The sequence below is a fragment of the Leuconostoc miyukkimchii genome, assembly GCF_019656055.1.
Classification (GTDB): Bacteria; Bacillota; Bacilli; order Lactobacillales; family Lactobacillaceae; genus Leuconostoc; species Leuconostoc miyukkimchii.
Map to the genome: position 1 here is coordinate 1 of NZ_BPKY01000007.1, position 115,343 is coordinate 115,343.

The following is a 115,343-nucleotide window of genomic DNA, read 5'->3' on the forward strand; positions in this document are numbered from 1 at the left end:
TATTATCTTACCACGCTCAGTTTCGCTTGTCAACTACTTATTTTTAGCTAACCGCTTTCTCTCTCGCGTCCTTCGTATCAGACAACTATTACTACTATACTCGCTTTTCAAAAAATGTCAACACTTTTTCTAAAAACAATTATCATTATTCCTCAAAACGCACAAAGGCAGTTGTTTGAAGTGTTTCAAGTAAATCGTGCAATTGATTAGCTGGGACAAACTCAAGATGATTATTTAACTCTTTTTCTATTGAGTGCATATCAGATACATCAAAGGAATATAGCGACATCAAGACATCATCGTTATCTTTGACACTTGTTAATTCACCTAACCGCCATTCGTTAAAATTAACCGGTCCCAGTTTTTTCAGTTCACGTAATACTGCTCCCAATGAAGTATCGTGATTATGGCGGTGCATTTTAGCGGTAAAAAAGCGATATGCGTCGCCGTCTTTTTCTACCAAAAAATATGGTAAGTTTTCTTTAACTGCAATTGCAGTTGCTGCAATAAGTGACATAATGCCTCCTCTACTTGTTTATACGTGATAATGCTTCTGAGATCCATTCATCACGATGATCAGCAATTGGTGCAAAACCATAATTGAAATAGTTATTAGTCCAAAAATGCTTTCTCAGATTCATGTTTTTAGATATATTTTGTGATATAAGCTTATTATCTTGACGTAATGACAAGCTGATCTTTCCTGTGTATTGCTCAATATCTAAGACAGTGACAACAACTTCTTGTCCAATTTGTAATTCTTTTTTTAAATCACGTACAATGCCTGTTTTACACTCTGATATGTGTATCAGACCTTGTGTTTTGTCGTCTAATATAACAAAAGCGCCATATGGTTTAATGCCTGTAATTCGCCCTTTTAACTTTTGACCAATACTGTACGTCATCATTTATTCCTCAGTATCTATTATAACAAAAAAGCAGACGTTTAGTCTGCAATTTCAATCGTTTCAATTTTAACATCTTCGCGTGGCTTATCAGACATGTCAACATTAACACTAGCAATCTTGTCAACAATATCTAAACCTTTAATTACTTGGCCAAACACTGTATGTTTGCCATTTAGCCATGGTGTTTCTTGACCCTGAACAATAAAGAATTGAGAACCATTAGTATTTGGGCCCGCGTTTGCCATTGATAATGCACCGCGAACGTTCAATAACTTTTCTGAGAACTCGTCTTCAAAGCTTCCACCCCAAATACTTTCTCCACCCATACCTGTACCATTTGGATCACCACCTTGAATCATGAAATCACGAATGACACGATGAAAAATACCGTTATTATAGTAACCATTCTGCGCATGAGTTATAAAGTTTTCTACTGTTTTTGGTGTAATATCAGCAAACAATTTAACCTGAATATCACCTTGACTCGTTTTGAATGTTGCAACTGGGCCATCGTAATTAATTGCATCTTTTTGTGGATAATCTGTCATTTTATGCTCCTTTTGATAATTGACAATTATTTATAGCATCCAATAGAAAAGCACCTTTCACACACAAAGTCGCGATCTGGTGCCTTATACCTACTATTATACTTGATCTTCTAAATCGGGATCAATAATTACATCACCATTTTCAATTTCTTCTAATGCTTGTCCAACTGACTTGTTAGAATTAAACTTTTCTTGAGTTGCTGGCAATCCCGCGTCCAATTCGCGTGCACGTTTTGCCCCCAATGAAATTAATTTGTACCGTGAATCAACTTTTTCTAGTAATTTATCAACTGATGGATATAGTAACATAGTTGTTCTCCTTATAATGTTTTTTCAAAAACACGTTTAACACGTAAACGTTCAGCTGTTATGATTGCTTTAATACGATCAACTGCCAAAACAACTTGATCATTTTCCACAGCATAATCATAATTAATCATTTGTTTTAATTCATCACGTGCAGCTGTAACACGTTTCTCGATAACTTCTTGTGAGTCTGTTCCTCTACCAACTAATCGTTCGCGAAGATTTGTTAAATCCGGTGGCGTTAAGAAAATGTAAACACCTTCAGGCATCTTAGATTTAACTTGTAAAGCACCTTGTACTTCAATTTCAAGAAAAACATCTCGTCCACTTGCCAAAGTTTGATCAATGAAACTTTTCGGTGTGCCATAATAATTGTTAACATATTGCGCATATTCTAACATATCACCATTGGCAATTTTTCCCTCAAATTCCTCCCGCGATACAAAAAAATAATCTTCACCATTTACCTCGCCAGCACGTGGCTTACGGGTAGTTGCTGATATAGAGTATTGAAAATCAATCCCATCTTCTTCAAAAATCGCTTTGCGTACTGTACCCTTACCCACTCCGGAAGGGCCAGATAACACAATCAATAAACCACGCTGAGTCATCATTTTTCCTCTTTATGTACTAATGTTAAATATTATACCGGCTTTCGACAATATATACAATGCTAGCATATTTTTTAGATTAGATTTGAATATTTGTTCCCATGGACAAATACTGTGGTTATTCACAAAATTCCTGTTTTAACAACAACTAATTACATACTATACTTCAAGAAATGGTAAAGAACATTCAAAAAATTTGCTTTTTTGAACATTTGTTCGTATGATGTAAGTAACTTATCGCTCAAGGAGCAAACAGATGCAAAATTATCTGATACAACATCCCCTCGAATCACAACTAAATTGGATTAGAAGTCTTATCAAGAGGTTCACAGCCCCTAAAAAGCAAGTTCCCCTAAAGCAACAACTTTCGGCTGACAGAATCATTGCTTGTTTAGAAATGGCCTTAAATACAGATTTTCCAGTAACGATACAGATCAACAATTCTCTTCTAAGTGAAGATGTCTCTAATATTTTTGGCTACATTTACCAAAACAATAACGGTCAATTGTTAGTTCAATCACCCAAAACACACGAAATGATTATTGTTTTACCTGGAACAATTCGTAATATTACAGTTTATTAACATAAAACTTTATAGTTAATGAATTTTTTAAACTTTGAGCATAGCGTTTTTTGATATATAAGATTTACCCTTGTAATATTTTTTCAAGTCTTTTAAAATCAACTTGAGACAATAACTGATTTAATGCGATAACATCAATATAGCGATCAATATCACTTGTTCCGCTCAGAATTTTACTTAACTTTTGTACAGCTTTTTTTTGACTTAAAAATGTTAAATACGATTTCACCTCACCGCCAATACCATCCAGACTCTCCCAAGTTGGATGCCAATATTTCAGCAAACTTGTCATTGCAAAAGTATTTAATATTTCGGCATCCCAAATATCGTGAGTTGCGTTATATTCTTTTGCCATACCTTCATGAAAAGCACGCAACATATTTTCAACATTTTCACTCACAACACCTTTAACTGATGATGACTTAAATGCGCGTATATATTTCTCACCATGCACCAGTTCGTTCTCAATTTCTGACACTGTCAAAACTGGAAAAGAAATTGTCTGACCGTCTGTTTTTAATGGTTTGATTTTTGCTTCTAATCCTCGAAAAGTTTCTGCAATGACTTCTATATTAAAATTATCATCCTGTTCATTTTCTATTAGAAATTTAAATTGTAGTTCATCAACAGCATTCGAATTTTTCATCATTAATGCAACATCTTTTCCCTGCCACTTGAAAAAATTAATGGCCAGAATAGTTCTCATAATCATTCGCCAAAAATTGATGTCGAATTTTGGAGCTTGTGCAACATAACGTGCATTAACATGACCCTCTTTGATCAAAAACTGTTGCATATCATATAGCACAGGCACCAGTAAAATGAAATAACGCCAATTTTTATCATCACTATTGACTAACGCTGCTTGCATAACCTCGTCAAGCTTTACGACAGCTCGCTCATTACTGGTAAATTGTGTAAATTGCTGATTTACCATCATTGCGATAACATCATCCAAGAAAAAAGATGCAACTTCAAATGTTTCTTTACTGTATTTACTATTATGTGTTAAATAATATCGTGCACGTAGAAAACCTGCAAAATCATTATAATCAAAATCTGGTAATTTATCCTTGGATACTAATTTATTTTTTTGTTGCGTATGCTTTATTTTTTTTATTTGAGCTGATTTGCCTTGTTTCATATTTTTAATTGTGTATAACTACACACTTGTCCCTTCATTATTAAATGCTTAGATCTAAACTATATTTACCATTACCAAATTCATGTAATTTAAATTGAAATACTTGTTCACCACGATCTAAATTAGTAGTTTTTACGGTTGCTTGTTGGCTACCTTCTAATTCGGCAATCTCAATAGCACCATTAATTGCCGACATCACTGGTGAAAATTCTTTTGTGTCTACAGAAACGTAAAATAGTTCTGCGTTGCCATATGTAGCTGATTTACGTAGTAAATTCACTGAAATTTTATACCGATTTGCATCAAATACAATATGATTAAAATTAAAATCATGTGCATAATGAAAAAGTGATGATAAAAAATCGTTTGGGTTAATCTTTTCTTTTGTCATGTTTATTGTGCGTTCGCTTTAGAACGTATTCCTTTAGAATGAAATTTATTATCCATACCATTGTACCCATAAACAGCGTTTCTTACCACCGCTTAGTAAAAAAACATTCGACAAATCGTTGAACATAACATTTTATCAAATAATTATATATTATTTGAGCTATAAAATTTGTTAGGGGATACAATCAACTGAATTAACCACACCAAATATTTAATATAAAAAAAGACCCAATATTGTTCGGGCCATCAATCTTTTTGAATTTAATATTTTATAGTGCATCATTGGTTTCGTCAACCTTATCAGAAACATCTTCCGATACTTTATCAACTGTTTGAGCTACTTTTTCTTTAGAATCTTTAACAGTTTCTTTAACATCGCTGGTGACATTCTCAGCTGTTTTTTTTGCATCTTCAGATAAATCTTGTACAGTTTCTTCTAGTGTGAGCTCATCTTGTGTTAACTCAATATCATCGTTTCCGAACTTACTACGTAGTCCATCTATTGAATCATGTGCCTTATCAACATAAGTTGTGGCAAAATCTTTTGCTTTATCAACATATGGTGAAGCTTGATCAGTTAGATTTTTAACATGATCAGCAGCCTCATCCAATGTCTCAGCATATTTTTCTTGACTCTTCAATTTTAGATCAGATGCTTTTCCTTTGACATTTTCAGTAACATCCCCAACTAAATCCGCTGTTGCATATGCTGCATCATATGCTTTATCACGAAACAGTTCGCCGGCTTCATTAGCCTTTGACTTTAATTCGGCCTGCTTATCCTTTGGCAAAGCCTTGAATGCTGCAATCGTTGCAGCACCAGCTAGAATTCCTGCTAAAAATACTTTCACTTTTGACATTTACTTTGTCTCCTTCTTAGATGATTTATTTGCTCTGTGTTTACTCATAGCTGCTTTTGCAGCTTGCTTTGCAACAGCTGCCGCAACACCACTGGCACCAAATCCTGTCGCTGCCTTGGCTGTTGAAAACTTAGTTGTAACCTTCTGAACTGCACTATTTAATTGTGAGACAGTATCTGACATTTCAGCTACTGCTTGTACGGTTGGATCTAATGCTTTTACCTTACCATTGACATCGGTTAACAACGTATTTGCATTCCCAAGTATTTCATTACTAGATCGAGCAATACTATCTACATCTAATGTAATAATATCTAAGGACCTCGTCAACCTGAGTAAAAATATGCCAATAAACAATACTAACAATAAAAAGGCAACGGCAAAAATAATAAGTGCTAATTGTCCTGGTTCCATAAAATCCTCCTAATATTTATAGTAAAACTCAAATAATTATTATATGTAATATGAAAAAGATGCTAGTTTCATATCATCTTATTATAACAAAAAAAGCTACTCAACGAGTAACTTTTTGCTTAGTGTGCATAATCTGTTGCACGTGTTTCTCTAATAACTGTAATTTTTACATGACCAGGATATTCAAGTTTTTCTTCTATATCTGTTTTAATATCGTGTGCAAGTACTGTTGCCTGTATATCTGTTAGCCTTGTTGGTTCAACAATTACACGAACCTCACGACCAGCCTGAATAGCAAATGCGATGTCCACACCCTCATATTGATTGGCAATTGCTTCCAAATCCTTCAAGCGTTGAACATAATTTTCAAGTGACTCACTACGAGCACCTGGCCGTGCAGCGCTAATTGCATCAGCAGCTGTTACTAATTCAGAGATAGGTGATGTTGCCTCAACATCACCATGGTGAGAAGCAATGGCATTAATTACCACTGGTTTCTCATTAAACTTTTCAGCTAAGCGGACACCCAATTCCACATGAGAACCCTCTACTTCAGCGTCCACTGCCTTACCAATATCATGTATTAATCCAGCGCGCTTCGCAAGCGCGACATCCATTTTAAGCTCTGCTGCCATCATTCCCGCAAGTTTTGCGACCTCGATTGAATGTTGCAACACATTTTGACCGTACGATGTTCGATAATTCATTCGGCCAATCATTTTAATCAAATCAGGGTGAAGACCTCGTAATCCTAATTCAAAAACTGCTGCCTCACCTTTTTCACGTATTGTTTCATCAATTTGACGACGTGCCTTTTCAACCATCTCCTCAATACGAGAAGGATTAATTCGACCATCTGCTACCAAAGCGTCTAAAGCCATTTTAGCGATTTCACGTCTAATGGGATCAAACCCACTCAAAACAACCGATTCAGGTGTGTCATCAATAATTAAATCAATACCTGTCAATGATTCTAATGTACGAATATTTCGACCTTCACGACCAATAATACGGCCCTTCATATCTTCGCTTGGTAAGTGAACAACAGACACGGTAATATCAGCTACTGCATCAGCAGCTGATCGTTGAATTGCCTGAACAATTATGTTTCTAGCTTTTTTCTCTGCTTCACTTGTTGCGTCTTCTTCTGCCTCTTTTACTAAGGCAGCACGTTGACGTACCAAACTTTGTTTCGTTTCACTTAAAATTTGTTTTTTTGCATCACTAGGTGTAAGTTGGGCAACTTCTTCCAACTTATTTTTTTGATCTGTTACCAAGTCATCTGCCAATGTCTTTTTTTGACTGGCATCATCCAACCGAAGTTGTACTTGATTTTCTTTTTGAATCAATTGTGCATCGCGTTGATTCAAGGCCGCATCTTTTTTATCGAGGTTCAGAATACGATCTTCAAGCCGTTGTTCTTGTTGCTGCAACTGTTTTTGACGATCTTTGAAATCAATATCCACTTGATTACGATAATCCTGTGCCATTTCTTTCGCATCAGTTTTTGCTGCGCGTGTTAAACTTTTAGCTTCATTGTTTGCTTGTTCAAGAATGTTAGCTGCAATTTTTTTCGTTGAAGTAATCTGTCGTTCATCATGCAATAAACGTAAATAATAACCACCACCGAGACCAATTACAATTGCGAAGAGCGCCGAAATGACTGTCACTACCATGAGTTCTTTTCCTTTCAGCTTGTGAAATTTTCGTACTTCACATATATTTAGTATATCTATAAACCGAGTTCAGGTCAATCAAAAAAACTAAACTTCTAATGTTTTAAACGTCTTCTCATATCGCGTTCTTGGTCACGTCGCTTAATGTCTTCTCGCTTATCATACTTTTTCTTACCACGACCAATACCAATTAATACCTTTGCAAAACCATGTTTTAAATAAACTTTCAACGGTACAATTGTAACACCAGCCTCATTTGCAGCTTTACTTAACGCAGAAATTTCACGCTTATGCAGTAGCAATTGCCGCGTGCGTAAAGGATCTACATTGAATTGATTTCCTTGCGCATACGATGCAATATTGACATTTGTTAGCCTAGCATTACCATCATGAATCGTTATAAAACCTTCGCCAATTGTTATTTGCCCTGCACGTACTGATTTTATTTCCGTACCTGTCAAAGCTATACCCGCCTCAAACGTTTCTTCGATTGCATAATTAAATCTTGCTTTTCGGTTTTGCGCTAAATATTTGGTCGTATTTTGATTTTTTTTGGCCACTATGTTAAACCTCCATGACAATTTAGCATACAGATTCGATTATACTGTATTAAAAATTTCGCTTTGAATCACGTTTTTGACCTTGTTTAGCATCTAATGGTCCTCGTTTTGGTTTTGGCCCTTCTGACTTACCACGACGCTCATTTTTACGACGTTCATCACGATTTCGACCGACACCAAATTTACCATGCGATTTTGAGGCAACACGGATTGCTGTTGTTGGTGCACTTTCTGGATCAATCAACATAAAATCAACAGAACGTTCATCTTTATTGACTCGCAAGACTTTAACGCGAACCTTTTGACCAATTTGGAAAATATGATGTTTTGAACGTCCAATTAAAGCTGCATGTGACTCATCATATTCATAGTGATCATCAGTCAAGTTTGAAATATGAACCAAACCTTCAACGGTATTTTCTAAACTAATAAATAATCCAAACTTCAATGCCGAATTAACGACACCATCAAACTCCAGTCCAACTTTATCAAGCATATACTCAGCCTTTTTTAAGGCATCAACATCGCGTTCGGTATCAATAGCACGACGTTCACGTGTACTGGTATCTTCACCGATTTTTGCTAACTTATCAGCATATTTAGCTTGCGATTCAGCATTGTATCCGTGCTTTTCATACCATTTAATTAAGCGATGTACTGTCAAATCAGGATATCGACGAATTGGTGATGTGAAATGCGTATAGTAGGAAGCGCCTAGACCAAAATGACCAACAGGTTCTGGTGAGTATTTGGCTTGTTTCATAGCACGTAACATCATAGTAGAAATCATTTGTTCCGCTGGATCTCCCGCAACATCAGCCATCAATTTTTGTAACATGCTTGGTGTTACCTTGCTTGGATCACCATAAACAGGATGTCCAAGTGCTTTTGAAAATTCAAAGAATGATTTTGCTCGTTCTTCATCCGGCGTTTCGTGCACACGGTACAAAAATGGTACTTCAAGTTTATCAAAATGCTCAGCAACAGTTTCATTTGCAGCCAACATAAATGATTCAATCATACGTTCAGCCGTGCCACGCTCACGTAATTTGATATCAATGGCTTTCCCCTCGTCATCAACAATTATTTGTGCCTCGGGTGCATCAAATTCGATTGCACCACGTTTTTTACGCATTTGATACAATATTTCATGCAATTCGCCCATGACTTTAAACATTGGTGTGAGTTGGGCATATTCTTCTTGTACGAATACATCACCCTCTAAAATCTTGTTAACTGCGTCATATGTCATTCGTGCATGCGATTTCATCACTGATGTATGCAACCGATGACTCACAATTTGACCTGTTGGACTAATTTCCATTTCAGCAGATAATGCTAGACGTATCACGTTAGGATTTAATGATGCAATACCATTAGAAATGTTGCGTGGTAACATTGGTATGACTCTATCAGTCAAATATACTGACGTACCACGTGTATATGCCTCAGCATCTATAGTAGAGCCTTCAGTTACATAATGAGATACATCTGCAATATGCACACCAAGATGATAATTCCCATTATCTAACTTCCATGCCACCACAGCATCATCAATATCCTTTGTATCTGCACCGTCAATTGTTACAAGTGTTTGCTCGGTAATATCCTCACGTCCAAGCCATTCCTTTTCTGGTACTTCTGCTGGAATCTTTGCCGCGTCATCTAACACTTCTTTGGGAAATTCACTTGGTACTTTCTTTGAATAGACAATTTGTAGAATGTCCATACCAGGTTCATCCTTATAACCTAGGGTTTCTGTGACGTGAGCAACTAGTTCACGTGGATGCGTTTTATCAGGAAAACGTGTCACTTCAGCAACGACAACCTGACCATCATTTGGTGTTAAACCATCAGAATTAATCAGAACTTTAAAATTCATTGCCTTTTTATCACTAATTTTTAGTTCCCCAATTATATTCTTAGCTTCCGATCCCAGTGAAAATGTTCCCACAATACGCTCAAAAGCATGATCTACAATTTTTTCGACTTTACCTTCAGGTCCTCGATCTGGAGAAGGCGATGGTTTTATAGTTGAAACGTAGACATTATCCCCCTGCATCGCTTGGTGTGTATTTTCTGGATTAATAAAGAAATCTGGCAGGTCATTGTCGTACTTAACAAAGCCAAAGCCCTTATCATTTGCACGATAATTTCCTAATACAAGTCCAGCGTTGATATTATAGGAATAACGACCTTCATTATCAATTGCGGAACCATCACGTACCAATGCAACCATTGCATTGGTAACTTGTTGATAGTCAGCTGCGGAATTCATTCGCAATCCATCAGCCATATTTTGCGTAGTAAAACTTTGTTGGCTATTTGATTTCAAAAAGCCATTGATCTGAGATTTTAATTGTTCAATTTCCATGTATTTATTCTTTCTAAATTTTTTCAAAATAAAAAGTCAGTCTACAAAAAGAGCAAACTGACCGTGATATTTTTTAATGTGCTGATAGATACATCAACGCAAAACCAATGACGAACCACAAACCGCCTAAAATAGCAGTTGCACGACGCATAACAGCCTCGAAGCCACGTGATTTACGTTCAGCAAACAGGTCACCTGCGCCACCTGATAATGCTGATAATGCATCTTGTTGTTTACTTGGTTGCATCATGACTGTCACAATGAGCAAAAAACCCACAACAATCAAAGCAACGGTGAGTACTTGTTCCACAGTCATAACCTCTTACTTTAAATCTTTAACCTCTATTATAGCAAAAAAGAAAATATCTTGCACGATAAATCATCTAATATAGCATACCGCTATTTTTTCTTAATTTCCGGCTACTAAACTAAACATGAGAATACCACCGGCAATGGCGACATTCAAGCTCTCTGCTTGTCCTTGAATTGGGATATACAAGTTAGCTGTTGTTTTTTGAGCTAATTCATCTGACATGCCTTGTCCTTCGTTTCCGACAATCAAAGCAAATTGTGTACTAGCTTGTATTTCACGATATGATCGTGCGGCATCGTTTAACTGCGAACCATAAACTGGCAAATTATTTGCCGTTAACATGTCCGTCCATTCATTTAAATCACCGTTTAGAACTTCTAAATGAAATTGTGATCCCTGCATTGCTCGAACCACTTTTGGTGCATAGGCATCAGCCGTTCCTTCTCCAAGCACAACACCCTTAAAGCCAGCAGCGTCAGCTGTACGCACTAGAGTACCAACGTTACCTGGATCTTGAATGCCATCAAGCAATAACCATGCACCATCATGTACATAACTTGGGTCAAAAGTTTTATCTGGCAATGAAATTTCTGCAAAAATACCTTGTGGCGTATTTGTACCTGCAATATGCTTAGCTACTTCTTCACTGATTTCAAAAGCTGGTACGCCATGAGGAACATCAGGTAAATGTGCTTGCATTTGTTCTTCTGTAGCCATAACAGCATGAAACTTAGCTTTAGCTTTCACAGCCTCTTCAACTAAATGCCAACCGTCTAGTAAATATGTGCGGTTTTCTTGACGGCCTTTTTTTGTTGCCAACTTAGCCCAAGCCTTCACACGATTGTTTTGATTTGATAAAATGCGATCCATTATTTTAATTCTTCCTGTCCTGTTAATAGAACTGATAGAAGTAGGCTAATTAATTGACCTACTTAAACTTTAACGCTGCTGTTTCCCAACATTACGTTGTTTTTTATTTTGTGTATCTGGTTTTTGCAACTCTTTTGAGTCACTAGGTGCACCATTGGTAATTTTTGAGTTGCTTTCTTTCATCAAATCATCTGCTGTTTTTTTGATTTTGAACTCACGTGCAACACGTTTTTCAAGACCAGGTCGCTGATAATGTTGAATTAAGGTCTGTATTAGTGCAAATATACCACCTACCACAAAATAAAGACCAATTGCCCCACTAGCAATCATAGCAAAAACAAAAATCATCACAGGGCTAATAAACATCATCATTGCAGAAGTTTTCTTCTGTTCTTCTGGCATGTGTTGCATAGCTAACCAAGCCTGAATCAAGTAAATTACACCTGCTGCAATGGCAAAAATAATTTGTGGTTTACCAAGATCAAGCCCTAAAAATGTTGCGCCTTTCAGTGCTGGAGCATGTAAAATTGCTGAATACAAGCCAGAAAAAATAGGTAACTGCATCGCCATAGTCAAGAAGGAAATACCACCAATCACACTGACATCGTTTTCGCGATACAATGACATCATGGCCATACTAGCCTGTTGTTGCTCTTGGGTTGTCCCAGCTTTGCGCGTTAATGCCTGCAGCTTATCAATTTCAGGTTTGAGCGTTTGCATTTTAATTTGATTAATAGTGGTATTAATCTGTTGATTTAAAAAGAACGGTAACAAGACTAAACGCAAAATAGCCGTGATTATAATAATTGCCCAGCCTATACCGTTTATTCCACCAATGAACTGAGCAATATCAGTCATAATGTTCGCTAACGGATGACCAAGCCAGCGATACATTTTACTGTGCTCATCATAGCCACCGGTGATTAAAATTATATCCAATATTACAAAAGCTGTTGTTAGAACACGCTTTAATTGTTTCATGATTTTGTTTTTTTCTCCTGTTTATTACAGAAGTCCATTATACCAAGATTTTTTACTTAATAGCAAAATTATTCGATTCAAACGGCCCAACTGCTTGTTTCACTACCTTATCAACACGACTATAAAATCCTGGACCCTGGGTAAGTTCACTAAGAAAAGACGACATATCAGCTTCATCACCCTGCGCCTTTATTTCAACAGAATTATCAAGCTTATTATGTACCCAACCAACAATACGATATTTATCAGCTAGGCGTTTTGTAAACCAACGAAATCCTACACCTTGAACAATTCCATAGACATTAATTTGGTAACTTTGTATCATATGCTTTCTCTCTATATAATGGCAAGCGTATTGTAAAGACCGAACCTGAACCCAGTGCACTTTCTATTGCAATTTCACCACCATAGGCATCAACCAAGCGTTGTGCGATGCTTAAACCTAATCCATTGCCACCCTTGGCACGCGAACGTGCCTTGTCAACACGATAAAAACGATCAAAAACACGCGCTGCATCTTCACTAGATAGGCCTTCTCCAAAATCTTGAATTCCTATTTCTACACGATTTGTTGTTTGTGATAATGCAAAATGAATTTCCTTGCGTGCTACTGAGTATTTAATCGCATTATCGGCTAAAATAATTATGATTTGTTCCATATGATCTTGACGTACTTTAACATTGGCAGCCTGTATCAAATCATCATCAAACGTAAACACAAAATCTGGGTGAATGAGTTTAAAATTATCAAATACACGATGTACAAGACCACCGATTTCAGTAACCTCTTGCACATTTTCGATAGGTATTTGTTCTGCACGTGTTAAATTAAGCATTTCGTTGATTAAAATTTCCATGCGTTGCATCTCTGCAAGGGAAGATTTTATTGAATCTTCCAAAACTTCAGGTTCATCTTTTCCCCAACGATTAAGTAAGTCCATATGGCCTTTAACTATGGTCACAGGTGTTCGCAATTCATGAGAAACATCTGACACAAACTGTTGCTGAGCAGCAATAAGACTTTGTATGCGATCAATCATACGATTCAAAAGATTAATTAAGTCGGAAAATTCATTATTCGAATTTGTGTTATTTGCCCGAATATTTGTCATCGGATCATCTTCAAAAGCTTCAATAGTGGTTTTTATGTATTTCACTGGCCTTAAGATATACCGTGTCAAAACAAAAGTAAACAAGAAAACTACTACACCACCTAAAATGACGCCTAACCAAAGATATTGATATAATGATTCTGGTAATTTTCCATAATAATTTTTAACTAATTCGGCTACAACAATTGCAAAGCCGGCAAATATAATAAAAAAACCAGACGCCATCCCCAATGAAAGCTGCCAGCTCAATGAGAAACGACGTGAGGTTTTTTCAATTGTTTTTATTTCCTTAGCCATCATATCTCATTAGCTACGCATAACATAACCAGTACCACGAACTGTCTGGATATAAGATGCTTTGCTTTCCGGATCATCAATTTTATTACGTAAGTATCGAATATACACGTCTACAACGTTAGTCTCAACTTCTGAATCAAATCCCCAAACTTCTTTTAACAACTGTTCACGTGATTGAACGACATTAATATTTTCTACCAAGGTGAGCAATAGATCGTATTCACGCTTAGTTAAATTAATAATTTGATCATCACGACGTGCTATGCGGTTTTCTTTTTCAATACGTAAATCTTTAAAATTAATGATTGAACGGTGCTTATCATTTGATTCCGTTTCAATTGCAATTCGACGGAGTAATGAACGGATACGCGCTAACAACTCTTCGATTGCAAATGGCTTAACTAAGTAGTCATCTGCCCCATAATCTAGCCCTGACACACGGTCAATCACTGAGTCGCGTGCTGTCATCATGATAATGGGTGTCTTCTTAGATTCGCGCAAACGGCGTGCAACTTCTAAACCATTTAATTCAGGCAACATCAAATCAAGTAAAATAACATCGTAGTTATTTTCTAGTGCTGCATCTAATCCAGAACGACCATCTAGGACAGTTTCAACTTCATAGCCTTCATGCTTGAGTTCAAGGCCTACGAATTTTGCTAAATTTTCTTCATCTTCAATAATTAATACTTTGCTCATTATTTTTCCTCGACATTTAGATCGGTCAGTACCGATTACAATTTGTTATTACTTCTCTATATTTTAGAGTAATTTCTAAATATTTGCAAGTATTTTCTCATTCTTTGAAAAAATCATCTAATTTAGCCAACCTAGGGTCTAGATCTGCCTTACTTTCACTTTTTTTCTCATTTTCAAATGTCTCTTCACTGATAACGTGCCAATCATTTCCAGAAGGAAGTGTCTCATTGTCTCTTTCTTCCGGCGTTAAAATTTGTAGTGGCAGTTCGGCAATAATACTATCAAGTATAGCCTTGTCAATATCAAGTGTTTCATTTTCTAACACAAAAACCGGCTCAGTTTCCTCGAAATTTTCTAATCGCTGCGCATCCTCGATATATCGTTCATCTATTATAAGATCGACATGATGTATAACAGGTGTCAAAGACCGTGAGGATGGTACCGTTATTTGTCCCTCAACTGTCATTTGAAGATTTAAATCATCATTATCTTCATATCGAATACTGCCTTTAACTTGCAATGGTGATAGCGCTAATACTGTTCTTGGAAAACGTTCTTTTGCAATGTTTTCTATATTTAGTTCTTCATCAAATGTTAACGCGTTTTGACGATATTTTTGAAGTTGGTTTTTATTATATTTCATCTTGCCTCCTAAAAGTTAGACGCTTAAACGCCTTTGATGGTATCCAATTTTTACAGTAATAACTGACTCACTTATTTTCAACATAAATTGGTCTACGTGTGACATCTTGTTGCTGTCCAGCATCATTTGCCAACATTTGCCATAGCTTTCCCGCTTTAAAATCTAGGCGCAAATTCGCTTTAGCCAAATTCTGATCAACCTTACTAATCAAAGGTAATGTCGTTGTTTTTTTAACGCTATTTAAATATTGTTGTCCAGCGTCAGTAAATCCCAAAACACGTAAATAAGGATCTTGCATTGCTGCTTGCATCTGGTCTACCTTGACATTCAAAAGTGTGTACAATAATGTACGTTGTATGCGGGCAAATGTATAGCGCTTTGATTTTACTGATTTAATAAAGCTTTGATAACTTTGGGGTCCTGGTTCCCCTAACATGACCCCAGCCAATCGATGTTCCAATCCTTCAGCCATTTGGTAAACTTGACCCAATTGACCTGTCGTATCTGTTATTATACGATACTTCAACAATGTCCAAAACTTTTTTTCAAAATCTATTGTGTTATTTGCAAAGTTCACGTCTTTTAACGTCATTTCTGGTACGACATTTTGAATTTTTTCTAGTTTCCCTTTATGTAAAGCTAAGCGAATTGATGATGCAGAAGCAATTGATTGATCGGCAGAAAACATTTTGTCATGATATCCTGCTGCTACTCGCTGTATCGCATGTAACTTCATATCTACTTCTAATGCTAAAACAGCTTTAGCATATCCAAATGCTAAAATATCATTTGGATCCTCCAAAATAAATCCTGTCTCTGTTGCCAATTGTTTAGCATAAGCACTGGCAAAAGTTTGATTTTTTTCTTGAATATTTTTACCTTCTAGGACACTCGGTGCTTGTTTTGCTAGTGACAAAAAATCAACGTCAGCATGTTCACTACCAAAGACTAACTCTTGTATACCTAGTGCTGCAAGTAATTTAACTGCGCCTTCGGCAAATATATGGCTTGGCTGTACAGCATAAAAAGTAGGCAACTCGATTACTAGATCAACGCCATTTTCTAATGCCGCCTGCGCTCTTGTCCATTTATCAAAAAGCGCTGGTTCGCCACGCTGAACAAAATTACCAGACATGACTGCCACAACAACATCAGCACCTGTTTCTTTTCTAGCTTGTTGTATATGATAAATATGTCCATTATGAAACGGATTATATTCCGTTACTATACCTACTGCTTTCATGCCTTCACCGCCTTAAAAAACCATCGCTCTGTCGTATCATTAATTTCCTTGTGTCCAAAATCGGCAGAAATTGTAATATTGGTGAAGCCAGCTGCTAATAACTCTCGTTGATAAATGTCTAATTGATACGTTTGCTCATGATGAATTTCTCGTAAAATTTTAAAACCATCAATTGATTCATCGTATACAAAAAACTTTAAATCATGGTCAACACTATCTTTTTCTTCTCCCGGATAACTTGTCCACATGAAAATATTATCTTCATCATCATCATTGTTATAAAAATAGTTGTCGTATAACACATTCACTTGATAAGGTGTTATCACATCAAATAAAAATTGTCCACCGGTTTCAAGATGTGCATGAACTTGGTTAATTGTCGCTTTAAAATCTTCTAAATTAGGTAGATAATTCAGCGCATCAGCAAAACTGACAATCGTTGGGTAACTGTACTGCCAGTCAGACCATTCCCGCATATCTGCTTGTAGTAAGTTTACGTCAACATCAGCCTCTCTAGCGTGATCTTGTGCCAAAGCCAACATTTCGGTAGAAATATCTAACACATCAACCTTGTATTTTTTCTGTGATAGCAAGACAGCCAGTCTACCAGCACCACCACCCAAATCTAGGAGCCGTCCTGGTTTCGTATTTTTTTCAACATACGTCGCCCATGATTGATACATATCATCATTAAATAGTTTATCGTATTTTTCGGCAAATGTTGAATAATTATTTTGTATATTTTTGTTAGTCATATGCTTTATTTTAACAGAAAAAAAGATGAGCCGTTGCCCATCTTTTTTTCTGTTTAATCTGTTACAAGTAGAGGCGTTAAATCTACATATGGTGCATCGTTCCACAAACGTTCTAAATTATAGAAATCACGTTGTTCAGTAGAAAAAATATGTACAATAACATCTCCTAAATCAAGCAATACCCAATCAGCAGCTTGAAAACCTTCAATCAGTTTAACAGTGCCACCAGCTTCTTGAATTTTATCTTTAACTTCTGTCACTATTGCCTGAACTTGACGATTTGAGGCTGCATCAGCAATAACAAAATAATCTGCCATTAAACTCACTTGTCTCATATCTAAGGCAACAATATTATTAGCCTTTTTACTATCAACTGCAATCACAGCTGTTTCTAATACTTGTTTTGCATTTAATGCTGTTGTCAAAATTTTTTCCTATACTTTCTTCATTTAACTGATTAATTCATACTTTATCTAACCAGTAATTATACGTTGTAATACTTTTCGGGTAAATTCGTGTTTCTTTTTGAACCAATCGCTGCACAGTGTGAACAATTTGATACCTCACACCTGCTGATAACGATTGATTCGTTAATTCACGCGCTACTTTCACTCCCGGAAAATCTCTCCCAACTTCAAGATAATCGGCCATAAATAGTACCTGTGATAATTTTGTCATTTCTGATGCACCACCAGTTGTGTGCTCTCGAACTGCATCCAAAATTTCTAAATCTGTAATTCCTAATTCGGATTTGATCATTTCAGCACCGACAATACCATGCCAAATATAATTACCCCAATGCGTTAAATCAGGATCCATATTCATTGCCCTAATGACACTTAGAAAATCAGCATCAGGTCGCTCTTTAGCATAGTCATGTACTAATGCTGCAACCTCTGCTTTATCAGCATCCACACCATTTTCAGTTGCTAATTTTATCGCATAATCGCGCACACGCAAAATATGTTGAAAACGATAATCAGATAACCCTGACGCTACTTTTTCTTCTAATTGCGCAATACTGCCATCAAAATACTTAGTCATATAATCCTCGATACAAATTATACTCTGCTATAAACAATGCTTCTCGTTCCGGTACGAGATAATTAATACTCTGCTTCATTCGTAACTTTGTTCGAATATCTGATGAAGTAATCCGAATATCTGGTACATCAACCCACAACATCGGATAATCTGATAAATGTTTTTGATTACCACGAACGCCAACAGCAAAGGTAACTAGCTGAGACAATGCTTCAATATGATCCCATGTTGATAATTTTTCAACCTTTTCACTACCAATTATGAAATAATATTCATTTTCTGGATGTGTTTCAACAAGTTCACGCATAGTTTGATAAGTATAAGACTTACCGCCATTGTGTACTTCAGTCAGTTCAATATCAAAAAACGGGTTTCCCATGATGGCTGTTTTAACTAACTGCACACGATTAGAAGGTTCAATTGCACTAGCATGTGTCCCATCAATTGGTTGCGCATTCGGCATCCAAAAAACTTTTTCCAATCCAAGCTTTTTACCAACTGTTTCAGCTAAAACGAGTTGACCAATATGTGGTGGATTAAAAGTACCACCAAAAATACCAACACGTTTTTTAACTTGACTTGGTTGCGTTTCTAACTGTGATTGCGTTGAGCTTGTATACACACCATTCATTGATATTACCGCCTAACTAGATTTTAGCTAATTCAACTGAGATTCTCTTGTATTTATCTTCTTGTGCTGGCAAAAACAAAACTAATGTTCTACCAATTGTTTGCGCCACCGTAATATCTGAATGAGACTCGATGAAATCTGCAACATTCTTAGCTGATTCTTCTGCGCTTTGCTGCAAACTAATTTTCACTAATTCGCGTTTTGAAATAGCTAAAACCAATTCATCAACCCATACTTGAGTTAAACCATTTTTTCCAACCGAAAAAATTGGTGAAAGCGTATTTGCTTTCGAACGTAAAAATCGTTTTTGCTTACCTGTAAGTTGTAACATTAAATCATTGCCTTTCTAATAAGAACAGAAACACCCTGTGGTGCCCATCCAGATACTTTGACACCAGCAGGTATAGAAATCCAACCTAAACCTGCAAAAACAACATCACTTTTTTCAGTAATATTAAATTCGTGTTTAACCAATTCCGTTGTGTCTGTTATTTTTGGTGAAGGTGTGAGTAATTCGCCAGCATGTTTCGTATAAAAGTCATCTGCTTTAGATAGTTTGGTACGATGCAAATTTAAATTATTTTCAAAATATGCTGTGATAGAAATACGTTCACCTGATTCAAAATCAAATCTTGCCAAACCACCAATAAATATTGTTTGTTCTGGATTTAATTGATAAATTCGTGGTTTAATTTCATTTTTAGGTAACGCGTATTTTAAATCTTTATCAGCTAATACATGCGCAATTTGGTCACGCTTGATAATACCTGGTGTATCAATTAATTGTTTGCCATCTGCTAACGGGATTTCGATTCTATCTAACGTAGTTCCTGGAAAGCGAGATGTTGTAATCAAATTTTGAACACCAGTTCCTGATTTGATAATCTGATTAATCAACGTTGACTTACCAACATTTGTAACCCCTACTACATAAACATCACGCCCTTGACGTGAAGCATCAATCACATCTAACAAATCGTCAAGATTTTGTGGGTGTGTCGCTGATGTTAAGAAAATATCAATTGGTTTGATACCTTGTGATTTTAATTCAGACTGTAACCAGTTTTTAAGACGATTTTTATTAAGTAATTTTGGTAGTAAATCAACCTTGTTAGCAACAACCAAAATAGGATTGTTTTGACCAACAAATCGTGGTAATCCAGATATTTCTGATCCTGTCACATCGAAAACATCTATGACATAAACAATCAAGGCTCGTGAGTCAGAAATTTGATGCAAGAGGTTGGCGAAATCATCATCTGTTAATTCAACTGGTTGAATTTCGTTATAATGACGTAATCGGAAACAACGACGACACAATAATTCTTCACTTTCAATCGATTTTTTTAATGCACTAAGCGGTAAGTATCCTGCTTTTTCAGAATCTACTACCTGCATAATCGCTCCGCAACCTATGCAACGTAAGCCATCATTTAATTGTTCTTGAACGTATTCGTCCGTTATTTCAGTTGTCACGCAATTTCTTCTCCCATTTTAACTGTGGATGTGATCGAAAAACAATTTTTTTCACTTGCTTTTCAATACTTCGATTAATCCACGTCTGCCACATATCTGATTCAATCAATCGTTTTACGAGAACACTACGTACACCGGCACTATGCGCAGCCCAAATATCGGTCAGCATTTGATCTCCTACCATGATTACCTCGTCACGTTTCAAATGATTCGTACGCAAAACGTGTAGTATACCTCGTGGTAAAGGCTTTAGTGACCAGGACACAAAAGTAATCCCAAGTGGTTTAACAGCTTTGGCGACTCGTTTTGTTGTATTATTAGACACAACAATCACTTCGATATTACCATCACGCAAATCCGATAGCCACTGTTTCAACTCGGAGGTTCCCTCCGGATTATTCCATGCAAGTAATGTGTTGTCTAGATCTGCCAACACAGTTTTAATGCCGTGTTTTTTTAAATCTTCAACTGTTAAATCATATATTCGTTCAACCATATAGGTTGGCGTAAAGTGCTCTAAGCGCATTAAGACCATCATCCAATTTATTTATTCTATTTTATTATACACTACTATCAGACTAAATATATCATAACTCTCTATTTAAGACGACAAATTACCTATTCCGATATAATCAATACTTTAATTTCCATGATAATATTTGGATATAGAAAAAAGCAACTGTTTAGTATGCTTAAAGATAATCTCTATCTCATATACCAAAAATTGCTCTATTAAAAATATTTTATAATTCTTGTTGGAAATCTGATGGTTGATACAATTTCAATAGTTTGCTAAAGACATATTGTGCGATAAATCCTGCAACAATCGGCACAATCAACCAAGCAACAACTGCAACGATTGGGTTAATGAAATGATTCATGACATTAGCCGGAACATTTGGATCCTTAACCATTGATTGAATAGGTGAAACTAAGCCGATATAACCGAAACCAGCTGTCGTTGGTGTCCCCTGAATATTAAACAATGCAACAGGAATTCCTGAAATCGCTGCTGTTAATAAAAATGGTAACATCGTCACTGGCTTAGCAAATACAGACGGCATCATGCCTTTCATGGCACCCAATGCAATTGCTACAGTCACTCCAGGCTTATTAACGCGCCATGAATTAATGAGTAATACAACAGTGGTAGCAACAACACCCATCGCTGCTGCACCGGAACCAATTCCTGATAGAGAAATCGCTAAAGCGATTCCAACTGTTGAAACTGGTGTAATAATAATAATGGCAAAGGCCATCGCAATTAACATAGCCATAGGTATTGGTGCAAGTTTAGTAAATGTCTCTACTAAGTTGCCAATCCAAGTTGTCACATCACCAACATATGGGGCAATTGTCTTACCGAATAGACCAACACCGCCACCAACAACTATTGGACTTAAAATAATTGCCACAGAACCAAAACCTTTGAGATAGCGTGCTACCAACCATGTAACAAACACTGCTATAGCGGCAACTATCATAGCATTAATCACATCACCAGCACCGCTAGCAATATATACATTAGCTGGGGCTATTGATTTGATACCTGTTACTGGGTTTGTGAATCCAACTGGGGCTTGTGCCCAGCGAATTGAACCAGAAGCGGCCGCAGTAGCGACTGCAACAACACCCACATCCAAGCTCTTCATTTTAAATTGAATAGCCACAGCCATTCCAATCAAAAAAGGAATAAGTGACGTAAATAACGTTAGAATTGCACTCAAGTTAGCACCGAATGTTGTCGTTCCTAGACCAGAGTATTGAATAATATATTTCATTACTGCGGAAGGTAAAACACCAATCAATATACCTTGGGCCGATCCTGATAACACCTTAAAGAAAAAGTCTTTTAGCTTTAACTCTGTTGAGCCACCAAATGTTACTGGCACATTTTCCGAAGCTTTTCTGGCGTATTCTGCATTGCGCACAACTTGTGATTCTTTTGTGGCCCATTTTTGACCATCTGCTTTAATACTCATAATTTTTCCTTATTAACCCTGCTTTAAACAGTTATCTGAAAGTTGAAAAACAATTAATCAAACATAATAAAGCATGAGAACTATTTGTTGGTTAGTATTTAACGGCAATGGCTGGTGTTTCACCATTAGCAAATGCAACAGCTGCATCCATTGATTGGTGCACCATTTCAAGTACAGCTTTCGTTGTATAGAAAGCTGTATGTGGTGTAACCAAAACATTTTCACGTGCAATCAAATCCGCAATTTTTGCATCAGGAAATTCCTTGTTAGACCAATCTTCATTGAATAGGCCGACTTCTTCTTCGTATACATCCATTCCAAAATCAGAAATTTTACCAGAATCCAGCCCAGCAATAATTGCGTCAATATCCATCAAATTACCACGAGATGCATTCATGATAACTACGCCATCTTTCATCTTTGCAATTGCGGTCGCATCGATCATATGGTGGTTTTCAGGAACACCTGGTACATATAATGAAACAGCATCAGCTTGCGCATATAACTCGTCCAATGTATCAACATATAAACCTTGCTCAGCAATTTCTGCATTAGGAAACTTATCAAATGCAACCACTTTTGCGCCAAATCCTTGCAAAATTTTAATTGCAACACGACCAATATTTCCTGTTCCAATAACACCAACTGTCTGCATTCGCATCTCGCGACCAATTGTTGGTGCCCAACGCAAATCATGCTTTGCGATTTTGGCATCAAGTGCCTTTGTACGACGAAGCAATCGTGAAAGTTGAATCATCGAGTGCTCTGCAATAGCGTTAGGTGAATACACAGGTACGTTTGAAATGTTGAAATTAAAAGCCTTTGCTGCTTCAAAATCAATATTATCAGTACCCACGTTACGTAATGACAAGTTCGTCACACCAATCTCAGCTAAAGCAGCTAATGTCTCACGCGTATAGTCCAGCTGTTGATATACAACGGCTGAATCAGAACCGGTAGCCAAAACTGCAGTTTCAGGTGTTAATAATTCTTGTGTGTAATCAACCTCAACATCTGAATGGGCTGACTTCCAATCCTCAAGTGATGGTTTTTCGTCATCACGAATGCCGTAAGCAAAAATCTTCATAATATCCTCCAAAATTTATATTGCTCCTTAATTTTACCCCATTTTGTGCAGTTTTGCACGTAAATAAAATAATAATCCACAACTTTCCTATAGACAAAAAAATTTCCTAGAAAGTTTATTTAATCTAGGAAATTAGATGTGCCAATAATTTTATTTCGTAATAGGTTTCTCGCCAGCTTTTGATAAGATACCATCAATAAAACCATATGCTAAGGTTTCTTCGGCACTCATCCAATTGTCTCGTTCTGTATCATGTGCAATTGTTTCTAAATCTTTATCAGACGCATCGGCTAAAATCTTGTTCAACTTAGCACGTGTTTTAGTTAACTGTTCAGCGATAATAGCCATATCAGTTTGCTGTGTGCCACCAACAGCGCCACCCATCGGTTGATGAATCAAATATTCAGCGTTTGGTAGCATGAAGCGATGACCTTTTTCACCAGAACTAGCAATAATTGTTCCCATTGAAGCAGCCAATCCCATCACGATAGTTGTCACTGGTGCCTTAATAAAATTCATTGTGTCTGTAATTGAAAGACCGGCAGTAACTGATCCACCGGGCGAATTAATATACATTGAAATTTCTTTGGTTGGATCTTGTGCTTCCAAAAATAGTAACTGTGCAACAATTGAGGTTGCCATACTGTCTTCAACTTCACCTTGAACCAAAATAATACGATCTTTTAACAAGCGTGAAGGCAAATCATAGCTTTCACGTCCATTAGCTGTTTGTTCAATAACTCCTGGCCACATAATTGTTAGGCTCCTTATTTTTTAGATTCTATGACACTAGATTGTGTCACACAAGTCTTCATACAAATACGCATTTCCAACTTAAGACTATTTTAGCACAAACAGGGAGAGAGTGCTAAAATTTATTTCATAACTTTGATAAATCGTAGTTAATTCCATCTTCAATCATCTGTGCTAGCTCTTTTAATTTACGCATACGATGATTTGCACCAGATTTACTGATTTCTAGGCGATCACCTAATTCCGCTAATGAGTCATCTGGATGATCTAAACGTAATTTGGCAATATCTCTTAATTTTTTTGGTAATAAGTCTAGATCACCAATTTCATCAGCAATGGCTAGGATTTGTTGGACTTGTTTATTCGCTGCATTCGCAGTTTTTTGGATATTTGCCATCTCTGCGTTCGTCATCCGATTAACAGAGTTACGCATATCTCGCATCATTCGAATATCTTCAAATCTCAACATAGTTTGTGTTGCCCCGATAGTGGCGAGAAAGTCTACTATTTTTTCGGCTCTTTTAATATATACAATGAATCCACCTGAACGATCAGTTATTTTAGCAGGCAAATCAAACTCTTTCATCATGTTTAATAACTGTTCTGCTAATTCTTCATGAATTGTAAAAATTTCTAAATGGTAATTAGCTTTTTCGGGTGAATTAACTGATCCAGCCGCTAAAAAAGCGCCTCTCAAAAAAGAACGTTTTTTATCAACCTGATTTAGAATTCGAGATGGGATTTCTGGATGCAAACCGAAAGGATCTACTCCTAAATCGGACATTACTTCTGTCACTTGATTTTTAAGCAAAACCCTGTACGATTTGTGTTGTGACATATGGTTATGGTCTGAGACACTGACTTCGACAACAATATTACTATAATTTTGCGTCAATAGTGTGTATATGCGTCTTGCTATTGCAGCATTTTCAGTCTGAACCGATACAGTTTGATCAAAGCCTAAAGTGCTCACACCGTTCATGCGCATCAACGCAGAAAGCTCTGCCTTTGCATTGCCATTATGAACGAGTAATCCTGTTAACTCTTTTTTTACATCTGTTGCATAAGACATTAATTTTGCTCCAAAATCTGCAAGAGTTCTGCCATTATTTTTTCGCCGTCATGAAATGCACCTGCATCACGAAGTTGCAAAAAATCACCTGGTATTTGTTTAGCGCCCTGCAAACTCACAGCTACTTCATCTAATTTGACTTGATTAGAAATTTCATCCCACTTTTGAAAATCTACGAAATCGTCAGGTACGATAGCATTATTTGCAATAACATAATTAACAACTGGTGAGCCAATATGCTCATTTAAAGCTAATAGATGCTGGGCATCTGTATAGGCATCTGTTTCACCCTTTTGAGTCATGATATTAGAAATATACACTTGCTTAGCTTTGGTAGCACGCAGTGCCTCATTTACCTCTGGTACTACAACATTGGGTAAAATCGATGTAAATAAACTTCCCGGACCATAGACAATCATATCCGAATTCAAAATAGCTTCAACTACTTCTGGCGCTGCTTTAGGTTCCTCGCCTGGTTCATCACCTGTCACCCAAACACGGTCTATTATTTTGTGTGCATGGGTAATCTCTGCCTCTCCTGCTAAAACATCACCATTCTTAAATTTTGCATGCAGCACCAAAGGCTCATTTGAAACAGGATATATTTTACCTCGCACATGCATAAAACGCGCTAAATGTTGCACTGCATCAAAAATACTACCATGCATCTCTGTCATCGCTGCAATAATTAAATTCCCAACAGCATGCTTGGCAAAAAAGTCATCTTTAGCGTCAAAACGATATTGCATAACTTGCGTAATCGCAGGATCAACATTTGACATAGCAACGAGAATATTTCTAATATCTCCAGGTGGTACGATATTAATGTAGTTTCTTAACAGGCCACTAGATCCACCATCATCAGCAACAGTAACAATTGCTGTTAAGTCGATATTTTTTTTAACAAGCGGTTTAATAATAACTGGCAGCCCTGAACCGCCGCCAATAATAACAATTTTCGGTTTATGTGGCATATTAGAGTCTAGCTGTCAAACCCACAATGATTACACTATGAGTAAAATAACACGCTTCACTTTCTTATATATTCTTATTATTATTTTAACTCAAATTGAACAATGATGTTTACAATTTTTCATTTTAGCTTATCAGCACGCTCTAAATCTCGTTCGATGATTGCTTTTAAATACTTACCAGTATAAGATGTTTCATTTTTAATCACTTTTTCAGGGGTACCTGTTACCAAAACTTTACCGCCGCCTTCACCACCTTCTGGTCCCATATCAATCAGCCAGTCAGCGGATTTAATGACGTCTAAATTATGTTCAATGACAACAACCGTGTTCCCTGCATCAACTAAACGCTGCAAGACAATCAGCAATCTTGAAATATCGTCCACATGTAGTCCAGTCGTTGGTTCATCCAATATATACATTGTTTTACCATTAGTACGTCTGTGCAATTCAGATGCTAGTTTCATTCTTTGAGCTTCACCACCAGATAAAGTTGTAGCAGACTGTCCTAGTTTGATATATCCTAACCCAACATCATTAATTGTTTGCAATTTACGTGCTATTTTAGGAATAGGCGCAAAAAATTCTAACGCTTCAGCTGCCGACATTCCTAGAACCTGAGAAATATTGAGTTCTTTGTAGCTCACTTCAAGCGTTTCCGAATTATAACGCGTACCATTACAAACTTCACACGTAACATATACATCTGGTAAAAAGTTCATTTCGATCTTTATAACGCCATCGCCACGACAATTTTCACAACGACCACCTTTTGTGTTAAATGAAAAGCGACCTTTACTGTAGCCTCTCATTTTTGCTTCATTTGTTTGTGCAAACAAATCACGAATATCATCAAACACGCCTGTGTAAGTAGCTGGGTTAGAGCGCGGTGTTCTACCTATTGGTGACTGATCAATATCAACAACCTGCTCAATATTTTCAACGCCCTCAATGTTGCTATACTTACCAGGTTTTTCCGAATTATTATTAATCTTTTGTTTTAGAGCACGTTTTAAAATTTGATTAACAAGCGTTGATTTACCTGATCCCGATACACCAGTAACTGCTACAAATTTACCTAAAGGAAACTTTGCTGTAACATTTTTAAGGTTATTTTCTTTAGCACCTTTAATAGTAATGTAATTTCCATTACCTTTACGTCGCTTATTTGGTACTGGGATAAATTTCTTTCCGGATAGGTACTGACCAGTCAAGGATTTTTCATTGCCAGCAACCGCCAATGGTGTCCCAGTAGCGACTATTTCGCCACCTAATGTTCCCGCACCTGGTCCAACATCAATAAGATAATCTGCAGCCAACATTGTATCTTCATCATGTTCGACAACTACCAATGTATTCCCTAAATCCCGCATACGTCGCATGGATTCAAGTAACATGTCATTATCGCGTTGATGTAGTCCAATTGAAGGTTCGTCCAAAACATACAAAACACCTGATAAATTAGAACCAATTTGTGTTGCTAGTCGAATTCTCTGTGACTCTCCACCGGAAAGTGTACGAGCCGAGCGCGATAAAGTCAGATACTGTAAACCAACACTCTTCAAAAAACCTAATCTATCTTTTATTTCTTTTAGGATTGGTGTTGCAATGGTTGTGTCCTGTTGACCTAAAGTGAGATCGTCAAAAAAAGCCAATTCTTTATCAACTGCCATTTCAGAAACTTGTCCAATATGGCGACCATTAACTTTAACGGAGAGAGCAGCTTCGTTTAATCGATAGCCTTTACATGCTTGACAAGTCAATTCAGTTAGATATTTAGACATTTGATCGCGTGTATAATCTGAGTTAGTCTCATTAAAACGCCGTGAAACATTACGAATTACTCCTTCAAAAGGAATATCGACGTCACGAACACCGCCAAAATCATTTTGATAATGAAAATGGAAATCTTTTGATCCAGATCCATGCAAAATTAAGCTTTGTTGTGATTTTGGTAACTTTTCAAAGGGTGTATCTAAGTCAATGCCATTTTGTTCTGAAAATTGACGTAACATTTCTGGATAATAGTTAGATGAGATTGGATTCCATGGTGCTATCGCCCCTTCTCGTAACGTTTTTGTCACATCCGGCACAATTAAATCAACATCACTTTCTCGTGTAACACCTAATCCTTGGCAAATTTCGCAGGCACCTAATGGCGCATTAAAACTAAAAAGACGTGGTTCTAGTCGGCCAACTCGAAAATCTTTCAATTCTCCTAAGTAATGATCAGAAAATTTTAAGGGTGCAATTTCATCTTCTCCCTCACGTGCTAAAACATCTATCTGTACTAAACCACCCGTCAACCTAACAGCTGCTTCTATTGAATCAAACAACCTGGAACGTGAATTATCACGTAACACAATACGGTCAATCATTACATCTATGTCATGAGCTTTATTTCTGTTCAAAGTTGTATTTGTATCTTTGGCATCAATTTCTAAAATTTCACCATCAACACGTGCACGAATATAACCTTGTTTACGCATATTTTCAAAAGCTGTTTCATGAGATCCGCGTTTTCCTTTAATGATTGGCGCAAAAATTAGAAGCCGTACACCGCTTGTTAAATGTTGAAAAACATACTCAACCATTTGATCAATCGTTGTCATAATTTTCGTGCCATCTTTTGGATCATCTGGACGACCAATTCGTGCATAAAGTAATCTAAAATAATCATTGATTTCTGTAACTGTGCCAACTGTTGAACGTGGATTATTAGATGTTGTTTTTTGATCAATGGAAATTGCTGGTGAGAGACCATCAATTGAATCAACATCTGGTTTATCCATTTGACCTAAAAATTGACGTGCATATGAAGAAAGGCTTTCAACATAACGTCTTTGACCTTCAGCATAAAGTGTGTCAAATGCTAGAGAAGATTTACCTGATCCAGATAATCCAGTGACAACTGTTAATTTATCTTTAGGAATATCAACATCTATATTTTTTAAATTTTGAGCACGAGCACCACGTATTTCGATATTAGTTTTTGCCATATATAGTTTATGTAGCGCTTAAATTGTTCACTTTAATAATGAATGATGAACTACTTAAAAGTGCATTTCCTTATCTTTTAATTTGTAATACTGATTCAATTATAACAACTTAGTTTCTTTCAAGTATTTCTATCCGAAGCACTAGTTCATAATGTGGCCTTAAGTTCCATAACACTATCACGTAATTGTGCTGCTTCTTCGAAGTCCAAAGCTTTTGCAGCAGCTTTCATTTGGCCTTCTAAGTTAGCAATGATATTGTGCTGCTCGTCTTTAGGCAAATCCTTGAAGGCCACCTGAGTAAGATCAACCGATAACTTGCCATCAGTTGATTCAGTACGAACAGAGATTAAATCACGTATATCTTTTTTTATAGTTGTAGGTGTAATATTATTTTTAGCATTATATTGCATTTGGATTTCTCGTCGACGTGCTGTCTCATCCATTGCCGATTGCATAGATTTCGTTATTTTATCAGCATACATAATGACATGTCCGTTTGAATTACGTGCCGCACGACCAATTGTTTGAATTAAAGAACGCGGATTACGCAAGAATCCCTCTTTGTCTGCATCTAATATCGCAACTAAAGAGACTTCAGGCACATCAATTCCTTCACGCAACAAATTGATTCCAATTAGGACATCATATTTACCCAACCGCAAATCTCGAATAATCTCCGTACGTTCAAGTGTTTTAATATCAGCATGTAAGTAGGCTACCTTAATGCCAACATTTTTCAAATAATCAGTTAAATCCTCTGCCATACGTTTTGTTAAAGTTGTTATAAACACGCGTTCATTTTTTTCGGAACGTATATTTATTTCGCCAACCAAATCGTCAATTTGCCCCATCACTGGCCGTACTTCGATCTCTGGATCAAGAAGACCGGTTGGTCGTATAATTTGTTGTGCAACATGATTGTCGGTCACTCGTTCGAGCTCGTAATCACCTGGTGTCGCTGACATATAAATTATTTGATTCACATGCTTTTCAAACTCAGGTAACTTCAGTGGTCGATTGTCTAACGCAGATGGCAGACGAAAACCGTAGTTAACCAATGTTTCCTTACGTGCTTTGTCACCATTAAACATACCACGAACTTGAGGCATAGTTACGTGGCTTTCATCAGCCACAATCAAAAAATCATCTGGGAAAAAATCTAGCAATGTGAATGGTGGTTCACCAGGCTCTCGACCGTCCATCCAGCGTGAATAGTTTTCAATACCACCAACAAAACCCATTTCCTCTAGCATTGCTAGGTCATATTCTGTTCTTTGTTTAATACGTTGCGCTTCAATCAACTTGCCTTCTGCTTCAAATTTGGTAACCTGTTCTGTCATCTCCTGCTTAATACCAGCTAGTGCTGTACTCATTTGATCATCATCTGTCATAAAATGTTTTGCAGGATATATTGAAACAAATTCCCGTTCTGCTAAAGCTTCCCCTGTAAGTGAATTAATATCACGAATACGATCAATTTCATCACCAAAAAATTCGACACGCAATGCTAATTCGTCCTCAGATGCAGGGAAAATTTCTATCACATCTCCACGCACCCGAAACGTGCCTCGGTGAAAGTCAATATCATTGCGTGTAAATTGTACGTTAATTAAATCTCTCATCAACTGATCTCGGCCATATTCATTACCCACACGCAAATTAATAACATGTTCCTGGTATTGATGCGGATCACCCAACCCAAAAATTGAACTAACAGACGCCACAACGATCACATCTCGTCTCGACAAAAGAGAACTTGTTGCAGAGTTTCGTAGTTGATCAATTTCATCGTTAACTGCTGAATCCTTTTCAATGAAGGTATCAGAGCTTGGAACATAGGCTTCTGGTTGATAGTAGTCATAATAAGACACAAAGTATTCAACTGCATTATTTGGAAAAAACTCTTTTAATTCACTATATATTTGTCCAGCTAAAGTTTTATTATGGCTTAATACTAACGTTGGCTTTTTAACTGTTTTAATAACATTAGAAATTGTGAATGTCTTTCCAGTCCCTGTTGCGCCAAGAAGTATCTGCTCCTCTACACCAGCGTTAATACCGTTTACTAGTTGGCTAATCGCTTGAGGCTGATCACCAGTTGGCTGATATTTTGAAACCACTTCAAAGTCATGATTCGTAATATTTTCACGCATATTTTCTTCCTTACTCTACTTTAATTCATTATACAATAAAACGAACAAACGTTCTATTGTTTGTTCGTTTTATTTTGACGATGAAGTTGTCTCATTTTTTTGATTGTTTGTGTCTGATGAATCACTTAACTCTGGCGCATCAGTTTTATACAAGTTTAATGTTGACTGACCTTTATTTTTTGCCAGTACACTGGAAGGATTCGTTTTTTGCGCTTCCTTGAGTTGTTCTAGTCCAGCACTTTTTTTATAATCAAATTCTTTTTTGTTAACCTTATGAAAGTCGGATCGTGATTTATCAAAACGTAATAAATCGCCTGTAATAACAGAATCAGAATATTCTAATACTTTGTCGACGTAAGCTTGTGTCTCAGGCGCCTGCTTTTTTAGCACTTCATCTGAACTTATTGTCACTTGCTCACCAGTTTTCGTATTGAAAAACTGATTATTATACTTCGTATAAGTTGGTGTTATCCAATCACCATCACGAAATGGTACGATACCCTCGTATTTTGGCGACAACATATCTTGTCCAAAAATCGTCATATTGTCATCTGGTACACCAAGAACATCAAGTAATGTTGGTAGCATATCAATCTCACCACCATATGTGTGATCTACGCCACCTTTCAAACCATTAGCATGAATCATAAATGGTACTTTTTGAAACTGAGCTAAGTCAAAGTTGGTTACTTTTTCTTTGCCAAGTAGCTGTGCAATAGCTGGCTGATGATTTTCAGAAATACCATAATGATCCCCATATAGCACAAATACTGAATTATCATATAATCCTGACTTCTTTAAGTAATCAATCAATTCCGCAAATGCTTGGTCCAGATAGTGTGCTGTCTGTACATATCCATCCACGGTTTTATCACCAGTAGTGGTTGCTGGAAAATCAATATTTTCCTTATCAAGTTCATATGGATAATGATTTGTTACAGTCAATAATTTAGCATAAAAAGGCTGTGGTAATTGTTCAATATATTTTGCACTGTCCTTCAAAAATATTTTATCTTTTAAACCATAACCAACATTGAAACGAGGATTATTGGCATTGTCGTAATACGCTTTTGAAAAAAAGTAATTATAACCAAAAGATTTATATGTGTTATCTCGGTTCCAAAAACTTGCAACATCGCCATGAAAGGCAGCAGTTGTATAACCACGTTGATTCAAAATTGCTGGTAAGGATTCAAAAGTGTTGTTTGTGCCATATTTGACCATCGCAGAACCTGTAGAAAGACCATATAGCGAATTTTCTTGCATCATTTCCGCATCAGACGTTTTCCCTTGTCCGACTTGATTATAAAAATTATCAAAACTCAGTGTATTTTGATCATGATAGAATTTATTAAGATTCGGCGTTACTTCTCGACCATCAACTTTATAATCAATCAAGAACTGTTGGAAAGATTCTAGATGAATCATAAAAACATTTTTGCCTTTTTGTGTTCCATAATACTCAATATTATCAGGCATTTTTTGTGTTGAGACAAATTTTTTAATCTTGTTCAAGTCTTCTGGCTTAGCACGTTTCCTACTCTCTGTTTGATTATAGGTCTGTACTGCGTTAAATACTGCATATTCATTTAGGCCAAGATACTTCACGATATAGTTATTATCAAAAGATCGGGTAAGTAATCCTGTACGATCTGTTGAGGCAATGCCATAATCTATTAACATGAGTACCACGCCTAATACCGTCGTTAAAATAGCAAAACGTTTCTGAACACCTTTTTTATCAATCGTTAATTGCTTAAATACAACAAGCCCAATCAAAATGATAATATCAACAAAAATCATATAATCAGACCAATGAATAATAGCTGCAATTGATTTACCTAAATTGTTTCCTGTTGAACTACCAGAACTCAAAATACCCATAGAGAGGAAATCAGAAAATTCACGATAATATAAAATATTAGCAAATAACCAAAATGATTGGATAAAATTAAATATAATAGCAATCCAATAACTCAAAGCTCCTTTAAAGTACAAGGCAATACTCAAAAATATAATTGCTGTAGGAATTGGATTGAGGAACAACAAAAATTGTTGTGTTGCTCCCTCAGCACCCAAGTTGAAATTCATATGATAATTAATATATGTTTTAAACCAAACCAAAACGACATTTAAAACAAAAAACCACACCAAGGGTGCTGATGTGTCCATCGTTTGCTTAATCTTTCGCCAAAAAAACTTAGGACTTGGCACTTTTTTTAAGAAATTCATCATTTTATTTTCCTTCATCAATATAGGCATTCACTGGTGATAACAAAAATATTATACATAAAACGTCTTAATTAATCATATCATCACAGTTCAATTCAGTATATATTGTACACTTAGAATATTAATTTAAAATCATGTAAAACATCATAAATTTCAATTGCAACAAGGTCAATATCATCAAATTGGAATTGACGGACTTCACGGTGTTCATGGATTGTCCAAATTTTAGTTAGTTGATCGTACTCTACACGCAGTGCTTCAATACCAAAAGCATCAAATCGACGTGTTTGAAATTGATTATCATTTGAATCAATCATAGCACGCAAACGATTTAAAATTTGCTTTAAGTCACTAGGCTGTTGTTTATCAAGTTCCATGTTGACCTCCTTTTGTTTTTCGCGCAGGAATCATATAAGCAATGATACCTGCAAATAAACCAAAATAGTAAGTGATCAAGCGCCATAATAAAATAACAAAGATCAACGTTGCTGGATTTTTAACAAATGGTGAAAAAAGTAATTGGAAACTCAATTCAGCACCTCCAACACCACCTGGTATTGGAAATAATGAAATAACCATAACAATCATAATATTCATCGTCACAATTAACCATGGATTCACATTTACGTAACCAAATGCACGGATAACGAAGTAAGGAATCATATAAAACACGACTAATTGTAAAATCGTAAATATCGTCGCACCAACCAACGATGACCAGCTACCAATAACTCGCCGTGATTCTTTATGAAAATTATCAATTTTTTGTTCAATTTTTATTGTAAGATTATGATGACGCTCAGCGGACATAAATTTTTTTGTCCAAGGCAAAACGATATGAACTAAACGCAGTGTCATTGCAGGCCAAAACATAACTAAAACAATTCCTAAGATGACAAAGGCATGAATTGCAATTGCAAATGGAATAAACTTAGCAAACGTTGGGTCTATTTGTGCGTATATAAAATGTTCCGCTGAGAAATAACCAATTATAAAAAACAAAACCACAACAACTTGATAAACTAAAAATTTCATCAATATGACAGATAGTGCTTTTCCTGACTCAATACCCGCTCGCGACATGCCGAACAATTGTGCTGGTTGCCCACCAGTGGCAAAAGGTGTTAGTCCTGTTCCTAAAAAATTTAACAATGGTACACGTAATAACGACAATACGGATGTTCGCTTACGATCTAACTTATTTAACATCACATAAGTTGCAGCAGCCTCTAGGAAAATTGACAAAATCATCATCAACAATCCTAAAAGTAACCAGCGCCAATCTAAATGTTTCAGAGTGATTTTTAACTGATTTCCCTTTCCACGTAGTTCATTTGTTAAAAAATAAACGACAACCGCAGTCAATACGACTACTATTGTGGCTGATATTTTGTCAGTTTTTGACATAATTTCCCCCTAAATGTGGTGTTACTCCCTTAGCACTTCTTCATAAACTGTTTGAAGTTGTTTACCTATTTCAGGTAAATCACGCGCCACCGCAAGCTGGTATCCCTGTTCACTCAAGTCTGGTATTTTTTTATTGAGAATCTGAACCATTTTCGTATCAAATTCATCAATATTATTTGCTTGATAACTATTCACACCATTTTGCAACCATTTCTGATATACAGGGATATTTCTCACTAATACTTTTTGTTTTGAGGCTAGTGCCTCTAAAACAACAATACCTTCTGTTTCTTCATAAGAAGGATACAAAAACAAATCAGCGCCTTGATAGGCGCCTTGAATAACATCCCCTGTTATATACCCTGGAAAAATTAAATTACTAACCTGATTATATTTAACCAAGCGCCTAATTTTTTTAGGTACTATTCTTAAATCTGTATATCCAAACCAAATAAAAATAAATTCTGGATGTCTTTTTGCTAATTCAACAAAATCCAAAATTCCTTTTCGTTCAAAAAATAGACCAACACTCATAATAACTTTTTGTTGCTCCGATAAACCAAAATAATCACGAAAGGCTTGAACCTTATCATTATTCTGCTCATATTTTTCTAATGGAATACCATTTGATATTGACACTATTGGTTGATTAAGATGATATCCTTGTAACAATTTTCTTGAATAAGGTGTAGGTGTAATTATGGTGTCTGCTTCTTGATATAGTGACACTAAGTAACGCTTAAACAATGGCGCTATTGCGTTGGACCCAGTAAATGAATTTCTAAAATCCTCGTAGGTTGAATGACCATGATAAATGACCTTCTTACCCTTTTTATGAGCCATTCTAACCATATGTTTGCTCTTGATACCATACGTATTAATGTGTAATACGTCATAATCTGGACATTTTTCATCTGTTGTTACTTCTACATCAGTAAATGATAACGCTTTTTGTTGTAATTTTAACGCGCGGCCAATACCTGACTTAGCAATTAATTTTTGATTTTCGAAATAGAGTAAAACTTTCAATTAATTTCTCCTAAATGGGTTACGCAAAATTCTCTTCATATAACCCACTTCGTCATCTGTGGGGTTTTCATCTTCAGATGCGTCCGTTTCATGATAGTCCGCTAATACAGCCTCATAAAAATCCAGTACACGATGTGCAAATGTTGTTGCATCAACATCTTTCATTTTTTCAGCACGGACTGCAGCATCAGCTTCAGAAAAACCATTTCTCAAGTACTTTTCAATTCCTGCAAGTAGCTCATCATAATCAGACACCAAAGTTCCTATCGCAACATTATCTACTAAATTATCTAAATATGGTGAATGTATTGCAACAAACGGTCTATTTGCAGCCATTGCTTCAATGAAGGTCAGCCCCTGCGTTTCAGTATCTGATGAACTAACAAAGACATTACTCATCTTGTAATAGTCGGTAATATCCTCGTGATTTACCATACCTGCAAATATCACCTGATCTTCTAATGCCAACTCACTGACTTGCTCTTCTAATGATTTTCTAGCAGGTCCATCGCCAGCTATTACTAATCTTGCGTCTGGGGCGGTTTGTAATAGCTCCGAAAATGCAGATATTGTTAGCGCAATGTTTTTCTCGAAGGCGAGTCGCCCAAGCGATAAAATAACAGGTGTATCAGGCAAAAAATTATATTTCTCGCGTAGATTCTGATGAGTTTCACTTTTTTTTGGCAGTGAGACACCTGTTGGAATGACCCGCATTGGTGCTTTAATACCATAGCGAACTAATGTTTCTTGAACAAGCTGTGAAGGTGCAATAACACCAGACATTCCCAGCATATATGCTTTCATTAATGTTCCCACACCTTTTGGTCCAATCAACAAACCTTTAGCAACATAATGTGTATAATCTTCATACATTGTATGATAAGTATGAATTACCGGAATTTTAAGTTGGCGTGCCACAAATTTGCCAAGCAATCCAAGAGAAAATTCAGTTTGTGTGTGAATAATGTCAAGTTGTAGTGACTTAGCAATTTCAACAGCCTTAATTAATCCACGGAACGCCAAACGTCTATCTCTAAAACCAGCATAAGGCATACTAGAAAAACGATAGATATGAGATTCAAATTTATTTTTTGAAATTTTAGGATCAGTTGATGTGAAAATATATACTTCGTGTCCTTGTGCTTCTAGTGCTTCTTTTAACGTTTTAATGGAAGTAGCAACCCCACTAACTTGCGGGAAATACGTATCCGTAAAAAGACCAATATTCATTGTGTCCTCCAAATTTATTATGAATGTTCAATCAAAATTCATAATGGCAATACTGCTATTATACCATAAATTCAAAACGGCTCCGCAACACAAAAAGTGCGTACGCATAAAAAAATCTGCGTACTTATGACGCAGATTTAACCTTAATCAAATACCATTTGATTATGATATAGTTCTGAATAAAATCCACCCTCTGCAACCAATGCAGCATGCGAACCTTGTTCAATAACTTGACCATCCTTTAAGACAACAATTTTATCAGCACCTAAAATCGTTTTTAATCTATGTGCAATGACAAAACTTGTGCGGCCAGCAATAACATTGTCCATTGCCGCTTGAATACGTTCCTCAGTCACTGTATCAACGTTTGAAGTTGCTTCGTCTAAAATTAAAAATGCCGGATTCGTTAGAATTGTTCGCGCGATAGAAAGTAGCTGCTTTTGTCCTGTTGAAAAAACAGAATTATCATCGTCTACCTTTGTTTGATATTTTTCTGGTAGTGACATAATAAAATCATGAATATTTGCTTGTTTAGCCGCATTGATCATATCATTATCTACTGCTTCTGGTTTGCCAAATTTAATATTGTCTGCCACAGTACCAGTAAACAAAACGGAATCTTGCAACACTATACCAACATGGTTACGCAAAGATTTTAAATCTAAATCACGTATATCTACATCATCAAATTTAACTGATCCCTCATTAACATCATAAAATCTGTTTAACAAATTCATAATGGTTGTTTTTCCAGAACCAGTTGGACCAACCAATGCAACCATCTGACCTTTTTTAACATCAATTGTGACACCGTGCAAAATTTCTTTATCTTTTTGATAACCAAAATGAACATTATCAAGTGTCACACCTGTTTTCAATGTGCTAAGTTCACGACCATTGGTCGTATTAATTTCTTCATCTTGCTCATGTACTTCTGATAAGCGACGTGCACCTGTGACTGCTAATTGTAACATGTTATATATTGATGTGATTTGTGTAATTGGTTGATAATATTGTTGCGAATAATTCACAAAAACAACAATCAGTCCCAATCCTACTGCTTTGTCCATGCCTTCAGAAACTACCAACCAAGAGCCAAAGAAAATAACAATTGCCAAGTTTAGCAATGACAATCCTTGCATCAAAGGAAATAACATGCCTGAATAAACTTGTCCTTTAAATGTGGCTTGCTTCACTTCTTCATTGTGAGGCCTAAAGCCAGCTATAGAATTTTCTTGCAAACCCTGAGTGATAATAATTTTTTCACCATTAATTTGCTCATTAATGTAACCATTCATGCTGCCTGTCGCGTCTTGTTGTGCATCGATAAATTTACGTGCCTGTGAAATAATAACCCCTGCTACAAGAATTGCTACTGGTGTTGATGCCATGGTTACCCATGCCAATTTAGTATTTTGGTCAAACATCATCCAAATAATACCCACAAATAATGCGAATTGAGATAGTAATTGGAAAATTGCCTGATTCATTGCATTAAATATGTTATCTAAATCCGAGGTAAACAGTGATAAAATTTCACCGTCTTGATGCGTATCAAAATACTTGATTGTCATTTTCTGTAGTTTGCCAAACAGCCCAATGCGCATACGGCCGGTTGCTTGTGCTGAAATACGAGAAGACAAAAAACTTGAAATAAACATCGTCACTACGGTCAAGATAAAAAATACCATCATTGCCCCAAGCGCATGATAAAACGGTGTTTTACTAGCAGTGGCGCGAGTCAATGGATTCATATACTGTCCAAGATAGTTTGCTAACTCGGTGATTGCTTTTCCCATATATGACGGTGCTTTAACTTGAAAATAAGTCGAAACAATCGTTATTACCACAATAAATATTAAACTTTTCCAATATTGCTTTAAATAGCTTGCAAAATATTTAATTGCACGTTTGATGTCAGCCATATTTAATTACCACCTTTCGCTTTTTGAGTTTCGTAAATTTCAGCATAGACTGGTGAAGTTGCGAGCAATTCTGTATGCGTGCCCACACCGACCAACTTACCTTTGTCAAGAACTAAAATACGATCTGCGTGTATTACCGAGCTAATTTTTTCAGCAATAACAAAAGTTGTGGTTCCAATAAGTTCCTTATCTAACGCATTTTGTACAAGCTTTTCAGAACGTGCATCCAAAGCAGATGTTGCATCATCTAAAATTAAAATTTTAGGAGATCCAATGACGCCACGAGCAATTGATAGGCGTTGCTTTTGACCACCAGAAAGATTCGATGAACGTTCTTCGACAATATGCTCAAAACCATCATCATATTGGTTTATAAATTCAGATGCCTGAGCAATATCTGCGGCACGTTGAAAATCAGCAACTGTTGCATCTGCTTTTCCTTGACGTAAATTATCCGATATTTTCCCACTAAATAAAACTGCACGCTGCAAAACAAAAGATACTGCTGTACGTAAGGATTTCTCGTGAACTTCCTTTAAGTTAACACCACCTATCCTTACCTCACCCTTTGATGGATCAAATAATCTTGGGATAAGTTGTGCTAACGTGGATTTCCCAGACCCGGTAGCACCAACAATGCCAATCATTTCACCTGAATTTACTTGAAACGAGATATCTTCTAATGCTGGTTGATCATCTCCAGGATAAGTAAATGATACGTTCTGAAATAACACATCACCAGTTAAAGCTGTTTCTGGTGCATCCGGATTATAAGTTAAATCAGATTTCGTATCAAATATTTCCTTAATACGTGCTAATGACACAAATCCACGTGATGCAAAGGTGGACATCATGCCACCAATCATAATAGCAAAAAATATTTGCATCAAATATGAGATGAATGATGTAATTGCTGCTAGATCATCAGGGTGTGCTACCACATCGCGTCCGACAAAAAGTACCGCTGCACCAATGGCCACATAAGATATTAACATAAACATCGGAATCATTGTTGAAAACAAATAACCAATTGTTGTAGTTACTCGTGTTAAATTATCTGAATTATCAGTAAATTGTTGCGTTTCATTTGCTTCTTGATTAAAAGATTTAACAACACGGACACCTTGCAAATTTTCTTTAGCAAGCATATTTGTTTTATCAATAAGTTGTTGAATTTGTGTAAAATATTTCCCCATCTGCTTAAATACAATTTGTGAAGCTAACATGATTAATATAACCATTAAAATTACAATCCACCAAAGCCTTGGTATAGTAATTAGTGCCAAAATAAAGGCTCCAATAAAAAGTACGGGTATCCTAGTTAGTGATTGCAACACCATCATCACTAATTGTTGTACTTGGTTTACATCATTTGTCATGCGCACCACTAAGTTACCGGGTGAAAATTTTTCAACATTACTAAATGAAAATGACTGAATTTTGTTATACTCATTTGCACGTATATCAGCAGCAATACCCTGTGATACCTTGGCCGCAAAAATCGTGTTAATGACGCCGGCTATCAAACCAATAATTGCCAAAATAATTAACTGTACACCATACATCAGCACCTTATTCTGGTCATCAGCAATAATTGCTTTCATGACGCTTTGCAATAGACGTGGTTGCCACAAAGAAGCCCCAGCCATTATCATAACCGAAATAATCGAAAAAATAATATCTCGCAAATATGGTTTAGCGTGTTCCTTTAAAATTTGCATTGTTAGCTCCTCTTTAATATAATCAATTTCAAATCTTTCTTACTGGGCAAAGCAAACATAATAACACGTATTATTATATCAAACCAGTATACTCCAGTTAGCATTTTCTAACAAAAAAAAACGCACATTTAAGCGTTTTTTGATACTTACTGCTGTGAAATAACATGAGTTCTAACATTTTGATACTTAATCTGCCGCCAAAGCATCGATTGTATTAAGTTTGGCTGCTCGACGTGAAGGTACAAAGCTAGCAATTAGTGCAATTAACAAAGAAATGATAACAGCAAAAATCACATTTCCAACAGATACTTGTACGATATCAAAATGAATCAAACCATTTAATGCAGTGTTCATTCCAATCTGACCAACATAAGCCATTACGATGCCTAAAATTGCTGAAATTATACCAATCAGTAGCGCTTCATTTGTAAATAATCCACGAATATCTTTAGCACGCGCACCTAAAGCACGTAGGACACCTATTTCACGTGTACGTTCAGAAACTGACATATATGTGGTAACAATAATCATAATAGCCGAAACAAGTAATGAGATACCAGCTATCGCTGCCAATACATATGAAGCTAAACTAGTAATCGTGTTAATCGTACTTAAAATGTCGTTCATCGATATACTAGCAAAACTTTGTGTGCCATTACTCTGCAGCTTGTTAATACGAGCAATTGTTGATTTAACTGCCTTTGTATCTTTAATTTCAACAGACACATAATTGGCATCTGTTACCGCATTATTTTTCTTCAGGTCATTTTGTATTGTTGACCATTTTTGAATAAACATTGCACCTGACTGTCCGCCATCAGTTATACCGGCGATTTTAGCTGAAGTTGAAATAATGACTGGCTTGTTTTCTGAATCAAATGCCATATAAGTAAATGAAATATTCTTCCCGATTAATGCTTTATAATTTTTTTGAATCTTTTTAGCATAATTACGGTCAATCAAAACTTCACCATCTTTTGCTTGACGTCCTGCTTTAATCGTTTTTTCAGAAAATTGTGGCGTCCATGATTGTAGTTGTACTGGCTGTGATTTTTCGTTCCCATAGGTAAATATTGCGTTATTAAACGTGCCACCTGGGTGAACTGCATCCACACCTTTAACTCGGCCTAAGCGATTCAACATAGATTTATCCATCGTTGTTGATGAATAATCTGCTGCCATGGCTTGTCTTGTCGCCTGCATGCGTTCTGCTGCACTAGCATCTTTATCTTTAGTCGTGTTACGCAGAACCGATTGGTAATTAGGATTCACAAGTGAATCTACCTGATTAGCAATATACCCCTTAATACCATTTCCCAGTCCTAAAAAGAGTATGACAGAGAAAACGCCAATTGCCGATCCCAATATGATTAAAAAGTTTTGCAACTTTTTGTACTTCAAATGGTCAAACGCCATATCCCAAATTGATGCTGCTTTCAATGGACGAGAAGTCAGACGTTTTGTACCTGATGGTACTAAAAACTTATCTTTTAAAAATTTTTCCTCATCAATTTTTCCATCAGCCATGTGTAAAATACGTGTACCGTACTCTGCCACAGCTTGTGAATGCGTGACTACAATGACTAACTTGCCTTCTTCTGCTATTTGCTTTAACAAATCAAGCACTTCAACAGTGTTTGCTGAATCAAGAGCCCCTGTTGGCTCATCTGCAATCATAATATCTGGGTCAGCAGCCAAGGCACGAGCAATTGCGACACGTTGCTTTTGACCACCCGATAACTGTGAAGGGAATTTGCTCATATGTTCCGATAGGCCAACCTTATTCAATAAAGCCTTGGCACGTTCTTTACGTTCAGCAGAAGACAGAGTTGTCATATTCAAACTAGTTTCAACGTTTTCTAAATTAGTTTGATAGTTAATTAAATTGAAACTTTGAAAAATATAGCCAATTGTCTCACGGCGATACACATCAAGCTTTTTTTCTTGCTTATGATCAAGTTTATCCCCATTAATTTCAACTGTGCCATCAAAATTACGATCTAAACCACCAATAATGTTCATTAAAGTCGATTTTCCACCACCAGATTCCCCAAGAATAGAAACAAATTCGCCTTTTTCAAAAGACAAATCTATACCCTTTAGAACCGGAAACTCTTCTTTACCAAGATAGTAAGATTTTTTAATATTTTGAAGTTCTAAAAATGCCATATTTTCCCTCTTTCAACATTGTTACATTCTCTAATTAAGCTGCGCCTAAATTATTTTAGTCTATATTTATTTTACTGTTGCGCAGCAGCAAAATCTGGTAATAAACTCTTAGCTAAATCATGCAATGGTTCTTTACTAATAAAATTTTCTGAAAAAATATCAGGCAATATATCTGTAGCAATATATTTAACACTTGCCATGTCTTTAAACTCCGCCAATGCTTCTAGGCTGCTTTGAAAAATATTAACAAACACCGGTTCTGGGTTGAATTTTTCTAGTTCGCCGTATGCCTCATACATTAAATCCACTTTATCAGAAATTGACAGAATCTTACCTTCAATCGTGTCATCCTTACCTTCTCCCAAACGTCGCATGTATATTGCTTGAAATTGCTGTGGTATTTCTGTTTTTATAAAATTTTCAGTCATCGAATCTTCAACATCAGCAAGCATTGAACGTAATGTTGAAGTAGCATATTTAACTGGTGTTTTAATGTCACCAATAAATCGCTCTGTATAATCATGATTTAATGCTTTTTCGTAAACCAATTGCCAATTAATAGTTTCACCGCTTTGCTCTTCCACATCCGCCAAGAACTGTGCAACTTGAGCAACTTTCCAAGAATGGGCTGCGACATTGTGTGGTTGGTATTTAAAAAAACCTGGTGCCCGATTAATGAGTTCCAACTGGGACATCCCCATAAAAAATTCATGCATTGTCATAGTTATCATCGTACGTGAATTGTATATTTAGTATAAATACATTAAATACCATAACACGTACTTTCCTCCTCTTGTATAAAAAACGTTATCTTTATCATACACGACTTTGTTATTAGGTGCACACCCTATTAAATTATAGGAAAATAACTCATTTGTTTATTCCTCATTATCTCTTAGTTGTTATAATTTTTTGCAACACTACGCCCAAATTAAGATAGTACCCAATCCTATATACAAAAAAAGAGCAAAACTTGCCCTTTTTCACTACTTATTTTTCTGGATTGTTATCAGAATCTGTGATTTTTTCAGTATTTTCTTCGGATGGTTTCAAATCTTCAACTGCTGTTTTTTGTTCAGTCAATTCAGGCTTTGGCTTGATTGTTCGAATAGCTGCCAAATCAAATGTTAAAATAACGCCTTCTGCATCTAAATCAACTGTCTTATTGGCAGTATCGACATTACTGACAACTGCATGTAGACCGCCAATTGTCACGACTTCTGAGCCTTTTTCTAAGCTGTTTTGGCGTTCTTGTTGGGCCTCACGTTGCTTTTTTTGTTGACGATTCATAAACCAGAACATACCAACAATCAAAATAACTGGGAGAATTAAATTCAAATTCATAGTATTTATTTCCTACTTTCTTAGATGCACTAGATATCATCGCGCATTATATATTAATTATATCAAACTCTGGCAGTTTTTTTAGAATAAACGTGCATTTGGTTTATTATAACCATATTCTTCCATCACGGTTTCTCTAAATGCTAACAATTCATCATTTTCAATAGCTGTACGCATGTCTTCCATAAATTGTAACAAGAAACGTAAGTTATGTTGTGAGGCTAACTGTGCACCAAGTATTTCATTTGCATTAAACAAGTGATGTAAATAAGATCTCGTTAAGTTTTGAAATGGATTATATGCTGGATTATCAAACTGTGCTTGATTACCAAATTGATTTTCCCGAATTGGATTATTAGAATAATAACTCAAATCTGGATCTAATGGCGTAAAGTCATTTTTATACTTTGCATTTTTAATCACCACACGGCCACGACGTGTCATCAAAGTACCCTTTCGGGCAATTCGTGTTGGCAAAACAGAATCAAACATGTCAATTCCTCGTATAACACCATCTATTAACGAATCTGGTGCCGCAACACCCATCAAGTATCGTGGCTTATTCTCTGGTAAAATTGGCATTGTGAAATCTAAAACGCGATTCATTTCTAACTTAGATTCACCAACCGAAAGACCGCCAATAGCATATCCTGGCATATCCATGCCAACTAGTCCTTGGGCTGATTCAGTGCGCAAGGACTTGAATCCTGCACCTTGAACGATACCAAAGAGGCCCTGAGAATCCGGGTTTTTATGTGCTTTTTGTGCACGCTCAGCCCAGCGTAAAGAACGTTGCATTGAATCTTTGATGTAATCATAACTTTCAAAATAAGGAATCGCCTCATCCAATTGCATCATAACATCAGAGCCTAAGTTATTTTGTATGCGCATGGCCACTTCAGGTGATAAAAACATTTTATCGCCATTAACGTGATTTTGAAAAGTGACACCTTCTTCTTGTAACTTACGAGCATCTGATAATGAGAAAACTTGAAATCCACCTGAATCTGTTAAAATAGCTTGATCCCAACCCATATATTGATGTAACCCACCAGCTTCAGCAATGAGTTCATCGCCTGGACGAACCCATAAATGGTAAGTATTACTCAAAATAAATTGTGACCCAATTTCCTTTAATTCACGTGTACCGACACCTTTTACCGCGCCCTGCGTGCCTACAGGCATAAACATGGGTGTTTCAAAAGTACCGTGTGGTGTATGAATACGACCACGACGTGCACCTGTATGTTTTTCAGTGTGGAGATGTTCGTACCACACTGCTGGTTTTTTATCTGCCATTTTATCCTCGTTCATCGCGTAATTTCAATCCATTCTATTCTACCAGTTTTTTCGCAACAAAAAAAGCTGATTCTTTTACTATTAGTCAAAAATGTCTGTTTTCCAAAATATTAGCGACTGGATTTTTTAATTTATCTAAACACTAGTTTTTAACTGCGAGTTTTCTGACATACTCCAATAACTGTCACGCGTTACAATAAAAGAATCTATCATAGGTACTGCCATTTGATCACCAAGCAACTTTAAACGGTGACTAAACTGCACATCAGCATCTGATGGTTTTAAATTACCACTAGGGTGATTATGAATAATCATAAATCCCAGTGCATTAGCTCGCAATACACGTTGGAAAATTTCACGTGGTGAAGCTTGTACATGCGTTAGACTACCGACAAAAATCGTCTCCCATCCGATGACAATCAACTGAGCATCTAGTAAGGCAATACATAACTGCTCTTGAGGTAGATGTCCAAGTTGACGTTGCGCATAATAGCCAATTTCCTCTGAAAATTTAGCATTTAATAACTTTGGTCGTGTAGCTGTTGCAACTCGCTTACCAATCTCTAAACCAATGAGTAATGCCTTGTTTTGTATGGGACTTTGTGCAATAAAATCTTCAGCAGCATCATGTGTCATCTCATTTAAATCATAGTCGTTTGGAAAATGACGTCGCAACGCTTTTAAAGCATCTTCTTCATTTTGACCAAGTACAGTATAGAAACTTTTTATTTGTTCGTTTAAACTCATTTTTCACCTCTTATGAGATGATACGTAACTATTCTTTTTTAGTCACAATAGTTAACACACTAATGGAACAAATAGCCGCTATAATGATCAAAACCACATCTAGTTTAAATAGCCAAGATACACCCAGACGCGTTGTGGCAACCAATTGCCCTGTTGACTCTGCATTTTTTTGGAAAATTGAGATAATACCAGCTGCTAATGCTATCCCAACAGCTGCTGAGTAGTTGTTAGTGGCTGTGAAAATAGAATTTCCCGAACTATGATATTGAATGGGTACATGACTAACTGCATATGTCATATTGTTTCCAAACCAAAAACCTGCACCCAACTGCACTATCATGAAACTAAACAGCATACTGTAAAGACTTATTGGAATCAAAGCCATCATTGTCGTGCCACACATAATAAGTCCCACACCAATCAAAATCGGTATTCTGGCACCGTAACGATCATACAAACGACCAGATATAATTGCCATTGATGCGTAACCCAACGCACCAGGTAAAAGTGCAAGCCCTGCAATTTGTGACTCTTTAAACAAAACCAGTTGTAGTGCCATAGGAATTGCATAGGCAAAGGTCAAATTAACAATTTGGATAACGAATGAAGCAGCTATACTTAATGAAAATATTTTAAATTTAAAAACATTTGTGTTTAACAATGGATTATTAATACGAGGTGCATATATCAAGTAACCAACAAAACCACTAAACATAATGATGATCAACGATAAACTCGTTATATTCGTGATACCATGTACACTAATACGCTCAATGGCAAAAATACCAGCTACAAAAAAAGTACTAAGTAACAACCAGCCTATAATATCTAGCTTTTCTTTAACTAATGGTGATATTTGTTGAATAGTATACCAACCAAGGACTAATGAGGCGACTTGTACCGGTAGAACAACCCAAAAAACTGTATGCCAACCAAAATTTTGCGCCAAATACCCGCCAAATGCTGGACCAATAGCGGGTGCAAAAGAAACAATAAGCGATCCTATTCCCACCATCGTGCCACGTTTATTTTCCGGCACCTGCTCAAAAATAACATTATACATCAATGGCAGCCCAACGCCACCACCAATGCCTTGCAATAACCGACCAAACAAGGTCCATCCAAAATCACCACTCAAAGCGTTAATTAAAACACCAGTAATAGAAATCACAGTTGCAACAATGAATTGGCTTCTATTAGTGAAACGTTTTTTCAACCATGGCGATAGTATAACAACCATACTTGTTAGCAGAATAACACCTGAAGTCAGCCATTGAACAGTACTTGATGTGATGTTGAATTCTGTCATTAACAGAGGAAAGCTGACATTCAAAGCTGTTTCTAGCATAATATCAGAAAATCCAAGCAACCCTATAGCTATTACGCTCAAAATCAAACGCGGTGAAAGTCTTTCGTCTACATGATTCATAACTTTTTTCTAACCTCACTCACAAAATATAATGATCCAGTGAAAATCGTTATATCGGATCGACTTAGTTTATAGGCCTCCTGCCAACTTTTAGCAGTTGAAATACCATATTTTTTAGCAGTAGTTAGAACGTCTAAGCTATGTCGGCCATTGGGACCAGTAAAAGGCACTAAAACAATTTCAAAGTGATGATCTTTTAATATCTCATCAAATTCCAAAGCAACATTTTTATCCATCAAACTACCAATAATTAACGTTTTTGTCTTGTCCTGATATTTATCCATACGTAACGATTCATATAGTTTCTTTAATCCTTGTGCATTATGTGCACCATCAATCATAACGTTTGGTTTAATAAATTCAAATCTTGCAAAAAGACGACTATCTTTTAAACCTTGTTCAATATTATTTTTTGTAATATGACTATTAAATGCTCGTACCGTAGCAACCGCTGTAGCAGTGTTTTGTATTTGATAATGACCAGGTAATCCTTGTTCAAATTCATTTATTTGTCCAGAGATTAAAGGCTTTGATGATCTTTTTGCAATAACTTGCCGTGCACTTTCAGGTAAGTCACCAATGACAACCGATGCGTTATCGTGAATAATGCCAGATTTCTGTTGTGCAATTGCTTCAATAGTATTACCAAGTAATGCCTGATGATCTAAACCAACACTCGTAATCACTGCTACTTTAGTATTAGGTATCACATTAGTTGAATCTAACTGCCCGCCAATTCCAACTTCAATAACTGCAACATCAAGATTTTTCTGTGAAAAATAATTAAACATGACAGCTGTCAATACCTCAAATTCGGTCGGAATATCTGGGATCAACTGTTCATCCACCTTTTCTAATACCTTAGCAACTTGTTGTACTGATAATAGTAAATCCGCTCCGGCAATTAACTCATTGTTAATTTGTATACGTTCGCGAAAATCAATAATGTAAGGCGAAATAAATAGACCTGTCTTGTACTTTGCTACACGCAAAATATTACTTACCATAGTTGCCACGGAACCTTTGCCATTTGTTCCAGTTACATGTATCACCTGTGGTATTTTATTTTGCGGGTTGCCCAAATGTTCAAGTAATAGGTACATACGCGCCATTGACTCTTTTCGACCACCTTTTGGTCGTTCATGTATAAAATTAATGGCTTCTTCAACTGTTTTCATCTTTCAGCTCCACATTTTTATCATAAAACAACGAAAAACCATCCAACAATTGTTTGGACGGTTTCATCGTATATATTCAAAATATATTTTATTGACTACATCATTTTTAATCGCTAATATATAAAAATAAAAATCAATTAAAACTTAATCTTTTTCGCGTACTGTAAATTCACGACGTTGACGTGGTGCACCACCATTGTTGGAATGACGTTCAGTTGAACGACCATCACGACGCTTATAATCACTAAAGCGACGTTCGCCATTAGAAGCGCCACCTTCACGTGCTTCACGGCGTTGACCACCATTATTACGTGAATCACCACCATTACTACGACGTTCGCGGTTACCACGGTAACCACCGCCACCATTACCACCACGACGACGATCACCACCTCGGCCACCACCGTTACGTGATGAACCGCCACTACCGCCACGACGTCTTGGTAACGGACGTTCACGTGTAATTTCAACTGGTGTATTTTGCTTTTCTAAGTCAGCAACAGAAGACAACAACGCTGCAGCCAACTGTTCAGATGAGTATTGTGATGTTAACTTATCAACTTCTGATTGAATTTCATTGACATTAACTGCATTAACAATTTTATTAACTTCACCTGTTGCATTCTTAATCTTACCTACTCGTGCATCTTGCAATGAAGCAGGTTCAAGAGCTGTCATACGTTTCTTAGTCAAATCTTCAACAGCACGTAGGTAATCCATTTCATTTGGTGAAACAAATGTAACCGATACACCTTCCGCACCAGCACGACCAGTACGGCCAATACGATGTACATAAGATTCAGGATCTTGTGGAATATCGAAGTTATAGACATGTGAAACATCCTTAACATCTAACCCACGTGCAGCAACATCAGTTGCCACCAGAATATTAATTTCATGTGACTTGAATTGTGCCAAAACACGCGAACGCATTTGCTGTGTCAAATCACCGTGTAAACCAGCAGCGTGGTATCCACGTGCCTCTAGACCACGTGCTAATTCTTCAACACGACGTTTTGTACGCCCAAAAACAATTGCCAATTTTGGTGCTTGAACATCAAAGATGCGTGTCATTGTATCAAACTTTTCGTTTTCACGCATACGAACAAAGTATTGATCAACCAAGTCAGTAGTTAATTCTTTGGCTTCAATTTGCACATGTTCAGGATTAGTCATGAACTTAACCCCAATGCGCTTAATTGCTGGTGGCATTGTTGCTGAGAATAGTAATGTTTGACGGTCAGCCGGTGTGTTTTTGATGATTGATTCAATGTCTTCTAGGAATCCCATGTTCAACATTTCATCAGCTTCATCAAGTACAAGTGTTTTAACATGTTCAATCTTAACAGTTTTACGGTTAATATGATCAAGCAATCGTCCTGGTGTACCTACTAAAATTTGTGGGTGTGACTTTAAGTTTTGAATTTGACGACGAATATCTGCACCACCAAAGACAACTTGCACGTCAACATGCTTATCATGTCCCAACTTTTTTAGTTCATCAGCTGTTTGAATAGCTAGTTCACGTGTTGGTGATACGATTAATGCTTGAATATTTTTATTTTCTAAATCAATATGTTCTAAAATTGGTAATCCAAAAGCAGCTGTCTTACCAGTTCCCGTTTGTGCTTGACCAATAACGTCTCTACCTGACAATGTCAACGGAATCGTTTTTTCTTGTATTGGTGTTGCTTCTACATAACCGTGTGTTGTGATTGCATCTAAAATATCTTGTGACAAACCTAATTCACTAAACTTCAAAATTTTTCTCCTCTACGCTCATTGGCGCGTTAGCGACTACTATTTTATATTCTTAATCGCTGTCATTTGTGTAAACAGTTTCTTAGCTAGCACTTGCCAACTTTCCCCTGTCGTATGTTCATTACTCAACAGAATCACTGCATCTTGACCATTTCTAGTCATGATTACTGTTGACTCAAATCCCAAAATTATACCATGTCCATAGTTGTAATCATCGTAATGATACAAACCACTCGCATAATGGTTCCCTTGTGCTGGTTGCCATAAGGCAATTAGTTCCTTATCATTTAGAATTTTATGATCAATTAGCATCTTGTAATAGCGGTACAACTCGCCTGTAGACATTGCCATATTGCCAGTTCCTGTTTCAACAGCGTAAGCTACTGGATTGTTCCCTGCCATTTGACTATAATCAGTTTTTTTATAACCGATTGTCCGATGTTGTTCGTTCATAAAATTGTTATAATTTGAAATATTTAAATGGTATTTTTGATTGAAAGTTTCATAAAACAGTTGGGAATATGTTTTATGCGTCACTTGCATTAAAATGCCCGCAAGTAATCGATAATTAATCGGTTGATACGACCACTTTTTAGTGCCAATTATAGTCGTATGGTTTGCATCAAATAATACATTTTCGGCTTCATTTGTGAATGTTTTAGCCTCTATTGTTTGTTTTAAACCACTCATCATTGTGAGCATTTCTTTAATCGTTACTTTATTTGCATCGGGAACATTTGGGTAATATCGACTCAATAATGTATCAAGAGATAACTTTCCTGCATGAACCTGTTGCATAATTAACGTTGCCGTAAAACTTTTTTGAAGTGATGCGATTTGATACAGTGATTGCACATCATTCAATTGATTCTGTGATCTGTCAGCATAACCAAAACCTTTTTGTAAAATAATATGATTACGATGAACCACCAAAGCGGTTCCAATAAAACCAGCATCAGTTAGTTGTTTATTGAAATTAACTGACAATTCATTATTTTTCAAGAAAACTTGCCGTTCTAAATTATGCGAAGCATCATTAGAAACTGGTTGATTAACTTTTTTTACTGTTTTCGTTTTGCTTACCAGATGTTGTTTAATCAAATATTCACTGCAACCCCATACGACAATGATAAGCAACGTCACTACAAATAAACGTCTCAACAGTTGATTTTTAATATGCTTATGCTGTATACGCTTCATTTTGTACCCCCCGATACAAAAAGATTATGCCATTAATGCGTTGACAACGTTTTCGAGATGGATGCCATGACTTCCTTTTAATAAAATCACGTCTCCCGCCTCACCCAGCGTTTCTAAATCTGCAGTTAGTTCGTCTAACTGTTCTGTCTCATATTGATGCAAGTCAACAGAATCTTTATGTACCCGTATTAGTGGTGCCATGTTTTTATTAAACAATTGTCCAACTAAATAAACTCCATCAACATTGGCATCTAATACCTTTTGTCCCAAACTGGCATGCAAATCATTTGCTTGTTCACCCAATTCTAACATATCACCCAACACAACATATTTATGTGGCGCTGCTATTGTTTTCAATGTCGCTAAAACTGCTGCCACTGCCGTCGGATTTGAGTTGTACACATCACTAATCAAAATCACACCACGGGCAGTAACGAGCCTTTCTGTGCGGTTTTTAGTCAAATCAAAAGTTTGTAGCGCCTTTTCGGCTTTTTTTAAGTCAATATGTAATAAGATACCCGCTGAAATCGCTGCGAGCGCATTCATAATATTATACATGCCAATCAAAGGAATTGCAAATTGAGTATTCTTATAACTAAATGTTGTATACGTTTCAAACGATTTTATATCTTGAACACCTTGACCAAATAATAACACTCTTTTTGTGATTTCTGCTGCCGTTAATAGTGGCTCATCAAACGGAATAACTAACGCACCATCAGCTTTTAAACCACTAGCTATCTCTAATTTTGCTTGTGCAATATTAGCTCGTGTTTTAAAAAATTCAATGTGTGCCTCACCAATCATGGTAATAATTGCAATATCTGGCTTAACTAATTGAGATAACAGTGTTAATTGACCAGGTCGATCCATTCCTAACTCAACCACCAATACTTCAGTGTCTTCTGGCATTGTTAGTAAAGTCAGAGGCACACCAATTTCATTATTAAAATTTTCTGGAGTCTTAAACGTATTGAACTCTGCTGACATGATTGCCGCTGTCATATCTTTGGTCGTTGTTTTCCCATTTGATCCAGTAATGGCAATAACTTTAGGATTGATTTGATTACGTCGATAGTGCCCCAATTGTTGAAAAGCTGCCAATGTATCATCAACTATAATTGCTGGTATATCATGGCTAATGGTATGTTTCTTATCAACAAGGACTGCTACTGCGCCATTTTCTAAGGCATTTTGAATATAACGGTGTCCATCATTATCTGCAACAAGTGCGACAAATAAATCACCTATAACGACATCTCGTGAATTAAACGCTACCCCTGTGACCGTGGCATTTCCTTGCGTTGACGCATTTAAAATTTTACCAATTTCTGTAATAGAATACTTCATCTGTTCTCCAAAATAAAAACACCGCATTTTTTTCAATTGTTGTCGTAAAATCATATCAATTATTAAATAGACACAATTGATATGATTGAGGCGGTTAGCATTAATTCAATTATATCAATAATTTTTCTTAAAAACTGTAATACTTTCAATGTGTGATGTCTGCGGAAATTGATCTACCGGGATAATTGCCCCATCAATATGGTAGTTTTTTTGAATAATTTCGGCACTATCACGCACTAAAGTTACAGGATTACAGCTTATATAAACAATACGGTCAGGTCCCATTTCAGTTGTTGCTTGAATCAAATCTTTTGTTAACCCGCGTCTTGGTGGATCAACAAAAACAACATCTGGTTGCAATCCTTCATCTTGCCACTTTTTAAACTGTACGGGTGCATCAGCAAGCACATATTCAGCATTGTGAATATTATTTGCGCGCATATTAATCTGCGCATCGGCTACTGCACCAGGTACAACTTCAACACCAATAACTTGTTTAACCAAATTAGCTACTGTTATGCCTATTGTTCCAATTCCTGAGTAGGCATCAATCACAACATCTGTTGATTTCAACATCGCTTTTTGTGCTGCCAATGCATACAACACTTCTGTTGTTTGCGGATTAACCTGATAAAACGAATTTGGCCCAATAATAAAATCATACCCAAGTAATTTATCATGGATTGTTTCTGAACCCCACAGTACGCGATTATGTGGACTTAACAACACAAATTCTTGTTTCGGACTGTGATTAAAAATCAAGCTTTTCAGTTCTGGTAATTGCTCAACAATATCAGTTATCACTTCTGTCTCAAAATTGATAGTTTTTTCATTTGATACCAATACTACCATCAATTCATGTGAGTAATAACCGCGTCGTATCATAATGTAGCGAATTGCTCCCTGCTCTGTATCAGGATTAAATGCTGTAATTTTATACTTTTCTAATATATTACGTACGGTAACTATTGCTTCATCAATATTAGCATCATTTACGAAATAATCTGTCATGGGTACTAATTCATGCGTCCCACGACGATAAAACCCACTCGTTAAATGATCATTGTTCCATTTAACAGGCACAATAGTTTTATTACGATAATAAGTCGGATCTGTCATACCAATCGTTGAATCAACCGATACTGCAATATTCTTTTCTCGAAATAGTCGTTCAATTTGATGCTTTTTTAATTCTAACTGTGCCTGATACTTTAAGTTGACAAGCGGTGCTGTGCCCGCATCAATCAAATATTGACGGTGACTATTTTGACGTTTGTCAGATGCTTCAATTCTTTCAAGCACCTTAGCATATCCAGAAAATTTATCCACCTGTATCACTTCCAGCAACACCTTTTCACCTGGAATCGCGTCGGCGATGTATAAGGGATAAGTTGGTGTAACATAAATGATGCCCATACCATCGATACGTATGTCATCAATTGTTTTTATTATTTTTTCATGTAATTTAACGGGGAGAATTGTTCGAGCCATGATTTCAATATACAAGGTAATTAACTATTTAACGCTTCTATGAGACACTCAGTTCACGATATTAGCTATTTCCTCATAATTCCCTTCTACTATATATAGTTTAATTTACAAAACAAAAGCGTTCACTAAAGTGAACGCTTTTGTTAAGAACAACTTATTACTTGTCTTCATTGTTCTTGAAACCAAATCCAGCAAACTTCTTGTTGAACTTGTCGACCGCACCATCAGCTTGCGTAAACTTCTGCTTACCTGTGTAAAATGGATGTGAGTCAGATGTAATATCCATACGAATAACTGGGTATTCAGTACCTTCAAAATCAGTTGTATCGTTTGATGTTACAGTAGAAGCTGATAAAAACTTCTTGCCTGTTGTTGCATCAAGAAAAACAACAGCTTGATACTTTGGATGAATTTCTGCTTGCATAATAATTTCTCCTTAGCGCCCTGATACTTCTGTAACAGAGTCAGTATATAACAATATATTTTATCACGTTCTAGATCTTATTGCAATAACTTAATCTATATTAATAATAATTGTGTTTATGGCATTAGATTGATAAGATCAATGCCTTCAATTGAAATATCTGCACCTAAATGCGTCAATTTATCTTGTATCCGATCATAACCACGTAAAATGTGATCCGCTTCATTAATAACTGTTTCGCCTTCTGCCATGATCGCGGCAATAATTAAAGCAGCGCCTGCTCTAATTTCAGCTGCTTCGACGTCAGTTCCTATTAATCGAGGTGAGTAATTGATTCTAATTTTACCAGGCTTTTCAGAATCAATATCACCACCCATACGCCTTAATTCAGCAACGTGTTTCACACGTTTTGGATAGATTGTGTCTGTCACTGTGCTTTCACCACTCGCCATCAGTAACAATGGTGTAATTGGCTGTTGTAAATCTGTTGCAAAACCAGGATAAGGCATTGTCTTAATCTGTACTGGCTTTAAATTATCAGATTTATAAACGTGAATTGTATCTTCACCAATGTCTAAGTTGACACCCATCTCGATTAACTTTGACGTATACGACTCTAAATGTTCTGGAATCACATTTTTAATTGTGACACCATCGCCAAACGCTGCGGCCATACTCATATACGTTCCAGCCTCAATACGATCAGGAATAACTGTATGTGTGTTTCTTGCTTTTAGACTTGGCACACCTGCAATACGAATCGTATCTGTTCCAGCACCACGAACATTGGCACCCATGTTATTTAAAAATGTTGCAATATCAATTATTTCTGGCTCACGCGCTGCATTTTCAATAATTGTTTGACCCTTGGCACGAACAGCAGCCAAAATAATATTAATTGTTGCACCAACAGAAACTGTATCTAAGGCAATTCTTGCCCCAATTAATCCATTTTCAGTGGCATCAATATGAATAATATCATTGCTTTCAGTCACTTTTGCGCCAAGCGCTTCAAAACCCTTTATATGTTGATCAATTGGGCGCCTACCCAAATTGTCTCCGCCAGGAAATGTCACTGTTGCACGGTTAAATCGTCCGAGCAAAGCACCCATAAAATAGTAGGATGCACGTAATGATTTAATGGCACCACTGGGTAAATCACTTTCTCTAATATGTGTCGGATCAATATCCAAATTACCATTCGCAAATACTGAATGCACGTTCATGGCATTCAAAATCAATTGCAAATTTTTGACATCTAGAATTTGTGGTACTGTATCGAATTTAACTGGTGTATCCGCCAAAATTGCAGCCGGAATTAATGCAACTGTTGAATTCTTTGCGCCACCGATTGTAACCTCACCATGGAGGTGTTTGCCACCGCGTACAATTATTTTAGCCATGAATTTTCCTTGTAAAAGTTATAGTCCATCATCAATTATACAGTGAAACTAGACTTAACTCAAATTAAATTAGAAATATGCTTAGCGCACTTGGACATCAAGTTCATTCACTAACGCTGTTATCACATTTTCAAAATCAGCATTGACTTCTGCTTCAACTAACGTGTCATCGTTATCTTGATACGTCAATGTATACGCCAAAGAACGTTTGCCACTTGGCAAGTTGTCTCCCGTATAAACATCAAACAATGTCACATCAACTAATTTGTTTCCGGCTGATTGGCGAATAACTGACTCAATCTTTGCATTTTCAATATTTTCATTCACTAGTAACGCAGCATCTCGGCTTACTTGAGGGAACCGCGAAATCTTATCATATTGAACATCACTTTTTGCCTCATTCATGATGGTAAACAAATTCAATTCAAAACCAAAAACAGGTGCCATTTTCTGTGATTGTGTGAGCTTTGGGTGTATTTGACCTGCAAAGCCAATATAAACATCCCCAACATAAATATCTGCTGTTTGTCCTGGATGCATGTTTACATGACGATTTGTGGCAACATATTTTATATTCGTCGTACCAATTTGATCCAAATATGCTGACACGATACCCTTGATGTCATAAAAATCAACAGCTCTCGCCGCTTTTTGATTTTGCCAACTAGATGTTACATCATCCCCAGTTAAAACACCAGCAATATGTTCGATTTCGGTTGGTAACTCATTGTCTTCATTTGCAACAAACACACGTCCTTGTTCATAAAGGGCAATATTATGAACAAAATGATTCACATTGTAGGCGACATCTTCTAGTAAGCCTGCCAACAAATTTTGACGTGCTGTTGTACGGTCAGAACTCATTGGATAATTCAGTGTCACAACTTTTGCCGTCACATTTTCAGCAAATTGCTGCGATTTTTCAGGTGTCGTGAGCACATAAGAAATAGCTTGATTTAATCCCAAGCTCTCCAAAATCTTGCGACTAGCTCTGATTTGACGTTGTTGACGTGTTAGTTTTCCTGGCGTTGTAGGACCATATGGTAAGGTTACAGGTAAGTTGTCGTAGCCATATAATCTTGCTATTTCTTCAACAACGTCAGCTTCAATGCTCATATCCGCACGACGCGCTGGTAATATTACTTCTATTTTTTCACTATCAAGTGTGTATTGAAAATTCAATTGATCAAAGAAACCAGCGATTTCTTTGAGTGTTAGTGTAGTGCCTAAAATTTGATTAACCCGTGTAGCAGTGATTGTTAAACTCACTTCTTTACGCTCAATATTTGCAGCTACTATTCGTTCACGTGCTACCTGACCCTTTGCTAATTCATCAACTAAACTAGCAGCATGATCTAAAGCAACATAAGTCGCATCCCAATTTACACCGCGCTCAAAACGCGCTGAGGCCTCGGAATGAATATTATGACGACGTGCTGTTGATCTTATCAAACTCGGATTAAAAACAGCACTTTCAATCACAATATTTTGAGTACTTTCGTCAACTTCAGACTCCAATCCACCCATAACACCAGCAAGCATCAACGGTCCGTCAGTTGTTGCAATCACAATGTCTTCACCAGGACGTAAGTCTCTTTTTTGGCCATCAAGTGTCACTAATTTTTCATCAACTTCAGCACGACGAACATGGATTTCGTTATCATGTAATTTATCTAAATCAAATGCATGGAGTGGCTGCCCATACATTAACATCATATAGTTAGTAATATCAACTATATTGTTAATTGGGCGCATACCAGCATTCCACAATCGCTTTTGTAACCATAATGGTGAATCTTCAACAGTCACGTGATTTATCACACGTACTGCATACTTTGATACTAAATCATCGTCATCAATAAAAAGAGATACTTGATTTTTAGCAGGTGATTCGTATTCTACTAAGTCAAAATCAGGCAAAGTAACTGCTTGATTTAACATAGCACCTAACTCATAAGCTGTCCCAATCATGGATAACATATCTGCACGATTTGGTGTTAGATCAGTATCTAACACTGGTTCATCCATGCCCAACACTGTCAAAGCATCATCACCAGGTTGCACATTTTCGTTTTCACCAAAAACATATATGCCTGCTTCAAAATCTTTAGGCGAAATTTTACTATCAAAACCAATTTCTTGTAGCGCTACTAACATACCATTTGAAACTTTACCACGTAGTTCTGCTGGCTTCAATTCAATTAATTCACCAGTTTCATGGTTAATAATATGCGCACCAACTTTTGCCAAAATAACAAATTGTCCCTCGGCTATGTTGGGTGCCCCAGTCACAACTTGAGTCAGCTTTGATTCGCCAATATCAACTTGGGCAATCACCATATGATCTGAGTCTGGGTGTGATGTGACACTCATAACTTTTGCAACAACAAGCCCATCTTGTTGTTGTGCTAAGGTAGTTGAATCAGCAATCTCTACACTAGTACGTTCAATTTTTTCAGCTAAATCAGCCACAGCATCGGCATCTAAATTGATACTGTTATTCAAATAGTCGTTTATCCATTTCAAACTTGTCTTCATGCTTAATTACCCTTTCGATTGAATTGTGACAAAAACCGGACGTCATTCAAATAGAATTGACGAATATCATCAACACCATACTTTAACATCGCAAAACGATCCGGTCCTAAACCAAATGCAAATGCCGAATACTTATTAGGATCTATCCCATCCATTCGTAATACATTTGGGTGTGTCATACCGGCTCCTAGAACCTCGATCCACTCAATGTCTTCAGGCTTCATATCAGGTGTTACTTCGTTCCATGAAACATCTACCTCAACAGAGGGCTCTGTAAACGGAAAATAAGATGGTCGCATACGAATTTGATGTTTCTCACCAAAAAGTGTTTGCATAATTGACAGTAGTGTCCCTTTTAAATCAGCCATGGTAATATTTTCACCAACAACCATGCCTTCAACTTGGTGGAATTGATGCGAATGTGTTGCATCATCTGTATCACGTCGATATACTTTTCCAGGTGCAATCATTTTTAACGGTCCTTTTGAAAAATCGTGTTTCTCAAGCGAACGTGACTGGACTGGTGACGTCTGTGTACGAAGTAGTATTTCAGGTGTGATATAAAACGTATCTTGCATATCACGCGCAGGATGATCCTTTGGCAGATTTTCTCGTTCAAAGTTATACTCATCTGTTTCAACTTCCGGTGAGTCTATCGTGTCATCAATAACTTCAAAACCCAATCCTAGAAAATGTTGTTCAATTTCATCAATAATTTGTTGTAAAACATGTGGTTGTCCGACACGGTGAACGCTACCTGGTAACGTCACGTCAATTGTTTCTGAAACCAATTGTGCATTCATTTTAGCAGTTTCTTCGGCTGCCTTTTTTTGTGCTAATAGTTGTGTGATTGTTTGACGTACATCATTTCCTATTTCACCAACTGCACGGCGATCTTCTGGTAAAACATCTTTCATACCTTTTAATAAAGCTGTCAATTCACCTTTTTTACCAAGTAAACTCACTCGCAGCGCTTCAATATCTGCACCAGAAGTGTTAATACGCTTTACAGCTGCAGATTTTAATGCTGTGAGATCTTCAATTAAACTCATAACTATTTCCTTTCAAATTCCGATAAATACGAAGTTACTTGCCAAGATAAGCAACTATCTCAAGTTAACCCAACAAAAAAGTCCCATGTTGTCTATAAAGACAACATGGGACGTCAAATACCGTGGTACCACCCAAATTTCTGATTTGCATCAGCTTTTGAAAACTATAACGTAGTTACCGTTGGCGATTAAGCCAAACACTCCAGACTGAAATTCATCATATTCCTAACTATGATATTTCCACCAAAAACATATCATTCGCTTTTATATAGGCAATATAATTACTAGATCTTTCACAGTGCTTCTTAAATAGATATATTAAACTGTTATCTGAGATTCACAACAAATAACATACTTTAAGTATATCATGCAATAACATCACTGTCTGCCTGTTTTTTCTGGGTAACATTGTTATACTTATCAGACCATTCATGTATTGCTGCCATCATTGGGCGCATAGCCTCACCAGCAGTTGTTAATTTATACTCAATCAGGCTGGAATCTTCATAAGTAACACGCTTTAACAAATTTGCTGCTTCAAGTTCTTTTAACCGCTCAACTAAGACACGATCTGAACAAACTGGAATCGCACGAGATATTTCTAAAAAGCGCATTGTTCCCCCAACAATCAGAGTTTCAATAATTAATCCATTCCACTTTCTGCCAAGAATTTGAAAAGTACTGGTAAAGTTCTGACAGAGTAGGTTTTCCGTATTTTCTGCTAATTTTGTCATTTTTTATCCTCAGAAACGTTTTGTATTGTTAAGTAGATGATAACACAAAACACTCATGTTGACAAAAAGTAAGCATCTTAAACTAATGTCTTTGCTAAATAGAAGCAACCCAATATACCTGCATTATCGCCATTTGCTACAGGTACAATATATTCTTCTAAATCAGGTACTTCAAGATAATCACTCATTTGTTCCGCAAAGCTTTCACGAATCAAAGGAAATAGTGTCTCTCTGTGTGGTACACCACCACCAAAAATAATTTTCTCCGGACGTAAAATCATCGTATAATCCAATGCTGCTTGCGCCAAATAGTAAGCTTCAATTTTCCAAGCAATATCATCATCTGGAATATCTTTTGCGCTAATTCCCCAGCGTTCTTCGATTGCAGGACCAGCAGCTAAACCTTCTAAACAGTTATCACCATGGAATGGGCAATGACCTTCATATTTATCTTCTGGATGCTTTTGCAAAAAAATATGTCCTGCTTCAGGGTGACCGTAGCCACTAACTAACTTCCCACTTGAAACGATTCCAGCACCAACACCTGTCCCGACAGTGAGATAGACCATGTTGTTAACATCTTTAGCAGCACCAGTCTCAAATTCAGCCCAACCAGCACCATTAACATCTGTTGTCCAATAATAAGGGATATCACGCCATGACTTCATACGACCAAGAAAATCATACCCAGACCATCCGCGCTTTGGTGTGTCTAATACATAGCCATATGTTTGTGAACCATCGACAATGTCAATAGGTCCAAATGCTGCAATCCCAATAGCATCAATATTGTCAAATTGGTCAAAAAAGGCAATGACTTGATCTAATGTTTTTTCACCGTCTAATGTTGGAAATGATGTCCGTTCAACAACATTAAATTTTTCATCTGCAACAGCAACAACAAACTTTGTTCCCCCAGCTTCAATTGCACCCAATAATCCCATAATTTTTCTCTTTTCTTCATACATATTTTTACAGTCACAATAGCACTGACTATTATGATCTGTATTTTACTACAACTATATTTTTACTCATTGAGTTGGATAAAAATATTACCACATGACCTAAGTAAATTCGCTTCACTTTTTCAAAATAGGTAAAGCGCTTACATCTATAATTTTAATCGATTTCACTTATAGATGTCAAGCGTATATTAATTTTTTTAAGTCCTTAACAAATTACTATTCTATATAACAAAAAATCTTTATTATATAGTTGTCATCAAACATCAATGACTAACTTAATAATAAAGATTACTTTAGTAGTTATTTAACTATTTCACAAAATTCAACAATAACTGCATCTGGTCCTTCTATATTGAAAAATTTAATCCCTTTTTCCCAAAAAGCTAAATGTTGCACTTCATAATCAATTAAGTTAAACCCTTCACTTTTTGCAGCAACAAACGCAGCATCTGCATCGCTAGTATCTAGTGAAATATGATTAATTGCGCCTGGTTTCCCAGCGACTTCATCTTGTTGCCAAGTTTCAATAACAAGATTTTCACGCTTCATAAAAATGACATTACCAACAGGAAAATCTCCAGTTTTTTCAAAACCTAGCTTTGTCCAAAAGGCTTCAGCGGTTTCTAAATCTTTAGTTGGTATACCAATGTGTTGTACACCAGAATAATAATCTGAAAATGACATGTTATGCTCCTTTTTATTTATACTAACCTAACTTTGACTCGATATCGTTATCAATCAAATACCTTGATGCTTTAGACTTGGAAATACGGCTTTATCTCCCCACCCAGTTATGCCACCTTGGAACAGGAATGCAAATATTGTACCAATACCATAATTTGAAAAATCAGGCATGATAATGATTGCAATAATACCAATAATCGTTGGTGGGATGTATGATGCCCACATAGCTTTTGCTGCAGCACCTTTAAAGTACTTGAATCTCAATATTTGCATCAAGTCATCAGCTGGATGTAATATCAAATTAGTTCGTTGATAAATTGATATTGCAATACCAATCATAAAGACACCTATAAAATTCAATATTGTATACGCTACTAACGCCATTGCACTGTGTGCCTCAGGTAATATTTTCGAAAACATTCCTGCAAAAAAACTAATCAACAGTGAAAACGGTACCATAAATGCAATATTCCCAACGAATTTTTTCCAGTTAAAATATCCTTGTAAAAATACATTTAAGGTCGCTATGATAACACCGACAATAAAGAATACCCAACCAAGACTGAAATTTGAACCATTAAATACTGCCTTATTAAACCCTGCCTGTGCAGCCGTCCAGTAAGCTGACCCTAAAAATGTTGGATGAATTTTTTGACTGGTCACAACGGTTAGAACATTTCCAGCAGCGTTGATAATCAGAGAAAAAACAAAGTATGATAAAGATGCACCGACTGTGAGCGTGCGACCATGATTAGTCGTAGTATCTGTTACGTCTTTGGCCACCATATGATTAAGCCTCTTCTCCACCAACTTTAACAACTGCCTTTGAAACAACGCCTAACTTACCATTTACGAAATCGTCAACAGTATTGTAGTCTAACTCATGTGACATCAATGATTCAACATCCAACTTACCTGATGACAACAAAGCCAAAGAATCTTCAAATGCATTCGGATTGATAAATGATCCTTGAATTGTTAGTTGCTTTTGGAATACTTCATAAGTATTCATTTCGAATTTGGCATCAGGACCACCAACACCAAACATCAATACTTGTCCGCCACGAGCTGCTGCTTCAATAGCTGCTTCTTGAGTTTGTGGCATGCCGACAGCTTCAATAACAACATCATATTCGCTTTCAGGAATCTTGTCACCCTTAAGTGTGTTAAAGGTATTCTTAGCACCAAACTTTTCTTTGTTCAAAGCAAGTTTTTCATCAACAATACCAGCTAAATCAACTTGATGAATACCATAAGCTTGCAAAATTTGTACAAATAATTCACCCATGAAGCCATCACCGATAACCAAAGCCTTTTGGTAAGGTGTTACTTTTAATAACTGAATACCGTGCACTGCACATGAAATTGGTTCTACAACAGCTGCTGACTTTAATGAAACATTATCAGGAATTGGGTAGACAACTGAGGCAGGTGCTGTGAAGTATTCTTCAAACCCACCATCACGTGTTACACCAACAGCTGACAAGTTTTCGCATAATTCTGGACGACCTGTACGGCAGAACTTACATTGACCACAATAGATGTTTGGATCTACTGTTACACGGTCCCCCACCTTAACATTTGTAACAGCTGAGCCGATTTCGGCAACAACACCTGAATTTTCATGTCCCAACACAATCGGTGGTACAGCTGGTGCTGAACCTGGCAAACCTGCATACAATGCATGATCTGTTCCACAAATTCCAGCAAAAGCTGTGTGAATTTTAACCTCATTTGGTTTAACTTCAGGTTGTGCAATTTCTTGCAATTCCAACGATTTGATACCTGTTAACACTAGTGCGTCCATAATAACTTCCCCTTTTTTATTGTGATTTACGTCACTTACAAGGTCAATATTACCCCTTTGATATCTGATTGTCAAGCGTAGTTACTATTTTAAAAAAGTGTATAATATATAGATAGACAATAAATAAAACTAGAGATTATTCTCCCCCCATTGGAGGCCTATATGGTTGCAAAATTAAACGACGTCGCTGAGTTAGCCGGCGTTTCGATTACGACAGTGTCGCGTGTCATTAATAGTTATGGTTCACTTAGTCAAAAAACAATTGACAAAGTCCATGCAGCAATGCGTGAACTTCATTATCAACCAAATGCAATGGCACGTTCGCTTCAAGGAAAATCATCACAGTTCATCGGATTAATTTTCCCAAATATTCAAAACCCCTTTTTTACCGCTTTAGCTAGTGAAATTGAGCAACAACTTTTTGAGAAGGGCTACAAAGTCATTATTGCCACAAGTGCTAATAATGTTGAAAAAGAACAACAATACCTTCAAATGTTAGCAGCAAATCAAGTTGAAGGCATCATCACGTCATCACATGATTTAGATATGAGCACGTATAAAACCTCTTTTTTGCCAATTGTATCTTATGACCGTTATATATCAGAAAATATACCAATTGTCAGTGAAGACAACTACCGCGGTGGTTACTTATTGGGCGAATATCTTATTGCTAATCAAGCAAATAAGTTACTGATGTTGCGTAACGACGATTCATCTAATTCACCAACAAAGAAACGATATCAAGGTTTCACAGATGCTGTTGCTGAGCATGCTGATTTAAAAATTAAGAACTTTAATTCAAGTAATGTTGCTACCGAAAACGAAATCAAGGAGATAGTTGATTTTATTAGTACGGAAAAAATTGATGGTATCTTTGCTTATAATGATATTATGGCAATTCAATTGCAAAATGCACTACGTTCAGCCAACATCAAAGTACCCGAAAATGTTATCGTGGTAGGTTACGATGGTTCTCCAATCGTTCAGCTCTTACATCCAGATTTACCAACAATTATCCAACCTATTAAACTAGCCGCACAACGTTTGATTGAAACATTATTCAATGAAATTAATAACCAAGAACCAATAATTTTTGATGTGTTGCCAGTTACATTACATACACCAAAATAAAAAACATCCTCATATAAACTACTAAATACGATTTTCTTAGTCGAATTCAGTATGTTTGGGGATGTTTTTTTATTAGTTAACTTTAAACAGTGGTGTCTTGTTATTTAAAATCCGTACAATTTCTTGCGCTGCTGTTAGACCAACAGTATCAAGCGCTTCCCGTGATTTGGCTGCAGAATGAGGCGTGACAAAAACGTTGGGTAACGTTAATAATTCATTATGTGCACTAATAGGTTCGACCTCTACTACATCTAAACCAGCACCTGCAATTTCTCCAGATTTCAACGCATGAATTAGCGCTGCTTCGTCAACAAGCGTACCTCTACCAATATTAACCAATGTCGCAGTAGTTTTCATTGTTTTAAATACGTCTCCATCGATCATATGTTTTGTCTCTGGTGTTGATGGCAAAGCCAAAACGACAAAATCTGAATTGCTATAAATTTCTTCAAGAGATGCCATACGACCGTTTTTAACAGTTCTTGGCCTTCTAGCATACGCCAATACATTAACGTTAAATCCTGTTAATAATTCATCAATTTTCTGACCAATGGCACCAAATCCAATAATACCAACCGTCTTACCGGTTACTTCCTGTCCAACTGCTGTCGCATCAATAGATTGTGTTATACTCAAACGTTGCTGATAGAAAAATCTACCAGCCACCAACATGTGCATAATTGCCGTTTCAGCTACAGCAGTAGCATTTGCACCAGGTGTATTAGTGACAACAATATTATGCGCATTGGCATCAGCTATGTTGACGTTGTCATATCCTACACCAAATCGCGCAATTATCTTGAGATTTGGCATTTGAGCCATTATCTTTTCTGCTAGCGGATACATCATCAAGATAATACCTTCGACATCTGGATAAGAGACAAAGTCTTGATCGCTGATTTGCTGATTTGAAACCACTTCAATGTCATTGGATTCTAGATAATCTATCGTTGACTGTGAAATACCATCAAAAACTAATACTTTTTTCATGATTTCTTCCTTAAAATTTTAAATTAGGTTCGTAACAATCATTTAGCTTAGTGCATTGAATGAACCTGGCATTAATGAGGCGATATTTGTTTGTATTTCTTTTCCGGAATCATTGATTAACCAGATTGGCATATCTGGTTTAAAAAATTCAACCATCACTTGTCGACAAGCACCACAAGGGGCAATAGGTTCATTTGTACGCCCAGATATGACCAACCCAGAAAAATGTCTATTTCCCGCAGCAACTGCACTGAAAATTGCAGTTCGTTCCGCACAATTGGTCAAACCAAAAGAGACATTTTCAATATTTATACCTTTAAAAATTGTACCCGAATCTGTCAGCAATGCTGCACCAACTGGAAAGTGTGAATAAGGCGTATATGTTTGACTAAGGGCAGTTAATGCCACATCGACAAGTTTTTGTGGTGCTGGTATTTTTTTTAAGTTTTGTTGATCACTACTCATCTTGACATCACCATATTGTACAACTCTCCTCTTGATTTTACGTTTGTCAAAATCACTTTTTTATTTACGCAAGACTACTGGCGACATTATTTAACCAACAATGATTCTAATTGGTTCAAGCGTGATTCAAACACACTAAAAGCCTGCTTTAAATAATCTGAATGATTCATATCAACACCTGCTTTAGCGATAACATTCAAAGGATAATCAGACGAACCGGCTTTTAGATAGGTTTTATAATCCTGTGCACCATCGTTGTTAATAATACGATCTGCTAGAGTAGTAGCTGCTGCTTCTCCAGTCGCGTATTGATAAACATAATAGTTATAATAAAAATGCGGTATTCTTGTCCACTCATAGGCTATTTCTTCATCTGGGAACAAATCTTTACCATAATATTTTTGATTTAATTCACCATAATATGCACTCATTTTGTCAGCTGTTAATGCTTGCCCTTGTGCACTTTGTTCATGAATCCAATCTTCAAATTCTGCAAATTGTGTTTGACGGAAAACTGTGCCTTTAAACCCATCAAGATACTGGTTCAAAACATAAGCTTGAAAATTAGGATCCTCATTAGTTTTTAGTAAGTAATCAGTTAGTAAACTTTCATTCGTTGTTGAAGCAATTTCTGCCAAAAAAATCGGATAATCGCCGTAATGATAAACTTGATTATGACGTGTCAGATAAGAATGAACAGAATGCCCCATTTCATGAGCTAATGTATATACATTATTCAGATTATCCTGCCAGTTTAACAAAATAAAGGGATTGGTATCATAAGTTCCACTAGAATAAGCACCTGACCGTTTACCCTTATTTTCTACAACATCAATCCAACGCTCATCAAATGCTTTTTGTACAATTGCAACGTAATCTGGTCCTAGAGGCGCTAACGCTGCTAGGACAATTTCTTTCGCTTTATCATATGTTATTTCAAAATCAATTTCATCTACTAACGGAACATACAAATCATAGCTATGCACTTCTGATACACCAAGTATTTTTTTACGTAAAGTAACAAATCGATGTAATAATGGTAAATTAGCATCAACCGTTTGACGCAATGTTTCAAAAACTGTTGTAGGTAATCCGTGCGGTAAAATAGCTGCTTCACGAGAAGAATTGTAGTGACGTACTCTTGCTAAAAAGTTATGCCCTTTAACATGAGATGACAACGTTGAAGCAAAAGTATTTTGTAAACCTATATAACTATCATATAATGTTTCAAAAGCTTCACGTCTTAAGTCACGCGATTTTGATTCAAGTAGTAAGCTATACAAGCCGTTAGTTAATGGTACGACATTCCCGTCCTCTGTGTGAACATCACCAAACGTTATATCTGAATTGTCAAGTACGCCAAACGTATTCTCTGAAGCATTAAAAATATCACTCACACCAGCCAGCAAAGCTTCTTGCTCTGCTGCTAAGGTATGCGGCTTCAAAGCGAGTAATTTTTCGAACAGATGCGCATACGGTTTTAATCCCTCAGTCTTCAAATAATTAGCTAACTGATCATCTGGAATGTTTAAGACTTCTGGTTGAAAATAGGCAGTTGCCTCACTCACTTCAGCCCACAAGGCTTGCGCACGTGCATTCAAAGCTGCATAAGTCTGGTTTGTTGTATCCTCATCATAGATTTGATGTGCGTAAACATAAATTTTTTCTAACGCGCGTTCTAGTTTTAAATTAACTTCTAAAGCTGATTGCAACGTCTTTTCAGAGTCTCCAACGTGTCCAACAAATTGGTTTACCGTTTTCAAATCTGCCTTGACTGCTTCAAAAGCCTGTTCCCAATCATTATCAGATTCAAAAATTGTCGTCAAATCCCATGTAAGCTGTTCAGGTACTTCTTTACGTAATAATTGTCCCATAATTTTGTCGTACAGACATTACTTCTAAGTAAAACAGACCTTTAAAAGCAGTATCTGACATTTCTCCTTAATATGATATAATAACTTATTTTATCACTATTCTCTCACTTTATATAGTTTTTGTTGTACTGATTCATACCAAGCAGGTAATTTTTGAACTAATATATACTGTTCTCTTTGTAAAATAAATTGAGATTGCTCAAGTTCTTCTAACATAATCAATAATTGCTGTTTTTTAAATCTTGCTTCACCTATCACATATGGTGATAGTTTACATATTAAGATATCTTGATGTACCACATGACCGGTACCTATTCTTTCTAGTAGCAATATTACTAGTAATCGCCATTGCCAATTGGGAATCATTAATCCGAATTGACAACCTTTATGAATCCATATTGGGGCATGTAACAACACACGATTATTTTTATAAAGATAATTCACTAATTTCTCATCTACACGACTTTGAAGGATTAAATTTTGAAGTTTATAAACTTGTTTTTCAACATCAATTTTTGGTTTGCCAATAGTTTTTCCTGTTTCAAATAAATTACTATTCGTGCTTTCTATATATCGTACACTTTCAAAATCACACTTCGTAAAACTTGATCGATGAATAAATTTTTCTGTACTTAACGTGTAAAAAACTAATTCATTGTTGGCTAAAAATTTTAAAATTGTGCCTTGTGTCATTTTTTTTGCTAAATAATTGTCTCCTAATATCCAAATAACTTTTATATTTTGACTTAAATAACCGTTATTACGCTCTTCAAGTCGCTGTTTTGAAATTGGACTGCACTGATATTCAACAGCAATTTGCCTTTTTCCGCGTTGCATTAACAAATCCGGTCGCTGACTAATTTCTGGTATAACAGCTTCAATTTTAACATCGCCATATTGTTGTAAATAAATAGCTAACTGTAATTTCCCTGCCAAATGTTGTGGCGTTTCATTTTCAGAAAATGTTGCACAAGCTGACTGCTTAAAATGAGCAAAATGCTTTTGTTTAATGTCACCGTTTTTTAATACTACCTTTTCTCTACAACCTGGACAGATAAACCGTTGTGTTTTATTTGCATCTGTGGCTCTAATATATTCTTTTTTATCATTTAGGGCAATAAACATAAAAAACACCTCCAATTCATCATACGGAATTGAGATGCTTTTCTTTTTTACTTTAATTTCTTTTCTATCCAGTTACTTAACCAAGTTAACAAAGTAATAATAACTAGATAAATGATCGCTATTATTGCCCAAACACGAAATCCTTGCGAGTTACGTGCCACAATTAATGTACCTGTTTGCGTTAATTCTAATAAACCAATAGCAGACAGTATTGAAGTGTCTTTTAATGTAATAATAAATTGATTGATAAAGCTTGGCACCATAATGCGTAGCCCTTGTGGCATAATAACTTTACGCATAGCGGTATTATAAGGTAACCCTAGCGAACGTGCTGCTTCCATCTGCCCACGATCAACAGCCTCAAATCCGCCGCGTACAAAGGCGGCAGTATAAGCACCTTCGTTTAAGATTAAAGTAATAATTCCTGCTGTAAATGCTGGAATTTTAACACCTGTTACACCTGGTAAACCAATATAAATAAAGAATGCCAAGACCATTAATGGTAAACCACGGAAAACGTAAATGATTGTTGTAGAAACAGCTCGCAGCCACTTGTACTCGCTCACACCTAATACACCAAGCAAAATACCCCAAATAGAAGCTAAAAGAATTGCGATAAACGTCAGTTCGATTGTTTGCCACAGTCCCTTTAACAACGCACTTTGATTAGAACGAAGGATACCCAAAATGGATCCATTATCTTTTTTGCTGCCAGAAAAAGTTGATTGTGTCGCACCCAAATACTTAGTTACAATTTTATTGTAGGTACCATCTTTTTTGATTGCAGCAAATCCACGATTAAATGACTGTAATAGTGCTTTATTTTTACCTTTTTCAACAGCAAATCCATACCATCCCGCATTACCAGGATTTGCAGCATTCATTACTTTCAATGCCATACCATTTTTAATGGCATATTGAATCACTGGCATATCCTCAAAAGTTGCGACTGAATTACCCACAACGACATCATTATACATCGTATCGGTGTCATTAAAATATTTCACTTTAAAACCATACTTAGATTGTAGTGATTTACCATATTCTGAAGCAGCTGTTCCTGTCTTTAAGGCAACTGTTTGACCTTTGAGTTCTTTTAAAGATTTGATTTTACTATCTTTTTTAACAATCCAAGCAACGCCTGTTTTGTAATATGGTGTGGAAAAATCGTACACTTCCTTGCGTTCCGGAGTGATAGACATACCAGCAATAATGCCATCAGCTTGGCCATTTGAAACCAGCTGTGCTGCCGAGTTAAAGCTCATTGGCTTCATAGTGTAGGTAAAACCTTCACGCTTTGCAATAGCTTTCATTGTTTCTTGTTCTATACCAACATAATTACTATGCTTATCTTGAAAAGTAAATGGTGCATAAGTTGCATCGGTTGTAATTGTATAATTTGGCTCTGCTGCATTTACTGTTGATATAAAAGTAAAAAACAAAGTAATTGATGCCAAACCTAGTAAATATTTTTTAAACATTTTTATGAAATTCTCCCACATTCCATAAAAAAGTCGACCAATATATGTGGTCGGCTCTTTTAACTGATTTAATACATATTGATTTAACTATGACATGAAAAAGCAATATTATGCATGCATCACTTTACTTAAAAATTCTTGCAATCGTTCATTTTTTGGTTGATTAAAGACTTGCTCAGGCGAACCGGATTCTTGAATTTTTCCAGATTCAAAGAATACAACTCGATCTGCAACTTGCTTAGCAAAACCCATTTCATGTGTAACAATAATCATTGTCATACCTGAATCTGCTAAGTTTTTCATCACTTCCAAAACATCGCCGACCATTTCAGGATCTAAGGCTGATGTTGGTTCATCAAACAGCATCACATCTGGTTCCATTGCTAATGCGCGCGCAATAGCAACTCTTTGTTTTTGACCACCCGACAACGAATTAACTGAAACATCTGCTTTATCGACTAGTCCAACTGTATCCAGAAGTTCTCGTGCTTTCTTCTCCGCTGCAGCCTTATCCATTTTACCAAGTTCAACTGGCGCTAACATGATATTTTCTAGCACTGTGTAATTATTGAATAAGTTGAAATTCTGAAATACCATGCCGATATTTTCACGTACCTTGTTAATATCTGTCGCCTTTTCAGAAATGTCAAAACCATCAACAATAATTGTGCCATTATCTGGTTTCTCTAACTGATTTAACATGCGTAAAAATGTTGATTTGCCCGATCCGGATGGTCCAATCATAACAACCACTTCATTTTGATTAATATCTAGTGAAATATCTCGAAGTACATGATTTTCACCATATGATTTATTTACTTTGTCAACATGTATTTTTGATTTTGTTTGTGCCTCACTCATGCACGTGTCCTCTTTTCTACCCAATTACTTAACCATGTAAGCAATGTAATCACAATTAAGTATATCACAGCTACAATTGCCCAGACACGGAAACCTTGTGAATTACGTGACACGATTAATGATCCTGTTTGTGTCAACTCCAAAATACCAATTGCTGACAAAATCGACGTATCCTTCAACGTGATAATAAACTGATTAATAAAACTTGGTACCATAATCTTCAAACCTTGGGGTACGATCACTTTACGCATTGATTTGCCGTATGTTAATCCTAGTGATCTTGCTGCTTCCATTTGACCGCGATCTACTGCATCAAATCCACCTCGCACAAAGGCACCAGTATAGGCCCCTTCATTCAAAACCAAGGTGATCAATCCTGCTGTAAAAGCTGGAATTTTCATACCAATGACACCAGGTAATCCAATATATATGAAAAAGGCTAGTACCATCAAAGGTAATCCACGGAACGTATAAATGATGGTTGTTGATAGACCACGTATGCCAGCATTTTGGCTAACACCCATTATACCAAGTAAAATTCCCCATATAGAGGCCAAAACTATTGCTGATACAGTCAAAATTATTGTCTGCCACAAACCATTCAAGAACGCACCATTGTTGGCTTTTAGTATCCCAACAACAGAGTTATTATCTTTCTTATTTCCGGTAAATGTTGCTGCACTGGCACCTAAATACTTGGCAACGATTTTATCATAAGTACCATCCTCTTTAATAGATGCAAAACCCTTATTAAAATCAGCTAACAATTTAGCATTTTTACCTTTTTGAACACCAAATCCATACCATCCTGCCTGAATTGGTGATTTCGGATTCATCACTTTTAACTGTGTGCCATTTTTAACAGCATATTGAATAACGGGTAAATCACCAAATGTAGCCTGTGCATTATCATTAATAACGTCGTTATACAAAGTATCTGAATCATTAAAATAAGTTACCTTAAAACCATATTTTTTTTGAATTGATAAGGCATAATCTACACCAGACGTACCCGTTTTTAGGGCGACTGTTTTACCTTTTAAATCTTTTAATGATTTAATATTTGAGTCTTTTTTAACCGCCCAACCAATACCTGATCTGTAATATGGTGTACCAAAATCAAATACCGCTTTACGTTCATCTGTTATTGACATTCCGGCAATCACACCATCTGCCTGACCAGAAGACACTGATTGTGTAGCGGCATTAAAACTCATTGGTTTTAATGTATAGGTAAAGTTTTGTCGTTTAGCAATGGTTTTCAGAATTTCTTGATCAATACCTGTGTACTGATTATTTTTATCTTGAAAATCAAATGGTGGATAAGTGGCATCTGTTGTAATAATGTAATTTGGCTTAGTAGCTGCGTGTACATTATTAGTTACGCCAATCAACGTTAGTGTCGCTATAATAGCGATAAGTAAAATTTTTCCTGTTTTTTTCATAATACCTTCAATTTTATCAGAAAACGTGTCTATGCGTTAAATTTCATGACAGCTTTTATAACATAGTTATCATATAAATGATAAATTAAAACGTTCATATTCATATCAATCATATAAAAAATTCTCAAAATACAAAAACACTCCAAAGTTAATTCATCTTAAAAAAGATACTTTGAAGTGCCCATTTTTATTTTTAATATATTAAGGATGCACTGGAATTTTAATATCGCCTGCAATAATTTTCTTTTGTGCAGCTTGTACTGCTGACCACACTGCTGGTGATGCAGAGTCTTTAGCTAAATCTACACCCTTTTCTTTTAAGCCATAAGTAATTGTTTTACCACCTGGGAATTTATCCTTGCTGCCGTTTGTTGATAATGCTTCAACAGCATGATCAACACGTTTCACGGCAGAAACCAAGGTGAAGTTTGATTTTTCATTATTCTTGGCTGTATATTCACCATCTTGCTTCTGGTCCATATCAACACCAATTACCCATACTTTTTTATCTGAATCCACTGTTAACTTCTGGTTATTAGCTTTTGCTTCAGCAAACACACCTGTACCTGTACCACCAGCAGCTTGGAATATAACGTCTGCGCCACCGGCTACCATTGAGGCAGCAATTGTCTTACCCTTAGCCGCATCAGTAAATGAGTCAGCATATTGTGTCAAAATTTTAATATCAGGATTTGTTGCCTTAACACCGGCTTTGAAACCTGCTTCAAACGTGTCAATAATATCGCCATGAATACCACCAATGAAGCCAACAGTTTGTGATTTTGTTTGTTTAGCTGCTGCAACACCGGCTAAATAAGAAGATTGTTCCGACTTAAACATAAGCGACGCAACATTTTTATCTGGTACTACAGCATCAATAATTGCAAAATGTGTATCTGGATTTGCCTTAGCAACTGTGTTCATAGCTGGTGCGGCAGCAAATCCCACACCATAAACTAATTTATAACCACCTTTAACAGCTGTTTGTAAGTTAGTTTTTATATCAGATGCATCAGAACTTTGAAAATAATTGAATCCTTTTGTACCTTGTTTTAAGTTGTTATCCTTACCATACGCTTTTAACCCTGCCCATGCAGATTGATTGAACGAACGGTCATCAACGCCACCACCATCAGTTACCAAAGCGACCGTGTAGTTATCTTTATCAGACGATTGAGAACCACCACCTCGCGTAGCCGCGTAAATACCACCACCAATAACTGCTACTGCAATAACACCTATACCGATTTGTACCGAACGTTGCATAATTTGTTTTTTGTGTAGGCGTGCTAAAATTTACCTACACATCTCCTCTCATATTTATATCTTTATTATCCGTTATTTACTAACTAAAACCATGATAAAATGATTAAATTTCGTAAAAAAACACGAATATTCCCTTTATTTTTTATTTTATGTTCGTTTTTTAAAACTTTTAATTAAATATGATTCGGATTTTGGTAGAATAATGTATATGACACACTTCATAACACATACAATTGAACCTTGGATGCCACCAGGTGCTTTGAAAGCAAAATCTGATTACGCAACAATTGCTCATCATGATGGTTGGCACGAATTATCTTTGTACCGTTATAACGATGCCCGTTTCAGCGAGGACACTTTGGTTAAAAATATTGGTGACTGGTTAGAATCCTTGCATACTGGAGATTTCGTTCTTCACCAATTTCCAACATACATGAGTGCTAACTTCGAATCCCAATTTGCCTCAGCTTTAAAACAACGCCATATACGCCGTGCCGTTTTAATTCATGATATTGAACCTTTACGATTACTCAAAGAAAATGCCTGGGAATTTGAAGTTTTAGCTCAATATGATATCGTAATTGTACACTCAAAGGCCATGCAGGAACGTCTACAGCAGGCTGGTGTCAAGTCAGCTTTTATTATACAGCCTTTGTTTGATTATCTTAGCCCAGATCAACCACCAGCTAAGTTCAGTCATAATATTAATTTTGCAGGTACTTTTCAAAAATCACCATGGTTGCAAGATTATGTTGGTACAACGCTGACACTTTTTGGATCAAAACCCAAAAAGTGGCGTGATTTTAATTTTCCCAAAGATATTCACTATCAAGGTAACTTTGACCCAGAAACTATTGTCACTCATCTCAATGATGGTTTTGGTCTAATATGGGATAGCGATTTTGATGACAAAACGTATCAAACATACACCATTTATAACACGCCCCATAAAGCTAGTCTCTATCTACGCGCTGGGCTACCACTGATTTCTTGGACCAACAGCGCTATTGGTCAATTCATTGTCAAACATCAAATTGGCTTCACCATCACTAATCTAACTGAACTTAATATCAGATTAAACCAAATCGATCGTGCACAGTATCAAGTTTGGCAAAACAATATGGAAAAAATTGCTAAAGATGTTGGTGAAGGGAATTATACACGTAACACTTTACATCAACTACTTTAAAAACAGAAAAGCACAGTGCTTAATTAAGCACTGTGCCTTTTTCAAAGGTAATAACCGGAGTCGAACCGGCGATGACGGTTTTGCAGACCGTTGCCTTACCACTTGGCCATATTACCAAAATTAAAAATATTTTATTTACAGATTCACAAAAATATCAACCATATAAATAACATGCTATTTTTCTGACTACAACAACGTTTATAATTATATGGTAAAATGATTAAAATTACAAACGTTTTATCAACTTTAATCGGTTTTAATTACTTCCCCCATTCATAATCTGTATGTTAGGTGTCACCGTACCGTCTGCAAGCCAGACAGGTACGCGCCTTTTAGGATCCCACCAACCTTTAGTATTCGGACGATTATCAAACACTAAATCAGTGCCATAGGGCAAATCCAGTATATGAACTAAGCTTGGCGCCATCACTACTGCCGTTTCAACAACTAAAGGCATAAAGTTTTGAAAATCAGCATTCCATTGGTCAGTATCATTATCCGCAAATAATATCCATCCCGTATCTTGCGGCGCCGTTGGTGCTAATTCACGATAAATCCATCGTAAACTGCCCGTACCATCTGTTAAGTGTTTTGAAGCCAGTACTACAGCTTCTGGCTGATGAAAAACTGAACGCATAAAATTTTTAATATACTAATAATCACACACCAATAAAAAAACTATGTTTCACTATTTAGTAATTATCAACATACTTCCTTTCCAATTTTTTAACTATATCAAAAATATAACACATGCTGTAATAAATCGCACTATCCTAATTTATTTTCTAATAAAATTTGCTTCATCTCTGATTCCATATCAGATGACCGACGCCATTCTTCCCAACCATCGTATTCTAATGGTAATAAATCATAATGTGAGTTAATATAATTTTCTAGAGATTCTACATGAGATGACCGTGCAATATTTAATTTCAAGATACGCACACCTTTAATATAGCCATGATCTGCTGCATACTCAGCACGTCCATTATGTGTAATATTTCCAAGTTCAAAATAAATCGAGCCGTCATTTCGCGTAATTTCTTCGACAAGATTAAATGTTTCTTTCATGCGTTATCCCCATTTTTTGTTGTTTAATATTAGCACGTACGATCAACCAACCGGCAATCCAAATACTGAGTAGAATTCCTAGCATACCAAGTAGCATCGTAACAACTTCAGCCATTAATAATTTCGCGTTTACAAACATCGCAATCGGATAACGTAAACGAACAAACCAAATCAATAATGGTATATTTGCACCCAACACACCAAAGAAGAGTGTATTAATGGCTGTGCCTAGTATCTGTCCACCAATGATACGGGTATGTGCATACAAGCTCGTACTAGACATATTTGGTGCGCGATTGACCACTTCACTTAAATCTGCAGAAATTGCCATTGCCGCCTCTGCAACAGCACCAAGAATTGAAATCACCATAACAATCATTGCAATATGACCAAATGGCAAACCAACCGTCAAAGATAAGCCTTCTAATTCTTCTGAATTCTCTGTTGTAAATCCTTGGAACTGCCCAAAGTGTTGTATCACAATTGACAATATCATCAAAATTGCCACAACAATAATGCTAGTCTTAAACGCAGTATTTGTCACTTCAATATTATCGGATCCTAAGTAAATAGCAATGGATAAAATAATTAAGCTCATAATAATTGTTACAATATACGGATTAAATTGCCAATTAATTAATATAATTAAAATGAAAATCGCTAAAAAATTACACAACAGCCCAAAAAATGCCTTGACGCCTTGTCCCTTGCCAACAAAAACCATTAATACAAATAAAATGATTACAAGTATACCAATTGCATTCATAGTCGCGATACCTTTCTTGACATAATCCAACCAACTAGAGCACTCGTAACCGGTATAGCTAGGACAATACCAATCCCAGAAATAACCGTTTGTAGAATACCTAAATTCATGATTTGATCCATAATATAAGTCCAATTGTTGCCATTGCGTAGCATTAGAAATACCATAGGCATTGTTTCAGCAATAAATATCATAAATAAGACGTTAATTAAGGTGCCCATAATGTCTCGACCCACCGACATACCAGCATGCCAGTAATCGCTAAACTGACGTGTCGCATTTTCACGACGCATACCAAATTGCATGGCAACGATATCAGCTGCTTCATCCATTACAGCACCTAAAACACCAATAATTGTTTGTGCCATAAATAATGTCACTGGTAGCTGTGTAACATAAGACATTGTTTCAAAATGTACACCAGCATCGTTAGTTAAACGTAAGACTAATACTAATATGCCAATTGTTATTGCTGTGGTAATTAACGTTGTTAACAACGTGATGCCCATTTGTAATGTTTTTCCTAATACTAGTAATAGACTACCTGTCGCTAATAAGATTGCTAACACGCTAAACAAAAGGAAGACATTGACATTTTTACTCTGCACATTAATCACTAACGTTAAGCCAAATAGTATGACATTAAGAACCAAACTGAATAATAGCCAACTTGTAGCACGCCATTTACTATAAACTAACAAGAGTCCAATCAGCAAAGTAGCCAATCCACCAACCGTTGCATCACGTTTCAACGATAAAATATGCATATTAGTACCAATTTTTTCTAATAATAATTGGTCCCCTACACGATACTTACTTGTCATGATTTGTGACTGAGCGTAATTATTTGTCAATTTTATTGATTGATTACGGTTTAATAATTTAATTGTCAAATGTTGCGTCATAATAATGTCTGAATTATTATGTTCATCCGTTATTTTTTGCACACGTTTACTACTAACCTGTGTTACTTGCCCTACTGGATTTGTGTAGAGAAACGCATCATGGCGTAAAAAAATCCATGCAAACAAAACTGCTAAAAATACGACGATATATTTTTTTGTTTGTTTAATAAACGTCAATTTTCTAACCGTCGGTTTTTACCACTAACTTCTGCTAGCTGTGTCAAAAATTTAATGCGTTGCATTAGACGTGCTGCCTTACCTGGGTCACGGTCATCACGTGTTTCTGCTAGGTATTTTTCCATTTCATTCAAATCAAAATTAGAAGTTATAAAAGTTGTGAGTTCATTTTGCATACGATATTCTAAAATAACACCTAAAATATCATCACGAATCCACATACTTAAATTTTCAGCTCCTAAATCATCTATAATCAAAACACTTGTTTTCTTAGTTTGATCAATCAGCTTTTCTCGTATATCCCCATTTTTACCAATGGTATTTTTTAAGTCAACCGAAAATGACGGAAAGTGAACAAGCATGACGTCAATATTATTAGCTGCTAATGCATTTGCCAGAGCACCCATTAAGTAGGTTTTACCAACACCAAATTGACCATACAAATACAATCCTTGTACATATGCATGATTTTGATCTAACAAACGCGTGAATATGTCCACAATAGCAGTTACAACTTTAGCACGACCTGAGTCAACGATAATAGTTTGTAAATCCGCATCACGGATAGCTTTTGGCATTTTATATGATGTGAGATTTTCAGCCTGCATGAGTTGCTTTTGCTTACTTTCATCAGCCACATAATGTACATGAGGATAGCCCTTCTCAATAGCTAATTGTGGCTGATATCCCGGATACAGTGGTTTTTCGCCTTTGGCAATTCGTTGCTTTTGTTGCACAAACTCATGTAAATCCATCATTGTCAACTGGAAAGCATCTGCACGCAATTGCTTTTTATTTTCTTCCCAAAAACGTCGCACATCCTCATCATTGGCGATTTGTTGTACAACTTCTGCTAGCTGCGTTTCTTCAATTTTTGGATATTTTTGCTGAAATTGTTTTAAAACATCTGATAAGTTTTGCATATTAGTTTTTCGTCTTTATATTCTTCAACTTTGCTAAAGCTGCTGCCGCTTCATCTTTATTAATCGTTGTTGCCACTTTTTGTGCGGGTAAACTATCAGGCTTTTGGACAAATTTAGGTGTGGTTTTTTCTGATTTTTGACCACGACTAAATCTTTTCTCTTGCCTTGCCTGATTGGCCTTTTGACGCTGCTGAATTTGAATCAGTGCCTTTTGAGGTGAATCCACACGATTTTGTGTCCAAGAATCTGCAATTGTTGTCACAAGAGCAGCTTTTAAATTATCATTTTGTAGTCCAATTAAAACGTAGTGCACAAGGATATTTACAACTGGCATTGATAACGTACTCTGAGCAACCAAGTAATCCACCAAATCACGTTCATTTTTTAAAACAAGACCATTTTTTAACGTTGTCTTAACATATCCCAAAAAATCTTGTGCATGAGTTGTACTTGCAATTTCAATTAGTGCACGTGCTTCAGCATTTTTAATTTCTGGTATGTCCTGGGTTTGCACAGCATTAACTTGATTGTTCGAATTTTCTGTTGGTGCGACTTTTCTAGTTAATTGTTGCCGCAACAATCGCTGTACTTCTTTTTCATTAATCTCGTGTGTATCTAGTGTAACACTTTGATTAACAAAACCTGCTAATGTGGTTTCATCTATACCATATGTCATATGCATGGCTACAATAAAATTACGATGTTTTTGAACATCAGCTTTACTTGTACCACGAACCATCTCAGAAAAATCATCAAACTTAAACTTATTTTCGTCAACTTTGAGGTCTGCAGATTGATAAACCAATGGTGTGGTTGGTATTGTTAAATCATTTTGATGTTGAAAGACTTGTAAGAAACGTGCAGAAATATCTTTACCAACTAAATCTTTTTGACCTTGGACATCATAGCGCTCTTCGAGTACCAAGTAGCGTTCTTCTCCAACAAATTTATATAATAAACCAGACAATAATTGTTCTTTAAAAAACTTGTCAGCAGTCAACGGCGTTAAGATACGATACCCATAAACTTCCCCAAGTGAATCTTTCTCATAAATCGTTTTAATGAGTCCTGCTGCCTCTAACCGTCTGCGGCACTTCACAAAGTTTGGCAGGCTAATATTTAAACTATCAATAATAAAATTATGGTCTTGTCTTTTTAGATTTTTTTGTGCAAACGGTAACTCGTTAACTAGTAAGTGATACAGTGCATAACTCGTTGCACCAATAAAAGGTAAATACAAGTTAAAAACACGCTCTAAATCATCAGCAGTAATTAAATGATCACTCTGAAAAAAAGCGCCCGCTGTTGCGTGAAATTCAATTGTCCCATCATTTTGTCCCATATTTTGGCGCAATTTCCTTTAGGTTTACCATCAAATTTTTAATTTGTTCTTCTAACTGCCACTGACTACCATTATTATCCAATACATAATCAGCATGTACTAATTTATCTGCAATCGGCATTTGTGCATCGATTCTATTTTTTGCGTTGATATCATCCAAATTTTCACGTGCCTTAAGTCGTGCCATCTGAACTTCTCTATCAGCATAAACTACGACTATTTTATCAATATCATCTAAATTCTCATAACCTTTTTCAAGCAGAAGTGGTATATCAATTATTAAAATTGGTACATTTTGTGTCCGCCAAAAAGAGATTTTGTCACGCATTGCCGAACTAATAGCTGGTTGCATTATCGCATTTAACCGATTTAATTCGGCCGGATGACTAAACACTATATTGCCTAATTTGTGACGATTCAATTGACCGTTCTCAATGATACTTGGTCCGAAAGCCAATTTTATTTTTTCTAAAGCACGCGTGCCCGGTTCCACAACTTCTCTAGCCACAACGTCAGCATCCACAATTGGAAAGTTAGCATCACGTAAAGCTTTGGTCACAGTAGACTTTCCTGAGGCGATACCACCAGTTATTCCCACTATTAACATTATGCAGATACCTTTTCAACCATTGCTAATGTAAATAAATGACGTGAATACGCCACACGCGTGGCATTAAGATAAGGGACAACATAAATATAAGCCAACCCTGCAGTCAAAATTCCTAATATGTGCCAGCCAATAAAACTCAATTCTAACAAGAATAATTCCCACTTTCGACCATTCATCAGTCGGCGACTGATTGTAATATAATCAGTCAGTTGTGCCTGTCGTGTGCCATTTTCAATGTCAACTTTGTAGGCGAAATAAGTTTGCGAATAGGCAAACAATTTAACGATACCAGGAAAAACAAAGAGTATGGTCCATAAAAACAACAACATACTTTGTACAATCGTTAATATTAGCGTGTGAAAGAAATTTCCTCGACTGAAAATTTGGAAAACATCATTAAACTTTGGTCGTTCTGATGGTTTTTCATACCATTCAATTAATGTCCAACTCACAGACCAGACAATAATGAGTTGAACAGCCTGACTTAATACGCTTTCAAGCACAGAATAGATTTGGCTTAGTGTACTATTTTCTGTCGTCAATACATCACTATCAGTTTGTGATATGTTACCTAAATCCGCGAATAGGCCATAACTTACCATTAATATTGACATTGTAGTCAGTATTGCAAATATAATTGGTAAAATATTAATTTTTATTGCTGTGCTAAATTTACCGCGATATAACTGTCGTGCTTCACGCTTAACCTCACGAATACTAATTATTTCTGTTGATTTCATAAGTTCTCCCATAATGATTGATCTGACAAGTTGGACAAAAAGTTGTTCCCCGTTGACCAACTTTTATTTTTTCCATTATCGTACCACAACGCAAACATGGTTGACCGACGCGACCATAGGCTTGTAACTCATTTTGGAATTGACCAACTTCTCCAAATACGTTACTAAAACTATGAACAGTTGTTCCATGGTGAGCAATTGCTCGCTTGATTTCTGTAATAATATTTTGCCGTAATACTGATAGTGAAACACTTGATAAACTATTTGTCGGTGTTTCTGGATGAATTTTGCTCTGCCACAAAACCTCATCAGCGTATATATTGCCGATACCTGCAATTTGATTTTGATCTAACAAGAAACTCTTGACTGGCTTTTTTGAACGTGCAAAAACGCTTACCATGTAATCTAATGATAAATCTTCTTCCGTTGGTTCTGGGCCAAGTTTGCCAAGTGAGGGTACAGCAATAACCTCGTGATTTGTAGTTGCCAAGGTCATACGTCCAAAACGGCGCGTATCATTATAAAACACATCGCGTTGATCTGACAATTCAAAGATAATTTCTGTATGTTTGTATGGTAATGTGGCAGTTGGTTCAACAGAATATTGGCCTTCCATACGTAAATGTGAAACAATCGTGTGTCCATTCGACAAGCGTAATAGTAAATACTTACCACGCCGATCGATTGATACAAACGATGCGTTTAAAACACCAGTAATAAATGCCTCTGAATCCCCTGTAATGACCTTAGGATATGGTAATTTGACCTGTGTAATTTGACTGCCGACAATTAAATTTTCTAATCCACGGCGAACCGTTTCAACCTCAGGTAATTCTGGCATAATATCCTCTAAATCCTTCAAAATATGTGTTTCATTCCAACTGACGAACTAAAATTAATGACGCATTAATACTATATATTTTACCACACAACAGTACAGACATTTTTGATAACATATTCAAAAATAAAAAAGCATTCATTGTTTATTTCAACAAATACTTTTAAATATTCTTTAATTTAATTTTAAGACAATTCTGCAATTGTTGCACCATCGCCACCAGCGTTGGCATTAGCAAAACGAAACGATTTCACGCGCCGATCTGAGCGTAAAAATTCTGTCACACCTTTTCGTAATGCACCAGTCCCTTTGCCATGAATAATCTCCACGGTTCCCAGATTAGCTAAAACTGCTGTATCTAAATAACGATCCAGTTCTGATAATGCGGATTCATACCTTACACCACGCAAATCTAAACTAGCATTAACTGTCCCACGTGACGAGCCAACAACAACATTTGTATTGACAATTTTCTTTCTTTTTTGCTTCTTTTTACTCTGTTGTGCTTTAGCAGTGGCTTCTGTTTTAATGATGTCGTCTTCATCAACAAGCATTTTTAAAATGCCCATCTCGACTTCCCATTGACCATTACTATGTTGTTTGACTAAAATACCTTGCTGATTGTATGACTGTACAACGATTTCATCGCCGACAGCCAACATCTTTGCGCGCTTGGCTTTTTGTAGGATTTTATTTTTTTCCAAGCTGTCATTTTGTCGTAACTGGTCAAGTTGTTTTTTCTTGCTCTGTAGTTCTTGTTCGCTCAGATGGCTATTTTGGCTGCCTGAATTTAATCGTTCCTTGCGAATTTCGGTTATTAATTGTTCCGCTTGCTTCTTAGTTGAGGCGACAATATGATTAGCTTCATTTTTGGCATCCAATACAACTTGAGCACGTTCTTTTTCCAACTTGCGCTGTTGTTCTGACAATTTTTCAGATTGTTCTTCTAATGATTTTAATCGTGTCTCAAGCGTCATGTTATTTTTCTTGACGGCATCACGTTGTGATACCAAATCAACAATCATATTATTCAAATCTTGATCTGATTCAGTCGTTAATGCCGTAGCAGCACCAATAACATCCTCACCAAAACCAAGTCGTTTAGCAATTGCTAGGGCATTTGATTGACCTGGTACACCCATTAAAAATTGATAAGTTGGCTGTAACGTTTCAACATCAAATACCATAGATGCATTGAGTGTTTCTGGTCTATTATAACCATAGAGCTTCAATTCAGGATAGTGTGTTGTCGCAATGACGTAACCGCCAAGGCTAGCAACTTTATCTAAAATGGCAATAGCTAGGGCAGCACCTTCTGCTGGATCTGTCCCTGCACCCAACTCATCAAAAATAACTAAACTTTTGTCATCAATATTATCAATCATTGAGACAATATTAGCCATGTGTGAACTAAATGTCGATAAGTTTTGTTCAATCGACTGTTCATCACCAATATCTGCAAAGATTTCATGAAACACTCCGACAGTTGATGGTCGTTTAGTCGTAATAAACAAACCAGACTGCGCCATAAGCTGTAATAAGCCTAGCGTCTTAATTGTAATTGTTTTTCCACCAGTATTAGGCCCAGTAATAATAATCGCTTTATAGCCATCACCCAAAGCAATATCATTACTAACCGCAATATGCTTGTCCAATAAAGGGTGCCATGCCTGTTGTAAGTCAACGTGATTATTTGTATTGACAATAGGTTGCATAGCATCCAAGCGTGCGGCTAATCTTGCTTTAGCGTTCACAAAATCAAAATGACCCAAAATATTGACGTTTTGACTAATTTCACTGGTAAACGGTTCAAGTGCGGCTGATAAATCCTGTAGTACACGCTGCTCTTCCACCTGTTCCTTAACTCGTAGTTCACTTAACTTGTTGTTAATTTCAACAACCGCTTGTGGTTCAATATATAATGTTTGTCCAGTTTGACTTTGGTCATGCACCACGCCACCAAATTGACTACGATATTCAGCTTTTACAGGCAAAACATAACGATCTCCGCGAATTGTGACCAGAGGATCACTTAAATATTGTGCAGATTTGCCACGTGTATAGGCTTGCATTTTGTTTTTAACAGCTTGTTCGTTTCCCACAATTTTGCCACGAATTGCTTTTAAATCAAACGATGCTTCGTCATTGATTCTGCCAGTTTCATCAATAGCAATTTGTATTTTTTGAGTAACATCTGAAAGCACTGACAAATTTTGTGCTTGTGCTGGAAGAACTAACAGTGATTCCCCTATTATTTCATCATTCATTTGCTCAAAAAAACTCGCAATTTTACTGGTATTTCGTAAAACCGCACTTATTTCTGATAGTTCTGTAGCGCTTAAACTCGCGCCAATATTTAATCGTTTTAAATGTGGTGTCACATCAGCTAGTTTTGTAAGTGGTATGCCACCTTTTAACCGATCAATCAAAACACCATCAGCCGTTTCGCGTAACCAATAGTTGATTGTTTCAACGTTTGTTTCTGGGGTTAGATTATCAGCTTCTTTGCGACCAACAGGCGTAGACAAAAAAGCACCTAACTGTGCCTTGATTTTATCATATTCTAGTGTTTCTAATACTTTTGTGTTCATATACTTTGAAGCCTACCTGCTTATATTTCTTTTCAGACTAGTGGTTATTTCAAATATGTCACAACCACCATTGATAAATTTGTTGCGCAAAAAAAGGTGCATTATCTAACACATGATTTAACTCTGGCGTGTTCAAGAACTGATCTTGTACCCAAACGTTTGGTACAACTGACAATAATTCTAGTCCAAAGAAAGCAATCACTGCACCGATAATACCATATAATACTGCACCAAGTACGCCATCAACCCAACCTAGAATAGGTATACGACGAATAATACTTAATGATCTTAAGACATAATGACTCACCGTGCCACCCAATATTAACAACACACTAAATGCTAAGCCTGAGGCTAAAAATTCAGAGCCATGACCGACAACATCTTGCGGGACAGTGGTACGAATAAATTGACCATCAACAAAATTTGAAATAACCGCACCAAGTGATTTTGAGAATTTAATTGCAATATACCAGACGACAACCCATAACGACAATCGTAGTAAGCCATTCACAAAACCGTGGCGATATCCTGAAATGAACCATAACAGCACAAATACTAATGCAATTCCTAATAATATCATGAATTTGTTCCTTGTTTGAAAAGATTATCTTTTGTACGCGACTTACTATCATGCTTAGCATCATCAATAATAGAACCAATAGCACTTTTTGGCGTGCGTTTTACCGATGTTTTTTTAGCGTGAAGTGCTTGCTCTAATTCTGCTTGTAATGCAATAATTTTTGCTTGTAACTCATCTATTTCAGATTGTTTATAAAGCTGATCTGAAAGCGCATTAAAACTCAATAAAATTGCTTGATCTACTGGCGTCAACTGAGGTGATACTAATTTTATTTGTTTCAATTGCTTGTTAAATAATGTTTCAGTTGCCTTAAAATGTGGCAGACTCGCACTGCCTGAAATTGTATAGTCTTTGCCAGCTAAATTAGCCTTATAATGTTTTTTCCCGTTTTGATTAACCATCATTTTTTCCTTATTGTATCTAGTTGATTATACACTATATTTTCACCAACAAAAACTGATATACTAAAAACATGCAGACAGTAATAAAAGTGACACCTTCACAATTAAAAAAAATAGCAAACTATTATACGAAAAATCCAACCTTGAGACTGCCAAATGGCGCATTGTTTTCAGTTAAAAATGGCGGTACAACAATTACTGGTTATCGCTCAGGTAAAGTAATGTTTCAAGGCACTAGGTTTGCTGAGGAAGCAGCACGTTGGCAAACAGATACTGATTCATCCCCAAACACGGCTAATTCCACCTCGATTATTAAAAAAAATACGACGCCTGGTATGAGCATTCCCGCAGGTTTTGCTAATTGGTCAGTTATTGGGTCTGATGAAGTTGGCGCTGGTGCTTATTTTGGTCCGTTGACAACGGCTGCTGTTTTTGTTTCTAAAGAAAATATTAGCTGGGTACGGCAACTTGGTATCTCAGATTCGAAAACACTTACTGATGACAAGATGCGTCAAATCGCTCCTGAAATTATTGCACATCTGCCTCACCATGTGATCAATTTAATGCCTGAAAAATACAATCAGATGCAACCGGAAAACAATGTTAATCAGTTAAAAGCTATTTCGCACAATTTTGTTCTTAACAAAGTGTTAACAAAAATTGAACCACTCACACCTGATGCTATACTCATCGACCAATTTGCTCAAGAAAGTACCTATTTTAAATATCTACTTAACGCAAAACAACCAAACATTGTTCGCCAAAATGTATATTTTACAACTAAAGGTGAACAATATCATCTGAGTGTAGCAGCAGCATCGATTTTAGCACGTGTGGTTGAACTCGACACAATGTCCAAATTAAGCCAAGAAGCTGGCATGCAACTACCTATTGGTGCTGGACATGCTGTTGATTTAGTTGCTGCAAAACTCATGCAACAAGGTGTTGATTTGCGTCACTTTGCTAAATTGCATTTTGCAAATACTAAAAAGGCCCAGAAAATTCTATCTTAAAATAACTTATCAATCAAATATCGGAGGTTCTTAAATGTTTAATTTGATTTTACTACCACTACTTATGTTATTTTTCATCGTTTACTTTTTTGCCTCTGTATTTATTAATAGATTTGGCATTATAGCGCGATTGCTTTTAGCGATTATTTTAATTTTATTAGTGACTTTCATTATTAAAAACTTTTTCGCTATTGTTGGTGTTCTAATTTTAATTGCATTAGCTTTTTGGATTAGAATAAAATTCACTCAAAAGCCCACCCACACCAAACATCCTACTGACAGTCAAACTTTTGATGGTCACTTTGAAACCATAGATAAAGATAAATAACAAAGGAGAATACAATTGAATCATACTAGCAAACAAAAAATAGTTATTGTCGGTGGCACTGGATTTGTTGGGCAGGGCATAATTAATCATCTTGCACCTGAGTTATTTGACATTCACTGTTTAGCTCGCCATGAGTTTTCATCAACAGTCAATACTCATGTGACATATCATGTTGTTGATCTCAATAAACCTGAACAGTGGCAAACTATTGTCACTGATGCTGATTGGGTTATAGATGCCGTAGGAATCTTATTTCCTAATCCTTTTAAGAACAAAACATACCAAAATAGCAGCATTACACCTGCAAAACAACTCATAGACGTACTAAAAAATGAAAGTAAACCAAATTTTTTGTTTGTTTCAGCAAATTCCGGTCCATTTTTCATGAAACCTTATTTAAACGCAAAACGTTTCGTTGAAAAAGAAGCCAACGTTGCCTTAGGTAAACGCGCATTTATGGTTTATCCTGGTATTATTTTTGATAAAGATCGACTGTCCTCTTATTTACCCGGGTTAATATCTTTTAAATTAAATAATATTCCATATTTCAAAAAATTACGTTCTATTTCAAGACAAGATTTTGCTAAGGAAATAGAACAAATATTATTGACAAAGGAAAGTTTTCTGCGTCAACGTGTATAAATCTTCTAGTATGCATTGTGCTAATTTTTGAATGAACCATTAATTTACGCTATTTAGAGCTTTTTCTCTATTAAATTAATATGACTAAAAAACGATTTCATTTTATGAAATCGTTTTTTAGTCTCAACTTTTGATACTCCGTTTAATCAGTTCACCAATTTCCGTAAGGGTCGCTGGTGTCATTTTTTTAATAGCAAACGACGTTGGCCAAAAGTCCCCTTCATCAAGATTTGCAGCATCGTTAAAGCCTATCGTTGAATAGCGTGCTTTAAACTTAGTTGCCGCTTGAAAAAATAAGACAACTTTACCACTCTCATTGGCATATGCTGGCATCGAATACCAGGTTTTTGGTTTTAATTCTGGTGCAACTTTTTTCACTAAATTATGAATATCATTTGCAAGTTGTGCTTCATCAGCAGGCATTTCTGCAATCTTTTCCAGTACATCTGCTTCCGTATTTTTTTGTTTTTTAAGTTCTTTTGCCCTTTCACTCATTGCTTTACGTTCGAAATCTGAAAAACTAGGTTTATCTGTCATAATGTGATCTCCTTGATTACAATTTTATTTTTTAATCTACTCTCGTTACTCTTCAGTTATTTTAACTCGTTTTTTGTTTAGTTCATTTTATCATGGTACCAATCATTATTCTAATTTTAGATTGTTATACATTTCAGCTGTGCATACATTACCACTCTCATCTTTAAATGTATTCGTTTGTCTGGTATGATTATAGTTATCTATAGATTTTATTACTTTTCTGTTATTTTCCATTAAACTCTGAGTATAGTCCAACAAGTAGCACGGTCTCTGTAACTGACTCAGCACAAAATAATACTATGATAAACAACCACATTCAAAACAATACTTGTGACATAAAAAATGAAAGGTGATTTAAATTATGAAACAAAAACCATTTAATATACTACTACTCGCCATCGGATTATCCTCAATTGTTGGTTTAGTGGTTGCCTACTTTCTGACCAACAATATAATATTTAATCATTTAGCAGGAACAGTATTTGGGTTAGTCATAATTATGTCTAATTTTCCAAATATTAAAAAAGACCATAAAATTAGTTGGTCTAGTGCTCTTTACATAGGGATTGGTATTTGGTTTATCTTAAAATCATGGTTTCCTATTTTTGAATAAGAAATTAATTGATGTTAAATGTTATTAGCTATGTAAATAAGCTGATTAATCAAAAATAAAAAATTTTAGAAGGTAGCATACTATGAACAAGATAGATACAAAAAGTAAAATTTTCCAACTCAGGTTAACGATAGCAATCATTGCTATTATTCTCCTGATTGTTAGCTTTATATATCCAGATAATATCTATTTCAGACTGACCATGAATGTACTACTAATTATTTCTCTAAGTTCATCTGCATTTGAGAGCTTTCAAAACAAAAAATGGTTCTCTTTTTCAGCGTTCCTACTAGTTATCTTGCTTACTATTTTAACGATTGCTCAATCGCTATACTTCCAGTTATATATTTATTGATATTAAAACTACAAATAATTGGTCAGCGGTAGTGAAATAAAATATTGTCAATAAATGGTCTTCTATTAATGTGTATACCTGCGCCGCTTGAATGTGCTGGTTTTAAGAATATATAGAAGATAAACAAGAGGAAAAATTATGAAAAATATTTTATTAACATCCTATTTTGCCGGTACAACTGAGTACTTTAAAAAATTTATATCTAATTTTGATTTAAAAAATAAAGATATTCTATTTATTGATACTGCAAGCAACGTAGAAGAGTATACAAGATACGTTAGTGAAGCACATGAAGCGTTATCCAATTTAAACTACATTGTTAGCAGATTGGATGTTGCTCATTCAAATATACTAGAGTCACGCACTAAGATAGAGAATGCTAACATTATTTATATTGCAGGTGGTAACACATTCTATTTGTTAGAAAAGCTTAAAGAACTCAAATTAGATAGAGTCCTAATCAATAAAATAAATTCTGGTACCCCTTACGTTGGTGAGTCTGCTGGAGCTATTATTCTAGCACCAAATATTACATATATACAGAAGCTGGATGATCCTAGCTTTGCACCCAATTTGAAAGATTATTCAGGTCTTGGTGTGTTTGATTTTAGCGTGTTACCACATTATCTTGATATACCATTTCAAGAGGAAACCAAATATATTTTTGACAACTTCCATGATCAATTAAAGTTAGTACCAATAAATAATCATGAAACGTTATCAATTTTAAACGATAAACTAATAAACAATTAAGACCCAAACAGTAGCTTATAACTGGCAACTCGTCTCACCTAGAAACACAATCGTTATGGATAATGAGCAAGGAATATCAGTTACATTAGATAAAAAAATCATTATTAAACGACGCCCTACCTTTGAAGATAATTAATTGACCATAAATAAAAAGTATCGTGTGGCAGGAATATTGATGTTATTGGCAAGTTTCATTAGCGTTATGACTTATTTTTTCTATAAATAAAATCCACCTACTACCAGTAAGTGACTTAATCATATTGTATGGGGATGACATCCCCGCTGACTATTCAATTAAAAAGCGGTACAAGACACTGCTTGCTGAAAAGTAAGCTAACATGACAGCCAGTCGATTAATGAACGAGTTGTTTTCAAATAACTAAAACAGGAGACTTAACACATGCAAGCTTACGCCAACAAAGATGACTTAATAATTGCTATTAAGACTAACTATGAAAAATACATCAATGAGTTTACAGAAATACCGAACGATTTGAAAAATAAACGTATTGAGGCAGTCGATCGTACTCCCTCTGAAAATCTCTCATATCAACTTGGCTGGCTTACTGCACTGTTATGCTGGGAAAAAGATGAAAAAGCAGGCAAAAATGTTGATGTACCAGCCAAAGGTTACAAATGGAATAATTTAGGTGGGCTGTATACCTCTTTTTATGAAACCTACAGTAGTTACTCTCTACCAGAATTGATTGAATCATTAAACTCACGTGTAGCAGAACTCTGTAACTTAATTGAATCGCTGCCGGATGATGTCCTATTTAAGCCTAACAAACGTCAGTGGGCAGCGACAAGCGCACAATGGCCAGTATGGAAATGGGTTCACATCAATTCTGTTGCACCTTTTAAAACATTTCGAACTAAAATTCGCAAATGGAAAAAGATTGCTCTTTAATTACTTTAATTTCCTAATTACAAAGTAACTTAGAACGAAAATAACTACTTATTTTAACAAGGGATCCTGGTTTTTGTGTGTTTTCCCTAGTCAAACTACAGGCGAGGTTTCATTATTAGACCACAGACACAAAAAACTATATGACTTCATGGCGTTTCTTAGCATAGCCATATACAATTAATTTTATAAAGACAAGGTGTATTAATATATGACTAACATTGAAAAAGAAGAGATATTATTTTTCCCAGACCTAATGAACGCCAAGCAACTTCAAAAGATGACCGGATACACCAAGGACAACTATGGAGATCTAACCAACATGAGAGGTTTTCCAAAGTTTGAAGACGGCAATGGACGTACCAGATATCCACGTGACGGTGTTCGGCAGTTCATCAAGGCACATACACAATACAACTTTGACTAACAAAAAAGCACTCATAGAGTGCATACATACGTGTTGAACCACGTTAAAAGCATACTTGGGGATGAAACATGAAAAGAACTACACTCTGGTTAATTATTACAATACTACTTGCTTTACTAACAATGTACACAGTCTACCATAATGGGTTTGACTTTAGTTTTTCTCTAACTATATCTAAAAATGAGACTTCAGCAAACGGTTCAATGGCGTTTCTGTTTACTTTATTGACTATTTTTAGTGGCATTAAATATTTGACATGCAGATTTACTAAATAAGCACTCTATGAGTGCTTATTTACACATTTATGGAGATGTTCAACATGAAAACGGAATTGAAAAAATATGTTAAAAACGCTGGTTTGATGTTAAGCCACATGAAATTTAGCGATTCGGATTTTGCTACCGTTATTGAAATCAATACTATCAAGTACAATGATGAGGCTTGGCAACTTGCCATGCTGATAAATGTTTCTCTGTACACATACTCATTTAATCTTGAAGTCATGGACAACGGTACTACCAAATCTGCTCAATTTGTTTTTGAACATGAAGCAAATAAAAAAATACTAGCACTAATCCGTGAGTCAGAAAATCTATAAATACTTGTTGAATACGTGCCAAGTGTTCATGTTAAAAAGCCTATAGACTTATAGGTAATGATTATTTCACAGAACGAAGCTAAATTTGAAACAATTCACAACTTGTTTGGAAAATAAAATATTGATAATTATCCCCTCAATAAAATAAAAGCCATGCTCTATATTTAACTTAGGGCATGGCTTTTATTATGTCTATTTTCAAGCTAAATAAGCTATTTTAAATTTAATTACAAAATGATACTATTTAACAACTATTTCTTGTATAGCTTTATTAAAATGTATTTTATTTTTTAAAGTTTCATTTGGTGACATATTCAAACTTAGGTTATCGATATTTTTAGAATTAACCAACTTATTAATTGCTGAAACATTACTCTTCATTACTGTGCTAACTGAATTTCCTGGAACTATTCTAGCGACTTTAACATAACTTCCCTTATGGTAAGCCATCACATACGGGTCGTTAACTCCTGGATTAAGTCCCGTTGACAAGTTTAACTTCGTCCACTCCGTACCCATTTCGTTATCAGAGAACCATTTTGTCCATCGCCCATCTGTCTTAGAATTCCTAGGATCAACAGTCTTATTACTAGGCATTTTTGTATAGCCTACCTTATACTGTAAAAAAGGATTGAATCTATCTATGCCATCAATGCCTTTATAGTACCCCACAGTTAACGTAACAAGCCACAATATTAAGATAATAAATATTGATCCCAAAGCTATAGTGATTTTTTTATACTTGATCTTCATCGATAAATCTTTATCGATTGTCTTTGCAATACTCTGTTGCTGTGTTGTCATGGTTTCTTCTCCAAAAATAATTTTTTCGAAAGATACATCAAATAAATTGCTTAGTTCTCGCAAAACATCTAAACTAGGATAATTTTTTCCGTTTTCCCAAGCGGAAATGGTTTGGCGACTAACATGAATCATATCAGCCAATTCATGTTGGGTTAACTTTTTGTTTAATCTTAAATTTTTAATGTCTTGTTCAAAGCTCATATCTTTCACCTCTAAATTTAACTTGTATCATGTTGTAATGCTAGCAACTAATGCTGTCATATGTAAAGCAAGAATAACTGTCATGTTGATATCAACCTTTTAGATGCATGGCTGGTGCTCATGCGATCAATTCACTCTCTATTTTTCTGTCATCCTCAAAAAACAACGTTTGATCATCTCTCTATTAGTCCATGTGTTTGTCATAGTTATCTCTCGTGCTTAATCAATATGCTATAACTAGTTTAATACCGTATATATGTTATTTTGTACCATTTAGACAAATAAAAAACGGCTTAGATGCCGTTACACTGCCTACTTGCTTATTTAAAATGTTTCCCAAAAAGTTTCCCATTTTGTGTGAAATGCTATGAAATACAGTGCAACGTTTTTCATAAGAAAAGGCGCTACATCAAGGTTTTTGCAACCTTATGCAACGCCATGAAATGCTTAGTGGAGCCGAGGGGAGTCGAACCCCTGTCCAAACCGCACGGTACATAAACCTCTACGTTTATAGTGTTATCATTTAAATTTCATGATTTGTTCCGCCATAACACAAGGCTAACACATATCACTAATCTGATTATTTTAACGTACATGTTCCAGATGTAAGCACATACACGATCTGACCTTTTATGACCTAATCTCAGATGTCAGCGACCAAGACTAAGTTACGCTTCACTGTGTTTTAGGCAGCGATTGCGAAAGAGTTTTCGTTTTTTGCAGTTAAAATGTCTGCCCGTTTTAACGCCCGGATGGCGAAACGCAGCCTATGTCCTAAACGACCTGTCGAATTCCAAAAACGGCCCCAAACTATTAATTAAAAAAGTTACTGACTTTTGTCAATAACTTATTATATCATATTAAAACGATCTAAATCGCGCACGACGTTGATTAACTAATTCTTCTGGCGTTAATTCACTGAGTTGCTTAAACTCATCCTGCAATCGTTTACGTATTAAATTAAATACACGTGGATGGCTACGAGATTCTGGAATAATATATTCAATCACGTTTTTTGCTAACAAATCTTTTGGTGTCAATCCCATAACTGCCGCTGCCTCATCGGAACGTTTGCTATCTTTCCATAGAATTGAAGCAAAACCTTCGGGTGACAAAATTGAATATGTCGCATTTTGAAACATCCAAACTTGATCACTCGTTGCTAAAGCCAACGCCCCACCGGATCCACCCTCACCATAAATAATGGCAATCATTGGCACTGTTAGTTTCATCGATTCCAGAATAGATTTTGCAATTGCTTCTCCCTGGCCTTGGGCTTCAGCCGTTTTTCCTGGAAAAGCACCCGGTGTGTTAATAAACGTTACAATTGGACGATGGAACTTATTTGCTTGTTGCATTAATCGCTGAGCTTTTCGATAGCCCCATGGTTCTGGTGAACCATTACGTTTACTCAACTTGTCTTGAATATCAACACCCTTATCAATGGCAATTACCGTGACTGGCGTTCCGTTTAAAGCAGCAATGCCACCAATAACAGACATATCATCACCACTCAAGCGGTCGCCATGCAACTCCACAAAATCTGTAAAAACGCCGTCAATAATTTCACGTGCTAAAAAACGATCTTCTCGAGATTTTTTAACAACTTCTGCAGGCGATAATTCATGCTTAAATAATTTCAATCCGATATTTACTGCCATGTTATACCTCCGTTTTGTGATGCAACCTAACCACTTTTGCGATCATCTTATTCATATCTGATCGTGGCACAATTTGGTCAACAAAACCATTTGCCATCAATGTTTCTACACGTTGGAAATCTTTTGGCAATTTTTCATGAATCGTCGACTCAATAACACGTGCACCAGCAAAACCAACTAATGCATGTGGCTCTGCGAGCGTAATATCACCCTGCATTGCAAAACTTGCTGTGACACCACCAGTTGTTGGATCTGTTAATACCACGAGGTATAGGAGACCCGCTTCTTGATGTGAGGCAACAGCTGCAGAAATTTTCGCCATTTGCATCAGAGAATTAATACCCTCTTGCATTCGTGCGCCTCCTGATGCAGTAAACAAAACAACAGGTAATCCATTCTCAGTTGCATATTCAAATAACCGCGTGATTTTTTCACCGGTCATTGATCCAAGTGATCCCATCATGAAATATGAATCCATAATGCCTAGTGCTACTTTTTCATTTTCAAACGTCGCCACACCAGTTAAAACAGATTCACCTAATTCGGTTTGTGATTTAGCACGTGCCAATTTATCTGCATAGCCAGGGAAGTCTGGATTTGTCATTTCAATTTCTGAATCAATTTCTTCAAAAGAATCCGTCATTAAATCCACACGCTCGCGTGCCTGCAAACGAAAGCCATAGCCACAATGAGCACAAACACGATAATGACCAAGTTGTTTATTATACATTTGCACACCACAATATGGGCAAGCAAGAAACAAACCGTCTGGAATACGGTCATTTACAGACGCATCACGTTTAATTTTTGAAGTTGATTTTTGATGATTGTATAAGTCCATATTATAAATATACAGTGCAAACTACTATAAAAATTAACTAATAATCAGATAGCAGCACACATGCCTCCTCTTCATTCTAATAAATTGTCTCAAAATCAGCATTCGTCATAATAATTTTGATCCGTTATACAAACAATACCGCATATGTCATCCATACGCGGTATTGTTTACTTGTTATCCGGCAAACTTTCTACCCAACGGGGTAAAAATTCATTTTCTAGATAACGCGTATCAAACTCACCACGATCTACTTGTGGATCATTTAATAATGCTTTTTGGAAACTACGACTTGTCTCAACACCACGTATGACTGTTTCATCCACAATACGACGTATTTTTGCCATTGCTTGTGCACGATCTTTACCATGTACAATTAATTTACCAATCATTGAATCATAAAAGGGTTGTATCTTGTCCCCAGCAAACAATGCTGAATCAATTCTAATACCTGGGCCCCCAGTTGGTAAAAATGCAAACTCTACTGTCCCTGCACTAGGTGCAAAGTGATTTTCAGGTTTTTCTGCAGTTAAACGGACTTCTATAGAATGACCATTTACCGTGACATCTTCTTGTGAGACAGGAAGATCTTCACCAGCAGCAACTGAAACTTGTAACTGAATTAAATCTAATCCTGTCACCATTTCAGATACTGGATGTTCAACCTGAATACGTGTATTCATTTCCATAAAGTAGAAATGACCATCTCGATCTTGCAAAAACTCAATCGTACCCGTATTAACATATTGCAATGCATGCGCAGCACGTGTAACGATGTCACCCAAATGTGCACGCATTTCAGGTGTCACACCAGTTGCAGGTGATTCTTCGAGCACTTTTTGGTTATTACGTTGCAACGAACAATTACGTTCCGGTAAGTAAATAACATGACCATTTTCATCACGAAATACCTGCATTTCAATATGACGAACACGTGACATAACTTTTTCAATATACATATGATCGTCGCCAAAAGAAGCACGAGCTTCATTTTGAGCATCGTCAAATTTGTCAGATAACTCATCCTCACCATAGACAAATCGCATACCTTTACCACCACCACCTGCTGCTGCTTTTAACAGTAGTGGGTAGCCGATGCGCTCTGCAACTTCTTTGGCTTCATCAAAATTTCGAATAAAGCCATCAGAACCTGGTATCACAGGCACATTAGCACGACGCATTTCTTCACGTGCATTGGCTTTGTTTCCCATCAATTCAATTGTTTCTGGGCGCGGACCAATCCATTTGATCCCCACTTCGCCAACCATTTCAGCAAATAATGCATTTTCAGCTAGAAAGCCATATCCAGGATGAATAGCCTCAGCACCAGAAAGCAAGGCAGCACTGAGTATATTTTTCATATTTAAATATGAATCTTTTGGTTTTGGGCCACCAACTGAAATTGATTCATCAGCTATCTGAACATGCAAGCTATCTTTATCAGCTGTTGAATATATAGCAACTGACGCAATACCCATTTCTTTTAGCGTTCGAATAATACGAACCGCTATTTCGCCACGATTAGCGACTAGTACTTTTTTAAACACAATTAATCTCCAATGATGAATGTTAGCTCGGCTGTTGTTGCCTTTTTATCACCAATCCATACAATACCCTTACCAGTACCAATTGGTCCACGTAAACGTTCAATGGTAACCTCTAAGCGCAAACGATCACCTGGACGTACCATTTGACGATAACGTGCCTTCTTAATGCCACCAAAGTAAGCTGTCTTACCTTTGTATTCAGGAAGTGACAATAATGCGACCGCACCAGTCTGAGCCAATGCTTCAACAGTTAAAGCACCGGGAAATGTAGGGTTTCCAGGAAAATGACCTTGGAAAATCTCTTCATTGATTGAAATATTTTTGTAAGCCACAGCTTTTTCGCCGGGTACTAATTCTTCAACCGTATCCAACATCAACATTGGATAACGATGAGGGATAATTTCCATAATTTGTTGGGTTGTTAATACACTCATTTTTTTACTATATATAACTCAATCACGTAGCTATATATTTCCTCCTATTCAGATATGTACGCGGAAAACCGCATAAATTAATTTGGTGTGACAATGTATAATGGCTTATTGTAATCAACTACTTCTTCATTTTCAACTAAAATTTCAGAAATAGTTCCAACAACGTCACTATGAATTTCTGTCATTAACTTCATCGCTTCAATAACAGCTACTGTCTCGCCTACAGAAACTTTATCGCCTACTTTTTTGAACATAGGTGCATCAGGTTTTGGTTGTAAATAAACTGTACCAACCATAGGAGCCACAATTTCTATGCCAGATTGAGCTGGTTTAGCCAATGGATGTTCTGACTTCTCCGAACCATTCTCACCCGCTGTCTCTTGCACTGCTTGAGACTGTACCGGTGCTACCGCAGTATTTGTAACTGTTGTATTTTTATTTTTTGATAAATACAAACTAAAGTCGCCATCGGAAACTTTAAATTCGCGTAGTGAACTATTTTCTAAATCCGTCATTAAACTGCGGATTTCATCGATATTTAAACTCATAAATTACGCCTCTTCGTGCCAGTTTTTAAAGATAACTGCAGCATTGTGACCACCAAAGCCATAGTTCGCACTCAAAACATACTCTGGTGCTTGATGCCTTGTTTCCTCTGATACCAAGTTAAGAACCTTTGTATCCTCATCTTGTTCATCAACACCAACGTTCACTGGCAATTCACCACGCACAATGGCACCAACTGATACCAAAGCTTCAATAGCACCCGCTGCACCAAGTAAGTGTCCTGTCATGCCTTTTGTTGAAGAAACAGGTAGTGTATTTTCACCAAAGATTGTTGCAATCGCGTGCGCTTCACCAGAATCATTGGCACCTGTAGCTGTTCCATGTGCATTAATATATGAAATCTTGTCTGCATCCAAAGATGCATCATTCAAAGCATCACGCATTGCACGTGCAGCGCCTTCGCCGTCAGGTGAAGGTGAAGTCATATGATAAGCATCAGAAGATGAACCATATCCAACTAATTCAGCTAGGATATTGGCTCCACGTGCTTGTGCATGCTCCAAGCTTTCGATAACCAAAATACCTGATCCTTCGCCAAGAACAAAACCATGACGATTCTTATCAAATGGCTTAGAGGCTTCGGCTGGATCTGCTTCTGTTGACAATGCTGTCAACGCTGCGAAACCAGCAATACCAATTTCATTGACTGTTGCTTCAGAACCACCTGTCAACATAACATCAGCTTTGCCTGATTGCACACGCCAGAAAGCTTCACCAATAGCATTTGTCGCTGAGGCACAAGCTGTAACGATTGTATAATTCACACCTTTTGCGCCAAAACGCAATGATACGTTACCAGAAACCATGTTCGGAATTGATTCAGGAACAAACAATGGACTCACACGTTGTGGTCCTTTATCATGCATCTTGATTACTTGTTCTTGAATCGTTGTCAAACCACCAATACCGTTTCCCAAAATTACGCCAAAGCGGTTAGGATCTTGAACAGTTGTTGGATTTTCTGAGCCTTCAGGTGACTTCAAGCCGGCATTTTCCAAAGCTTGATCAGCAGCATCGATGGCATATTGTGAAAACAAATCTAACTTACGTGCGTTACGCTTACCAACACGTTTAGCAGCATCAAAGCCATCAACTTGACCGGCTACTGTAATACCTGTTTCTGATGCATCGAATTTTGTGATAGGTTTGATACCAATCTCTTCATTGAAGATACCATTCAAAAATGTTTCTGTATCATTTCCAAGTGGTGTGACTGCACCAAGACCAGTGATTACTACTCGTGACATATGATTCTCCTTTAATTAAATATATAGACCGCCATCAACAGTTAGTGTTTGTCCCGTGATATAGGCACTATTAGCTAAGAATAGCGCCGCATCCGCGACTTCACTTGCTTCACCAAAACGTGATAATGGGATATTTTTCAAAATTTCAGTTTGTGTTTCTTCTGGCAAGACTGCTGTCATGTCAGACACAATCATTCCTGGCGCAATGGCATTCACACGAATACCACGTCGGGCACCTTCTTTGGCCAAGGACTTTGTAAAGCCAATAATACCTGCTTTTGAGGCAGCATAGTTAACTTGTCCCATATTACCCATCAAACCAACAACAGAACTTAAATTAATAATTGCACCATGCTTTTGACGAATCATCTTTTTAAAGATGGGTTGCGTTACGTTGAAAGTACCGTTCAAATTCACATTCACAACACTTGCAAAATCTGCTGGTGCCATTGCCATTGCGAGTTGGTCTTTTGTGATACCAGCATTATTGATTAAGACATCAATCCCTTTAAATCCTTCTTGTTTATATAATGCTTTAATACTTGCTTCTGCAGCCTCTGCATCAGAAATATCAAATTGTAATGTTTGTGGTGTTTGTTGGAATTCAGCCAATACTTCCGGCTTGATTTCTGATCGTGCGTGCAAAATCAAATTGGCGCCAGCTGCGTCAAAAGCTTTTGCAATGGCTAATCCGATACCACGAGATGAGCCAGTCACTAAAACTGTTTGGTTTGTAAAATCCATTATTTAAGCTTCCTTTCTTTCAGATAATAACAACTCACGTACAGCATTAAAGCTGTCTAAATCTGTGATTGCATATCGCTTAACGTCTTTTGGCGCAATTTTCTTAGCAAACTTAATGAGTGTATCTGATGGGCCAACTTCCAAGAAAGTATCCACACCAGCATCCAGCATTTTTTGCATCGCTTGCGCAAAGTAAGTTGGTGCAATAATTTGCTTTGTTAATGTATCAAATAAAGTATCTGTCATAAACAAGTCACCTGTGGTATTTGAATATACCGGATATGACATTTCGTTAAATGTTTCGTTAGATAGGCGTGTTGTTAGTTGCAACGCTGCATCTTTTAATAATGGTGTGTGAAATGCGCCCGAAACTGGTAATTCAACAATGCGTTGAATACCCGCTTCTGTTAACGCTGCTACTGCAACATCAACATCCTCTGCTATACCGCCAATAACTAATTGTGCAAAAGTATTGTAATTTGCTGGATAAACTTGCTTACCTTGTGCTTGCAAATCTGCCAACACTTCTTCAACAAGCTGTTGATTAGTCCCCATCACAGCAACCATTTTGCCGGGATTAGCATCTCCAACTGCCTGCATGTAACTGCCGCGATCTTTAATTATTGCCACTGCTTGTTCAAATGATAAGGCGCCACTGGCAGATAACGCAGAGTACTCACCTAAACTCAAGCCAATCCCTGCTGTTGGCGTTGGTAATGCATCGCCCAAAGCGTTAATAATAGCATTACTCATTGTCAAAATAGCCGGTTGTGCGTAAGCAGTTTGAGAAATTTTAGTCTCATCGTTAGCTACTGATTGTAAATCATATCCTAGAATACTGGATGCTTGATCAACTGTCTCACGATAGGCTGGTAACGCGTCATAAAGATCTGACCCCATTCCAGCTTTTTGTGCACCTTGTCCACTAAATAAGATACCTAATTTCATTGTTAAACCCCATATACTATGTATTTATAAACAAACGACATGTGTCGTATTTATTCACAATGTTGTATTTTCAATTCCCATCAAATCAGTGGCTTGCGCCCAAATTTCTGACAGAATTTCTGCAGCTGGCTTTTCATCTTTAATCAAACCAGAGATTTGACCAGCCATGAAGGCACCGCCATCTTTATTACCTTCTTGAACCGCACTACGTAACGTACCAGATTCAAGTTTTTCAATGGCTGCTGCGTCTGGCTTTTCTTTTTGAATTTCAAATACTTCATTTTTAACAAAGTTTTTAGCCATTTTGTTCTTCAAAACACGTGCGCGATTACCCATCAATTGACCAGTTACAATCGTATCAATGTCTTTTGCTTTAATAATTTTATCTTTAAAGTTTTGGTGAATCTCAGATTCGGCCGCAGTCAAGAAACGTGTTCCCATTTGTGCACCAGCTGCACCTAACATAAACGCAGCAGCCACACCGCGGCCATCACCAATACCACCGGCCGCAATAACTGGAATATTAACTGCATCAACAACTTGCGGTACTAACGCCATTGTTGTCAACATACCAATGTGACCGCCTGATTCCATACCCTCGGCAACCACAGCATCGACACCCTTCTTTTCCATCATTCGTGCTAATGAAACAGAGGGCACAACTGGCATGACAATAACGCCGGCTGCATGTAATTCATCTAAGAATGGTGAGGGATCACCTGCACCAGTTGCCACAACTTTAACGCCCTCTTCCAAAATAACATCAAAAACTTCACGAATATGACGGCTCAGTAGCATCACGTTAACACCAAAAGGCTTATCAGTCAAAGCTTTAACACGCTTAATTTCTTTACGAACATCTTCACCATGCCAATAGCCTGTACCTATAAATCCTAATCCACCAGCTTCTGATACTGCTGCTGCTAACACACCAGTTCCTGCCCAAGTCATCCCCCCTTCAACGATTGGATATTTCATGCCTAATTTTTTAAAAATTGGGTTTTCTACATTTACTGCCATCTTATTTTCCTTTAAATAAATCTATTATGTACGTGACCATCTATTGACGATCACCTGTAACATTAAGCTGCCAATTGTTCCTTAACCTTGTCAACTAAATCTTGTGTTGTCTTGATGTCTTCAGCAACAGCCAACTTAATGTCAAAATCGTCTTCAATACGGTTCAAAACTTCAAACAAGTCTAATGAGTCAGCATCGATATCATTTGTCAAATCAGTTGTCAAAGACACTTCGTCTTCTTCCAAATCAAATTGATCAACCAAAACTGCCTTAACCTTGTCAAAAATTTCTGCATCTGTCATAATTACCGTCTCCTAATATCTGTTTTATGTATTTTCGTTAGATTTTTACGGTGCAGCCGTCTACACCGATGTCCTTAAATTTTCCAAATCTGAGCGCCAACAGTTAACCCACCACCAAATCCAACAAAGGCTACTGTTTGTCCAGAATGAACTTGTCCTGATTCAACAAGTTCATCCAATAAGATACCAATACTAGCAGCACTCGTATTGCCATTAGTGGCCATGTTAGTTGGAAATTTATCTGCTGGCTGTCCAAACCGCTTGGCAATGGATGATACAATACGTGCGTTCGCTTGATGTAGCAAATAATAATCCACATCATCGGCTGAAAGTTGTGCTTTTTCAAGTGCCACTTTCAATACTGCTGGTACCTCACGTGTTGCAAAATTATAAACTTCGCGACCATTTTGATGGAAGTATTGATCTGCGGGTTCAATCTCACCAGAGAAAGGATTTGTGTTTGCAAAGCGACCGGCAACCAAATTGTCACCTTTATCACCAAACGTACGTAATTCCTCACTCAACAAACCGATATTTTCTGATGTTGTATCAACAATCACACCAGCCGCCCCATCACCAAACAGCACAGCAGTTGTGCGATCTTGCCAATCAACTAATTTAGACAAGACTTCGGCACCAATAACCATCCCACGTTTGTACCGTGTTGCTAGTAAGCTTGAAGCTACACTTAATCCGTAAACTAGACCTGAACATGCGGCACTTAAGTCAAATGCAAAAGCATTACTTGCACCAATAGCGCCTTGTACAATTGCAGCAGTACTTGGTGATAATGTATCAGGTGACATCGTACTAACAATAATAAAATCTAAACTATCTGCTGTTATGTCAGCATTTTCTAACAATTTTTTGGCTACTTGTGTTGCCAAATCACTCGTATTTTCAGTCGTGACAACTTGACGTTGACGAATACCTGTACGACTATAAATCCATTCGTCATTGGTATCCATAATCGTGCTAAGTTCGTCGTTTGTTACTTGGCGTTCTGGAATTTGTCGCGCCGATGCCACGATTTTCAACTGTTCCATGGCTCTCCCTCTTAATGTTTAATAACGTTTGCAAGATAGCGTACAAGATTATGAATAGCCCTTTGGACGACTTCAATCTCTGTCGGTTGCATATCTCTCAATAAATTATGTGTTAAGTCACGATGAAATCCTTGATGCGCACGATACACCACACGTCCCTTATGCGTTAGCCCTAAACGTACAACACGACGATCAGTATTAGATCGCCGACGTTCAATGTAGCCTTTTTCGACCAACTTATCGATAGCAGTTGTCATGGCACTTGGTGTGAGATGAATTATCTTAGCAACTTGAGATGCGCTTTTTTCAGAATACATCGAGATTGCGTCAATAGTATGCATATCCTTTAATGTAATATCCGAAAAATAACTTTGTTTCAACGCAGCCTCTTCTATCCACATCACATTATTAAAAACATCAACCAAATCACTATTTAAAGTTTCAAAATCAATTGTTACTTTTTCATTCATCTGTTTTGTCTGGAGAGACAACGAACATTAATTCAGCAGACGTTGCCACTTTCCCATCAACTTTTGCTTCAACAACGACGCTCCCCATATTCGCACGTAATTTACCAAAAGTTGCATGTAACTTCAAAACATCACCAGGGACAACCATTTTTTTGAACTTAGCATCATCAATACCAGTCATATAAGCTGTTTTTCCTTTAAATTGTGGTGAAGACAAGATTAAAATTGAGGCAGCTTGTGCCAGAGACTCAATAATTAAAACACCTGGCATAACAGGATTTCCTGGAAAATGGCCTTGGAAAAACTGTTCATTAATTGTGACATTTTTAACCGCAATAATTGACTCATCTGGCACCATTTCTTCAACATAATCCATGTAAAGAATTGGGTAGCGGTTAGGGATGAGATTCATAATTTCTGTTGTTGTAAGAACTGGCATTTTTTATGAGCGTGTTCGTAAGAGCTATTTTCACCGTCAAACAGTGCAAATAGGATTACAAAACACATTTCCTTTCGTCTAATACTTCGACTATCGAAATATATAATAGTAAAATTATCTCATGGTTTATTTCGATAGTCAAACTAAATATTAAAAAATAAAAAAAGATACCGTTGATAGTACCTTAAAAATCTAATATAACGAGACGATTTTGCCACTCTGTTATGAAATCATCACTTGCCCATTCTTGTACTCGTGCAGTGTTGTAACCCACAGCAGCGTTGTAATACATATTATTTCCTACCTTTAATGGCGCAGGATGCAAATGGAGGTGACCAGTGATTGTATCAATTGTATAAGAATTGTCTAAAGTTTTACCTAACTGATTACTTCCCAGAAAAGCGTTAGCCATATCTAAACGTGATTTCCCATTTGGAAAACGTTTAATATAATCATTACGTGGTACAAAATGTGAAACAATCACAGTTTGTTTACGTTCGGCTAAATCTAATTGATTTTGTATTTGTTTCATATTACGATCAAAACGTTCTTTATCTGAAACTGGTTGTTTAATGCGACGGTCATACCAAAAGGCATTTTTAAACTGTTGTACTTGTTCTTCAGTATAATCATTGCCAACAAAGTCATAGTTATACCAACCATTGTTTCCAATTAGTCGTATTGTTGGGGTTAAATCAATGAACTTATTATGGAAGTAAAGTGAATCAATATCACTTTCAAGTTCCTCATAAGTCACGCCATTACCCATGTCATGGTTACCAGCAAGAAAACGTGTTATCATCTTATCACCTAGTGCGTCTTGCATATCACGTGCAAATGCTAATGATTTTTGAAAATCATTAAATAAATCACCTGCAATGACATAAATATCCACACCTTGGTTCAACAAATAAAGTGCCTGTATGTGCATTGCACGTTTAACGTCAATCTTATTTAAATCAAAATGATTATCTGATGAAAACGCAACTTTCACTGATGAAACCTCTTTCACATAGTTGAGTAAAGTATAGCATATTTTTTTGTAAAAGCGTACACATACAAAAAACCCGCTACAGCAGGTTTCTAGTAGATCCGGATCCGTTAGCTAAAGCTTAAAGAGTCCTTCACATATATTTTAATTACAAAGTAGCAAAGTGCAACAATGTACGGATCATGTTTGAAGTGAAACCGTATTCGTTATCGTACCAAGCAGAAATTTTAACCAATTGTGAACCGTTACCAGTAGTGATTTCAGTTTGTGTTGGATCAAAGACAGTACCATGTGTGTCGCCAATGATATCAACTGATACCAAGCCATCACCATTGTAACCAAATGATTCTGATTCGTACTTCTTCATTGCTGCGTTAACTTCATCAACAGTTACTTCTTTTTCCAAAGTTGCTGTCAATTCTGTTACTGAACCATCGATAACAGGTACACGGAATGCATGTCCTTGCAAACGACCATCTAATTCAGGAATAACCAAACCGATAGCCTTGGCAGCACCTGATGAATGTGGCAAAGTAGTGTTTGCAGCAGCGCGGTTTTGTTGGCGCTTAGCGATACCTGACTTAGGTGCATCTTGCAAAGCTTGAGAAGCTGTATAAGCGTGCACTGTTGTCATTGTTCCAGCTTTAACACCAAATTCCTTGTTCAACGCATTAGCCATTGGTGCTAATGATTGCGTTGTGCACGAACCAGCAGAAACAATTGTGTCTTCTGCAGTCAAGATGTCTTGGTTTACGCCATAGACAACTGTAGGCACAGCACCAGCTGGTGCAGAAACTAAGACCTTCTTAGCACCTGCATCCAAATGTGCTTGTGACTTTTCAGCTGATGTATAGAAACCAGTTGCTTCTAATACATAATCAACACCATCGTTAGCAACCCACTTCAAGTCTGCAGCATTACGTTCTGCATAAACTGAATAGTGCTTACCATTGACAATGATGCCAGTGTCATCTGATGACACTTCAGCGTTCAAAGTACCATGAATTGAGTCATACTTCAACAAGTATGCCAACATATCAGGGCTAGTCAAATCGTTGATTGCAACAACCTCAATATCTGAAGCCTTATCTGATAATTCAAGAATACGACGGAAAGCCAAACGGCCAATACGTCCAAATCCGTTAATACCAATCTTAACAGTCATGTGTGTAGATCCTCCAAAAATTTTTGACTTTTGTCAACACCAATATTATAGCACAAAGTTAATGCTTGAGCGAACGCAAGTAATACAATTCGTTCAAAAAATCACTTGCTAATTTCTTGAAAAATTATTGATTAATGCGTTATTTTATTTTGATTTTTTATCCTAAAAATGCTCATATCACAAATTAAATAACCAACATTGTGATTAAACAAACTTTATAATATAACAATTTAACTAAAAATGTATTTTATTCAATACCCGAACCAGCTTCAATAACGTCAGGTAAAATTGTTACTGTGACAACACCATTTTTCTCGGCAGATAAAATCATACCTTCAGATAACTCACCTGCCATTTTACGCGGCTTCATGTTTGCTACAATCGCCACAGTTTTTCCAACTAATTCCGCAGGATCAGCATACCATTGGCGAATACCTGACAAAATTTGACGTGGCTTATCTGAACCATCATCAAGCGTAAATTTAAGTAGTTTTTCAGATTTTTCGACAATTTCACCAGCAGTAATTTTCGCTGCTACAATTTCAACTTTAGCAAAATCATCATACGTAATGAGATCAGTAGTCGTGGTATCTGCCGTAGCAGTCTTTTTGGCTGCCTCTTTAACTGCACGCCCCTTACCTTTAGTATCCTTAGATACTAATCCTGAAATGAATGAAACTTCTTCTTCAACGTCTTGGCGTGGGAAAATAGGTTCACCTTTTTTAACTATCTTGCCACCTGTTGGTAGCTTACCAAACGTTAGTCCGCCAATGCGAACACCGTCTTCTGGATAATCAAAACCGAGTTGTTCATAAATTTTTCTAGGTGCTTGAGTTAATACTGGTTGTAAGAGTACAGCCACAACACGCAATGCCCCAGCTAAGTGCGCCATAACATTTGATAACACAACTTTTTGCGTCTCATCTTTAGCGAGAACCCAAGGTTGCGTTTCATCGATATATTTATTAGCACGTCTAATAATTGTCCAAACATTCTCCAAAGCATCTGCCGTACGCATGTCTTGGAAATTTTTGTTGTAATCAACAATAGCATCTTCAACTGTGCTAACTAGGTTTTCATCAAATTCAGTCTTACCAGTACGAAGTTCTGGGATAATCCCATCTTCATATTTGTTTATCATTGCTACTGTTCGATTTAATAAATTACCCAAATCATTGGCTAAATCAAAATTAACACGTGCCACAAAGTCTTCTGGTGTGAACACACCATCATTACCAAATGGCATCGCCCGAAGTAAGTAATAACGTACAGCGTCTAAACCATAACGCGCTTCTAATACTTCTGGGTAAATCACATTGCCCTTTGATTTAGACATTTTGCCATCTTTCATGACTAACCAACCATGTCCAATAACAGATTTAGGTAATTCTAATCCAAGTGCATGCAACATAATTGGCCAATAAATTGTATGGAAACGCACAATTTCTTTACCAACTAATTGTACGTTGGCCGGCCAAAACTTATTGAACAATTCTGGGTTTTCAGAATCGTAACCCAGTGCTGTAATATAATTAGACAATGCATCAATCCAAACGTAGATGACATGCTTTTCATCCCCAGGAACCGGAATTCCCCAATCCACAGCTGTACGTGTCACTGCCAAATCTTCTAACCCTGGCGCAATGAAATTATTAATCATTTCATTCATTCGTGCCTCAGGTTGAATAAATTCTGGGTGCGTTTTGTAATAGTCAAGTAACCAATCAGCGTACTTACTCATTTTGAAAAAGTATGCTTCTTCTTTGACTAATTCAACTTCATGCCCTGAAGGGGCTTTTCCACCAATCATTTTACCGTCTGAATCACGAAATACCTCAGCTAACTGTGATTCTGTAAAGTACTCTTCATCAGAGACAGAATACCAACCTTCATATTCTCCCTTGTAAATGTCATCATTTTCAAGAAGCGTTGTAAAAATCTTTTGAACAGCTGTCTCATGGCGATCTTCGGTTGTACGAATAAAATCATCATATGAAATGTCCATTAATTGCCAAAGTGCTTTAATATCTTTAGCCATACCATCCAAGTAATCAATTTCTGAAATACCAGCGGCTTTAGATTTTTGTTGAATTTTGAGACCATGTTCATCGGTTCCAGTCAAAAAATGAACATCTTCTCCTAGTAAACGATGATATCGTGCAGCTGCATCAGCTAAAACAGTAGTATAAGTATTACCGAGCTGCAACTTGCCTGAGGGATAATAAATTGGTGTCGTAATATAGAATGTTTTATCTTTTTGGACAGAAAATTGCTGTTCTGCTTTTGAAAACTTATCGTAGACGACTGCTGAATCCGTAAGATTCGCTGTATTAAAAAGGACATTATTTGGTTCTGACATATGAGTCTCTCTTTCTATTACGCACCATATTATGACACGTTTCCTTACCATATGAGGCTTGCTTTATAAGACAATTATAACGAATTTTTAGTGTTTTTCATAGTTTTTATATATGACTTTCAATCATTTAACACACTTATCTGCTCATCTTAACGATTTTCATATCAATATCAAACATGATAAAGTTAAACATATAACGCTTTAAATAAAGGAAATACCACTATGACGCAACTCACAAAAATTACCAACTATATGCAAAACGCACTCGCTGCAGATACAACAGGTCACAGTGCTGACCATATCCATCGTGTCGTGGCCTTAGCAAATAAAATTTTAGCTCATGAACCAACTGCCAATCACTTCATTGTACAAGCTGCTGCAATATTGCATGATGTCTACGATGACAAGCTTTTTTCAACTGAAACCGACGCGACCCACGCCAAAAATGAACTGATCGCATTTTTACAAACAATTAGTGTTTCACCCACAGATACTAACCAAATTTTGTATATTATTGACAATATGTCATGGTCCAAATCAATTGATTCTCAGGCAAAACTCCTTGATATTAATGGCAAAATTGTACAAGATGCTGACCGTTTGGAGGCCATCGGAGCCATCGCAATTACACGTGCTGTTACTTACGGTATTGTCAAACACCGTGTACTTTATGATCCTGATATTTTGCCTCGCACAGCCAAAAGTAAAGCTGAATACCGTAGTGATAACAGCACAACGATTAACCACTTTTATGAAAAGTTACTATTAATAAAAGACCGTTTAAACACTGACACCGCACGTCAAATTGCAAATAGTCGGCACCAATTTATGTTAGATTTTCTTGAACAATTCAAGTCTGAATGGCATTTGCTTAAATAAAACCATTGACTATTCCGTCTCTATTTATTTTTCATTAAAAATGGTATGATTTTAAAAGCTTTTAATGGAGAATAATATGGCAAGAAAACGCACCTATAGACGCAAAGCAAGCCCACAAAACAAAATTTTTTCAATTATCATTTTAGTAGCTGTGTTCGGTTTTTATTTTTGGCAAAACGAATTTTCCGTACCTAAGGAAGATTCACCCGTTTCCAAATCACCAAAAGCAACGGCTGCTGATAATCAAGCATTATTAAATTTGAAATGGGACGGTACGCTTGATGGTGATATCGTTCATATCAATGATGATAAAGCCACTTTTACACAAGAGGAACTTAATCAAACTTTCCCATCACAAGCATCAAAACTGCGCCCCGTTGATGGCTTAAGCTTGTCACCTTTAGATAATCAAGGCCGTTCACAACAAGGTAATTTTGTAGCTAGTCAAGCTGCCATTGACAAAGTCACTGCACGACCTGAGAGAATTTCTTATGATGTGCGCCCCTCAGGTTGGTTCATCAATGATCGTTTTAACGGTGAAAAATGGGTCGGTGGCTACCACAATAATCCCAATGTTAAGCTAGGTAATGGTAGACAAGCACTTTGGAACAAATCTCATATTGTTGGATATCAATTTTTTGGTATGCCAACGATGGTTACTGAAAATATGACGACTGGTACACGTGTTCAAAACGCTTATCCTGGTCAGCTTGTTCCTGAAGATGATATTCGTGATGCAATCAAGAAACATCCTAATATCAAAATCAGAGGTCAAGTGACGCCTTTATACGTTGGCAATGATCGTCTTGCACGCGGCGTCCACTACATGGCAAAATCAATTCAAGATAACGGTAAAACACTGAACTTAAATTACTGGATTTTCAATGTTCAGCCAGGTATTCAAATCGACTATCAAACCGCTCGCTTTAAAGTTCTAAATTCAGCAAAATAAAAAATGACTAATTACTTTACAAGGTAACTAGTCATTTTTTATTCATTTACTTCAAGGGGATTGCGTTGCTTGAGCCGTGCTCACATCATCAGAACTATTTGAAAAAATCGCAATATAACTACTACTGATATTAAAAAATGTGCCAAAGGCACATTTTAAGTTAATGCATTATAAACCGCTGAATGCCGTGCAACAAAACATAGTATGTCATGTTTTTAACTCACATTACTATCTTCAGAAATCTTCTTTTGATCAGGATCAATTGATTCAATTTGCCATGTTTCACTACGTTTGTCATAAACCATATGTGCTGTTAGCTCATATGTCTGTGTTAAATCACCTGACGTGTCGTTATCTTCATCTGTTTCTGATGAATAATAAAAATCATTTTTCACTTGATATACAGCATCAGCAGTTGTCAAACTCGTTTGTTTCACTGACTTAACACTTGGCGTGTTAAAACTAACTGACTCTGCATTACGCTTGGCATCGTGTAGATTATGGCGAATCATTTGCTTGTAATCTTGATAAGCCTTGTTATTGGCACCATTTTTAAACATCGTTAGGTTGTCCGGATCTTCTTCATTTGATGCGTAGGACCCTACAGCATCATACATTGATGAAATTGTTTGATCAGCATCATCATCAGTCATCAGACCTTCTGCATCTAACGTGATACTCTCACCATCATACAAGTTTTGCAAACTTGTTTTACTTGTGCGAATTGTTTGGTCACCAAACTTCGTTTGTACATATGCCTTAGCACCCTTGCTCACTGGCATATTCTTGACTTCAATCAACCCATCAGATAGCGTACCAACTTTTGTATCACCAACGTATAAATCACCGGAACTTAAATTAGAATTCACATCAAAACTAATCATATTAATTGCTAAATCAACTGTTGATGAATTACTATCGATTGTTCGTTCATCACTTGTCGACACATCTTGACCACTCACTTTTCCAGTTGCGGTAAATTTATATACACCACTCACTTGATGTTTAAATGATTTTGAGTAACTATCTGAATCTGATGTTCCAATAGATTTACCGTTCATTTTAAGCGTAATATTTTTATTATTCGTTGATACATCAAAATTAACTGGCTTAATGGTTAACTGATAGTTAGGAAAGAACAAAAACTTTTTGCCGTTTTGTTTAAACGTAAATCCTGATCCACTTTCACCTGATATCAATTGGTCATAAACACTATTTTGACGTTGCTTTGACCAACTCTCACTTGAAATATTAGCAACAAAGGGAGCAAGTTCATCTGAATCAATTTTCTTTTTTGTATCTGACCATACGAAATTTTTCGCATATTTTGTAGCACTTTCAGACTTTAGCACTTTCAATGTACGGTTAGCTGTTGCTGATTTTGAGTAATATTTATTACCCCACGTGAATAAGCCAATACCTGCCACCACAACGATAGTAATTGCTGTGATAGCAATTTTTTTACCCGTTGACATTTTTGCACGCGGTACCATATTTTGACGATTGACATTTTGATCCGGTATCACTTGCTCTTCAGTTATTGGATTAACATCAGTAAAACCTGTTGTTTTAGCGCGTTGCACCTCATCAATACGGGGTAACCGGCCATTAACAGTCTCAAATTTTTCGCGCCATGCTTTTGCTTGTGTGATTTGCGGTTCAGATTGCGCTGTCTCTACAGTACTCTGAGAAACATCATTATACAGTGTAAAATTATTTTTTACTGCTTCTGTTACTTCATCTACTGTTGGATTTCTATGATTTTCTTTGGTAAATGCTGCTAACCAAGCTTTTTTTTGATCCATTGTATTTCACCTCACACATTTCCGATTGACTTGCCTAAGTTTTCCAGCAGAGGTGCAATAATAAATCTTAGTTCAATGACAATAACAATCGCACTTAAAAACCATTGCAACACAATTAACCATAATTGATCAATTTTTTGATTATTTTGATTCGCTTCAGTAATTAAAAACTGCTGTGCAGCAACTAATATGATAATTCCGATAACCAATATCACTGCTACGATACTAAATGAACTGAAAATTGTTTGCATGAAAGATGATATATTGTCAATTTCTGATACAGAAATTGACGGAATAGGTACAACAAATGATAAAATCACACCAATTAAATTAATCAATGCTAACGGTGCAAACCATTTCAAATATTTAGTCACTATCTTTTGTACACTAAATTTGTTGCGATTAATTAACAATAGTCCAGGTACGGCTGCAATGTAAAATAGTGCAAAAGCAATTACAATATAAAAGAAAAACTGTGTGTTAAATGCACTGAGTTGACTACGTATTGTAGCGGCTTCACTAGTATTAAAAGACGAGTAAGTCGTCAATGCTGAATTCAAGCCACGTCGAATGATATTTGAAACAGAAAATGCACCAGCAACAGAAGCAATAGCAAATGTAATCCACAGAAAAAGAGTCCCAACGACATCTTTATTTTGACTGGGATGAATTAACAATGGTTTAATCCATGTCCAATAATTTCCTGCATGCTGTTTAGCATTTGTATACACACGATTTGCATCTTCAGTGAGTTCCGCCTTATTCGCTGTGTTCGTAGTCCCCCCGTTACTCTCTAATGAAATCTCACCACTTTCAATAGCTGTTAGTGTTTCCTCAGCTGTTGGTTGACGATCATTTATTAACTCAAAATATGCTGCCCATTCTTTCTTTGTTGCCATACATATACTCCCTATTATTGATTTGCCCGTTATAGGACCATTATCTTACTATTGTATTATAAAAATAATTGTTACTCCGAATAGTCCCTCATTCGGGGTATAATAATAAAGATAGTCATATTACTTTAAAATGTTAAATTACAATATATATTAACATTTTAAAATAATTTATATACATTGATATCAAAACTGGGGTAAGTACATGAAAAAACCAATTGGGTACCATTTAAATGAAATACGTAAGAACAAAAATATTAAACTATCAGAGCTGTTAGATTACATAAACGTATCCAACTCTTCTTGGTATCGTTATGTTAAAGGTGAAACCGACATCACAGCGCTGCAATTTCTGCATACTGTTCGTTATTTACGTACAACTTTTTCGGAAGTTGCACATATGAAGGTTAGCGCAGATAAACGCATCACACTGCACAATACCGTCAGTAAACTGCCTGATCTTACCACTTATACCACACCTCTAAATGACTATTATGTCACACATAATAT

116 protein-coding genes, 1 tRNA gene and 1 other RNA gene (1 of these 118 running past the window's edge) are annotated in these 115,343 nt (G+C 36.5%); 15 read left to right on the plus strand and 103 right to left on the minus strand.

What is annotated here, in order from left to right; translation table 11 throughout:
* Positions 1-145 precede the first annotated feature (145 nt).
* The 5 genes from K5Q13_RS07530 to gmk form a co-directional block, all read right to left on the minus strand.
* Entirely contained in the window at positions 146-517 is a 372-nt protein-coding gene (locus tag K5Q13_RS07530; protein WP_220741081.1) for a hypothetical protein, read from the minus strand.
* A 10-nt stretch (positions 518-527) separates the two neighbouring features.
* Positions 528-905, minus strand: a complete 378-nt coding sequence (locus K5Q13_RS07535; RefSeq protein WP_220741255.1) for a CvfD/Ygs/GSP13 family RNA-binding post-transcriptional regulator — start codon at positions 903-905, stop codon at positions 528-530.
* A gap of 41 nt (positions 906-946) precedes the next feature.
* Positions 947-1,456, minus strand: a complete 510-nt coding sequence (locus tag K5Q13_RS07540; protein ID WP_220741082.1) for a peptidylprolyl isomerase — start codon at positions 1,454-1,456, stop codon at positions 947-949.
* A gap of 96 nt (positions 1,457-1,552) precedes the next feature.
* Entirely contained in the window at positions 1,553-1,765 is a 213-nt protein-coding gene (gene rpoZ, locus K5Q13_RS07545; protein WP_220741083.1) for a DNA-directed RNA polymerase subunit omega, read from the minus strand.
* 11 nt (positions 1,766-1,776) lie between these two features.
* The gene (gene gmk, locus K5Q13_RS07550) at positions 1,777-2,373 is read right to left on the minus strand and encodes a guanylate kinase (RefSeq protein ID WP_220741256.1); all 597 of its coding nucleotides are present in this window, start codon (positions 2,371-2,373) and stop codon (positions 1,777-1,779) included.
* Positions 2,374-2,629: 256 nt separating this feature from the next.
* Between gmk and K5Q13_RS07555 the strand changes: the two genes are divergently transcribed.
* Positions 2,630-2,956 carry a hypothetical protein gene (locus tag K5Q13_RS07555; protein ID WP_220741084.1) on the plus strand — a complete coding sequence of 109 codons (327 nt, stop codon included), beginning with the start codon at positions 2,630-2,632 and terminating at the stop codon, positions 2,954-2,956.
* Between the two features lie 64 nt (positions 2,957-3,020).
* Here K5Q13_RS07555 and K5Q13_RS07560 read toward each other — a convergent pair whose 3' ends face one another.
* The 56 genes from K5Q13_RS07560 to K5Q13_RS07835 form a co-directional block, all read right to left on the minus strand.
* A complete protein-coding gene (locus K5Q13_RS07560) occupies positions 3,021-4,100 on the minus strand; it encodes a metaphase chromosome protein 1 (RefSeq protein ID WP_220741085.1) in 1,080 nt (359 codons plus the stop codon).
* Positions 4,101-4,140: 40 nt separating this feature from the next.
* On the minus strand, positions 4,141-4,491 hold the full coding sequence (locus K5Q13_RS07565; protein ID WP_220741086.1) for a hypothetical protein: 351 nt from the start codon (positions 4,489-4,491) through the stop codon (positions 4,141-4,143).
* A gap of 268 nt (positions 4,492-4,759) precedes the next feature.
* Positions 4,760-5,350 (minus strand): hypothetical protein, encoded by a 591-nt coding sequence (locus K5Q13_RS07570; RefSeq protein ID WP_220741087.1) that lies wholly within the window; start codon positions 5,348-5,350, stop codon positions 4,760-4,762.
* Positions 5,351-5,764, minus strand: a complete 414-nt coding sequence (locus tag K5Q13_RS07575) for a DUF948 domain-containing protein (RefSeq protein ID WP_220741088.1) — start codon at positions 5,762-5,764, stop codon at positions 5,351-5,353.
* A gap of 119 nt (positions 5,765-5,883) precedes the next feature.
* Positions 5,884-7,440, minus strand: coding sequence for a ribonuclease Y (rny, locus tag K5Q13_RS07580; protein ID WP_220741089.1), 1,557 nt, complete (start codon positions 7,438-7,440; stop codon positions 5,884-5,886).
* A gap of 95 nt (positions 7,441-7,535) precedes the next feature.
* Positions 7,536-8,000: an SsrA-binding protein SmpB gene (gene smpB, locus K5Q13_RS07585; RefSeq protein WP_220741090.1), complete on the minus strand. Its 465-nt coding sequence runs from the start codon at positions 7,998-8,000 to the stop codon at positions 7,536-7,538.
* Positions 8,001-8,049: 49 nt separating this feature from the next.
* On the minus strand, positions 8,050-10,374 hold the full coding sequence (rnr, locus tag K5Q13_RS07590; protein WP_220741091.1) for a ribonuclease R: 2,325 nt from the start codon (positions 10,372-10,374) through the stop codon (positions 8,050-8,052).
* A 73-nt stretch (positions 10,375-10,447) separates the two neighbouring features.
* Complete coding sequence (secG, locus tag K5Q13_RS07595; RefSeq protein ID WP_281420538.1) at positions 10,448-10,684, minus strand: preprotein translocase subunit SecG; 237 nt, start codon at positions 10,682-10,684, stop codon at positions 10,448-10,450.
* Positions 10,685-10,783: 99 nt separating this feature from the next.
* On the minus strand, positions 10,784-11,557 hold the full coding sequence (locus K5Q13_RS07600) for a TrmH family RNA methyltransferase (RefSeq protein ID WP_220741093.1): 774 nt from the start codon (positions 11,555-11,557) through the stop codon (positions 10,784-10,786).
* A 69-nt stretch (positions 11,558-11,626) separates the two neighbouring features.
* The gene (yidC, locus tag K5Q13_RS07605) at positions 11,627-12,538 is read right to left on the minus strand and encodes a membrane protein insertase YidC (RefSeq protein ID WP_220741094.1); all 912 of its coding nucleotides are present in this window, start codon (positions 12,536-12,538) and stop codon (positions 11,627-11,629) included.
* Between the two features lie 52 nt (positions 12,539-12,590).
* The gene (locus tag K5Q13_RS07610) at positions 12,591-12,860 is read right to left on the minus strand and encodes an acylphosphatase (RefSeq protein WP_220741257.1); all 270 of its coding nucleotides are present in this window, start codon (positions 12,858-12,860) and stop codon (positions 12,591-12,593) included.
* Positions 12,841-13,947: a sensor histidine kinase gene (locus K5Q13_RS07615; RefSeq protein WP_220741095.1), complete on the minus strand. Its 1,107-nt coding sequence runs from the start codon at positions 13,945-13,947 to the stop codon at positions 12,841-12,843. Before K5Q13_RS07615 ends, K5Q13_RS07610 begins: the two co-directional genes overlap by 20 nt.
* 9 nt (positions 13,948-13,956) lie before the next feature.
* Positions 13,957-14,646 (minus strand): response regulator transcription factor, encoded by a 690-nt coding sequence (locus K5Q13_RS07620; protein WP_220741096.1) that lies wholly within the window; start codon positions 14,644-14,646, stop codon positions 13,957-13,959.
* 97 nt (positions 14,647-14,743) lie between these two features.
* On the minus strand, positions 14,744-15,289 hold the full coding sequence (locus tag K5Q13_RS07625; protein ID WP_220741097.1) for a YceD family protein: 546 nt from the start codon (positions 15,287-15,289) through the stop codon (positions 14,744-14,746).
* A 67-nt stretch (positions 15,290-15,356) separates the two neighbouring features.
* Complete coding sequence (locus K5Q13_RS07630) at positions 15,357-16,532, minus strand: nucleotidyltransferase (RefSeq protein ID WP_220741098.1); 1,176 nt, start codon at positions 16,530-16,532, stop codon at positions 15,357-15,359.
* On the minus strand, positions 16,529-17,287 hold the full coding sequence (locus tag K5Q13_RS07635; RefSeq protein ID WP_220741099.1) for a class I SAM-dependent DNA methyltransferase: 759 nt from the start codon (positions 17,285-17,287) through the stop codon (positions 16,529-16,531). Before K5Q13_RS07635 ends, K5Q13_RS07630 begins: the two co-directional genes overlap by 4 nt.
* Before the next feature lie 53 nt (positions 17,288-17,340).
* Positions 17,341-17,712, minus strand: a complete 372-nt coding sequence (gene rsfS, locus K5Q13_RS07640; RefSeq protein WP_220741100.1) for a ribosome silencing factor — start codon at positions 17,710-17,712, stop codon at positions 17,341-17,343.
* Between the two features lie 37 nt (positions 17,713-17,749).
* Positions 17,750-18,331 carry a bis(5'-nucleosyl)-tetraphosphatase (symmetrical) YqeK gene (gene yqeK / locus K5Q13_RS07645; protein WP_220741101.1) on the minus strand — a complete coding sequence of 194 codons (582 nt, stop codon included), beginning with the start codon at positions 18,329-18,331 and terminating at the stop codon, positions 17,750-17,752.
* Positions 18,324-18,962 (minus strand): nicotinate-nucleotide adenylyltransferase, encoded by a 639-nt coding sequence (locus K5Q13_RS07650; RefSeq protein WP_220741102.1) that lies wholly within the window; start codon positions 18,960-18,962, stop codon positions 18,324-18,326. The genes yqeK and K5Q13_RS07650 overlap by 8 nt, the downstream gene beginning before the upstream one ends.
* A 16-nt stretch (positions 18,963-18,978) precedes the next feature.
* Positions 18,979-19,293, minus strand: a complete 315-nt coding sequence (gene yhbY, locus K5Q13_RS07655) for a ribosome assembly RNA-binding protein YhbY (protein ID WP_220741103.1) — start codon at positions 19,291-19,293, stop codon at positions 18,979-18,981.
* Positions 19,293-20,438 carry a ribosome biogenesis GTPase YqeH gene (yqeH, locus tag K5Q13_RS07660; protein ID WP_220741104.1) on the minus strand — a complete coding sequence of 382 codons (1,146 nt, stop codon included), beginning with the start codon at positions 20,436-20,438 and terminating at the stop codon, positions 19,293-19,295. The genes yhbY and yqeH overlap by 1 nt, the downstream gene beginning before the upstream one ends.
* Entirely contained in the window at positions 20,428-20,964 is a 537-nt protein-coding gene (locus K5Q13_RS07665; RefSeq protein ID WP_220741105.1) for a YqeG family HAD IIIA-type phosphatase, read from the minus strand. The genes yqeH and K5Q13_RS07665 overlap by 11 nt, the downstream gene beginning before the upstream one ends.
* 217 nt (positions 20,965-21,181) lie before the next feature.
* Positions 21,182-22,420, minus strand: coding sequence for a PTS sugar transporter subunit IIC (locus tag K5Q13_RS07670; protein ID WP_220741106.1), 1,239 nt, complete (start codon positions 22,418-22,420; stop codon positions 21,182-21,184).
* Positions 22,421-22,511: 91 nt separating this feature from the next.
* Positions 22,512-23,507: a D-2-hydroxyacid dehydrogenase gene (locus K5Q13_RS07675; protein ID WP_220741107.1), complete on the minus strand. Its 996-nt coding sequence runs from the start codon at positions 23,505-23,507 to the stop codon at positions 22,512-22,514.
* 150 nt (positions 23,508-23,657) lie between these two features.
* Entirely contained in the window at positions 23,658-24,260 is a 603-nt protein-coding gene (locus K5Q13_RS07680; RefSeq protein ID WP_220741108.1) for an ATP-dependent Clp protease proteolytic subunit, read from the minus strand.
* Between the two features lie 127 nt (positions 24,261-24,387).
* Positions 24,388-25,332, minus strand: coding sequence for a DNA-binding protein WhiA (gene whiA, locus K5Q13_RS07685; protein WP_220741109.1), 945 nt, complete (start codon positions 25,330-25,332; stop codon positions 24,388-24,390).
* On the minus strand, positions 25,332-26,306 hold the full coding sequence (gene mgfK / locus K5Q13_RS07690; protein WP_220741110.1) for a gluconeogenesis morphogenetic factor MgfK: 975 nt from the start codon (positions 26,304-26,306) through the stop codon (positions 25,332-25,334). The genes whiA and mgfK overlap by 1 nt, the downstream gene beginning before the upstream one ends.
* Before the next feature lie 119 nt (positions 26,307-26,425).
* Positions 26,426-29,302 (minus strand): excinuclease ABC subunit UvrA, encoded by a 2,877-nt coding sequence (uvrA, locus tag K5Q13_RS07695; RefSeq protein ID WP_220741111.1) that lies wholly within the window; start codon positions 29,300-29,302, stop codon positions 26,426-26,428.
* 146 nt (positions 29,303-29,448) lie between these two features.
* Entirely contained in the window at positions 29,449-31,455 is a 2,007-nt protein-coding gene (gene uvrB, locus K5Q13_RS07700; RefSeq protein WP_220741112.1) for an excinuclease ABC subunit UvrB, read from the minus strand.
* A 69-nt stretch (positions 31,456-31,524) separates the two neighbouring features.
* Entirely contained in the window at positions 31,525-33,690 is a 2,166-nt protein-coding gene (locus K5Q13_RS07705; RefSeq protein WP_220741113.1) for an LTA synthase family protein, read from the minus strand.
* Between the two features lie 110 nt (positions 33,691-33,800).
* Positions 33,801-34,064: a YkuJ family protein gene (locus K5Q13_RS07710; RefSeq protein ID WP_220741114.1), complete on the minus strand. Its 264-nt coding sequence runs from the start codon at positions 34,062-34,064 to the stop codon at positions 33,801-33,803.
* Positions 34,054-35,094: a lysylphosphatidylglycerol synthase transmembrane domain-containing protein gene (locus K5Q13_RS07715; protein WP_220741115.1), complete on the minus strand. Its 1,041-nt coding sequence runs from the start codon at positions 35,092-35,094 to the stop codon at positions 34,054-34,056. Before K5Q13_RS07715 ends, K5Q13_RS07710 begins: the two co-directional genes overlap by 11 nt.
* A gap of 21 nt (positions 35,095-35,115) precedes the next feature.
* Positions 35,116-36,123: an LTA glycolipid anchor biosynthesis glycosyltransferase, IagA/BgsA family gene (locus K5Q13_RS07720; protein ID WP_220741116.1), complete on the minus strand. Its 1,008-nt coding sequence runs from the start codon at positions 36,121-36,123 to the stop codon at positions 35,116-35,118.
* Positions 36,124-37,353, minus strand: a complete 1,230-nt coding sequence (locus K5Q13_RS07725) for a glycosyltransferase family 4 protein (protein WP_220741117.1) — start codon at positions 37,351-37,353, stop codon at positions 36,124-36,126. It abuts the gene before it with no gap.
* A gap of 143 nt (positions 37,354-37,496) precedes the next feature.
* On the minus strand, positions 37,497-39,278 hold the full coding sequence (locus K5Q13_RS07730; protein WP_220741118.1) for an ABC transporter ATP-binding protein: 1,782 nt from the start codon (positions 39,276-39,278) through the stop codon (positions 37,497-37,499).
* 2 nt (positions 39,279-39,280) lie between these two features.
* On the minus strand, positions 39,281-40,999 hold the full coding sequence (locus K5Q13_RS07735) for an ABC transporter ATP-binding protein (protein WP_220741119.1): 1,719 nt from the start codon (positions 40,997-40,999) through the stop codon (positions 39,281-39,283).
* Positions 41,000-41,185: 186 nt separating this feature from the next.
* Complete coding sequence (locus K5Q13_RS07740) at positions 41,186-43,168, minus strand: ABC transporter ATP-binding protein/permease (protein WP_220741120.1); 1,983 nt, start codon at positions 43,166-43,168, stop codon at positions 41,186-41,188.
* A gap of 71 nt (positions 43,169-43,239) precedes the next feature.
* Positions 43,240-43,890, minus strand: coding sequence for a YfbR-like 5'-deoxynucleotidase (locus K5Q13_RS07745; protein ID WP_220741121.1), 651 nt, complete (start codon positions 43,888-43,890; stop codon positions 43,240-43,242).
* Positions 43,891-44,158: 268 nt separating this feature from the next.
* Positions 44,159-44,512, minus strand: coding sequence for a preprotein translocase subunit YajC (yajC, locus tag K5Q13_RS07750; protein ID WP_220741122.1), 354 nt, complete (start codon positions 44,510-44,512; stop codon positions 44,159-44,161).
* An 81-nt stretch (positions 44,513-44,593) separates the two neighbouring features.
* Positions 44,594-45,811 (minus strand): tRNA guanosine(34) transglycosylase Tgt, encoded by a 1,218-nt coding sequence (gene tgt / locus K5Q13_RS07755; protein ID WP_220741123.1) that lies wholly within the window; start codon positions 45,809-45,811, stop codon positions 44,594-44,596.
* Between the two features lie 135 nt (positions 45,812-45,946).
* Complete coding sequence (locus K5Q13_RS07760) at positions 45,947-46,558, minus strand: JAB domain-containing protein (RefSeq protein WP_220741124.1); 612 nt, start codon at positions 46,556-46,558, stop codon at positions 45,947-45,949.
* Positions 46,559-46,586: 28 nt separating this feature from the next.
* On the minus strand, positions 46,587-47,987 hold the full coding sequence (locus tag K5Q13_RS07765; RefSeq protein WP_220741125.1) for an MFS transporter: 1,401 nt from the start codon (positions 47,985-47,987) through the stop codon (positions 46,587-46,589).
* Positions 47,984-49,165 carry a bifunctional folylpolyglutamate synthase/dihydrofolate synthase gene (locus K5Q13_RS07770; protein ID WP_220741126.1) on the minus strand — a complete coding sequence of 394 codons (1,182 nt, stop codon included), beginning with the start codon at positions 49,163-49,165 and terminating at the stop codon, positions 47,984-47,986. Before K5Q13_RS07770 ends, K5Q13_RS07765 begins: the two co-directional genes overlap by 4 nt.
* A gap of 144 nt (positions 49,166-49,309) precedes the next feature.
* A complete protein-coding gene (gene cshA / locus K5Q13_RS07775) occupies positions 49,310-50,926 on the minus strand; it encodes a degradosome RNA helicase CshA (protein WP_220741127.1) in 1,617 nt (538 codons plus the stop codon).
* Between the two features lie 39 nt (positions 50,927-50,965).
* Positions 50,966-52,126: a serine hydrolase domain-containing protein gene (locus tag K5Q13_RS07780; protein ID WP_220741128.1), complete on the minus strand. Its 1,161-nt coding sequence runs from the start codon at positions 52,124-52,126 to the stop codon at positions 50,966-50,968.
* Between the two features lie 24 nt (positions 52,127-52,150).
* Positions 52,151-53,476: a UDP-N-acetylmuramoyl-tripeptide--D-alanyl-D-alanine ligase gene (locus K5Q13_RS07785; RefSeq protein WP_220741129.1), complete on the minus strand. Its 1,326-nt coding sequence runs from the start codon at positions 53,474-53,476 to the stop codon at positions 52,151-52,153.
* A 114-nt stretch (positions 53,477-53,590) separates the two neighbouring features.
* Positions 53,591-54,967: a 23S rRNA (uracil(1939)-C(5))-methyltransferase RlmD gene (gene rlmD / locus K5Q13_RS07790; RefSeq protein WP_220741130.1), complete on the minus strand. Its 1,377-nt coding sequence runs from the start codon at positions 54,965-54,967 to the stop codon at positions 53,591-53,593.
* A 157-nt stretch (positions 54,968-55,124) separates the two neighbouring features.
* Entirely contained in the window at positions 55,125-55,391 is a 267-nt protein-coding gene (locus K5Q13_RS07795) for a type B 50S ribosomal protein L31 (RefSeq protein ID WP_220741131.1), read from the minus strand.
* 116 nt (positions 55,392-55,507) lie between these two features.
* The gene (gene murA / locus K5Q13_RS07800; RefSeq protein ID WP_220741132.1) at positions 55,508-56,794 is read right to left on the minus strand and encodes a UDP-N-acetylglucosamine 1-carboxyvinyltransferase; all 1,287 of its coding nucleotides are present in this window, start codon (positions 56,792-56,794) and stop codon (positions 55,508-55,510) included.
* Between the two features lie 81 nt (positions 56,795-56,875).
* Entirely contained in the window at positions 56,876-59,332 is a 2,457-nt protein-coding gene (gene pheT, locus K5Q13_RS07805) for a phenylalanine--tRNA ligase subunit beta (RefSeq protein WP_220741133.1), read from the minus strand.
* Positions 59,333-59,334: 2 nt separating this feature from the next.
* Positions 59,335-60,384 (minus strand): phenylalanine--tRNA ligase subunit alpha, encoded by a 1,050-nt coding sequence (gene pheS / locus K5Q13_RS07810; RefSeq protein ID WP_220741134.1) that lies wholly within the window; start codon positions 60,382-60,384, stop codon positions 59,335-59,337.
* A gap of 365 nt (positions 60,385-60,749) precedes the next feature.
* Positions 60,750-61,118 (minus strand): winged helix-turn-helix transcriptional regulator, encoded by a 369-nt coding sequence (locus K5Q13_RS07815; protein ID WP_220741135.1) that lies wholly within the window; start codon positions 61,116-61,118, stop codon positions 60,750-60,752.
* 77 nt (positions 61,119-61,195) lie between these two features.
* Positions 61,196-62,062, minus strand: coding sequence for an ROK family protein (locus K5Q13_RS07820; protein WP_220741136.1), 867 nt, complete (start codon positions 62,060-62,062; stop codon positions 61,196-61,198).
* Positions 62,063-62,383: 321 nt separating this feature from the next.
* Positions 62,384-62,767: a VOC family protein gene (locus K5Q13_RS07825; RefSeq protein ID WP_220741137.1), complete on the minus strand. Its 384-nt coding sequence runs from the start codon at positions 62,765-62,767 to the stop codon at positions 62,384-62,386.
* A gap of 54 nt (positions 62,768-62,821) precedes the next feature.
* Complete coding sequence (locus K5Q13_RS07830; protein ID WP_220741138.1) at positions 62,822-63,553, minus strand: DUF6198 family protein; 732 nt, start codon at positions 63,551-63,553, stop codon at positions 62,822-62,824.
* Positions 63,554-63,557: 4 nt separating this feature from the next.
* Positions 63,558-64,574, minus strand: coding sequence for a zinc-dependent alcohol dehydrogenase family protein (locus K5Q13_RS07835; RefSeq protein ID WP_220741139.1), 1,017 nt, complete (start codon positions 64,572-64,574; stop codon positions 63,558-63,560).
* 162 nt (positions 64,575-64,736) lie between these two features.
* On the opposite strand from K5Q13_RS07835, the gene K5Q13_RS07840 reads away from it, so the two are divergent.
* Positions 64,737-65,705: a LacI family DNA-binding transcriptional regulator gene (locus tag K5Q13_RS07840; protein ID WP_220741140.1), complete on the plus strand. Its 969-nt coding sequence runs from the start codon at positions 64,737-64,739 to the stop codon at positions 65,703-65,705.
* A 72-nt stretch (positions 65,706-65,777) separates the two neighbouring features.
* Here K5Q13_RS07840 and K5Q13_RS07845 read toward each other — a convergent pair whose 3' ends face one another.
* The 8 genes from K5Q13_RS07845 to K5Q13_RS07880 form a co-directional block, all read right to left on the minus strand.
* Complete coding sequence (locus K5Q13_RS07845; RefSeq protein ID WP_220741141.1) at positions 65,778-66,695, minus strand: phosphoglycerate dehydrogenase; 918 nt, start codon at positions 66,693-66,695, stop codon at positions 65,778-65,780.
* Positions 66,696-66,737: 42 nt separating this feature from the next.
* Complete coding sequence (locus tag K5Q13_RS07850) at positions 66,738-67,160, minus strand: cytidine deaminase (RefSeq protein WP_220741142.1); 423 nt, start codon at positions 67,158-67,160, stop codon at positions 66,738-66,740.
* An 86-nt stretch (positions 67,161-67,246) separates the two neighbouring features.
* On the minus strand, positions 67,247-69,034 hold the full coding sequence (gene pepF, locus K5Q13_RS07855) for an oligoendopeptidase F (protein WP_220741143.1): 1,788 nt from the start codon (positions 69,032-69,034) through the stop codon (positions 67,247-67,249).
* A gap of 96 nt (positions 69,035-69,130) precedes the next feature.
* On the minus strand, positions 69,131-70,159 hold the full coding sequence (locus K5Q13_RS07860; protein ID WP_220741144.1) for a competence protein CoiA: 1,029 nt from the start codon (positions 70,157-70,159) through the stop codon (positions 69,131-69,133).
* A 47-nt stretch (positions 70,160-70,206) separates the two neighbouring features.
* On the minus strand, positions 70,207-71,640 hold the full coding sequence (locus K5Q13_RS07865; RefSeq protein WP_220741145.1) for an ABC transporter substrate-binding protein/permease: 1,434 nt from the start codon (positions 71,638-71,640) through the stop codon (positions 70,207-70,209).
* 108 nt (positions 71,641-71,748) lie between these two features.
* Positions 71,749-72,501, minus strand: a complete 753-nt coding sequence (locus tag K5Q13_RS07870) for an amino acid ABC transporter ATP-binding protein (RefSeq protein WP_220741146.1) — start codon at positions 72,499-72,501, stop codon at positions 71,749-71,751.
* Complete coding sequence (locus tag K5Q13_RS07875) at positions 72,498-73,946, minus strand: ABC transporter substrate-binding protein/permease (protein WP_220741147.1); 1,449 nt, start codon at positions 73,944-73,946, stop codon at positions 72,498-72,500. The genes K5Q13_RS07870 and K5Q13_RS07875 overlap by 4 nt, the downstream gene beginning before the upstream one ends.
* A gap of 201 nt (positions 73,947-74,147) precedes the next feature.
* Positions 74,148-75,212 (minus strand): BMP family lipoprotein, encoded by a 1,065-nt coding sequence (locus K5Q13_RS07880; RefSeq protein WP_220741148.1) that lies wholly within the window; start codon positions 75,210-75,212, stop codon positions 74,148-74,150.
* Between the two features lie 208 nt (positions 75,213-75,420).
* Between K5Q13_RS07880 and K5Q13_RS07885 the strand changes: the two genes are divergently transcribed.
* The gene (locus K5Q13_RS07885; RefSeq protein ID WP_220741149.1) at positions 75,421-76,401 is read left to right on the plus strand and encodes a sugar transferase; all 981 of its coding nucleotides are present in this window, start codon (positions 75,421-75,423) and stop codon (positions 76,399-76,401) included.
* A 45-nt stretch (positions 76,402-76,446) separates the two neighbouring features.
* On the opposite strand, the gene K5Q13_RS07890 is transcribed toward K5Q13_RS07885, so the two are convergent.
* The 13 genes from K5Q13_RS07890 to zapA form a co-directional block, all read right to left on the minus strand.
* Positions 76,447-76,517, minus strand: a tRNA-Cys gene (locus tag K5Q13_RS07890).
* Positions 76,518-76,657: 140 nt separating this feature from the next.
* Positions 76,658-77,038, minus strand: a complete 381-nt coding sequence (locus K5Q13_RS07895) for an immunity protein Imm33 domain-containing protein (RefSeq protein WP_220741150.1) — start codon at positions 77,036-77,038, stop codon at positions 76,658-76,660.
* Between the two features lie 131 nt (positions 77,039-77,169).
* A complete protein-coding gene (locus tag K5Q13_RS07900; RefSeq protein WP_220741151.1) occupies positions 77,170-77,472 on the minus strand; it encodes a hypothetical protein in 303 nt (100 codons plus the stop codon).
* Positions 77,456-78,238 carry a YibE/F family protein gene (locus tag K5Q13_RS07905; RefSeq protein WP_220741152.1) on the minus strand — a complete coding sequence of 261 codons (783 nt, stop codon included), beginning with the start codon at positions 78,236-78,238 and terminating at the stop codon, positions 77,456-77,458. The genes K5Q13_RS07900 and K5Q13_RS07905 overlap by 17 nt, the downstream gene beginning before the upstream one ends.
* The gene (locus K5Q13_RS07910) at positions 78,235-79,320 is read right to left on the minus strand and encodes a YibE/F family protein (RefSeq protein ID WP_220741153.1); all 1,086 of its coding nucleotides are present in this window, start codon (positions 79,318-79,320) and stop codon (positions 78,235-78,237) included. Before K5Q13_RS07910 ends, K5Q13_RS07905 begins: the two co-directional genes overlap by 4 nt.
* Complete coding sequence (gene dnaI, locus K5Q13_RS07915; protein ID WP_220741154.1) at positions 79,317-80,243, minus strand: primosomal protein DnaI; 927 nt, start codon at positions 80,241-80,243, stop codon at positions 79,317-79,319. The genes K5Q13_RS07910 and dnaI overlap by 4 nt, the downstream gene beginning before the upstream one ends.
* A 1-nt stretch (position 80,244) precedes the next feature.
* Positions 80,245-81,585, minus strand: a complete 1,341-nt coding sequence (locus K5Q13_RS07920) for a DnaD domain protein (RefSeq protein WP_220741155.1) — start codon at positions 81,583-81,585, stop codon at positions 80,245-80,247.
* Positions 81,572-82,192 carry a dephospho-CoA kinase gene (gene coaE, locus K5Q13_RS07925; protein ID WP_220741156.1) on the minus strand — a complete coding sequence of 207 codons (621 nt, stop codon included), beginning with the start codon at positions 82,190-82,192 and terminating at the stop codon, positions 81,572-81,574. Before coaE ends, K5Q13_RS07920 begins: the two co-directional genes overlap by 14 nt.
* Positions 82,192-82,935, minus strand: a complete 744-nt coding sequence (locus K5Q13_RS07930; protein ID WP_220741157.1) for a DUF975 family protein — start codon at positions 82,933-82,935, stop codon at positions 82,192-82,194. Before K5Q13_RS07930 ends, coaE begins: the two co-directional genes overlap by 1 nt.
* Positions 82,913-83,776 (minus strand): bifunctional DNA-formamidopyrimidine glycosylase/DNA-(apurinic or apyrimidinic site) lyase, encoded by an 864-nt coding sequence (mutM, locus tag K5Q13_RS07935; protein WP_220741158.1) that lies wholly within the window; start codon positions 83,774-83,776, stop codon positions 82,913-82,915. Before mutM ends, K5Q13_RS07930 begins: the two co-directional genes overlap by 23 nt.
* Positions 83,777-83,958: 182 nt before the next feature.
* Positions 83,959-86,364 carry an endonuclease MutS2 gene (locus K5Q13_RS07940; protein ID WP_220741159.1) on the minus strand — a complete coding sequence of 802 codons (2,406 nt, stop codon included), beginning with the start codon at positions 86,362-86,364 and terminating at the stop codon, positions 83,959-83,961.
* A gap of 58 nt (positions 86,365-86,422) precedes the next feature.
* On the minus strand, positions 86,423-86,944 hold the full coding sequence (locus tag K5Q13_RS07945) for a CvpA family protein (RefSeq protein ID WP_220741160.1): 522 nt from the start codon (positions 86,942-86,944) through the stop codon (positions 86,423-86,425).
* Complete coding sequence (gene zapA, locus K5Q13_RS07950; RefSeq protein WP_220741161.1) at positions 86,941-87,345, minus strand: cell division protein ZapA; 405 nt, start codon at positions 87,343-87,345, stop codon at positions 86,941-86,943. Before zapA ends, K5Q13_RS07945 begins: the two co-directional genes overlap by 4 nt.
* 71 nt (positions 87,346-87,416) lie before the next feature.
* On the opposite strand from zapA, the gene rnhC reads away from it, so the two are divergent.
* Genes rnhC through K5Q13_RS07965 form a run of 3 tightly spaced genes read left to right on the plus strand, consistent with a single transcriptional unit; the run spans position 87,417 to position 89,328 of the window.
* Entirely contained in the window at positions 87,417-88,358 is a 942-nt protein-coding gene (gene rnhC / locus K5Q13_RS07955) for a ribonuclease HIII (RefSeq protein ID WP_220741162.1), read from the plus strand.
* A 34-nt stretch (positions 88,359-88,392) separates the two neighbouring features.
* Positions 88,393-88,686 (plus strand): AFWIR motif membrane protein, encoded by a 294-nt coding sequence (locus tag K5Q13_RS07960; RefSeq protein WP_220741163.1) that lies wholly within the window; start codon positions 88,393-88,395, stop codon positions 88,684-88,686.
* A 15-nt stretch (positions 88,687-88,701) separates the two neighbouring features.
* Positions 88,702-89,328 carry an NAD(P)H-binding protein gene (locus tag K5Q13_RS07965; RefSeq protein WP_220741164.1) on the plus strand — a complete coding sequence of 209 codons (627 nt, stop codon included), beginning with the start codon at positions 88,702-88,704 and terminating at the stop codon, positions 89,326-89,328.
* A 123-nt stretch (positions 89,329-89,451) separates the two neighbouring features.
* On the opposite strand, the gene K5Q13_RS07970 is transcribed toward K5Q13_RS07965, so the two are convergent.
* Complete coding sequence (locus K5Q13_RS07970) at positions 89,452-89,865, minus strand: iron chaperone (RefSeq protein WP_220741165.1); 414 nt, start codon at positions 89,863-89,865, stop codon at positions 89,452-89,454.
* Positions 89,866-90,226: 361 nt separating this feature from the next.
* On the opposite strand from K5Q13_RS07970, the gene K5Q13_RS07975 reads away from it, so the two are divergent.
* The 6 genes from K5Q13_RS07975 (at position 90,227) to K5Q13_RS08000 (ending at position 93,518) form a co-directional block, all read left to right on the plus strand.
* Positions 90,227-90,478 (plus strand): hypothetical protein, encoded by a 252-nt coding sequence (locus tag K5Q13_RS07975; protein ID WP_220741166.1) that lies wholly within the window; start codon positions 90,227-90,229, stop codon positions 90,476-90,478.
* An 82-nt stretch (positions 90,479-90,560) separates the two neighbouring features.
* Positions 90,561-90,833, plus strand: a complete 273-nt coding sequence (locus K5Q13_RS07980) for a hypothetical protein (protein WP_220741167.1) — start codon at positions 90,561-90,563, stop codon at positions 90,831-90,833.
* Between the two features lie 138 nt (positions 90,834-90,971).
* Positions 90,972-91,586, plus strand: coding sequence for a Type 1 glutamine amidotransferase-like domain-containing protein (locus K5Q13_RS07985; RefSeq protein WP_220741168.1), 615 nt, complete (start codon positions 90,972-90,974; stop codon positions 91,584-91,586).
* A 400-nt stretch (positions 91,587-91,986) separates the two neighbouring features.
* Positions 91,987-92,496 carry a ClbS/DfsB family four-helix bundle protein gene (locus tag K5Q13_RS07990; RefSeq protein ID WP_220741169.1) on the plus strand — a complete coding sequence of 170 codons (510 nt, stop codon included), beginning with the start codon at positions 91,987-91,989 and terminating at the stop codon, positions 92,494-92,496.
* Between the two features lie 208 nt (positions 92,497-92,704).
* On the plus strand, positions 92,705-92,920 hold the full coding sequence (locus tag K5Q13_RS07995; protein WP_220741170.1) for a hypothetical protein: 216 nt from the start codon (positions 92,705-92,707) through the stop codon (positions 92,918-92,920).
* A 319-nt stretch (positions 92,921-93,239) separates the two neighbouring features.
* Entirely contained in the window at positions 93,240-93,518 is a 279-nt protein-coding gene (locus K5Q13_RS08000) for a hypothetical protein (protein ID WP_220741171.1), read from the plus strand.
* Between the two features lie 240 nt (positions 93,519-93,758).
* On the opposite strand, the gene K5Q13_RS08005 is transcribed toward K5Q13_RS08000, so the two are convergent.
* From K5Q13_RS08005 to metG, 18 genes are all read right to left on the minus strand, one after another.
* On the minus strand, positions 93,759-94,523 hold the full coding sequence (locus tag K5Q13_RS08005) for a helix-turn-helix transcriptional regulator (protein ID WP_220741172.1): 765 nt from the start codon (positions 94,521-94,523) through the stop codon (positions 93,759-93,761).
* Positions 94,524-94,971: 448 nt separating this feature from the next.
* Positions 94,972-95,330: a transfer-messenger RNA gene (gene ssrA / locus K5Q13_RS08010) on the minus strand.
* Between the two features lie 53 nt (positions 95,331-95,383).
* A complete protein-coding gene (gene accA, locus K5Q13_RS08015) occupies positions 95,384-96,184 on the minus strand; it encodes a carboxyltransferase subunit alpha (protein ID WP_220741173.1) in 801 nt (266 codons plus the stop codon).
* A 1-nt stretch (position 96,185) separates the two neighbouring features.
* Complete coding sequence (locus K5Q13_RS08020) at positions 96,186-97,025, minus strand: acetyl-CoA carboxylase carboxyltransferase subunit beta (protein ID WP_220741174.1); 840 nt, start codon at positions 97,023-97,025, stop codon at positions 96,186-96,188.
* A 167-nt stretch (positions 97,026-97,192) separates the two neighbouring features.
* Positions 97,193-98,569 carry an acetyl-CoA carboxylase biotin carboxylase subunit gene (locus K5Q13_RS08025; RefSeq protein ID WP_220741175.1) on the minus strand — a complete coding sequence of 459 codons (1,377 nt, stop codon included), beginning with the start codon at positions 98,567-98,569 and terminating at the stop codon, positions 97,193-97,195.
* Positions 98,570-98,571: 2 nt separating this feature from the next.
* Positions 98,572-99,003 carry a 3-hydroxyacyl-ACP dehydratase FabZ gene (gene fabZ, locus K5Q13_RS08030; RefSeq protein WP_220741176.1) on the minus strand — a complete coding sequence of 144 codons (432 nt, stop codon included), beginning with the start codon at positions 99,001-99,003 and terminating at the stop codon, positions 98,572-98,574.
* A gap of 77 nt (positions 99,004-99,080) precedes the next feature.
* A complete protein-coding gene (gene accB / locus K5Q13_RS08035) occupies positions 99,081-99,551 on the minus strand; it encodes an acetyl-CoA carboxylase biotin carboxyl carrier protein (protein ID WP_220741177.1) in 471 nt (156 codons plus the stop codon).
* A gap of 3 nt (positions 99,552-99,554) precedes the next feature.
* Positions 99,555-100,817: a beta-ketoacyl-ACP synthase II gene (gene fabF / locus K5Q13_RS08040; protein WP_220741178.1), complete on the minus strand. Its 1,263-nt coding sequence runs from the start codon at positions 100,815-100,817 to the stop codon at positions 99,555-99,557.
* A 15-nt stretch (positions 100,818-100,832) separates the two neighbouring features.
* Positions 100,833-101,564 carry a beta-ketoacyl-ACP reductase gene (locus K5Q13_RS08045; RefSeq protein WP_220741258.1) on the minus strand — a complete coding sequence of 244 codons (732 nt, stop codon included), beginning with the start codon at positions 101,562-101,564 and terminating at the stop codon, positions 100,833-100,835.
* On the minus strand, positions 101,565-102,509 hold the full coding sequence (locus tag K5Q13_RS08050) for an ACP S-malonyltransferase (protein WP_220741179.1): 945 nt from the start codon (positions 102,507-102,509) through the stop codon (positions 101,565-101,567). It lies immediately after the preceding gene.
* A 54-nt stretch (positions 102,510-102,563) separates the two neighbouring features.
* Positions 102,564-103,529, minus strand: a complete 966-nt coding sequence (locus K5Q13_RS08055) for a nitronate monooxygenase (RefSeq protein ID WP_220741180.1) — start codon at positions 103,527-103,529, stop codon at positions 102,564-102,566.
* A gap of 62 nt (positions 103,530-103,591) precedes the next feature.
* Entirely contained in the window at positions 103,592-103,831 is a 240-nt protein-coding gene (locus K5Q13_RS08060; protein WP_220741181.1) for an acyl carrier protein, read from the minus strand.
* A 74-nt stretch (positions 103,832-103,905) separates the two neighbouring features.
* Positions 103,906-104,877: a beta-ketoacyl-ACP synthase III gene (locus K5Q13_RS08065; RefSeq protein ID WP_220741182.1), complete on the minus strand. Its 972-nt coding sequence runs from the start codon at positions 104,875-104,877 to the stop codon at positions 103,906-103,908.
* A gap of 11 nt (positions 104,878-104,888) precedes the next feature.
* Positions 104,889-105,347, minus strand: a complete 459-nt coding sequence (locus K5Q13_RS08070) for a MarR family winged helix-turn-helix transcriptional regulator (protein WP_220741183.1) — start codon at positions 105,345-105,347, stop codon at positions 104,889-104,891.
* Positions 105,340-105,786 carry a 3-hydroxyacyl-ACP dehydratase FabZ gene (gene fabZ / locus K5Q13_RS08075; RefSeq protein ID WP_220741184.1) on the minus strand — a complete coding sequence of 149 codons (447 nt, stop codon included), beginning with the start codon at positions 105,784-105,786 and terminating at the stop codon, positions 105,340-105,342. The genes K5Q13_RS08070 and fabZ (K5Q13_RS08075) overlap by 8 nt, the downstream gene beginning before the upstream one ends.
* A gap of 184 nt (positions 105,787-105,970) precedes the next feature.
* Positions 105,971-106,780 carry a metallophosphoesterase gene (locus K5Q13_RS08080; protein ID WP_220741185.1) on the minus strand — a complete coding sequence of 270 codons (810 nt, stop codon included), beginning with the start codon at positions 106,778-106,780 and terminating at the stop codon, positions 105,971-105,973.
* A 145-nt stretch (positions 106,781-106,925) separates the two neighbouring features.
* A complete protein-coding gene (gene gap, locus K5Q13_RS08085; RefSeq protein WP_220741186.1) occupies positions 106,926-107,942 on the minus strand; it encodes a type I glyceraldehyde-3-phosphate dehydrogenase in 1,017 nt (338 codons plus the stop codon).
* A 247-nt stretch (positions 107,943-108,189) separates the two neighbouring features.
* Complete coding sequence (gene metG, locus K5Q13_RS08090) at positions 108,190-110,301, minus strand: methionine--tRNA ligase (protein WP_220741187.1); 2,112 nt, start codon at positions 110,299-110,301, stop codon at positions 108,190-108,192.
* Positions 110,302-110,523: 222 nt separating this feature from the next.
* On the opposite strand from metG, the gene K5Q13_RS08095 reads away from it, so the two are divergent.
* Together K5Q13_RS08095 and K5Q13_RS08100 are read left to right on the plus strand one after the other, a co-directional pair.
* On the plus strand, positions 110,524-111,180 hold the full coding sequence (locus K5Q13_RS08095) for an HD domain-containing protein (protein WP_220741188.1): 657 nt from the start codon (positions 110,524-110,526) through the stop codon (positions 111,178-111,180).
* A gap of 76 nt (positions 111,181-111,256) precedes the next feature.
* Positions 111,257-112,132: a DNA/RNA non-specific endonuclease gene (locus K5Q13_RS08100; protein ID WP_220741189.1), complete on the plus strand. Its 876-nt coding sequence runs from the start codon at positions 111,257-111,259 to the stop codon at positions 112,130-112,132.
* 215 nt (positions 112,133-112,347) lie between these two features.
* Here the strand turns inward: K5Q13_RS08100 and K5Q13_RS08105 are convergent, their stop codons facing one another.
* Positions 112,348-113,937 carry a zinc ribbon domain-containing protein gene (locus tag K5Q13_RS08105; RefSeq protein ID WP_220741190.1) on the minus strand — a complete coding sequence of 530 codons (1,590 nt, stop codon included), beginning with the start codon at positions 113,935-113,937 and terminating at the stop codon, positions 112,348-112,350.
* 11 nt (positions 113,938-113,948) lie between these two features.
* Entirely contained in the window at positions 113,949-114,836 is an 888-nt protein-coding gene (locus tag K5Q13_RS08110; protein WP_220741191.1) for a hypothetical protein, read from the minus strand.
* Positions 114,837-115,038: 202 nt separating this feature from the next.
* Between K5Q13_RS08110 and K5Q13_RS08115 the strand changes: the two genes are divergently transcribed.
* Positions 115,039-115,343 carry the 5' end (the start) of a helix-turn-helix domain-containing protein gene (locus tag K5Q13_RS08115; RefSeq protein ID WP_246574220.1) on the plus strand. Its footprint extends 676 nt past the window's final position, so the window shows 305 of its 981 coding nt (coding positions 1-305); its start codon is at positions 115,039-115,041; its stop codon lies beyond the right edge, outside the window.

Bases quoted from the DNA above. Each gene is read 5' to 3' on its own strand.
- K5Q13_RS07530 (WP_220741081.1), bottom strand. From the start codon at position 517: ATGTCACTTATTGCAGCAACTGCAATTGCAGTTAAAGAAAACTTACCA.
- K5Q13_RS07535 (WP_220741255.1), bottom strand. From the start codon at position 905: ATGACGTACAGTATTGGTCAAAAGTTAAAAGGGCGAATTACAGGCATT.
- K5Q13_RS07540 (WP_220741082.1), bottom strand. From the start codon at position 1,456: ATGACAGATTATCCACAAAAAGATGCAATTAATTACGATGGCCCAGTT.
- rpoZ (WP_220741083.1), bottom strand. From the start codon at position 1,765: ATGTTACTATATCCATCAGTTGATAAATTACTAGAAAAAGTTGATTCA.
- gmk (WP_220741256.1), bottom strand. From the start codon at position 2,373: ATGACTCAGCGTGGTTTATTGATTGTGTTATCTGGCCCTTCCGGAGTG.
- K5Q13_RS07555 (WP_220741084.1), top strand. From the start codon at position 2,630: ATGCAAAATTATCTGATACAACATCCCCTCGAATCACAACTAAATTGG.
- K5Q13_RS07560 (WP_220741085.1), bottom strand. From the start codon at position 4,100: ATGAAACAAGGCAAATCAGCTCAAATAAAAAAAATAAAGCATACGCAA.
- K5Q13_RS07565 (WP_220741086.1), bottom strand. From the start codon at position 4,491: ATGACAAAAGAAAAGATTAACCCAAACGATTTTTTATCATCACTTTTT.
- K5Q13_RS07570 (WP_220741087.1), bottom strand. From the start codon at position 5,350: ATGTCAAAAGTGAAAGTATTTTTAGCAGGAATTCTAGCTGGTGCTGCA.
- K5Q13_RS07575 (WP_220741088.1), bottom strand. From the start codon at position 5,764: ATGGAACCAGGACAATTAGCACTTATTATTTTTGCCGTTGCCTTTTTA.
- rny (WP_220741089.1), bottom strand. From the start codon at position 7,440: ATGGTAGTGACAGTCATTTCGGCGCTCTTCGCAATTGTAATTGGTCTC.
- rnr (WP_220741091.1), bottom strand. From the start codon at position 10,374: ATGGAAATTGAACAATTAAAATCTCAGATCAATGGCTTTTTGAAATCA.
- K5Q13_RS07600 (WP_220741093.1), bottom strand. From the start codon at position 11,557: ATGGATCGCATTTTATCAAATCAAAACAATCGTGTGAAGGCTTGGGCT.
- yidC (WP_220741094.1), bottom strand. From the start codon at position 12,538: ATGAAACAATTAAAGCGTGTTCTAACAACAGCTTTTGTAATATTGGAT.
- K5Q13_RS07615 (WP_220741095.1), bottom strand. From the start codon at position 13,947: ATGGCTAAGGAAATAAAAACAATTGAAAAAACCTCACGTCGTTTCTCA.
- K5Q13_RS07620 (WP_220741096.1), bottom strand. From the start codon at position 14,646: ATGAGCAAAGTATTAATTATTGAAGATGAAGAAAATTTAGCAAAATTC.
- K5Q13_RS07625 (WP_220741097.1), bottom strand. From the start codon at position 15,289: ATGAAATATAATAAAAACCAACTTCAAAAATATCGTCAAAACGCGTTA.
- K5Q13_RS07630 (WP_220741098.1), bottom strand. From the start codon at position 16,532: ATGAAAGCAGTAGGTATAGTAACGGAATATAATCCGTTTCATAATGGA.
- K5Q13_RS07635 (WP_220741099.1), bottom strand. From the start codon at position 17,287: ATGACTAACAAAAATATACAAAATAATTATTCAACATTTGCCGAAAAA.
- yqeK (WP_220741101.1), bottom strand. From the start codon at position 18,331: ATGACTAAGTATTTTGATGGCAGTATTGCGCAATTAGAAGAAAAAGTA.
- K5Q13_RS07650 (WP_220741102.1), bottom strand. From the start codon at position 18,962: ATGAATGGTGTGTATACAAGCTCAACGCAATCACAGTTAGAAACGCAA.
- yhbY (WP_220741103.1), bottom strand. From the start codon at position 19,293: ATGTTACAACTTACAGGTAAGCAAAAACGATTTTTACGTTCGAAAGCA.
- K5Q13_RS07665 (WP_220741105.1), bottom strand. From the start codon at position 20,964: ATGCGCTTAGAGCACTTTACGCCAACCTATATGGTTGAACGAATATAT.
- K5Q13_RS07670 (WP_220741106.1), bottom strand. From the start codon at position 22,420: ATGAGTATTAAAGCAGATGGTCAAAAATGGGCCACAAAAGAATCACAA.
- K5Q13_RS07675 (WP_220741107.1), bottom strand. From the start codon at position 23,507: ATGAAGATTTTTGCTTACGGCATTCGTGATGACGAAAAACCATCACTT.
- K5Q13_RS07680 (WP_220741108.1), bottom strand. From the start codon at position 24,260: ATGTGGCCAGGAGTTATTGAACAAACAGCTAATGGACGTGAAAGCTAT.
- whiA (WP_220741109.1), bottom strand. From the start codon at position 25,332: ATGTCTTATGCAACAGATGTAAAAAAAGAGTTAACAGGATTACTCGTT.
- mgfK (WP_220741110.1), bottom strand. From the start codon at position 26,306: ATGCCACATAAACCGAAAATTGTTATTATTGGCGGCGGTTCAGGGCTG.
- uvrA (WP_220741111.1), bottom strand. From the start codon at position 29,302: ATGGCAAAAACTAATATCGAAATACGTGGTGCTCGTGCTCAAAATTTA.
- uvrB (WP_220741112.1), bottom strand. From the start codon at position 31,455: ATGCGTGAAAATATTACGAATCATGACTTTGAAGTGGTTTCAAAATAT.
- K5Q13_RS07705 (WP_220741113.1), bottom strand. From the start codon at position 33,690: ATGATGAATTTCTTAAAAAAAGTGCCAAGTCCTAAGTTTTTTTGGCGA.
- K5Q13_RS07710 (WP_220741114.1), bottom strand. From the start codon at position 34,064: ATGGAACTTGATAAACAACAGCCTAGTGACTTAAAGCAAATTTTAAAT.
- K5Q13_RS07715 (WP_220741115.1), bottom strand. From the start codon at position 35,094: ATGTCAAAAACTGACAAAATATCAGCCACAATAGTAGTCGTATTGACT.
- K5Q13_RS07725 (WP_220741117.1), bottom strand. From the start codon at position 37,353: ATGAATATTGGTCTTTTTACGGATACGTATTTCCCGCAAGTTAGTGGG.
- K5Q13_RS07730 (WP_220741118.1), bottom strand. From the start codon at position 39,278: ATGGCTGACATCAAACGTGCAATTAAATATTTTGCAAGCTATTTAAAG.
- K5Q13_RS07735 (WP_220741119.1), bottom strand. From the start codon at position 40,999: ATGCAAATTTTAAAGGAACACGCTAAACCATATTTGCGAGATATTATT.
- K5Q13_RS07740 (WP_220741120.1), bottom strand. From the start codon at position 43,168: ATGGCATTTTTAGAACTTCAAAATATTAAAAAATCTTACTATCTTGGT.
- K5Q13_RS07745 (WP_220741121.1), bottom strand. From the start codon at position 43,890: ATGACAATGCATGAATTTTTTATGGGGATGTCCCAGTTGGAACTCATT.
- yajC (WP_220741122.1), bottom strand. From the start codon at position 44,512: ATGAATTTGAATTTAATTCTCCCAGTTATTTTGATTGTTGGTATGTTC.
- tgt (WP_220741123.1), bottom strand. From the start codon at position 45,811: ATGGCAGATAAAAAACCAGCAGTGTGGTACGAACATCTCCACACTGAA.
- K5Q13_RS07760 (WP_220741124.1), bottom strand. From the start codon at position 46,558: ATGAGTTTAAACGAACAAATAAAAAGTTTCTATACTGTACTTGGTCAA.
- K5Q13_RS07765 (WP_220741125.1), bottom strand. From the start codon at position 47,987: ATGAATCATGTAGACGAAAGACTTTCACCGCGTTTGATTTTGAGCGTA.
- K5Q13_RS07770 (WP_220741126.1), bottom strand. From the start codon at position 49,165: ATGAAAACAGTTGAAGAAGCCATTAATTTTATACATGAACGACCAAAA.
- K5Q13_RS07780 (WP_220741128.1), bottom strand. From the start codon at position 52,126: ATGAAGCGTATACAGCATAAGCATATTAAAAATCAACTGTTGAGACGT.
- K5Q13_RS07785 (WP_220741129.1), bottom strand. From the start codon at position 53,476: ATGAAGTATTCTATTACAGAAATTGGTAAAATTTTAAATGCGTCAACG.
- rlmD (WP_220741130.1), bottom strand. From the start codon at position 54,967: ATGGCTCGAACAATTCTCCCCGTTAAATTACATGAAAAAATAATAAAA.
- K5Q13_RS07795 (WP_220741131.1), bottom strand. From the start codon at position 55,391: ATGCAAGCAGAAATTCATCCAAAGTATCAAGCTGTTGTTTTTCTTGAT.
- murA (WP_220741132.1), bottom strand. From the start codon at position 56,794: ATGGCTAAAATAATTGTACGCGGTGGCAAACACCTCCATGGTGAGGTT.
- pheT (WP_220741133.1), bottom strand. From the start codon at position 59,332: ATGAAGACAAGTTTGAAATGGATAAACGACTATTTGAATAACAGTATC.
- pheS (WP_220741134.1), bottom strand. From the start codon at position 60,384: ATGAGTTTAATTGAAGATCTCACAGCATTAAAATCTGCAGCTGTAAAG.
- K5Q13_RS07815 (WP_220741135.1), bottom strand. From the start codon at position 61,118: ATGACAAAATTAGCAGAAAATACGGAAAACCTACTCTGTCAGAACTTT.
- K5Q13_RS07820 (WP_220741136.1), bottom strand. From the start codon at position 62,062: ATGGGATTATTGGGTGCAATTGAAGCTGGGGGAACAAAGTTTGTTGTT.
- K5Q13_RS07825 (WP_220741137.1), bottom strand. From the start codon at position 62,767: ATGTCATTTTCAGATTATTATTCTGGTGTACAACACATTGGTATACCA.
- K5Q13_RS07830 (WP_220741138.1), bottom strand. From the start codon at position 63,553: ATGGTGGCCAAAGACGTAACAGATACTACGACTAATCATGGTCGCACG.
- K5Q13_RS07835 (WP_220741139.1), bottom strand. From the start codon at position 64,574: ATGGACGCACTAGTGTTAACAGGTATCAAATCGTTGGAATTGCAAGAA.
- K5Q13_RS07840 (WP_220741140.1), top strand. From the start codon at position 64,737: ATGGTTGCAAAATTAAACGACGTCGCTGAGTTAGCCGGCGTTTCGATT.
- K5Q13_RS07845 (WP_220741141.1), bottom strand. From the start codon at position 66,695: ATGAAAAAAGTATTAGTTTTTGATGGTATTTCACAGTCAACGATAGAT.
- K5Q13_RS07850 (WP_220741142.1), bottom strand. From the start codon at position 67,160: ATGAGTAGTGATCAACAAAACTTAAAAAAAATACCAGCACCACAAAAA.
- pepF (WP_220741143.1), bottom strand. From the start codon at position 69,034: ATGGGACAATTATTACGTAAAGAAGTACCTGAACAGCTTACATGGGAT.
- K5Q13_RS07860 (WP_220741144.1), bottom strand. From the start codon at position 70,159: ATGTTTATTGCCCTAAATGATAAAAAAGAATATATTAGAGCCACAGAT.
- K5Q13_RS07865 (WP_220741145.1), bottom strand. From the start codon at position 71,640: ATGTTTAAAAAATATTTACTAGGTTTGGCATCAATTACTTTGTTTTTT.
- K5Q13_RS07870 (WP_220741146.1), bottom strand. From the start codon at position 72,501: ATGAGTGAGGCACAAACAAAATCAAAAATACATGTTGACAAAGTAAAT.
- K5Q13_RS07875 (WP_220741147.1), bottom strand. From the start codon at position 73,946: ATGAAAAAAACAGGAAAAATTTTACTTATCGCTATTATAGCGACACTA.
- K5Q13_RS07880 (WP_220741148.1), bottom strand. From the start codon at position 75,212: ATGCAACGTTCGGTACAAATCGGTATAGGTGTTATTGCAGTAGCAGTT.
- K5Q13_RS07885 (WP_220741149.1), top strand. From the start codon at position 75,421: ATGACACACTTCATAACACATACAATTGAACCTTGGATGCCACCAGGT.
- K5Q13_RS07895 (WP_220741150.1), bottom strand. From the start codon at position 77,038: ATGCGTTCAGTTTTTCATCAGCCAGAAGCTGTAGTACTGGCTTCAAAA.
- K5Q13_RS07900 (WP_220741151.1), bottom strand. From the start codon at position 77,472: ATGAAAGAAACATTTAATCTTGTCGAAGAAATTACGCGAAATGACGGC.
- K5Q13_RS07905 (WP_220741152.1), bottom strand. From the start codon at position 78,238: ATGAATGCAATTGGTATACTTGTAATCATTTTATTTGTATTAATGGTT.
- dnaI (WP_220741154.1), bottom strand. From the start codon at position 80,243: ATGCAAAACTTATCAGATGTTTTAAAACAATTTCAGCAAAAATATCCA.
- K5Q13_RS07920 (WP_220741155.1), bottom strand. From the start codon at position 81,585: ATGGGACAAAATGATGGGACAATTGAATTTCACGCAACAGCGGGCGCT.
- coaE (WP_220741156.1), bottom strand. From the start codon at position 82,192: ATGTTAATAGTGGGAATAACTGGTGGTATCGCCTCAGGAAAGTCTACT.
- K5Q13_RS07930 (WP_220741157.1), bottom strand. From the start codon at position 82,935: ATGAAATCAACAGAAATAATTAGTATTCGTGAGGTTAAGCGTGAAGCA.
- mutM (WP_220741158.1), bottom strand. From the start codon at position 83,776: ATGCCAGAATTACCTGAGGTTGAAACGGTTCGCCGTGGATTAGAAAAT.
- K5Q13_RS07940 (WP_220741159.1), bottom strand. From the start codon at position 86,364: ATGAACACAAAAGTATTAGAAACACTAGAATATGATAAAATCAAGGCA.
- K5Q13_RS07945 (WP_220741160.1), bottom strand. From the start codon at position 86,944: ATGATATTATTAGGAATTGCATTAGTATTTGTGCTGTTATGGTTCATT.
- zapA (WP_220741161.1), bottom strand. From the start codon at position 87,345: ATGGTTAATCAAAACGGGAAAAAACATTATAAGGCTAATTTAGCTGGC.
- rnhC (WP_220741162.1), top strand. From the start codon at position 87,417: ATGCAGACAGTAATAAAAGTGACACCTTCACAATTAAAAAAAATAGCA.
- K5Q13_RS07960 (WP_220741163.1), top strand. From the start codon at position 88,393: ATGTTTAATTTGATTTTACTACCACTACTTATGTTATTTTTCATCGTT.
- K5Q13_RS07970 (WP_220741165.1), bottom strand. From the start codon at position 89,865: ATGACAGATAAACCTAGTTTTTCAGATTTCGAACGTAAAGCAATGAGT.
- K5Q13_RS07975 (WP_220741166.1), top strand. From the start codon at position 90,227: ATGAAACAAAAACCATTTAATATACTACTACTCGCCATCGGATTATCC.
- K5Q13_RS07980 (WP_220741167.1), top strand. From the start codon at position 90,561: ATGAACAAGATAGATACAAAAAGTAAAATTTTCCAACTCAGGTTAACG.
- K5Q13_RS07985 (WP_220741168.1), top strand. From the start codon at position 90,972: ATGAAAAATATTTTATTAACATCCTATTTTGCCGGTACAACTGAGTAC.
- K5Q13_RS07990 (WP_220741169.1), top strand. From the start codon at position 91,987: ATGCAAGCTTACGCCAACAAAGATGACTTAATAATTGCTATTAAGACT.
- K5Q13_RS07995 (WP_220741170.1), top strand. From the start codon at position 92,705: ATGACTAACATTGAAAAAGAAGAGATATTATTTTTCCCAGACCTAATG.
- K5Q13_RS08000 (WP_220741171.1), top strand. From the start codon at position 93,240: ATGAAAACGGAATTGAAAAAATATGTTAAAAACGCTGGTTTGATGTTA.
- K5Q13_RS08005 (WP_220741172.1), bottom strand. From the start codon at position 94,523: ATGAGCTTTGAACAAGACATTAAAAATTTAAGATTAAACAAAAAGTTA.
- accA (WP_220741173.1), bottom strand. From the start codon at position 96,184: ATGGCAGTAAATATCGGATTGAAATTATTTAAGCATGAATTATCGCCT.
- K5Q13_RS08020 (WP_220741174.1), bottom strand. From the start codon at position 97,025: ATGGACTTATACAATCATCAAAAATCAACTTCAAAAATTAAACGTGAT.
- fabZ (WP_220741176.1), bottom strand. From the start codon at position 99,003: ATGAGTGTATTAACAACCCAACAAATTATGGAAATTATCCCTCATCGT.
- accB (WP_220741177.1), bottom strand. From the start codon at position 99,551: ATGAGTTTAAATATCGATGAAATCCGCAGTTTAATGACGGATTTAGAA.
- fabF (WP_220741178.1), bottom strand. From the start codon at position 100,817: ATGTCACGAGTAGTAATCACTGGTCTTGGTGCAGTCACACCACTTGGA.
- K5Q13_RS08050 (WP_220741179.1), bottom strand. From the start codon at position 102,509: ATGAAATTAGGTATCTTATTTAGTGGACAAGGTGCACAAAAAGCTGGA.
- K5Q13_RS08055 (WP_220741180.1), bottom strand. From the start codon at position 103,529: ATGGCAGTAAATGTAGAAAACCCAATTTTTAAAAAATTAGGCATGAAA.
- K5Q13_RS08060 (WP_220741181.1), bottom strand. From the start codon at position 103,831: ATGACAGATGCAGAAATTTTTGACAAGGTTAAGGCAGTTTTGGTTGAT.
- K5Q13_RS08065 (WP_220741182.1), bottom strand. From the start codon at position 104,877: ATGGAACAGTTGAAAATCGTGGCATCGGCGCGACAAATTCCAGAACGC.
- K5Q13_RS08070 (WP_220741183.1), bottom strand. From the start codon at position 105,347: ATGAATGAAAAAGTAACAATTGATTTTGAAACTTTAAATAGTGATTTG.
- fabZ (WP_220741184.1), bottom strand. From the start codon at position 105,786: ATGCCAGTTCTTACAACAACAGAAATTATGAATCTCATCCCTAACCGC.
- gap (WP_220741186.1), bottom strand. From the start codon at position 107,942: ATGACTGTTAAGATTGGTATTAACGGATTTGGACGTATTGGCCGTTTG.
- metG (WP_220741187.1), bottom strand. From the start codon at position 110,301: ATGTCAGAACCAAATAATGTCCTTTTTAATACAGCGAATCTTACGGAT.
- K5Q13_RS08095 (WP_220741188.1), top strand. From the start codon at position 110,524: ATGACGCAACTCACAAAAATTACCAACTATATGCAAAACGCACTCGCT.
- K5Q13_RS08100 (WP_220741189.1), top strand. From the start codon at position 111,257: ATGGCAAGAAAACGCACCTATAGACGCAAAGCAAGCCCACAAAACAAA.
- K5Q13_RS08105 (WP_220741190.1), bottom strand. From the start codon at position 113,937: ATGGATCAAAAAAAAGCTTGGTTAGCAGCATTTACCAAAGAAAATCAT.
- K5Q13_RS08110 (WP_220741191.1), bottom strand. From the start codon at position 114,836: ATGGCAACAAAGAAAGAATGGGCAGCATATTTTGAGTTAATAAATGAT.